Raw genomic sequence first — 113,768 nt, 5'->3', positions numbered from 1 at the left:
AACAGCATGATAGAGCGTGGCATACTGTGCTCGACGAACCAGCTTTTGAGAGTCTAGTCGAATTATTAGAGTCTACGCCGCACTTTGTCATTGATACCGAAACCACTAGCGTCCATTGGCGTCAAGCACAAATCGTCGGTTTGTCTTTTGCGGTACAAGCGCATGAAGCCTATTACATACCACTGACACATGCGCTAGAGGGTGACGAGCTGACGACTAAACAGCTCGACCGTGATAGCGTTTTAACACGTTTAAAACCTATTTTAGAAAACCCAAATATCGGTAAAATCGGTCAGCATTTAAAGTACGACGCCCATATTCTCAGCCATTATGATATCGATTTATTGGGTAATATTCATGCTCGTCCCAATAATTGGGCGATGGATACCATGCTTGCCAGCTACGTGATTAATGCCGCTATCACTCGTCATGGCATGGATGATTTGGCACGCCATTATCTACAAACCCAAACCATCAGCTATGAAGATGTCGCTGGTAAAGGCGCTAAGCAAGTCACCTTTGATCAAGTCGCCATCGATATCGCTAGCGACTATGCTTGTGAAGATGCTGACATTACTTATCAGCTATTTGAGGTGTTCAGCGTTGAGCTAGCCAATGATGACAATAATACCAAATTGCTCAATGAGCTAGAAATCCCAACCGCCGAAATCCTCTGTCAAATGGAAGCAAACGGCATTTTAATCAAACGCCCATTTTTAAACGAGTTATCAAAGCGCTTCGATGAAGAAATTATCGCGCTAGAAAAACGCGCTTATGAAGTGGCAGGAGAAGAGTTTAACCTCGGCTCACCTAAGCAGCTCGGTGAGATGCTATTTGAAAAACTCGGCGTTCCGGGTGGCAAAAAAACCAAATCGGGTCAATACTCTACTGGTGAAGCCGTACTGTCAAAAATCGATCATCCATTGGTCGATATCACCTTAGAGTATCGCGGGCTGTCTAAGCTCAAAAGCACTTATACTGATGCACTCGATAATGTCGCAGATAGCGAAACTGATCGCGTACATACCAGCTATCATCAAGCACTGACCAGTACTGGGCGTTTGTCTTCGACTGATCCCAATTTACAAAATATTCCGATTCGTACTGCGACTGGTCGCTTGATTCGCCAAGCCTTTATCGCCCCAGAAGGTCGCGTTATTTTAGCGGCGGATTATTCACAAATTGAATTGCGTCTCATGGCATATTTCTCAGGCGATAAAAACTTAACTGACGCCTTTAATGAAGGGTTAGATATTCACGCTGCGACTGCTGCTGAAGTACTTGGCAAGGATGTTGCCGACGTAACCTCGACCGAGCGCCGTAATGCCAAAGCCATTAACTTTGGTCTGCTATATGGCATGAGCGCCTTTGGACTTGCCAAGCAACTACAAATGAGTCGCAATGAGGCACAAGATTATATCGATATGTATTTTGATCGCTATCCGGGTGTCAAAAACTATATGATCAATACTCGCGCCAGTGCTCATGAGCAAGGCTATGTCGAGACGATATTGGGTCGTAAGCTTTACACGCCTGATATCACTCATAGCAACCGCATGGTCAAACAAGGCGCTGAACGTGCTGCGATTAATGCGCCACTGCAAGGCTCAGCCGCTGATCTGATTAAGCTTGCCATGATTGCCGTCGATAAAGTACTGCCAAAAGCGCACGCCAAAATGCTGCTACAAGTCCATGATGAATTGGTATTTGAAGTTGATGCTGATAAGGTCGATGAAATTAGTCAACTAATTACCGAGGCGATGCAAGATGTATTAAAAACAACGGCTGTCGAAAAGGGCTGGAACGTGAATTTTGCCGTGCCTTTATTGGTTGAGACGGGTGCTGGCGAGAATTGGGATGAGGCGCATTAAGCGTTTTTGTAGAATAAAACAGCTCAAGACCTAACGTTTTTATTTTATAGGATATGGGCTGTTCTTTAGATTGCCCATATCATACCCAATCGATAGTATCTAATTCGTAGGAGCTGACGTTGATGACTAAGGATTCCGTTATCAAACAATTATTGACCACACTCATCCTAGCTTTTAGCTTGTCTTTAAGCAATTACGTAATAGCATGCGGATTATTGCCAGGATATAAGTTGTCGAAGGGAGTAAGTTGGGGTGAGCTATGTGACTTCAATGAAGGTTTAGCAAGTGCTCAGAAAGATGGGAAATATGGTTTTATTGATAAACAAGCCAATATCATCGTTCCATTCAGTTATAACTTTACTGCTGAGTTTTCTGAAGGACTCGCCATCGTTAAAAAAAATGAACATCATGGATACATCAACAAAAAAAACCAAGTCATTATTCCGATAATATATGATGATGTCAGACCTTTTTCTGAAGGTAAGGCGGCTGTTGAGTACGAGGGTAAATGGGGTGTTATTAATGATACTGGCGAACTTACTATTCCATATCAGTTTGAAGAAATCAGGTATTTCTCAGAAGGACTAGCACCTGTAAGAAAGGATGAACTGTGGGGTTATATTAATAGCAGTGGAAAGACTGTTGTACCCTTAAACTATCTGAATGCTGATTCATTTCATAATGGCTTGGCAGTCGTGGCAAAAGAGAATGGTTATGGCATGATAAATAAAGATAATAAAATAATCGTCCCTACGGAGTATGACATACCTATTTTTATTGATAATTATTACATAGATACTTTTAAGTTTTTAAAAGGCAATAGTTTTTATTATTTTGATTCAAATGGTGATCGCTTAGCTGTTAGCAGCTATCTTGACACGATGCCTGAAGTGATACTCGATAGACAAAGATAAATACAGTAACCGCTAAAGATAATAAGAATTTTTCATCTTAACTTTTATCATCTGGCAAGTTAAACGTCTGTGTCTGCTCGTTGAACTCTACAATAAAGCTATCTGTACCTTTATCCAGACTAGAGGGTATTGGCTCGTAGTTGTTATCATAAAGACCGTGTTCGTAATCGACAGTGACTTTTAAGGGATAAAAGCCTTGAGTCATAACCCCACCTGTATTGATACTAACATCACTTTCAGCCTCACCATATGACGGTTTACTCATAAGCTCATACGAATAATCTAAATCCAATCTTGCCACTTCTTCGACTTTACCACTTGTCATAGCAGCGTACATACTCCAAGAACAATTGGTTTGACCGCCTGCACCGGAGCCACAAAACTTACCTACCCAACCGTACCTATCAGCACCCACTTCTCTTAAATCAAAATCTTTGAGCTGACTTCTACCCGCTCCGCCATTTTTTATATAAGGACTGCTTGCAGAGACGACCCAAGAATTGCCTAATTTATAAAGTATGAATAATCCGCCAAGTCCTGGTGTCACTCGTGCACCATCTTCCACCGTATCACCAGAAACCAATACATATAAAGTATCTACTCCCTCGATGTTTTTAAATTCATAATGCTTAGGAGCAAGGCAATAGATTTCTGAGCCGTCGTCATATAAGGTACAACCACGCAACTTATCATAGCTTGAACTGTAATAAACACTCATAATTTTTTCGACAGCTTGTCTGACATCAAGAGATATTTCAGCATGTGCTGAAGGCAAGACCATCAGAAACAAGCTTACAATGATTAAAACTTTCATATAATAGCGCCTCTATATGTATGTGCTTAACGACCTATGGCATAATACTTTTGTTTGTCCTTTTTAGCTACCCAAAGTAATTGAAGCTCTCCATGATTAAACCAGCAAATCTCAACACCATTACCCTTTACACACTTGCCAGCTTAAGTTTATGCACACAAGCATGGGCGGATACTACGCCCACCACAGAGCCGAAAGTCGAACCGCTAAAATCTGACACAGCTTCGTTATCTCATGACGCTAACTCTAATCGAGATGAAAACCTCAATCAATTTGGCTATCTACCTCAATCTACCGAGCAGTCTGCTCCATCAGTACAAGGAGCACAAAACTGGACGGACGAACGCCGTGAAGATGTCCAAGAACAGCTGCATGAATGGGCACACAAAATGGACGGTTGGTTCGGCGAACCGGATCCCAAAAAACCCGCCAAAGCCAGTTTACGAGTTGTACTAGATACCCGCTGGGTCAACGATCCACAATCAGGCAGTGACGTGAGCGTTGAACCTAGAATTCGCGGCCGCTTACGATTGCCAGTGTTAGAAAAAAGATTAAGTCTGATTATCGGTGATGAGGATTTGGATGAAGATACTTTCTTAAAACAGAATGTGACGGGCGATACTTACCAAGCAAGTACCAATAACCAAGACGGACTCGTCAACAGGAGAAAAACGCGAGAAGACAATGGTTCTATCGCCCTTCGTTGGTCACGTTTTAGTCATGAGGTTGAGCAGCAGTTAGGGGTGAAGACAGATGTCGATGTCGGGGTTCGCTCGCTCGATGACCTATACTTAAAAGTGAGCGTCGATAAAGACTGGTATGAAAGCAAAAAATGGACTGTCACTAGTGATAGTTACTATCGTTATGGACTCGATAGTGAGCACTATGCAAAAGGCGGACTAAATCTGCAATATGGTACAAATGCTGACCGGTTCATCAATAACCGCACCGCCATTCGTTATCGCAATCAAGACGATGAAGAACGCACAGACTGGAGTAACGAACTCAGACAAGTACACTATTTTGGCAACGAAAAACAGCTGGCTTATGGTATCTCTACGGGCGGTTACTTTGACGATGATAAATCAACATTAAACAGCTATGGCCCTGCTATAAGCTACCGCCAGCCTGTCTGGCGAGAGTGGCTTTATGTACAAACAGAGCTAAATTATTATAATGATAAAACAGCAAATAAGGACCATTACCCATCAGCATTATTGCGGATGGAAGCGTTATTTTAACCCTGCCATCTATTGAATTGGTTGTATCATCATAGGTATAAATAGCCGATAGCAATGTGCACAAAAAAGAGCATTTGTTTGCTTGTATTAACAATGACATATGACTCATTAGTTATATTAAATAACGTTATAGCGCTGACATTGGCGTTATAATAGCGGTCTAAAGTGAGCCTTTGTGCTCACTTTTTTTATTTTAAAAAATCAGGAGGTTTTTATTTTGAGTTCAGATGGTATCATCGAAATCCCTGGCATTATTATTTTATTCGCCTGTCTGCTACGTTGCGTGCAGTATTTACGACAGAGCTCTGCCCCAAATACTTTTAAACAGATTCGAGCTTTTTGGTTGGCAGCGGTGCTGGTATTCTTTGCTGTGATACGCCGTGAGTTAAATTATCTACCAGACTTATTGGTTCCCACTGACTTTGTGTTGTTCAGCCATTCTTATGACTGGTGGGAAGACCTCGTTCTGACCATCGTTTATGTGCTGATCGTTGGTTTATTGGCTTATTCATGGCGTTATCTTTGGGCAATATTAAAAAAAGTACCCGTTTCTTTGTATTTTAGCGTCGCCGCCTTGGCATTATTAGAATATATGGGCGAAAACGCCATTATGATTCCCGAAGCTTTGGGCGTCATTACAGAAGAGCTGTCAGAGACTGCTATTTATGGCATTGCCTTGATTTATTTGTGGCGCTTAAACTTAAACGAGTACGACTGTCAAGTAGAAGAGACGAGCGAGCTGCATTGTCAAACGGCTTCACACTAACGCAGAGTGTCTCTGCTAACAGTGATAAATACTCGTTATATTAATTACCATGCGCTCTAAATCAATAGTTATACTCTCTAGCAAAATACATTTAGACGAATTTGTTATACTACAGTCGGTTCAATTTAAAAATAGTACAAGGCAACCGAGTGTAGATGTATATTTAATACCTCAAGCGAGGCTAACGCAGTAATATTATTATAGTGGAATGACTATAATAATAAGTCCGAGGGATAAGCATCCTAATATACGACCTCGATTTACTCATGATTAATAACGATTAAGTCACTTATTATGAATATATTGATTACAGGCGCATCACGTGGTATCGGCTTGGCCACCGCCAAAAAGCTGGCGGAAAAAGGCCACAATATTGGGTTATTTGCGACCAATACTGCCACACTTGAAAGCGCCATTAAAGACAAATCTTTTAAGAAAGCCGTCAAACAACAGCGTGTTATCACAGGTCAGCTGGATGTCACCCAGCCTGACTCGTGGGACAATGCGATCAATCAAATGATTGAACATTTCGGTGGTATTGATGCACTCATTAATAATGCTGGGGTGCTAGTCAGTGGCGCATTACCAACGACCAACTTGGATGAGCAGCTGGCTTTAATTGACGTCAACTGTAAAGGTGTTTTGATTGGCTGTCATAAACTGGCACCTTATCTGGCTGATAGCAAAGACGGCAAAATTATCAATGTGTCCTCTGCTTCTGCTATCTATGGTCAACCCGAAGTTGCGACTTATGCGGCCAGTAAGTTTTTTGTGCGAGGTCTCACAGAAGGCCTTAATATTGAGTACGAAAAATTGGGTATCAAGGTGATCGATGTGATGCCGCTGTGGGTCAAATCTGACATGACTGCCGATATCGAAGTGACCAGTATGGATCGCTTGGGCATCCATCTAACGGTCAACGATGTCGCCAAAACATTGTGTAAATTGACGACCAGTCCCAATCGTAAACTCAAAAGTACGCATTACTCTGTGGGCATGCCAGCAAAACTCTTTCAAGCAGTCTCGCAAGTCACGCCAGATTCTGTAATCCGCTGGGTCAATACCAAGGTTGGTGCGTAATAACAACATCACCTATTCGTTATACTGTTATTAACCGGTAACGCTTATTTAATATAAAGCCACATTTACGGCTGCTCAATATGAGTGGCCGTTTTGCTTGCCTCACGAATTTTTATGGCTTGCTCAGCGCTCTTATCAATAAAAACATTATTTTTAATAACCGTCCCTTTTATCGCCCCTGCTGCGCTGTCTTCCCGAATTTCAGAACCGACATAAATGGGCAAACGCACATTCGCTGCAAACTTATTGCCAGCTATTAGCGTGCCGTCATCCTCTACGATGATGCCCTGCTCGACTTGCTCAAATCGATTATCGATGATCTGATTGTCCTTAGCACTGTCTAAATGATAGCTGGCAAATGGCGTTTGCTTAAGCAAATAAGCGCCGCATTCAAAACCTTTGAGATTGCGTGACTGTCTTGACGCTACCCAAACCCCGACTGGCTCGTCGTTAAAAGTATTGCCACGAATCACATTGTCACGGCTCGACTCGGTACGCTTAAAATGATTGCCCCGCGTACTGTCATCGGCATGCTCAAAGCAATTGCGATACAGCAATATACTGCCTGCCCCATTATGGATAAATTGATTGTTTTCGATACGGTTATTACTCGACGAATCAACTGCTATCGCCTCACGATTGGGCTTAAAGGTACGGAAACCATTACCGACAAACACCGAATTTTTAATCACGTTATCGCGGCTACCAAATTCCAGATATAATCCAACGGTGCCTGCATTTTGAATACGTACTTTATCAAAGCTCACGCCATGCACATGATCACCGACGAACATGCCACTATTGATACTGTTTTGACTACTCACATTAATCACACGAATATCGCTTGGTGCAAGCGCGCGATTGGCAGCAGGGTCTATCAAGCCGCGCGCATAACGCTGGTTGGGCTGGCTATATTGGCGAATATGTAGCGCATGACCATAGCCATCCACATGACAATTGGCAACGGTAATATCTTCGATAGCGCTATCTGTTTTGGGCTTAATCATAATTGCGCTGGCCGTTGACGCATCATCAGCGCGAGTACTGAGTAGTGCGCCCTGACAGTCGAGAGAGCTGTGCGAATCATTCAACTCAAAGCGTATCGACTTGGCTGTTAAATCACAGCTTGCACTGAGTACGCTGTGACCTTTTACCTTAACTATTTGCTTCGGCGTTAATTGTGCGCAGTCTATGGCTGTCGTGTCTTTTGGCAGTTTGGCATCGATAATTAACGGCTGTTTTAAATCAGCATTATCCAAGCTGCTATGGGCGCTGCTACCAGAAAAAGGTACACCTTCACAAGCAGTCAAACCTATTGTGGCACTGATTAAGGATATTGTGACGAACAACCTACTACTTGATACCATCGTATATTTCCTATTTTTATGTCTATCTTGTACTTGTCTTACATTTTTTGAACATCCTGTGACACCTTACTACTATTAGCAAGCGTCATAACACGTCACAATGTTTTTAATAAACAATGCTTTTAATAAATGAATCTTAATAAATAAAATCAGCCACATCCATTAATAATAACTATCAATAATAAGGAAACCATGATGGACCATTCAAAAAGCCCATTACCAGAAGCAATGGATCACATTGAAGGTGATACGGACGTCAATAATAACAGCCAAGAAATTGATTTGGCTGACCCTATGTTGCATACCATTGATAATGATGATGTCATTGACAATAGCGCAGGATTCGACAACTCGCAAGCTGGAAGTGATGCAATTCAAGGGCTAACCCCTATCCATCATCAAAATATAGACGAATCGCGAATCGATGAAGTATTAGTGGACGATAATTTGGATGACAGCGATTATCCAGATATTATCGATATCGCTGATAGAGACGCGGCGGAACGTAGCAGTGACGACGACTTTTAACCAAGCTCTTTCATGATAAAAAAGCTCTCTCATAACAAAAAAGCACGCCCGTTATATCGAGCGTGCTTTTTTATTGTGCTTACCGTACTTCTGATATCAGGGTCTGTTGAGCAACCAACTATAGCGCTGACAATGGCTGATCTGTCCAAACATCTCGGTAACTGGTGTAGTAGGTAATCATACCTATTGGAAGCAGTGCTAATATACCTAGCCCTAGTGTAAAAACTACCATCAATATCATTATTATAGGAGCAATCAACCAAAAAACGAAAAATGGTAAGATATTTTTTAAACACCCTTTAAAACTCATTTTCATTGCCTGAACAGGCTCAATGTTGTGAAGCACAATTAAAGCAGGTGCAAACCAGATAGCCATAAGTACAGGAAATAATAGTACAAAAACCAATAAAACACTCAATACCATACCTGCAATCGCAACGTCACTTGACTCCTGAGCTAAAGACAAAGCCATACCACCGAATATAATCAGCATAGGTATCATTGCAACAATAACAGCCACTAAATACAAGACGAATAAAATAACTAATGGCTTGAGATGCGTATAAAAGGCTGAAAAAAGATGGTCAAATCTCAGCTCGTTGCCTACAGCTTGATCGGCACAACCTTTTATTATTCCACCAACAAAAACAAAGGAAAGAAAGGGGAAAATGAAATTTATCACGGGTACGCTACTACCAATCATAGCAATGATTAAATAAACAACACCAATAGCTAACCATAATAAAAATTGATCTTTAAATATTGCAAATGCTTTGGTAATCCAACTTATACCCCATCCTGCTTGGCACATTCGAGGTTCTACCAATAACTGCGGTAATAGGCCGCCATACTCGTCAGTGGGCGGTAAGTTCGGTGGCTGACCATCTGATTTTTGTAATGACACATTGGCGTATGGACTATTAGGGTTGGACATGTTTATCCTCAAAAATAAAGTTAAGCAAACGTAAAATTAACAATGACAATAAAACAAAAGTTTATTTGGCATAGTCTTACATATCAGTCACCAAAAATCCCAACTTTATTCTATTTTAATAAAATTCATTAAAATCATTTAGTCAAAAAAATACCGAACATCATGTCCGGTATTTTTTATGATTTACAAATATAGTCAATCAAGCCCAACCATCTAGCGTTCCCGCCCAGCCTTTAACCAATGGCGCACTGAGCGCTTCGAGCAAATCAATGTGCGCCTCATCCAAGTTCAATGCAGGAATATAGTGATATTCTTGTCCGCCCGCGTGAAGAAAGTTTTCACGATTTTCTATGGCCAGCTCTTCTAGCGTTTCCAGACAGTCAGCAGAAAAAGCCGGACTAATGACTTGTACCGAGCGCACACCTGACTTGCCCCACTCTTCTAATACCACGTCGGTGTAGGGCTTGACCCATTCTTGCTTACCAAAGCGTGATTGAAAACTGATAATCCATTCGTCATCCTTTAGACCAAGCGCGTGAGCTACTTGTGCGGCAGTACATTTACAACGCTTAGGATACGGATCGCCTTTATCAGCATAAGGCTGCGGGATACCGTGGAAGCTAAACATCAGCTTGTCAGGCTTGCCATGCTCTGCTTGAAAGCGGCGAATTGAATCAGCCAATGCTTTGATGTACAGCGGATGCGCAAAGTAATCTTTGACAATAGTATAGTTCGGCAAATTACGCTGCTTGAGCGTCCACTTCGTCAGTGCATCGTAAACAGCACCACCAGAGGAAGCGGAATACTGTGGAAATAATGGCAAGATAACAAAGTGATCAACGCCTTCACCGCGCAAGGTATCCATCACATCTGGCAAACCAGGATTGCCATAGCTCATCGCCGGATGGACAGAAACCCGAAATGGTGCGGCACTATTTGCAAGCCGTGGTTCCAATAGCTCCACTTGGCTCTTTAGTATCTTACGAATCGGTGAGTCGCCTTCCCAAATACTGGCATAGGCTTTTGCCACACGTTTAGGGCGGCTTGGCAATACAAATAAATTGAGAATAATCGCCCACAAGAATTTAGGAATCTCGATGACACGGGGGTCAGACAAAAACTGTTTTAAGTAACGACGTACGGCAGGCGCTGTTGGCTCATCTGGCGTACCTAGGTTCACTAATAGGACGGCAATACGGGGAGGCAGTTCAGGTTTCATAGCAGCACTATTTTATTATTAGGTTAATTAAAGAAGAATATGCGATAAAAGATTATTAAGTCATGATTGATTAAATGCTTTATTAGTGTAGCATTTTATCCATTAATAACGCATGGTAAAAGCACCCTTATACAATTTGATACTTAGTTGCTATTTATTGATAGTCATCAATCATTGATTCACCCTAACCCTTCTCTACCTACCACCCATCGTCCCTAAAAACTATGCTTAAAAGACTATGCTCAAAAGACTCGCTCGACGGTTGTACTCCTACGCGCATCACCATACAATAGGCAAGCACATTGTAAGAAAAACATTTAGAAAACAATGTCGGCAAAGCAGTATTGGCAACACTGCCTATCGACAGTTTGCCCTTTTTATTTTATTGATGATTGTTGTCTTGCGAGGTAGCTTTGAACGCACGCCCTAATAATACCAGTGACCAGTCCCCAACAGATACGCTTCATTCGGCGAGCTTAGTTAATCCCATGGACTCAGTAGGTTCAGTCGGCATTATCACGCCTCAGATTTTTCATTTCGCTGAGCCGTTGACGTTAGAATGTAATCGTACTTTGCCATCGTTTGATTTAATCATCGAAACTTATGGCACGCTAAATAGTGATAAATCAAACGCGGTACTCATTTGCCACGCCCTATCCGGCAGTCATCACGCGGCAGGTTTTCATAGTGCTGATGATAAAAAGGCTGGCTGGTGGGACAATATGATTGGCCCTAATAAAGCCATCGATACCAATCGTTTTTATGTCGTATGTGTCAACAACATCGGCAGCTGTTTCGGCTCTACCGGTCCAACGACCATTAATCCTGACAGTATCGATTCAGACCAGAATAATGTAAACAAAGACAGTTTAAACAAAAACAATCCAGCCAGTGAACCGCAAGTTTATGGTCCTGACTTTCCGCTCGTCACTATTAAGGACTGGGTAAAAACCCAAGCGATGCTCTCAGATCGCCTCGGTATTGACGTTTGGCATGCCATTGTTGGTGGCTCAATGGGTGGTATGCAGGCGCTGCAATGGTCAGTTGATTATCCAAATCGATTAAAACGCTGCGTGGTCATTGCCAGCACGCCAAAGCTCTCAGCACAAAACATTGCCTTTAATGAGGTTGCTCGTCAGTCTATATTGTCTGACCCTGACTTTAAAGATGGTCGCTATTTGCAAGCAGGCACTTACCCTCGTCGCGGTCTGATATTGGCGCGCATGGTTGGTCATATTACCTACTTGACCGATGACGCGATGAAGGCAAAGTTTGGTCGTGATTTAAAATCTGGCAAATTTATGTATGGCTACGATGTTGAGTTCCAAGTGGAAAGCTATCTACGCTATCAAGGCGAGCGCTTTAGCGAAAATTTCGATGCCAATACTTATTTGCTCATGACCAAAGCTTTAGATTATTTTGATCCAACACGTGATTATCCATCAGCCATGGCAACAGATTCGACAGAATCAGCAGCACAACTTGAGGACTCAATCGCCACATCAGTGGAATCTAGTAAACAAAGCACGCAACCTGCCTTAGAAGGTACAGTGGCAACGATAGATGAGAGTGAACAGAATCGTCAGCAAGAGCTGTCTGCGCTCAAAGCCGCCTTTGCCCATACGCAATGCCAATACCTAGTGGTCTCATTTACTACGGATTGGCGCTTTGCGCCAGAGCGCTCACAAGAGATTGTCGATGCGCTGATGGCTACTGGCAAACCAGTTAGCTACATCAATGTTGATGCGCCGCATGGTCATGATTCTTTCTTATTTGATATTCCCCGTTATATGGGTGCCGTCCGAGGATTTTTGACTGCGCCATTTATCACCGACATCAAATCAAAACAGCCAGCAAAAAGCACAAATCAAAGCAGCCAGCAAAAATCAGGAGCACGCTCATGAGAATGGATCATCAACTGGCTGAGCGCTGGATTGCGCCGCACTCACATGTACTGGACTTGGGCTGCGGCAATGGTGAGCTACTCGCGCATTTACAACAAAATCGCGGCGTCACTGGCTACGGACTTGAGATTGACGAAGAAAAAATCAACGATGGTATCGCCAAAGGCTTATCTATCATCGAGCAAGACTTGAATGATGGTCTAGCACGTTTCGCTGATAACAGTTTTGACACCGTCGTCATGGCACGAGCGCTGCAAGCGGTCAAATCGCCTGATGTGCTCTTACTTGACATGCTACGTGTTGCCCGCGAAGCCGTTATCACCTTCCCCAATTTTGCCCATTGGCAAAACCGCATTCATTTAGGGCTTAAAGGGATGATGCCTGTCTCAGAGGCATTGCCTTATGAGTGGTATAACACCCCAAACATTCATCTGTGTACGTTTAAGGATTTTGAGCAGCTTTGTGCCCAGCATGATATTCATATCGTCAACCGCTTTGCCGTCAGCGATTCTGAAAAAGGTCATACGCCACTTATGAAAGCATTGATACGCCAAGCACCCAACCTATTGGCAGACGTCGCTATCTATCGTGTCACCAAACAAAAACCTGAATAATAGATTTATCTACTTGAGGCGTGTCTTCATTTTAAAAATGGTGATAAAAATGAGATAAATTGCTGTCAAATAAGGAAAGTAGCGCAAATAATATCGAGATATTGCTAAGCTATTTGACGATATTTGGCAAAATTTAACCATTTTTTGCCCATTTAGAGGATAATCGATTGAATTGAGGACATGCCTTAGGCATTGGTTCAAAGCGGTAGCACGGCTCATAAATACAAATTTCAACCTTAATGACTGGTGAATTTATTCTTACGCTTAAGTAACTCTATGATTTTATTGAGGACAATGAGGTATGAATACGCATTAAATCATGTAATTAGTATTTGAGTTTCGTAAGTTTGGGTGTTAAGCTAGCAAAATAGTGTCAATCGCACCCTGATTCTGACCGTTTATCGGTTCGATTAAAGGAATTTGCCACACCACATCGATTAATTATATTGCTAATGATTAGGTAAGTTGGTATCGCAAGATTTCACCTAATTGTTATCGCCGTCTAGACCCTTTTAGCGGTGCAACTTTTTTTGCTTATTAACTGCCTAATTTTGGAGCTGCTATGAAATTATTAAAAGCTGCGTTGTTTACTGCCTTATTTTCTTGTGCAGGTCTAGCAAACGCTGAATTAATATCAAACGTGCCACTTGATACGTCACGTTTTGAGCTAATGCCAGTTAGTGAGCTGTCTAACCGCGCTGCCCAAGGTAACGATCACGCTCAGTTTTATTTAGCCAAGCGCTTACAGAAAGGCGAAGGCATTGCAAAGAATACCCAACAAGCTATTCAGTGGTATACCAAAGCGGCTCAGCAAGGCGTTGCCCCTGCCCAGTTGAATCTTGCCATAATGTATCTACGCGGTGAAGGCGTACAACCTAATCTACAGCAAGCACGCGGCTGGTTAGAAAAAGCCGCTATGCGTGGCGATAACCGTGCCAGTTATACCCTTGCATTGCTCGATGAAAAGCAAAAAAATCTCGTCGATGCTTATAAATGGTACGATTTGGCCGCCCGTGATGGTATGCTTGATGAAAAAGTACGTAATAAAGCACGCGGTAAAATCGGTCAGTTGGCATTGAACTTATCAAGCTCAGATATCGCTAGCGCCCGCAGCAAAGCGGATACTTGGTTCCAGAGTAAGTAAACCAGTTAATAAAATTTGAGACAATAAAGACCCAGCGTAACTGCTGGGTTTTTTATTATCTATAATATCAGCTTAGGTTGACTTATCATGAGACAACGTTTACTAGTTACAGCTTAATTTTAAATCAATGACTAAAGGAGAATTTGGTGGCAGAACACTTAAAAGAGATAGGCGAAGAACCGTTAGAAGGGATAGGCGGTTGGCTGTGGTTGGTCGCTCTTGGGATAGTAGCTTCACCTTTACGAATCATCTTTCTTATTTTTCCACTTTATTCTGAAATATTCAAAGATGGTTCTTGGGAGATATTGACCTCATCAGGAACCGAAGCGTATCATCCTATGTGGGCGCCAATCATATTAGCAGAAATGACTATTAATGGTGCATTAGTGCTCACATGGATATTTGTTGGATTCTTATTCTTCTTGAAGAAGGCTGTCTTTCCAAAGTTCTATATCGGCATTCTACTGTTTACTCTCGTATTCATCATTATCGATGCGATGGCGGTTAAAATTATTTTCCCTAATGATCCTATTTTCGATCCTGATACGACTAAAGAGCTGGTTCGAACGCTTGTCGCTTGTCTTATATGGATACCCTACATTCTTATTTCGAAGCGAGTACAAGCTACTTTTGTGAAAGAACTGTGATGACTACAATTACCTATTTTTTGTTTTAACTGTAGAGATTTCAATCCATGAGAGGTTTTTCGTACACTATATCTTCATATTGCGAACATTATGGGTATGAGTTATGTTCAAAAACTCTGCAAAATTTGCTACACTACCTCCGCATTAGCTAATCCCACAATCATGCTAGTGTTATATTTAATCTACATACCTAACCCAACGCACTAGGTTTGCGACCTAGCCAGCAGGAGAAAAATATGAGTACCATTCAAGACCATAATACAGCTAGCAATATCCAAAACAGCACTGTCACCGACAACAAATCAGCCCCAGCCTACGATAGCGTCACCAATAACATCGTCGTTGCCGCTCTATATAAGTTCACGCGTTTTGCTGACTTTGAGCAATACCGCGAGCCAATTTTAAATAATATGCTCGATAATGATGTCAAAGGCACGTTATTGATTGCCAATGAAGGCATTAATGGTACGATTTCTGGCACACGCCAAGGTATTGATAACGTCCTTGAGTATCTGCGCAGTATCGAAGCGATTGGCAGCTTTACCTTTAAAGAATCTTATACCGATGCTCAGCCTTTTTATCGTACCAAAGTGAAGCTCAAAAAAGAAATCGTTACCATGGGCGTTGAAAATATCGACCCATTGCAATCAGTTGGACGCTATGTAAAACCAAGCGAATGGAATGCGTTAATCTCAGACCCTGATGTCATCTTGATTGATACGCGTAATGATTATGAAGTTAAAATCGGTACGTTCCAAAATGCCGTCAATCCAAATACTGAAACGTTCCGCGAGTTCCCAGAGTACGTCGCAAAAGAGATGGATCCAGCCAAACATAAAAAAGTCGCGATGTTCTGTACCGGTGGTATACGCTGTGAGAAATCTACTGCTTATATGCGTGAGCAAGGCTTTGAAGAGGTGTATCATTTAGAAGGTGGTATCTTAAAATATCTAGAAGAAATTCCAGCCAGCGACTCTATGTGGCAAGGCGATTGCTTCGTTTTTGATAACCGCGTGTCGGTCAATCATAACTTAGAAAAAGGCAACTATGAGCAATGCTTCGCCTGCCGTATGCCCATTACTGTCGATGACATGCAAAGCCTTGCTTATATCAAAGGCGAGTCTTGCCCACACTGCATTGATAAAGCGACCGACGAGCAAAAAGCACGCTTTCGTGAGCGCGAGCATCAAATGCAGCTGGCGAAGAAACGTGGCGAAGCGCATATTGGTAGTGATGTGATTGATGTGATTGAGAAACGCAAAGCCGCTAAAATTGAAGCACGTCGTCAAGCAGAGGAAGCCAATAAAGCTAACGCTGAATAAGTTTAAGATGGATAAAAGCAAAAAGGACGCCCCAATCAAATATTTGATTGGGGCGTCCTTTTTGCTTTATTAGTACTAACTTATGACTTATTGAGTACGTAATGTGGCTTAGCTACCGCGGTAAGTGCTATAGCCGTATGGAGACAAAGTAATTGGCACATGGTAATGGTTATCGCCTTCGATATTAAAATTGACTTCAACATATGGATAGAAAGACTCTAGACCTTGATTTCGGAAATAAGGAGTCGTCTCGAAAATCAACTTATAAGTACCGTCATGCTCAACACCGTCTTGATTCGGTAAGAAGTTGCCGATACGACCATTATTATCAGTCTTTTGCGCATTAAGCAATTTCCAGCTACCAGTTTTCTCTTGCATCATCAGTTTTACATTGACGTTTGGTGCTGGTTTGCCCGTACTAATATCTAAGATATGACTAGATAATTGATATTTATCTTGATCACCAGCAGCATGGCTAGCCGTTGCAGTCATGGCTAATACGCTACCAAATGCAGCTGCCTTGAGTAAGTTGTTTTTCATGAATCATCCTATTCAGTCAATTGTATGTGTTAAATGAATCATCTTCTTCAGCAAGCTATTTACCATTTTTAAGTATAGTCAGTCTATAATAAAAGAGATACAGCCCATATCCTGAAACAGTTTTGGTAAATTATTCTCCATCCACCCTTGGCGTAGAAACTTAGCCTGTGCCCACTTTTTCTCGATAGGGTTTAGATCAGGGCTGTACGGCGGCAGCCAAAGAATACGATGCCCGTGCCTGTTTAGTAGCTTTTGAATACGTTTGCTTTTATGAAATCTAGCATTATCCATAACTATAACGCATTTAGTCTTAAGGCTTGGGATTAGTGTTTGTTTGCACCATTGGTAGAATATGCTGCTATTAATATTTTTCTCAAAGTAATCAAGCGCAAACAGCATTTTTTCATACAGAGCACCGATGACGTTAGTACGCTTTTTTGCTTGCCAGTTGTAGCGATCAATACAAGGTTTGCCAATTGGTGCATAGCCATAAGGGCGAATAGTTTCGGCCTCAAAGCCACTTTCGTCCATATACACAATGGGATAGCCTTGCTGCTTAAAGCTATCAAGCTTACTCTGATATATCGCTCTTTTTATTGGACACACTTTTGGATGTTCTAAGGTCTTTTTTTTGACTGATACCAAGGCGCTTCAAGGCAATCTCAATACCCGATTTACTGCAGCCTAGACGCTGTGCTCGCTCGTACATATAATCATCTGGATGTTGAGCGACGTCTTTGAGAAGAGCCTCATTCGGTATTTTACTGGGTGGCTTATCCCGAGTTTTCTTAATACTTGGGTTTTTTAACCAACGCTGTAGTGCTGTTTTGCTAACATTATAGAAAATACAAGCTTGACGAATACTCATGTCTTTGTTTTGGACACTTTTGATCACTTGCGCTCGAAAGTCTGCTGAATAGGTCATGTATTCTTCTGCCGTGTCGCTTATTTTAAAAGTATTGTATCTTATTTATAAAAGACTAACTATATGCCTGTCCGCAGAAAATAACCGTGATTTACCTCGAAAACATAATCAATCATGTTGTTCATTAAAAATATATTTATCATTATAGGCTTAATGTACTGGTGTAGTTTAGATTGTTAATAAGACCGTATAATTAAGATAATATTAACTTATATAAAAATGAGTATAGTGAATGTAAAACTTACATTCGCTATAATTTGTGTTACTCATAAATAAAAAGCATCAATGCCATGATTGAACATTGCAATTGCTTGATTTAAGACAAAAAAATAGCAGACTATCTTACTGATGGTCTGCTATTGCTATACTAAAAATTATGTTTGCATGCAAATATTATTTAAAACAAAATACGCACGCGAATCGTCTCTTCTACATCTTTTAATTGGTCTAGTGCAGCGGTCGAATCGTTATAATCGACATCCATCACTAGATAACCAACATCACCTTCTGTCATCAGGCTCTGCGCTAGGATGTTGATGCCAGCTTCAGCAAATAAGCGGTTAATCTGAGAAAGTACGCCTGGCACGTTTTTGTGAATGTGTAGTAGACGATGCGAGTTTTCTTTGAACGGGATAGAAACTTCTGGGAAGTTCACAGCAGTCGCCGTATCACCTTGGTCAGAGTATCTAACAAACTTATCTGCTACTTCCAGTCCGATATTGGCCTGTGCTTCTTGTGTTGAACCACCGATATGCGGCGTCAAAATCACATTATCAAACTTACGTAGTGGTGACTCAAACTCTTCGTCAGCTGATTTTGGCTCTTTTGGGAATACATCGATAGCCGCGCCCAAGATTTTACCAGACTCAAGCGCATCTGCTAGATCATCAATCTCGACGCACGTACCACGAGCCGCATTGATAAAGTAGCTGCCTTCTTTCATCTGAGCGAACTGCTCAGCTTTCATCATATAGCGAGTGCTTGGCACATCAGGTACATGCAATGTCACGATATCAGCCGTTGATAGTAACTCTTCTAGGCTACCAACTTGTACCGCGTTGCCTAGTGGCAATTTGGTCACAGCATCATGATAGATGACTTTCATACCGAAGCTTTCTGCTAAGACAGACAGCTGCGAACCGATAGAGCCATAACCGACGATACCGATAGTCTTGCCACGCACTTCGTGTGAGTTGGTCGCAGACTTACCCCAGCCGCCGCGATGTACGGTTGCATTCTTTTCAGGAATACCGCGGTACAGCATGATGGCTTCGGCCAATACTAGCTCAGCTACCGAACGAGTGTTCGAGAATGGCGCGTTAAAGACAGGGATACCAAGATCACGAGCGGCGTCTAGATCTACTTGATTGGTACCAATACAAAAGCAACCAATGCCGATAAGCTTGTGTGCGTGCTCAAGTACTTCACGCGTCAACTGAGTGCGCGAACGAATACCGATAAAGTGCGCATCTTTGATCTTTTCGATCAGCTCGTCTTGATCTAAAGCGTGACTGATATTCTCGATGTTGTGGTAACCAGCTCCTTCCAATACTTTTAGGGCATTGTCATGTAGACCTTCAAGCAATAAAAACCGGATTTTGTCTTTTTGTAGTGATAACGCCATATGAGAACTGTCCTATAATTGTTTTATAAGATTACCTGTTGGATAATCTATGATGGATGAAACGAAAACAGTCCCGATATCTTACACAAAATTTGAGGTCGATGTTAGCAGATTAGATGAATTATTGGTTATCAAGCCTGAAAAAATTTTATGCTATAGTGAATTATTCTGTTTGAAACCGATCGAATCAATTATTTATTACTTACCTCTTCTTATAGGTAAAAATTATCACCCACTTATTAACTCTACGAGCTGACTCATCACTGAATTTATAGTTATTTCGCTATATAATAAACAGTCCCAGCATCGTGCTTACGCCAATATTGAGATTTGACCATGACGCCAACTACCGCTCAGCCCACATCCGAAACCAATGCCGTGCAAACCATCCTGAGCACGCTCACTGATACCCATAGTTTCGACCCGACCCAAATCAAAACTGATGCTGAGAGTTTAGAGCATTGGGGTAAAGACTGGACCAAGCACTTTGCCCCTGCTGCCTCTGCCATCGTCTTTCCAAAGACCACTGAACAAGTACAGACTATCGTACTGCTGGCCAATGAGCACAACGTCGTCCTCACCCCAAGTGGCGGTCGTACAGGCCTGTCTGCTGGTGCCGTGGCTGCTAATGGCGAGATAGTCGTTAGTATGGATAAAATGAACCAGATTGGACAGTTCTATCCTGCCGATCGAATAGTTGAAGTCGAAGCAGGTGTCATCACGCAGCAGTTGCAAGCATTCGCAGAGTCTAAAGACTTGTACTACCCTGTTGACTTTGCCTCAGCTGGCTCAAGTCAAATCGGTGGCAATATTGGCACCAATGCAGGCGGTATCAAAGTCATACGCTATGGCATGACTCGTCAATGGATTATGGGGCTGACAGTGGTCACTGGTAAAGGCGATATCTTGCAGCTCAACCGCGGTATGGTCAAAAACGCCACTGGTTATGACTTGCGTCAATTGTTTATCGGTAGCGAAGGCACACTTGGGCTTGTGACCCATGCACAAGTTAAGCTTGAGCGTCAGCCGCAAGACTTAAATGTCATGGTACTGGGCATGGACAGCTTTAATGATGTCATGAATGTGCTATCAGCCTTCCAAGCGAAGATTGACTTGACCGCGTTTGAATTCTTTGATGATGTGGCGATTGATAAGTTGATGGCACATGGTCAAGTACAAGAGCCATTTGAGTCGCGCACCAAGTTCTATACGCTATTAGAGTTTGAAGCACCATACGAGCCTATCATGGATAAAGCCATGGCGATATTTGAGCATTGTATGGAGCAAGGCTGGGTCGTCGATGGTGTCATGAGCCAGAGCTTGGCACAGGCTGAAGAGCTGTGGAAATTGCGCGAATACATTTCTGAGACCATCTCAGTATTTACGCCTTATAAAAACGATGTATCTGTACTGATAAGCTATGTCCCTGAGTTTATCACCGAGATTGATCACATCGTCAGCAGTAACTACCCTGACTTTGAGGTTTGCTGGTTCGGTCATATCGGTGATGGTAACTTGCATCTTAATATTCTAAAGCCTGAAAACATGAGTAAAGATGATTTCTTTGCAGAGTGTCAAATCGTCAACAAACACGTTTTTGAGACGGTACAGAAGTATGGCGGTTCGGTTTCGGCTGAACATGGCGTCGGTATGACTAAAAAGCCGTATCTACATTATAGCCGCAGTGAGACTGAGATTGAGTACTTACGAGAGGTGAAAAAAGTCTTTGATCCAAATAATATTATGAACCGTGGCAAGATTTTTGATATGTAAGTGCTTATTCAATGATTAAGCTCATAATTAAAATGGCATAAAAAATGACGCTAAACGTGATGGTTTAGCGTCTTTTTTTGGCTTATCAAAGCGATTATTTATAAAAATAACAACACTAGCGCTACCACTAATAACACACTTAAAAAACCTTGAACGATTAAAAATGCTTGGTGCGGGGCGGCGATATGACGAAACATATTGCCCAGTGCATTATAGGTAATACCAGCCGCTTTGATATGTGGCGGCGTATCAAAGGTTTTGATGATTTGTAAAAAATTCTCGGTACGATCAGGCGACCAATTATGCGGCGCAAATGGCAAATATGGCGATAACTGTGCGGCTTGCTTTTTGCTCGCTGGTGACCATAGCCAACGCTCTAAAAATAATAAGCGCATACGCCAATCCGCAAAACGGCGATGTTCTATCGTCTGCAACAGCAATATTTCAGTATTCTTATGGCGCTTATCCGCAAATATGCGTTGCTTTAAGGAAAATACGTGTGCTTTCTCACCTTCGATGCATTGCAAAAAATGACCACTACCATAACATAGAGTACCTGTAATGCCATGCTGTTGATTATAGTTACGCGCATGACATTCTACTTCATCAAATATAGAGGCGCTTAAACGTGAAACAAGCGTCAAACTACTAACATACACCAATTGAACCAGCGCTGAGTCTTCTATCTCATCCCAGCTACTGACTCTATTGTTGTGACTTGAGGGCATAATAAAACAATCCTAAAAAGCCGATTAAATACGGCTAAACAAAACAAACACAACGACGCCCCAATAAAAAAAGACAGCGACTCACAAAAACGTAGCAAATAGTTACCACGTTAAACTGTCATTACTTGAGTAGCTTGTTATGATAACGAGCAAAACAAATAGACCAAAACCAAATAGATCAAAACTAGGCGCTCTAAGATATGATATTTAAAAATAATGTTAAGCTAACAAAATATCTGTACTGACACCCTCAGGTTAGAAGCTGTACCAAACACTTGGCTTGTATTAACCCCAACGACTGTTTGTGAACATTATGAAAAATTTTATAGTTACTTTAAAATGATATGAGGTCCGAAAAAACACGTCAGTAATGCCAAAGCTGACAGAAGTCATAAGATAAATCATCTTCATAACTTATTGTAAATACAATGATAATTGATTGTAACGGTAATATTTTATGATTGGAATATTTTTATCACTTTTTTTACACAAAAAATTGCCAACTGAATTGTGGCAACGCATGCTATTTGATATCACTAAAATTAATAAAGATCTAAAACAGGAACATTATGAGCAAAATAGAAAAACTAGACGACTTTCATCTAACCATCGCTGAAATCAAGAAAAAAGACTATCCACAATTAAAAGCATTAATGGATCGTGTCTATGTCAACTTAGGCGGTGCATGGTCAAAGAACACTATTAATACCTTAATCGATGCCTTCCCTGAAGGTCAGATCGCTTTATTTGATCATGATCAATTGATTGGTATCGTGTTATCTATGCGTGTTGATTATGCCACGTTTTCTAACCCGCACACCTACGACGACTTGATTGGTCATAAAGAGATTATCAGAGACAACCCTGAAGGCGATGCTATTTACGGTTTAGATGCGCTGATCGACCCTGAATACCGTGGTTATCGCCTAGGACGTCGATTGTATGATGCCCGTAAAGAGCTGTGTCGCCAGTTAAACTTCCGAGCTATTTTGGCTGGTGGTCGTATCCCGAACTATCATAACCATCAAGATCTCACACCTGGCGAATATATTGAAGCCGTCGCGGCTCGTGAAATTCATGATTCTGCATTGTCTTTCCAACTCTCAAATGGCTTTATCGTCAAGCGTATCTTAACGGCTTATTTGCCTGATGATAAACAATCTAAAGGTTTTGCTACTCTACTTGAGTGGGCAAATATTTATTACGAGCCGCAAGACTATAAGCCAAACACTCGTAAGTCTGAGGTGCGTATTGGTGGCATCCAGTGGCAAATGCGTGAAGTCGAGTCACCTGAAGAGCTGCTGCAGCAAGTCGAGTTCTTTGTCGATATTATGGCTGATTACAATTCTGACTTTGCTTGTTTACCAGAGTTCTTTAACGCACCGTTGATGGGTCTGTGTGAATCGACGGATCAAAACGTCGCTATTCGATTTTTAGCTGGTTATACAGAATGGTTTAAAAATGAGATATCGCATTTAGCGGTCAGCTACAACGTCAACGTCATTACAGGCTCGATGCCGTACTTGGACGAGGACGATACGTTATATAATGTCAGTTACTTGTGCCGCCGCGATGGTACGGTCGAAGAGCAGCGAAAAATCCATATTACCCCGCATGAGCGTAGCGCTTGGGTCATCGAAGGCGGTGACGAGGTTAAGGTGTTTGATACCGATGCCGGTCGTATTGGTATTTTGGTCTGTTATGACGTTGAATTCCCTGAGCTTGCCCGCCTCATGGCACTTGATGATATGGACATCTTGTTCGTCCCATTTTGGACTGATACGCAAAACGGCTATCTACGCGTGCGCCACTGCGCCCAAGCACGTGCAATTGAAAACGAATGCTATGTGATGATTTGTGGTTCGGTTGGTAACTTACCACAGGTTGAAAGTCTCGATATTCAATACGCCCAGTCTTCTATCTTCTCGCCATCAGATTTTGCTTTCCCGCATGATGCGATTATGGCAGAAACCACCGCCAACACTGAGATGGTATTCTTCTCAGATGTGAACTTAGACAAGCTTATTCATGTCCGTAACGAAGGCTCGGTACATAATCTGCTTGATCGCCGTGATGACTTGTATAGTTTAAAATGGAAGAGAAAATCTAAAGTATCAGCCAGTAAGCTAAGCGATGATGAGCGCCTCGAAAACTCTGGTAGTGTCTTGCTTGGTGATCCATTACAAAACCGTGCGCAAAAACCTTAATCAGTCACTTTAAAATACCAACACTGAACACGGTTTAATAAAGTTTATGAATAATACGGCTGACATTTCAGCCGTTTATTTTTATCTATCAACAACCACTTATCAAAGCCATTTATACAAAACCTATAGCAAAAAAGCAGCCATTATGACGACTGATACTGATACTGAAAAATCCATTAAAAAGCCAAAGAAAACACCCAAGCAAAAGGGGTTGTCTATCGCTAAAAATATCCTCATATATGGCTTGGTATTTGCTGTTATTTATACCGCTATCAATTGGTGGCGACAGCCTATCATGCCAGCCAACCCGCAATTGCAACTGACCGATTATCAAGGGCAAGTCGTTGACTTAGCGGCGCTGAGCAATGAACAACCAACGCTGGTGTATTTTTGGGGCACGTGGTGTCCCATTTGTAGTATCACCTCGCCGACCATAGACAAACTTGCCGCCGCAAATGATTATCCGGTCGTTACGATTGCTATTAAATCAGGTACTGACCAAGAGCTGCATCGCTACCTTAATGAAAACAGCTATCGCTTTACGACGATAAATGATCAAGAAGGCAGCATCTTCGCTGATTGGCAAGGACAAGTGACACCTTCGTATGTCATATTAAAGAATGGCGAGATGACTCAAGGTTTGACGGGCATTCAACCCTTATGGTCGCTGAAATTGCGCTTATGGTTATCATCAGTTTTTTAACGCTTAGCCTGCTGTTTAGAGTCCAGTCGGTAGACAATGGCACTTGCCATCCGTATGATTCAATAGGTGATGCATCACTCGTATAAATGATTGGTTTTGGCTAAAATAAGGACAATACTGACCAGCTCTTTTTACCCTAGCCTTTTTGTCATATAATAGCTGCCAATCTCATTGCCTCTTTTTAGTTTATTGCTATCACGGTATTTTATTATCCATAAGCATATTTTATGTTGCATTCGTCTCGATAGCATTTATTATTGACGTGAGCATATTTATGACGTTGATGCACAGCGATATATTATAAGTGAGAAAGCGATCATCAACGGTTAAGCAGCCAGCTAAGCATTACCCTAAATGTCACATCTGACTTTACATCGATTTTTAATCCATTTTCTAAAAAGACACCTTCTATGACTGATAAAAGTACTGATACGCCAAGCCAGGATTATAAAGACACGCTAAACCTTGCCGACACGCCATTTGCGATGCGTGCAAACCTTGCCAAGCGCGAGCCAGATTGGCTTGCTGCTTGGGAAGCGGATGATGTGTACGGCAAAATTCGTCAGGCACGTGCTGGGGCGACCAAATACATTTTGCATGATGGCCCTCCATACGCCAATGGTCAGATTCACTTGGGTCACGCGGTGAATAAAGTACTCAAAGACATTATCGTGAAGTCAAAAACGCTATCAGGCTTTGATGCGCCTTATGTCCCCGGTTGGGACTGTCATGGTCTGCCTATCGAGCAAAAGGTCGAAGCCAAAGTCGGCAAGGTCGGTCAAAAAGTATCGGCGACTGAGTTCCGCGGTCTATGCCGCGAGTATGCGAGCACCCAGATTGAATTGCAAAAGGCAGATTTTAAGCGTCTAGGCGTATTTGGCGATTGGGACAACCCATATCTAACGATGAACTTCCACCAAGAAGCCAACATCGTACGCGCCCTTGCCAAAATTTATGACAATGGTCATGTGACCCGCGGTATGAAGCCAGTTAACTGGTGCTTGGACTGTAGCTCTGCGCTGGCTGAGGCGGAAGTGGAATACCAAGATAAAGTGTCTGATGCTATCTATGTAAGCTTCGATGTTTTGGATACCGATAAGGTTGCCTCGTTGGCTGACGTAGCGGGCAATATCGCCGCTGTTATTTGGACTACTACGCCGTGGACACTGCCTGCTAACCAAGCCATCTCAGTACATCCTGAGCACAACTATAGTGTGGTGGCGACTGAAAAAGGTAATTTGCTATTGGCCGCGGATTTGGTTGAAACAGCGTTAACGGAACTCAAACTTAGCAATCAAGGCGTGCTAGCGACCGTATCTGGGCGCGAGCTTGAAGGCTTGCGTGCCCAGCATCCACTGATTGCAGACCGCCAAGTGCCATTAATCCTAGGCGATCACGTGACCACCGATAGCGGTACTGGATTAGTACATACTGCACCCGGTCACGGTCTTGACGATTATATCGTGGGTCTTAAATATAACTTACCCGTTGAAAACCCAGTCAGTGGTACGGGCGTTTATCTGGACAGCGCAGCGGTATTTGCGGGCGAGCACATTTATAAGGCCAATCCAAAAATCATCGCCGCACTGCATGACAATGGACATCTAATCAGTCATACCAAGATTGAGCACAGCTATCCGCATTGCTGGCGTCATAAGTCACCGATTATTTTCCGCGCAACGCCGCAGTGGTTTATCAATATGGAAACCAAAGGTCTGCGTGAGCGTGCGCTTGCAGATATCCCAGCAGTAAGCTGGACACCAGCATGGGGACAAAACCGTATCGAAGCCATGATGACGGGTCGACCAGATTGGTGTATCTCACGTCAGCGTACATGGGGCGTGCCGATTACTTTCTTTACCCATAAAGAAACAGGCGAGCTGCATCCAAACACGCTTGAGCTGATGGAAGTCGCTGCACAAAAAATCGATGCGGGCGGTGTGGAAGCTTGGTTTGATGCCAGCTGTGAAGACTTCTTAGGCAACGAGGCTGCTGACTATGATAAAGCAACCGATACCTTAGACGTTTGGTTTGACTCTGGCACGACGCATTTTGCGGTCCTTGAGCAGCGCGATGAATTGACCAATCCAGCAGATATCTACTTGGAAGGCTCTGACCAACATCGCGGTTGGTTCCAGACTTCATTATTGACCTCAGAAGCCATATACGGTCGCCCACCATTTAAGCAAGTACTGACGCATGGTTTTGTGGTTGATGAAAACGGTCGCAAGATGAGTAAATCACTGGGCAATATCATCACGCCGCAGGAAGAGATCAACAAAACAGGCGCGGACATGCTGCGTTTGTGGATTGCCTCAAGCGACTATCGCTATGAGATGAGCGCAGGTAAAACGGTCTTTAAAGGTGCAATCGATATGTATCGCCGTATCCGTAACACCCTGCGTTTCTTACTTGCCAATACCGATGACTTTGATCCTGCGACCAACAGCGTCGATATCAATGAGCTGGTCAGCCTTGATAAATTCATCATTGAGCGCGCGCAAACCGTGCAAGCACAAATCATCAGTGCTTATGATGCCATGGATTTTCACCAAGTCACCCAGCATATTACTGCGTTCTGCTCGCAAGATTTGGGCAGCTTCTATTTAGATATTATCAAAGATCGTCAGTATACGACTCAGACTGATGGACAGCCACGCCGCTCTGCGCAAACGGCTATTTATCATATCGTTCAGGCGCTCATTCGCTGGATTACGCCGATTTTGTCATTCACGGCACAAGAAGCGTGGGAAGTATTGCATGGCGCTGACAATTATGTATTTACTGAAGAATGGTATACATTTCCAGAATTTGAGCTAAGCGCGATCAGCAACGATGACTGGCAACGTATCATGTTGGCAAAGGATATGGTCAATAAACATATCGAAACGGCACGTGGTGAAAAAATCATCAACGCTAACTTGTCTGCCGATGTTAATCTATATGCTGACGGTGCAATGCACGAAAGCTTGGCCAAGCTGGGTGAAGAGCTGCGCTTTGTACTAATCACTAGTAGCGCAACTTTGAAACCAATGAACGACGCTCCTGCCGATAAAACAAGCACAGATGAGCAAACTGACGGCAGCACGGATGAATCAGTAGGCTTAGTGGTCAAGGTGAGCGCCGCAACTGGCACCAAGTGCGTACGCTGCTGGCATATCCGTGATGATATCGGTACCGATAGTGCACATCCAGAATTATGCGCGCGCTGCGTGACTAACGTCAGCGGTGATGGTGAGGTGCGCCACTATGCCTAACCATACGCCTAACTCAACAGAATCATCAAACAACAAGCCGCCATATGGTGAAGTCGATAAATCACCTGAACCAGCTCATGCAACCACAGGCAGCTCAACGACACCGAAAAGTCGTCTGAATAAGACGCCAAAAATGATTGCGAATGGCCGTCGTGCGTTTACGTGGTATCTCCTATCGTTGGTCGTGCTAATTATCGATCAATGGACGAAGTGGCTGGCTGAAACTAAACTGACTTTTCATGAGCCAGTACCTGTGATTGAGCCTTTTCTGAATTGGACATTGGCATACAACTATGGCGCGGCATTTAGCTTTTTGGCAGATGCCGGTGGTTGGCAGAAGTGGTTTTTTTCGGGACTGGCATTGATAATGTCGCTATTTTTAATTGGCTACCTGATAAAAGCCCCGCGCCAAGCCAAGCTACTATCGACAGGTCTAGCGCTAGTGCTCGGCGGTGCGGTTGGCAATCTCATTGACCGCTTGCTACATGGTCACGTCATCGACTTCATCCATGTACACAACGCTGATGTCTGGCATTACCCTATCTTTAATATTGCGGATATGGGCATTAGTATCGGTGTAGCGTTGATTGTCATTGACATGCTATTTTTAGAAAAAAAGCGTGAAATGCCACGGTTGTAACCGTCTACAGCTAGAAATATTAATTCAATTTATAAATAAATAAAAAAGGTGGATTACTCAGTCGTAACCCACCTTTTTTATTCATCATTTTTTCTGATAAAGACTATTGGCATAGAGTATTGCGCCTATACGCCACTCTTAAAAGCTGAAAGTCATGATTGATTACCTCTTAGGAAATTTCTCACGCTTCGATAATTTTTTAAGATAATCTTGAACCTGCTCAGGCAACGCAACGCCCAGCATCTTCAACCATGAAAACAAATGCTGATAATAAATGTCTGCCAGCGTAAAGCTGTCCCCCGCTATATACTCCTGCTCATCTACCCAAGCATAAGCAATTGGTAGGGCTTTTTGGATACACTTCATGCAGTTGTTAGCGGTGCCCTCAGGCCAGTTTTCATAATTGTCTAATACCTTGATTTTGGTGAGTATCCATAGATAACTCTCAATCTCGATCATGCCAAATGAAATTACTTGGCGAAGTTTATAGTTTTTCTCAGCGAAGTTCTCATCTGCTGTGTTTGGTGTCAAAGGTTTGTCAGGGTGTAACTCATTGAGATATTCAATAATAGCCAACGACTCAGTAAAATGTTTGCCTTCATGTGTGATGGTAGGGATTTTACCAAAGGGGTTAACGGCTAAAAACTCAGGACTTCGCTGCTCCCCTTTTTTGCCATCTATTTCTTTGGTCTCATACTCTAAGCCCAGCTCCTGCAATGCCCAAATGACTGTTTCAGCGCGACTTGGATGGGTGTATTTGTATAAAGTAATCACTTGCGTTCGCCTTTTATTATTAATGAAATCCATTTAAGGTTTATCTTTCACAGTCGTGCTTATTGCGTATAATTCATCATACTCGCACAAAATACCAATGCACGGCAACCAGCCACTCAAGATATAAAACTTTGATGTTTCATCAGCCGTTTATTTTAGACTTAAGCATTAAACATCAAAACTACACCGCTCACTATGATAAATAAACAAGTGCTTTTATACCAAAGAATCAAGTAATCCTTGCAAAAATTTCAAGCTTCCTCCTGTCAATATAAACAATAACCCCGCCATATTAATTACGACAGTTAAATAATACGCCACTCGAAATTCAGGCTTTTGCGACTTGTGGCGTAGATACGTCTGCGCAACCATCGCGCCCACCCAACCGCCCAGCGCACTTAGCAGATGCAAGGTTGATTCAGGTGTGCGCCAATCATTATTCTGAGCAGCGGCTTTGTCCTTGGCATACATCATATAAGTAATGAGACCCAATGCCACATACCAACCCACAACCAGCCAGCTGAGCTTATTCATGGCAGCTAACAAGATTAATACGCCATAAAAGCCTACACCAAGAAACAAACGTTTCTTTTGTCCCGCTTCAAAGTCTGCTTGCATGCTACGTTTGTGATTACGCTGACGGATTTTCTGATTTTTTTGCGCCATTTTTTGCTGCACAAAGCTCAGTTCTTGTACATCTTTTGCTTGCATACGCCCTTGGTTGTCTTGCCCAAACGTAAAAACAACGGGCTCACCGACCTCAGGGCGACGGCGCGCTTTAAACTCATTGATATGAAAGAATATTGAATCACCATTCTGTGTTTCGATAAAACCAAAGCCTTTGTCGTCTTGCCACTTTTTAATGTGACCTTGTTGTTTATTTACCATAAAAACCCCTGCCTGCTCTTAGAATTGCCAAATATATTACACTATTTGCGTTACACTATTTACGCTTACATACTCTCCAAGATGGCTTATCATTTCTTATATTATTCGCCAAACCAATTCCTAACCCCGTAATAAATGGCTGTTGACTATGACCGACTCACAATTTATCACTCCCAATGAAGACACCCGTATCACTTTTGGCAGCCTTGTAAAGCTGCACTTTGAAGTGTCACTAGAGAACGGTACGATGATTGATTCTACCTTTAGCCGTGATGCGCCTGTGACGCTTACCATTGGTGATGAAAGTTTATTACCTGGCTTTGAGCAGGTATTAATGAACCTGCGCGCAGGTGACACGCGCTCTGCCCACCTTGAGCCAGAGCAGGCATTTGGCGATTGGAATCCTGACAACATCCAACATTTCAGCCGTACTCAGTTTGCGTTAATCGCTGATAATCCAGAAATCGGCATGATGGTAGAGTTCGAAGACAAAGGCAAAAACACACTGCCGGGTACGATTAGTGCACTCGATGACGATCAAGTCGAAGTGGATTTTAACCATCCCCTTGCCGGACAATCCCTGTTATTTAAAGTAAAAATCTTTAAAGTTACCCCGCCTGGTGTCACTGGCATAAAGCTCATGTAATCGCTTAAAAACTGTCAGCTATAAAAATACATTTACAAAGGACATTCATATGCAATATCAAATGTTGCCACAACTCAATGAAAAAGTTTCTAAGATTTGTTTAGGCACGATGACATGGGGACAGCAAAATACCGAGATCCAAGCACATGAACAAATGGACATGGCGCTAAGCGAAGGGGTGAATTTTTGGGATACGGCGGAGATGTATCCATCGCCGCCAGATAAGGACAAGCAAGGCGATACTGAACGCTTTATGGGTACATGGTTTAATAAAACCAAACAGCGCGATAAAGTTATTCTTGCTAGCAAAATATCGCCGATGGATTTTTTGCGTGATGGGCAAACGCGTTTTAATGCCGAACATATTAGCAGCGCCATCGATGGCAATCTTCAGCGTTTGCAGACCGATTATATTGATATTTATCAGCTCCATTGGCCTGAACGCCAAACAAATTTTTTTAGTCAACTTGGCTATACCGAAGAGATGGCATCGCAACCATTAGATGATTTGACACCATTTCTAGAGACCATTCAAGCGTTAAATGATGAGATTAAAAAAGGGCGTATTCGCGCTTATGGACTATCGAACGACACCGCTTGGGGACTGATGCGCTATCTATGGGAGGCTGATAAAAATGGTTTGATCGCTCCTATCACGGTGCAAAATCCTTATAGTTTGCTAAATCGCTTATATGAAGTCGCTATGGCCGAGATTACGCACCGTGAAAATGTAGGTCTATTGGCTTATTCACCGCTTGGCTTTGGTGTCTTATCTGGTAAATATCTCGATGGCAAACGTCCAGCGGGTGCGCGTCTGACGATGTATGATCGCTTTGCGCGCTATACCAATGAAGAAGCGCTATCAGCCACTGCTCAATACGCCAAAATAGCGGCAGATGCAGATTTAGATATGGCACAGATGGCACTAGCTTTCGTTAACTCACGCTCATTTGTTACCAGTAACATTATTGGCGCTACTACAATCGAGCAGCTAAAATCCAACATCGATAGTATCCATTTAACCTTAAGCTCAGAAATATTAGAAGCGATTGAAGCCGTGCATACACAGCATCCCAATCCATCACCTTAGTTTGATATAGGTAAAGCATTTATAAATTAATGTTTGAGTATTTAGTAAACAAAAAAGGCGCAAATCGCAGTTATAAACTGAGCGATTTGCGCCTTTTTTATTAGAGCGTGTTAAATATTCGAAACTATTAAGCTGTCAGCGCTTAAACTTTAGCGACTTTCGTTAAGACTCGCGAATGCAGTTCCGCCAAACCTTCTTGCATACGGGCTTGTAACAAATCCGTCAATTCACTTTTGCTCAACCCTTTAGGATCTATTGGCTCCAGTGGCAATACATAGGCGGTCACATCTTTCGTATCGAGCACCTTTTTTATGCTCTCTTTCATCGTAAGCTTGCCATAGTAAGGCAACTCTTCACTTAACGTGCCGTCTTTATTGACGTAAGCAATTACCAGCGGGCGTACGGGCACGTCAGCATCTATGGCAGCTTGTAGCAAAGTACCATGAATACGTTTGATTTTTTTGCCATCGGTGGTGGTCGCCTCAGGGAAGAATATGACCGAGAAACCTTTGGTCAAAAAACTGGCAATTTGGGCGGCGACCGACCCTGCATCACCAGAACCACGCTCAATAAATACCGTGCCTGCTGCATGAGCCAGCTTACCAAATACAGGCCATTCACCGATTTCAGCTTTGGATAAGAAAAAAGCAGGACTCAGTGTTCCCACCACAGGGATATCCATCCATGACACATGATTGGATACCCATAATCCGTGGTGCTGCTCTACCCGCTCGACTGCCACAACCTTGACGCCAAAAGAGCCTGCCATTTTGCGGCAAAAGGCTTGAATATAGCGTGGCAATTTTTCGCGTGGGGGCTGCTTAAATGCGCCAATACGTTGGGCGGCGCGCAATCCACCAGCGATAGTGGTGGTCATGCCAGCAATTTGTTTGCCGCGCCCCAACTGTTGTCTGAGTGAGAAGCCTGACTTAGATTGGCTCATCTGTGTCCCTCGTGGTTAAAAACTTATGATTATATATCGTAAACAAGCGCCATGAGTATAACAAAATTTATTCAGTCAGTGACGATTTGTTCACTGAGTTGCTGTTTATTTAACCAGTTCTGCTGCGTTCACTGATTTGCCTATTGCTTTCATTTACGCTGTAACATAAAACCATCGTTAATTGTGCTATAACGCTTTAATATTAACTGATGAGACCACATATATATGGTCATATGAACGCTATATCGACGTTTACTGAATGGATAATAGCGATATATTTACTTTATTAAATAGGTGATACTCTTTGGATTATTTTGAAAGACACGAAGGTGGCGAGCGCGCCATTATAGTACATTTAGACATCCGTCAAATTCAAGATCCTGATGATTTAGGTGAATTTGAGCTGTTAGCAGACTCAGCAGGGGCTGATCGTTTGGCTTTAGTCACAGGCTCACGCCAAAGACCCGACGCCAGATACTTCGTTGGTAGCGGTAAAGCAGAAGAAATAGCAGAATTGGTACGCGAACATGATGCGGATATCGTCTTATTCAACCATAGCTTATCGCCATCACAAGAGCGTAATATTGAAGCCTTGGTTAAATGTCGCGTACTGGATCGTACGGGTTTGATATTGGATATTTTCGCGCAGCGTGCCCGTACTTATGAAGGTAAGCTACAAGTAGAGCTGGCGCAGCTCAACCATTTATCGACGCGTTTGGTACGAGGTTGGACGCATTTGGAGCGTCAAAAAGGCGGTATTGGTCTACGTGGTCCCGGCGAAACCCAGCTTGAAACCGATCGTCGATTGCTACAAGTGCGCGTGAATCAGCTTAAAAGCAGAATCGAGAAAGTCAGACAGACACGTGCGCAAGGTCGAGCCCGTCGCCAAAAATCAGATGTGCCGACGATTTCGCTTGTCGGTTATACCAACGCTGGTAAATCGACACTATTTAACCGCTTAGTCGACGAAAATATTTATGCAGCGGATAAATTATTTGCCACGCTAGATCCCACTTTACGCCGTTTAGACTGGCAGGGTGTTGGTCGTGTTGTTTTGGTCGATACGGTAGGTTTTGTCCGTCATCTGCCGCATGAGTTGGTCGAATCCTTTCATGCGACATTAGAAGAAACCTTGGAAGCAGATTTATTGCTACACGTCATCGATTCTTCTAGTGAAGATATGCATGAGCAAATTCAAGCGGTCAAAGACGTATTAGCGGAGATTGACAATGATGTACCAGTGCTCAATGTCTACAACAAAATTGATTTGACAGATGAGCCTGCACATATTGGTTATGCTAGCGAAGGACAACCCAATCGCGTCTATGTTTCTTCTAGAGAAAACCTAGGTATGGAAGCGTTGTCGTTAGCCGTCCAGCAGCTACTGACTGGCACACTCACCACCTTTGAGTTGACCTTACCTTATCATGCAGGTCAGTTAAAAAACGCCTTATATGAGCTGGGTGTTATTCAGGAAGAGAGCTACGATGACAGCGGGCATGAGTGTTTAACGATTCGCTTGCCAAGCGATACGCTAAGACAGCTACTGGGTCAGGCCAATTTAGAGCCTTTAGATGTATTGCCATTAGCACAAGCCACATTATTGATGCCAGTACTTGAAGACTTCGAAAAGCCTGACGAGGTTGAAGAGCCGACGATGACCGAGTCAGAAGAAAAAGCATTTGATGAGTTTGATGCGCTCAATTCTGAAGCCGCTAAGTCAGAGGAATTAGCAGTAGAAGCGGAAACTCCTGACTCAAAGATATAAATGACTGAATCTGTAAAATAGCTTTATAAAAGACAAAAGGATGATATCCATTGATATCATCCTTTTTCTTGGCACATAGCATTAAATTTTATAGGTTACCCGATCACGAAAACGCGCTACCATAGTCGATGTCTTTTAAAGTGAGCACAAGGTAGCCTGGCGCAAATGATACACTCATTATAGTAAGCTTTATTAGTTTGTCTACTCTCTATATAATCATCGGCTATAGGTTCAACCAATATTCATATCATTGGTATATAGAACACACTTATTAGAGTGCGGTTACCTATTTTGTGGCTCCTATCCTATCTATTTCTAAATCGGCCAGTATTTCTTATGAAATCTACTCATTCCGCCCATTTGCCGCTATGGCTTGCCTTAATCCTGACACTCACGATGGTCATCGTGGTTCGTGAATCAGCCGTTATTATCTGTCAATTAGCAGGAATAGAAAAGGCTGCCAACATCGTTGGATTGGTCGCCATGTTCTTTATTCTAATGGCATGGCGATTACTTAAAGGGTTACCCAGTTGGCTCACCCAAGCCAGTAGTACTTTATTGGTGGATAGCGGTTTTGCTTTTTTGCCCGTGTCTGCAGGTGCAGGTTTACTGCTATTTGCTTTAGGTGATGAGCTGTGGGGGGTTATGCTGACGATGATTATTAGCACACTCATACCGCTTTGGGGACTTGCCATACTTGCCAACCGTTGGCTCAATCACGATGTTAGCATCGATAGCACCACCGTTGAAGAGCACAAAGGACAGCTATGAGCTGTATGAACAAGGAAATTCAATGACTTTTGATAACGTGTTTGTGGCAACCTTTGCGGCGATATTATTAACGCTAACCGCCCATGTGACTGCTCGTGTACTGGCACGTAAGCTCTCATGGCTGCCGATGGTGATTACGGCGTTGGCGCTTGTTCTCTTATTTTTGTTTATTCTACAATGGGATTACAACGATTATTACGATGTTGCCAAGCCTGTATTTGATCATCTATTGGGATATGTCACCGTACTGTTGGCAGTACCATTAGCAGCAATGAACTTTAAAGGTCTACCAGTCAAAAAGCTTACTCTCATAGTCATCCTTGCAAGTGTGGTTGGTGCATTGCTACCGATGTCATTGGCTTATTTATTTGCATTAAGTCACGACACCATACTCGCTTTCGCAACGCGTTCAGTGACCACCCCAATCGGTCTGAGTGTCGCAGATTTAATTAAAGCACCACTTGCCATGGCGAACTTAATTATTATTGTCTCAGGGCTTATCGGTGGTACTTTGGCGCGCTTTTTATTTCGCGGTATCGATGATGACCGTGCCAAGGGCTTAGCACTTGGGTTGGCAGCACATGCTTTTGGTACCGTCGAAGCATGGCAAATTAGCCACACTGCTGGGCGTTATGCGGCATTTGGATTGGCAGTAAACGGGCTGGTCACCGCCGTTTGGGTGCCTATTTTTATCAGTGCACTTTCTATATAACCCTGTTCACAGCACTTTTCAGTGCTCTAAACAGCTTTTATTTCTCATGATTCATTCATTGCCACAGCCAGAATATTCACGTACCACATACGCCTAAAAACAATAAAGCCAATACTCAATCAACGTACTCAAAAATGGTAGTGTGTTGATTTTTTTACAAATTAAAAATGACTTTTATACTTTGTACTGATAATCGTATGCGTCGAAAAGTTATTATATGTTATAGTAAGCAACTATTATTTTTTGTATCCAATGCGAGTGGTTTCTAGTTAGACGTGGTTTTTGCTAGGGTGCTATATCGTTTACAGCGATAAAATCCTACCAGCACGATAACCGCTTAAATGCGCAGAACGACGCGCCTATAGGCAAAGCAATTTGCTATTACTCGATGAAAAGTGATAACCCTATGATAAATGTTACAACCTTAGTGACTCGCTGCTTGTCTCCTCTTCTATTAACTGTCATTACTAGCTCACTTGCCTTTTCTGTTACTGCTCACGCGGAGAGTATGTATATTAAAAAAAGTAACGACGGTCAGATACTACTTACCAATCGCAGTGAACCTAGTGGTAACTTTAATAAGTTTACTAAAACAGTCAAAGTTACCCATTATAAAAAATCCAAAATGTATGATGGCAGTGGCGATAGCTATGGTAGTAGCTCTGCCAGCAGTAGTGGAAGCCGCAACTCATACGACAGTTATATTCGCGCCTCAGCTCAGCGTCATGGCGTAGATCCTGGGCTTATAAAAGCAATGATGCACAGCGAATCTGCATTTAACCCGAATGCACGCTCACCTGTCGGTGCGCAAGGTCTCATGCAGCTAATGCCAGCGACTGCGCGACGCTTCAAAGTCAGCAACCCTTGGAACCCTGCAGATAATATCGAAGGCTCTGCTAAATACATTGCATGGCTGATGAAGCGTTTTAATAACAATGTAGAATTTGCAGTTGCGGGCTACAATGCGGGTGAAGGTAACGTTGATAAATATAACGGCATCCCGCCTTTTAAAGAAACCCGTAACTATGTCAAAAATGTCATGAGCCGTTACCATAGCTTGTATAAAAACGATTCAGGGCTATCAGGCAGTACCATGAATGCTAGTAATCAAATCGCCAATCCAAGTCTCAGTAGCGGCTTACAAAACGTCAGCTATGGCACCAGCAGTAATAGCAATAGTGCCAGCTATGCCAACTCAGCGTATGACGCATTACGCTAGAATGAAGACTGCATGAACAGTAGAATCCAAACGTAAAAAAGCCCGTTAATATAATTAACGGGCTTTTTTGTGCTAAGAGGCTTTATCTAGTAATTCATAATCTATCTTGTCATATTTTTTGAGTTCGATACAAGATTAACAATAAAGCTGATCGGTGAATACCAGACCTAAAAGCTTAGCACTCACCATTCTTCTTAGCAAAATTTAAAAATTACTTGTTAGCCAGTGCTTGTGTTGCAGCAACTTCAGCAGCGAAATCTTCTTGCTTTTTCTCAATGCCTTCACCAACTTCTAGACGTTTGAAAGCAAGTACTTTTACGCCTTCAGCTTTTAGTACATCACCAACTTTCTTCTCGTTGTCCATAACATATGGCTGACGTAGTAAAGTCACTTCTTCTAGGTACTTACGTAGGCCACCTTCGATCATTTTTTCAACGATGTTATCAGGCTTGCCAGACTCACGAGCTTTTGCTTCGATGATGTCTTTTTCGCGTGCTAATAAATCAGCATCGACACTTTCGTCATCAACCGCAACTGGATTAAACGCAGCGATATGCATGGCAAGGTTTTTGCCAGTCTCTGCATTGCCGCCTTCAAAAGATACCACAACACCGATACGTAGACCATGACGGTATGAAGCAAGGTTGCTACCTTCTAATACTTCAACTCGGCGTACTTGGATGTTTTCGCCGATTTTTTGTACCAAAGATACACGAGCTTCTTCGATAGTCTGACCATTGCCATATGGCAATTCAGCGATAGCAGCTACGTCAGTCACATTGTTTTCTAATGCAATGTTCGCTACTGCTTCTGCAAATGCCGTAAAGTTTTCGTCTTTTGCAACGAAGTCAGTTTGGCAGTTTACTTCTAACAAGAATGCTTTGTTGTCGCCTTGAGCGATGATAATAGCGCCATCAGCTGCAATGTTACCCGCTTTTTTAGCTGCTTTGGCTTGACCAGATTTACGTAGGTTATCAATGGCAGTTTCTACATCACCGTTTGATTCTTCTAACGCTTTTTTACATTCCATCATGCCAAGACCAGTACGGTCACGCAATTCTTTTACCATTTTGGCAGATACTTTTACTTCTGACATAAGAGTTACCTTTTATTATGTATGGGAGTGCTTAATTTCTATGAGATATATCTTTGCTATCTATTGGTACTATATCGCTCTTATAGTAATGGAGGCACTCATGGTTGATCGTGATAATAGACATCATTGTAATGACAGATATTGTGCATCACGAGGGCATATATAAGCGATAATACTCGCTTATTAACGAGTGTTCCATCAACAATAAGGCATGACGAGTAAAACTACATCATGCCTATTGTGAGCTTATACGCTGTTAATAACGTTATATGGATGCAGATAGTGTGACTATCAAGCTATCCTTACAAAGTTAAACCTTTTGGGTCAGCCAATTATTCTGCTGGAGTCGCCGCTTCTTCTGCTTTGGCTTCAACTGGTGCTTCTTCAGTAGCAGGTGCTTCTTGCTCAGCTTTGCCGCCCGCTTGAGTCTGTGCGTATTCTTTACCAGCGATAATCGCATCAGCCATAGAAGTCACATACAAGGTCACAGCACGGATAGCATCATCGTTTGCTGGGATGATGTAATCAACGTTATCTGGGCTAGAGTTAGTATCAACGATACCGATAACTGGGATACCTAGATTTTTAGCTTCTTTGATAGCAATCGCTTCATGATCTACGTCTACAACGAAGATTGCATCAGGTAGGCCGCCCATATCTTTAATACCGCCTAGTGAACGCTCAAGTTTTTCCATATCACGAGTACGCTCTAACGCTTCACGCTTAGTAAGCTTGGCGAAAGTACCGTCTTCTGCTTGCTTTTCTAGCTCTTTTAGACGGTTGATTGACTGGCGAAGTGTTTTCCAGTTAGTCAACATACCACCTAACCAGCGATGGTCAACGTATGGCATGCCAGCGCGTGCTGCTTGCTCAGCGATGATACCGCTTGCTGCGCGTTTAGTACCTACGAATAATACTTTGTTTTTCTTGGCAGCTAAACCGTTAACGTAAGTCAATGCTTCGTTAAACGCTTTTACTGTGTGCTCAAGGTTGATGATATGAATCTTATTACGAGCACCAAAGATGTATGGTCCCATTTTTGGATTCCAAAAACGTGTTTGGTGACCAAAGTGAGCGCCGGCTTGTAGTAAGTCGCGCATTTCGATTTTGGTTGGATTCTTTGTAGACATGTGAAATTCCTATTGGTTGGGTTATGCCTCCACATCACAAAAACTGCCTATCTAGCGACACGCATCTGCTAACGGTTAATGCTCATTGTGGCAGCACTAACTTTTTTGCAAATTAATCAAGTCGCCAAACACCCAGCAATTTTTTGCCATGATGTGTGTGTCATTGGTTGATGGGTTGGTTTAAAAAATTTAGCTATCGTTTGAACGTAAAAATACGATGTGATAAAAATAGCTGGGCTGTATTTTATCACATAATGCTTAGCGACTGCTAGCGCTATTATGCTGTTTAAGTAGATGATAACGCATAAAAAAACGACGCATTAACGTCGTTTTTTATATTGAATAAATGAGCAGCTGTAGATTAAGCGATACAGATACCAATGACCGCTTTATACCCACGCCAGGTAAATGGCGTGACGTAACTTTGGCGATCTTTTGGCAAATAAGACACGCTTGGTGCGCTCTCAACAATATGCGGCGGCGAGATAATAAACTCTGAGCCAAACTCAGTACGAGCATTTCCAGAGATAGTGTTGGCCATCTCACCGAGCAGATCTTTCATCATCGTGATCGATGAGTCAGGCTCGCCCATCACTTTTATGACTTCTCGTAACATCACGCTTGGCGCACTCACATACACACAGCCTTCAAGAGGCCCTGATATCTCGATAACGCCGCTATAATCATAACCAACAGCACTCTTGTTATGATTTAAATAAGGGGTATCAATGGACACTTCTGAGCCATCAATTTGTGCAAAAAATGCATTGATTGAGCTCAGAAACACACCCAATTTTTCTACTTTAACCATAATATATTAATATCCATCTTTATGACGCGGTGGCAGCAACGTTAATCCTGCAAACAGACCACAATCTCGCCTATCTGCGAGTTCCAAGTGATGGGAATGATAAAAGAACGCTCATCATTCGGCAACACAATACTTTGTGGAGAGCCTTTAAATACAAACGGCACAGAAATATGGAACTCTGAGCCAAACTCTTTACGCGCGTTACCAGCGATTGTATTGGCCACTTCACCAGCCAAATCGATATAATTCTCATCGCTTTTATCCGTTTCACCCATGCTATCTAGTATAGCGGACAATAACTGACGGGTTGCCGAAAAATACACCACGCCTTTTTGTCCACCCGATATACCGATCACACCCGTATAATCATGGACTTTTGGCTGTTTGTTCTCTAACAGATATGGGGTGTCAGCGACAAGCTCCTCGCCCCCAAACTGATTAAAATAGTTACTAATAATACTTAAAAAAATCTGTAGCTTTTGTTCTTTCATAATGACATCTACTTAAGTCGTTGAATGGTTTAGTCTTGCATTAGCTCATACAAAGACTCTACAAGCTCTTCTTCTGAAAAAGGCTTGCACAAAAATCCGCTGGCACCCAACGACAATGCTTCAATGCCAGTGGCTTTATCAGACAGTGCTGACACCACTAAAATGCGTACTTCAGGGTCAATCGCAATGATTTTCTCAATGCATTCAAGTCCATCCATTTGTGGCATGGTCAAGTCCATGGTGATTACATCAGGACGATGGACATTGAACTTTTCAATGGCTTGTACACCACTGGTTGCCGTCGCAACCAGCATAAACTGCCCTGAATCATACGCGCGTTGAATACGATTTCTAATAATATTTGAATCATCAACAATCATTAACTTATGCATAACTGATCTATTACCTTTAATGAAGTGCTTGTCATCCTTGACAATATACCTGCTGTTTCTAATTAAGCTTTTGGTAAAGTAATAACAAACCGTGTCATCTGACCAAATTCGCTGTTTACGTTAAGCTTGCCATCATAATCTTTTACTTTTGCTTTAATGATATCGAGACCGACACCGCGTCCGCCATCTTCATCTGCATGTTCTTTGGTAGAGAAACCAGAAGAAAACAGTTGTTTGAGCAGCTCGCTTTGACTGAGCTGACTGGCTTCTTCTGTACTAAAACGACCGTCACTGCTTAACTTGGCACGAATGCTGTCATAATCAATACCTTGACCATCGTCTTGCACCATCAGCATGAAATCTGAGCCGTTGTCTTTTAGTTCTAAATCAATCGTCCCAACCGCAGTCTTACCAATCGAATGACGAACACTTGGCGCTTCAATGCCATGCACCACGGCATTACGTAGTAGCTGAATGCTAATCTCTTTAATCGGCTTTACCAGATGCGCTGGTATGTCCGCTTGCATCAGCGTATTACTCTTTAGCTCTACTTGCTTACCTTGTCTTGCGGCAATATCTTTTGCAAATGCTTTATAAAAAGACAGATGATCATCAGTTGCTTCATTATCTAGGTCAATATCCTGACCGATATCAGTATCTATGATACTGGTTGAAGGATTTGATATCTGACTGTCAGTCGCCACCGTTTTTGACATACTATTTTGAGCAATATTGTCATCTAACCCATTTGCAGTTGGTGCTGAACGGTTAATGCGCTCGCCCAAGGTCGCGATGGTATTTGATAGGCTTAATAAGTCATCCAAATGTACGGCCAATGGCAAGAAATCGTTACCAGATAATTGACCTTGGTTTTGCAATGCGTGCAGTTTGTCTTCCGCATCTGAGGCAATCTTGGTAAAGCTATGCAGTTTTAGCGCAGAAGCTTCACCTTTTAAGCTATGCATTTCGCGATAGATGGCTTTTAGTTTGCCTTCAAGCTCGTATTGTGAGCTACCAGGATTTTTCAAAATATTGTTCATCTTCTCAATGTGCATCTGCGTATTATCAATAAACTCATTAATAATTTTTGGATTTACATTTAGAATCGTGGTGAGCATCTCAATCTGCATATCATTTTGCGAACGCTCTTTTTCTAGACGCTGCTCTAAATATACGGCATCTGATACATCGTTGACGTTGACCAAAATACGGGCAATGTCTTTGTTGTCATAAACACGTGAGAACTTGAAGTCTAAGAAGCGATTATTCTGTGCTTTATCACCAGCATTGTTGTGTAGCATGACTTTGTGCAGCGGATTGAGAGAATCTACCAATTTTTCTTTAACGCGTGGATTGTAAAGCTGCTCAATAAATTGCTGTGTGGTTTTCAGATCTTTATCAGAAATACGACCGCGCAAGACATTGGTAAAGTTTTCCCCTGCCAATCTGTCTGAGCCAACAATGTCATTTAATGCACGAGAATGCTGCTGACCAATATTCAAGTCTTTATCAAGCAAGAATAGACCAGTACTGACCGTTTCCATAATTTCCTGTGTCTCGCGACGAGCAGCAAATGCTTCAGCATCCGTCTCACGCAAACGACGTACAAAGAAGAATACGAATATCAAGAAGTAAGCGAAAATAGCTGCAACACCCAATATCTGAATCAGACGAATAGTGTTTGCTTGACGTTCAGCGTTTATAAACACCTCATCAGTAAGCTGGTCTAGCGAGTCGTTGATAAATAAACTTGAAGTCTTCGCCTGTTCAACCGCCTGAGTCAGGTTATCTGAAGAGTCGACCATCACATTATCAGCATCTTTAAGATATGCCTGAATTTTAGGTTCTAAAAGTCTCCATTCTTGATTAGCTTCCGCAACTTTGACTTGAGAATCACTATTAACTTTCGGAAGATCGTAGCTTTTGCCTTCAACGGTAGTAATAGTACCGCCTTGTTCAAGAGCTGAAATTGAGCTAGTAATCAGTGCTGTATCTTGTTCCAGACGCTCTAAAACGCGCTGAATATGCGGAGAGTTTGTATCTTCGCCATAGCTATTATCTAAATCGAATAAATCTTTAATTACAGCTTGTGCACTATTCGCGACTTGGTTGGTTCTATCAATTAATACCGTGTTTCTTTCTAATAAGCTTGAGGTATAAAAGGTAAACGCTAGCAAAGCACCGATGAGCGATAAAAACAGTGCAATTGAAATAATTAAATTTGGGGCTGTCCTAGATAAGTAAAATAATCTAGGATAGTCATATGAGAAAGAGCAGATTAAGTTGGTACAAACAAACCAGACTCATTGAACTATTTATTGCCGGTTCTACCGCAAGAACAGCAGCAAGCTTAGTGGGTGTTAATAAAACAACAGCTAGCTATTACTTTCACAGGCTAAGACTACTGATTTATGAAAATAGTCAGGAACCTGGTCTTCTAGAAGGCGAAATAGAAGTTGATGAGAGCTACTTTGGCGGTAGACGCAAAGGCAAACGTGGTCGCGGTGCTGGTAATAAAGTGCCTGTGTTTGGACTGCTTAAGCGCAATGGCAGCGTCTATGCTTGTCTCATCCCTAATGCCAGAGCCGATACCTTAATCCCTATTATAAGAGAAAAAGTAAAGCCTGATAGCATCGTTTATACTGACTCATTCAGAAGTTACAATGCCCTTGATGTCAGTGAGTTTACCCATTACCGTATCAATCATTCAAAAGAGTTTGCACAAGACAGAAACCATATCAACGGAATAGAGAACTTTTGGAGCCAAGCCAAGCGTCATATGCGCAAATATAATGGCATCCCAAAAGAGCATTTCCATCTGTTTTTGAAGGAATGTGAGTGGCGTTTTAACTACAGTGATCCAAAACGTCAATTACACCAGCTAAAACAATGGGTTAAACAGGAACTGAACTAGTTATCTAGGACAGCCCCTTAAATTTTGATAGCGCTTATTGTCAACATTAGGGGTAGTTGCCATCTTCAGAATTCCTTAGTTCAGTTGCTGAGTAGTAGCAGAAGTGCTATCGATAGCTGGAATACTCTCACCTAACCACTGCTCTTCAATTGTCTTGAACGTTCCTTTTGTCTTAAGCTTAGTAATACCTTCGTTAACATTTTTAATAAGCTCATTATTGCCCTTTGCCATCATTATCACTTGCTGTGCTTCAGGCACATCTTCGCCTTCATAAGGCACGATAGTGACCTTATATTCAGGATGGATTTTTGCCGTATACTGCCAAATAGGGGCATCATGGAGAATGGCATCAACCTTCCCCTGCATCAAATCTTCATATAATAAGAAAGCAGTCTCTCTGGTAGACAGCTCACCGTAGGTGCCAACTGCTTTTATTTGATCGACTGACTTCCCATTTTCCATACCACCAACATGCATGCCGCTTAGGTCTTCTAAACTAGTTATTTTCAACTTATCGTTAGAATACATAATTGCTGATGGATTAAAGAAATAAGGTTTCGATAAGCCATATTTCGCCGCGCGTTCATCTTTATAAGAAATACCTGCTAATGCCAAATCGCGATTACCTGATTCCACACTATCAAACATATTTTGAAACGTTTCTTTGTAAAACTCGACTTTAAAGCCTTGTTCCTCACCAATAGCTCGAATGACGTCAATGTCAATCCCTTGCATATTGCCATAGTCATCTTGGAACGAAAACGGCGGCGTCGTACCTGTAGTCGCGACCTTTAATGTGGGCGCAGTATCAGGCAATTTACTAACAAAGGTATCTTTATTATCTTTAGCATTACTCTTATTTACATTCTCTTGAGTAGTAGAGTTACTACACCCAAACAGTCCTATACTAAATACAATTGGCAATAGTTTATATAATTGCTTCATAATTCATCCTTTAAACTTTACGTTATATATATCAATAAATGACAATTTAGAAAGGTTAGGTAATATCTTCACAATATTTACTTACAGAAAGTTACGTGGATAATACTTGCCTACCTTTGTGATTGCAATAATTATGTTTGGTTATTAACCACAATTTGTTATATATGGCAAACAAAGGATATTAAAGACCTACATAAGTCTATTTATATAACTGAAAACTTATAATAGGGCCTTGTTTTAGGCAAAAAATAAAATAAAAAGCACAAAAAAAGCATCCCTACATAATCAATGTAAGAATGCCTTTTAAGATGCTAGTGCAAGAATTATAAAGTCTCTGGCTTACTCCGCATCGTCCAGATTTAAATTACGATCTATCTGCCAAATTAAAAAACAGCCAAGACTCATCAAAGCGAACATCGCAATACCAATTTTGAGTACAGGATTAACTGGAAATAGGTTTAATAATAATCCACCAAAGATACCGACTGAAAACATGAGCGAGCCTTGTAGCGCACTTGCCATGCCCGCTCGGCGTTTTTGAAAGGCCAGCGCAATAGCAGAAGCATTTGGCTGAGTAAGACCTAAGCCTGCGATACAGAAGAAAATACAAGCCAGCACCAGTGGAAGCCAAGCATCAGTACCCAAAAATAGACCTATTACAAATAGCACGCCTGCAGAAATAACCTGCATCATCGCACCAAAGCGCAAAATACTCAAAATACGAAAGCGATTGGTAAGCCACTGATTCAGCTGAGTCAAACCCACAAAACCAGCAGCATTCATCCCAAATAACCAAGCAAAGTGGGTGGCGGATACCCCGTAGGTATCCATAATCAGCTCAGAGGCTGAACTGATATAAACAAACATCGCCCCCATCAGCAGGCCGCCACCAATCGCTGGATAATTGAACGTCGGGTCTTTTAATAAGTCCCAGTATTGACTCAGTACTTCTCTTGCGGGACGTACATTACGATTTTCTTCCGTTAACGTTTCAAAGAAGAAAAACTTTGTGAGTAATAAATTCAACGTGCCAAAAGCAGCCAAAAACCAAAAAATAGAGTGCCAGCTAAAAAACTGTAGAAATAGCGCACCAAGCGATGGGGCTAATATCGGCGCTAAACCCATCACCAAAATCATAATAGAAAAGGCTTTTGCGGTTTGTTTGGCAGTCAATCGATCGCGAATCGCAGCACGAGTGACCACCGCGCCGACACAGGCACCAAGCGCTTGCATCGTCCGTCCAACAAACAATACATACTCGTTATTAGTAGTCGCACAAACAATGGAGGCGATGACATATAGCGTCATACCGATATATAAAGGCTTAACACGACCGACACGATCACTAAATGGACCATAAAATAGCTGGCCAAATACCAAGCCTAAAAAATAGGCAGGAACAGAATTGGCCATAAAGGCTGTAGATACGCCAAAGTCATCTGCCATAGATGGTAATGCAGGCAGATACATATCAATAGACAATGGCCCCACTGCCACGATAAGTCCAAGCATCATAATCCATGCAACAGGCAAATCAGCAGAGCGTACGCGCTCAGAAGCAATGGGTCGATTGGGTAGAGAGGATTTTGGAGCAGACATATTCAGACCATTTTATATAGAGTGTATTGAATCGTTATAAAGGTTCAATACACCCTAGTGATTGTTATTGTATTATTCAGGCTTCCATTGTCTTTAATATTTAGTCTTTACTCAATACTGAAAACAAGGGTCATTGCCACCATTAGTGCACATTTGCATACAGCGGCGTAAGTGGACAGTGTTATATCGTACTATCCCCTCACATTTCAATAGAGGTATGACGTGAATAAAACAAACAATAACAACTAAAAACAATCACAATAATTTGTCAAAATAGGTCTGAGCGTCAGCATAGCGGCATAATTAGTAAAAGATATTTAGCGGAACTGGCGCTTGCCAAATGCCGTACTGGCTTGCTTGGCTTTTCTTAAAGCAAGCTTGCGATTACGACCGAGCATCATTTTAAGCTGCCATACTTTTTCTTTATATAAAGTAGTGGCTGGCTGCTGGAACATAGCATTGACCACACGCTTACTCGCCAACACCGCATCAGGAGAGCGCTCTGCAAATTCGGCAGCGAGCTTTTGCGCCTGCTCAAGTGGCGTTTCACTGCAATGGCTGACAAGACCCAGTGCTTTGCCTTCACTGGCAGTCACGATACGCGCACTCATGGCAAGCTCTTTTAGCACATCTTCACGTACCACGCCAAACGCCGATTGCGTCAAACCCATGTCTGGTACCAGCCCCCACTTAGCTTCCATAATAGACAGTTTGCAATCTGGATGACTGATACGCACATCGCAAGCCAGCGCTAACTGAAGCCCTGCACCGATACAATAGCCTTCTAGTACGGCAATGACTGGTACAGGCACATCGCGCCATACCAGACAAACACGCTGGAATGAGCTCTGCCATGGCTTTACCAGCTCCCAAACGGCGAACGCTTGATTTTTTGGATGATTTAAATCACCCAAATCGATGCCCGCACAAAACGTGCCTTCAGCGCCATTTAGAATCACCGCACGTATCGTTTTATCTTTACCAATACGTTCTGCGACAGCTATCAATTCTTTCACCACTTTAAAGCTCATTGCATTTTTTTTGTGTGGGCGATTCAAGGTTACCGTGAGTATATTGTCGGTCATACTAACTTGTAAGGTTTCATATTGGTAAGTGGCAATCGCGTTCATAACAATCCTTATTCATGAATAAAATAGAAATGGCATCTAAATATGATGCCGATACGTCTAAAGCTGATGGCAACAATATTAACAGCCTTGTTACGACGCTACCTCATCAATAACTGACTGCAACGATTCGATTCACCGTTACTATCATAAAACCATCATTTCTAAATCATTTTCCACGTCATATCATTTTCACTCAAACGATGATAATTGAGCTGAGGATAGGCTGATAAATCCAGCGCCTGCAAGTTATTTAACGCTGTTATTAATGCGGCATAATATGGCTCAAGCATGGCAAACTGCGCAGGGGTGATGTGTTGGACATTCAACAAGCATTTATCTTCTAAGTCTTGACTGGCCTGACGTAATTGCGGCACACCAGTATAACGACTGCCGCCTAAGATGCGATGGGCAATTTGCGCTAGCATACTGCGATCACGGGTATCCCACGCTTGCGTTAGCGCTTGCTTTTCATCATTGATCGTATCAAGCATCATAATGATAAGCTTGGCTGCCAAGTCGGGCTTATTCGCTGAGCGGGTCAACGCGTCTTGCCAATCTAAAATAGCAAAGCCATCACCTTCGTTAGCCCCCAAAGAGTGATGGCTTAAATGGTGGTGACTGCTGTCCCAACCCTTTGTTTCTTGCGCATATGTGTGGGAATCTGTAGGCATTGCCACTCCATCGTGAGCACTATTTATCGGTGTTTCCGATGGCTTTAATAGTGGCGACTGTCCTTGTTTATATAAGCGCAAGTTCTCATAGCGTGGCTGGGTGTTTCGCGGTGTTTCGCGTCTATAATCCTCGCGTGGTTGGCTGTCTCGCAAGTAGTTATCACGAATTTTCTTCAATGATAAAGGACGCATTATTTTTGGCTGATTGATTGTATTAGAACCGCTATGACGGTTATTTTCATCCCCTTTCACCATAGGATAAGCAATGGTTGTAGAGTCTGATGGCCACGTTGAATACGTTTCAACTCCCCTATTTTGTGAGTCGGTAGAGTGTGAATTCTCTTTTGATAAATCGATGACCTGCACATCAGTATTGTGCACATCCGTACTGTGCAGATTGGTATCAGGCAACGCTGTTAACTGCGGCATTGTCGTTGTACGTCCAAGCCATTTTTGCAGCACTTGTAATAACTGAGGCTGGCTAATGGGCTTACCCACATAGTCATTAATGCCACTGGCGATTAGTTTGTCTCGCTCATCAGCCAAACCATGGGCAGTCAATGCAATAATCGGGATACGGCTATCATCATTTTCAATATTGCGAATTTGTCTTGCGGCTTCATGCCCTGACATACGCGGCATTTGGATGTCCATGAATATTAGATCAATATGGCCTTTATCCTGAATAGCGACTTTATCGTCGGTATTCACCTCTTCATAAAGCGTACTATTTGATTTCTTGTTTACTTCATCGCGCGCTTCAGCTTTAGAGATTTGCGTTTTATTCGACAGACTTTGCTTATCATTTTTCGTGGTTTTGATATTTTTGGTTTGTTGTTTACTGATAATTTCTATGGCGTCAAAACCACTACTCGCTGTGATGACTTGGATGCCAAGCTCACTGAGCAATGCATCGAGCACCAACAAATTGGGCAGATGATCGTCGACTGCCAGTACCGTCACCCCTGTCCAGCGCGGTTCTTGCACGCTTTTTTTGGTACTGCGATTTTGGGTGTCGAGCATGGCATAGAGCTGTCTTTTGTCTAAAGGCTCATACAAAATATTGGCATGATAACGATTTAATAATGCTTGATCGGCAGCAACTTGATAGCCAAATACCGCAAGCTTACCTTGGTAATGCAGACGAATTTGTTTGAGTAATGCCATCATATCGTCTTGGGTATCATCATCGACGATGACCCAATCCCAATAATTACCATGCTCTTTTAATGACTCAAGTACGCCTGGTAAGGAGTTGGCTTGGGTCAACTTAATCGGCAAATATTGCAAGCTGGCTTTGAGCACTTGGATAGAGGCGGTATGATTGATCCATACTAATACATTAAACTCATCGGTCTCACTCGCCAATGGAGCCAAGACTGGAAGCTCAATTGTCTGTCCTGTAGCCGCTTCCAATACATCGACATGTGCTGGCATCCGAAACCAAAACGTTGCGCCCTGATTGGCAATATTCTCTTGAGCATTATCATGAAAACCAATATCACCGCCCATCAGCCGCGTTAATTGCTTGGAGATAACGAGCCCCAACCCTGTGCCGCCATACTGACGAGTGATTGAAGGGTCGCCTTGGCTAAAGCTTTGGAACAGCATCTTTTGATCGGCTAAAGAGATGCCCTTACCGCTGTCTTGCACACTGATCATGAGATAATTATCACGATGATCATCCAAGCTGACACGCACCACCACATCGCCACTGTCGGTAAATTTAATCGCATTGCCGACGATATTGGTCAATACTTGCTTGAGGCGCAGGGCATCGCCATTGATACGCATCGGCACATCATTATAAAACAGCACCGCCATGCGCAGACCTTTTTCTGCGGATACAGGCGAAAGCATATCGACCACGTCATAAATGGTGTCATAAAGGTCAAACTCATGACGGTCAAGTACCAGCTTGCCTGCTTCAATCTTAGAGAAATCCAAAACATCGTTAACCAAGGCAAGCAAGTGTGCTGATGACTTACGTATGGTTTGCACGTATAAATCTTGTTCAGGATTTAGTTCGCCATGCCTTGCCAGCAAATTGATAAAGCCATCGATACTGTTTAATGGCGTGCGCAGCTCGTGGCTGATATTGGCCAAAAATGCCGATTTGGCTTGGCTGGTTGAAATTGCCGCATCACGTGCATTACGAATAGAGATGTTTTGCATTTCCATCTCATCAAACGCAAGACGCAAATCATCCTCAGTTTGCTCGGCATGGTCTTTTAATTCCTGAAAGCTCCTATGCAAGCGGCGCAAAGTTTTGACCAAATCTTGCTGCAATAAGTTCAGCTCACCATCTGACTCAACGGGAATAGGCTGATACAGATTGTCGACATGGGTGCGCTGCAACTGCAAACGTAGCTCATAAATTGGTGCTATCCAGCGCTTTGAATAAATATTTAAACTCAGCAATAAAATCAAAATAGTGAACAAGCCAGTAATCACTAACGCCATGGCGATACGGTAGCGGGCGATATAGAGTGGTTCATTGTCCATATCGACGAGCAGCCACAGTTTTTGTCCTTCAAACTCCCCTAATACACTGCCATAAGCGGTTCCAATAGGCGTTGGTTGCTGCGATAAAAACTTCTTTGTTGTGTCTATTGCAGGCCATGCTTCGTTCAGTCCATAACCGACTGCGGCGAGTACTTGATTGCTTTCATTGATGATCGCAATACGCTGTACATGTTGCTCAGACTGCATACGACCCAGCTTATCTTGAATTTCCTCAAGCTTTGTGATGGTCGTTTGAGTGGCATCATTTGCTCTCACTCCGCCATCCGCATTGGGTTCGCCGTCTGCTTGCTGGCGATCTTGCGCTAACAGCTCAGGGATTAGCTCTGCAATCGCTGGGGTATAACGAATCAGCACCGCCTCCGCCAATACTTCTTGTTCGGAATTGCTGGCACGCATGGTCTCATAAAAGACCAAAATACCGCCCACCGCTGCCAAGATACAAATGGGTAAAAACACCAATATAATCAACTGGCCATACGCACTGCTAGTATCAAAACGTTTTTTGTATGCCATGCTAGCTTTACTCTCTACAGAAAATTGCACTATGAATCAATAGCGGCGGTAAGCGGTGTTAGCCAATCATAATTTTTTTAGGGGCTGTGCTCATTTCAAAGCTATTCTCATTTCAAAGCTATCGTCATTTTAAAAATAATAACTGCCTACCCATGATAAAATTTAATGGTTCTTGTTATTGCCGTACCTATATATTGCCATAACTATAACGCATTTCATCGATCATGGTGAGTGGCTATGACGCAAAGGCATTTTAACTGTCCAGCCCTTTTTAAACACCACTCATTTACCAAAATCTCTTGATGCCTTCAGCGTAGCCAAAAACAAAATGATATAATGACGCAACTTTTCATTTATTGCTATTTGGTTAAAGCGACAGAAATGTCATTAACAATCACTTCACTCAATAGCAGCCGTATCAAAATATTTATTCAAAAACCACGATGACAATTAAAAAATAAACGGTAATTAAAAATCAATTTTAAAAATGAACAAGGATACTTTATGTCCGCAACGGCTATCTCCAACTCTAATTTCATTACTCAGGTCACCAAACTTGCTGATTGCGTCGGTCAGACGCCATTGGTTAAATTACAGCGCTTACCTGAGCAAGAGCAGCTGACCAATGGTACTGCGTTACTGGCCAAGCTTGAAGGTAACAATCCAGCGGGTTCTGTTAAAGATCGTCCTGCTTTTAATATGATTTATCAGGCAGAACAGCGCGGTGACATCAAAGCGGGCGACATGCTGATTGAAGCCACGAGTGGCAATACGGGTATCGCTTTAGCCATGGTCGCCGCGATGCGTGGCTATCCGATAACGCTACTGATGCCAACCAATTCAACTCAAGAGCGCAAAGATGCCATGATTGCGTATGGTGCGACGTTAATCGAGGTGGATGAAGGCATGGAAGCCGCACGCGATTTAGCGCTGCAAATGCAAGCAGATGGCAAAGGCATCGTATTGGATCAGTTTAATAACCCTGATAACAGTCAAGCCCATTACCTGACCACAGGGCCTGAACTGTGGGCGCAAACCGCAGGAAAAATCACTCATTTTATTAGCTCAATGGGCACTACTGGTACTATTACCGGTGTATCGCAATACCTCAAAGAACAAAATCCAGATATCAAAATCATCGGACTACAGCCTGATGAAGAAGCTTCGATTGCTGGCATTCGCCGCTGGCCTGCAGCTTACATGCCGGGTATCTTTAACCCAGATTTGGTTGATGAAATCATGGATGTGGATCAGCGTATCGCAGAAGTTTATATGCGCAAACTGGCCAAGACCGAAGGTATTTTCGCGGGCGTTTCATCAGGTGCTGCAGCATGGGCTGCCGTACAAGTCGCTAAAGAAAACCCTGATGCCGTCATCGCCTTTATTGTCTGTGATCGCGGCGATCGTTATTTGTCGACGGGTTTATACAATATTAACGACGACAATATTGATGACAGCAATGTCGATAACAGTATAGAAGTTAATTAACGCACAGACAACGCTGCTCAGTTTAGTTGGTTTAATCAGGATTTCTTATGTCACAAGCTCTACCATCCGACCCTATATTGGTTTTTGATATCGAAACTGTCGCTGATACCGATGCGGCGCGCCGTATCTATCCGCAATTGGCAGAGTTGAATGATGCAGATGCATTGAGCGCACTCACAGCGCTTCGAATGCAAGAAGCTGGACATGATTTTATGCGCTTGCCACTGCAACGTATCGTCTGTATTTCAGCGCTATATATCAAAGATGGCAAGTTTTCGTTGTTCTCATTGACTGCTGATAAATTCAGTGAAAAAGATATTCTTGCCAAATTTTTTCGGGCATTTAGTGACCTTGAAAAGCTGCCACAGCTTATTAGTTGGAATGGCTCAGGTTTTGATATTCCTGTACTGATATATCGGGCTATGCAATACGACTTATCAGCGCCATGGTTATTTGAAGAAGGCGAGCGCATCAAAAACATGCGCTTTGATAATTACGTCAATCGCTTCCACACGCGTCACCTTGATTTGATGGACAGATTTAGCCAGTACGGTGCCAGCCGCCGCGAAGCCATGGATATTGTCGCAAGTTTATATGGTCTGCCGGGTAAAACAGCTGTCGACGGTAGTATGGTTGGTGAGCTTGTCAGCACTAATGACTGGCAAACGCTGTCTATTTATTGCGAGTCTGACGTCATGAATACATGGCTAATCTATTTACGCTGGTTGCGTTTAACTGGACAATTATCCTCACAAGATTTTGACGCTTGGCAGCAGCAGAGCTATGACTATTTAGTAAAATATACCCAAGCGGATGGTCATGCTCGCCATCAAGACTTCATCGCTGATTGGTCATCTGCGCCCACATCATAACAAATGAAGTTATATGAAGGCGCGTTATAAGACATCGCGTTTATCCTCATTTTTTTAGTTATTTATCATTTATTATTAAGGCAGGTTTATGCAACCCACCGATTCAAAAACGTCTACAACCTCTGATGTTACGCCACCAACGAGCGAGACCCAAACGATTACTATTCCGCCTAATAAGAAAAAATCTAAACCCTCATCAAAGACGCGCCGCCGTCTAAAGGATGCAGAACCTCTGCCCTTCACTATTGATGGTTTGTCGCATGATGGTCGCGGCGTTGCCGTTTATGGTAATGGTTTTGGTATAGATGATGGCCATGTCGAAGATAAACATGGCAAAAAAATCTTTGTAAGCTTTGCATTGCCGGGTGAAAGTGCCTTGGTCAAAATAACCAATAGCCGTGCCAGCTTTGAAGAAGGCGAGGCTGTCAGTATTACTGCCAACCCAAATTCTGAACGTGCCGTACCGCCCTGCCCACATTTTGGCGTCTGCGGCGGCTGTAATTTGCAACACTGGCAGCCAGACGGTCAAATCAACTTTAAGCAATCTGTATTGGCTGAAATGCTGATACACCAAGCCAATGTCACGCCTGATAACTGGCTTGCTCCAGTGGTTGGTGATCGTCTTGGTTATCGTACCAAAGCACGATTGGGTGTGCGTTATGTCACCAAAAAAGAAACCGCGCTTGTCGGCTTTCGTGAGCGCTCAAGTAACTTTTTGGCAGAATTAAATGAGTGTCATATTTTAGATCCAAGAATTGGTTTTGAGATTGAAAACTTAAAAACACTGATTAGTACGCTAGAGAGCCGTAACAAGATTGCTCAGCTTGAGTTGGCCATGGGTGAGGAAATGCCTGAGCTGCCAGATGGCAATCAGCCCGTTGCCCTTATCGTACGCAACTTGGAGCCGTTATCAGACGCTGATATAGAAAAGCTAAAAGTGTTTTTTGCCGCACGCAACTGGCAGCTATATTTGCAGTCTAAAGGTGCGGACAGTATCCAGCGTATTGCATTGACTGAAGATGATGACATGAGCCAGCAATTTGGTCGTTTGTATTACCAATTGCCAGAATACGATTTGACTTTCGAGTTTATCCCGACAGATTTTACCCAAGTGAACCTGTCCGTAAATCGTCAAATGACCAAGCTTGCTTGCGATTTGTTAGACTTAAAAGCAGGTGAACGCGTACTTGATTTATTCAGTGGTCTAGGCAACTTTAGCTTGCCACTCGCACGCCTCGTTGGTGAGACAGGTTCTGTGGTTGGTGTTGAAGGTAGCGAAGCGATGACCGCACGTGCAGCCGATAACGCACGTCGTAACGGCATCAATAATACAGAATTTTATAGCCAAGATTTGACGCAAGACTGTACTGATAAACCTTGGGCGAATCAGGGCTTTGATGCGCTATTGATCGATCCGCCGCGTTCTGGTGCTTGGGAAATTATGCAGTACTTGCCGAAATTTAACGCTGAGAGAATCGTTTATGTCTCTTGCAACCCTGCAACCCTCGCCCGTGATACAAAAGCATTATTAGAGCAAGGCTATCGTCTGACTCATGCTGGCGTAATGGACATGTTCTGTCATACCGGTCATGTTGAGTCCATCGCTCGTTTTGAAAAAGTAGCGGTGTAATTCAATTTACGGTTAAGTGAGCGGTTCAGAGCATTAAATAGCCATGCTAAAGGTTACTGAGCTTGATTCAAAATTTGAGTCAAGCGGTGGCAAAAAATGATGGTTATTTATCCTGATTAACCGCAGACATTACATAGCCTCGCTTGATTTGTCTCTTTAAAGTGAGATAATAGTAAACAATATTCCTAGGCTGGTTTTTTCCATTCTTGTGAACGTTTGCACTCATAGCTTTATATATTTTACGCGCATTTTATGACTGCTAAAAAATAGATTTTTTAGCAGTTATATTGGTTTATAGCTGATACTTTATGAATCGTAAGTTCAACGTGTGTGCATAGTAGATGAGGTTATAATCAATTCAAAATAGCTAAGAGGAGTCGGCTATGGTAAAAATTCGTGAAGGATTACCGCTGGTGGATGGACAGACCACCCAAGCCGATAGTGCAGCACTTGCCGCTCAACTGGTCGCGAGCCAACGCTCGCACCAGTCTGCCAATAGCTATGCCCAAATCCCCCTCGATATCAAATACCAGCTGTCCACTCATAAGCTACACACCACTTTTGATCGCTCAGCACTACATGCCTTTCATAGTCATGATCCAAAGCTTGAAAACGAATATTCTGATAACCCGCTTTTAGATAAAAATAATGCTCTGTCAGATAAAGAGCTCGAAGCGATTGATTTAGATCAAGTCAATATTGATGTTCCTACTTGGTTAGACAACGTCGCCAAACGTATCGGACAAGAGTCTGTACCTCACTTGAATGCTGCTTGTGAATTTATTCGCAGTCATATGAATACCAGCGAATCTGAGCGTTCAGGTGCTTATGTCACGGGTATTGGCATGACAGATATATTGACCTATCTCTACCAAGACGAAGACGCTCTTGTGGCTGCAATGCTCTATCGTAGTGCGCGAAAATCAATCATAAGCCTCGCTGATATCGAGAAAAAATTCGGTGCAGACATATCGACCCTAGTCAAAGATACCTTGGCAATGGGTAAGCTGTCTGAGATTATTGAAAGCAATAAGCGTCTAGAAGATCACTTCGTAAACAATCAGCGCGACCAGCTATCTAATATTTATAGCATGCTAATTTCCGTCACCAATGATGTACGCGTCGTGCTTATCAAATTGGCTGAGCGTACTTTCGCCATGCGCGAATTGACCTTTTCTAATGAAGAGCGACAGAATCGTGTGGCGCGTGAAGTCATGACTATTTATGCCCCACTAGCGCATCGCTTGGGCATCGCGCAACTTAAATGGGAGCTAGAAGACTTAGCCTTTCGCTACCTTGCGCCTGAACGCTATAAAGAGATTGCCAAACTGCTCTCCGAAAAACGCAGCGAACGCGAATCCTATATTCAGCGCGTACAAGACAAGCTTAATGAAGCACTAGCAGAGGCTAATATCGAAGGTGAAGTCTCTGGACGTGTCAAGCATATCTACTCTATCTACCGAAAAATGAAGCTTAAAGGCTTATCGTTTGATCAGCTTTACGACATTCGTGCGCTGCGAGTATTGGTCACCAACCCGTCAGACTGTTACCACGTGCTTGGATTGGTACATGGCTTGTGGCGATATATTCCAGAACAATTCGATGATTATATTACCAACCCCAAGTCCAATGGTTATCGCTCACTACATACGGCTGTCATTGCTGAAAACAAGTCACTGGAAGTACAAATTCGTACTCACGAAATGCACTTCGAAGCTGAGCTTGGTATGTGTGCTCATGTTAACTACAAAGAAGGTCTAAAGAATAAAAAAGACAATTATCTTAATCAAAGAATCAGCTCGCTGCGCCAGCTGTTATCGATCAATAATGAAACCCGTAACCAACCGCGCTCATCTTTACTAACTGGTGAAGAAATAGAGGGTATGGAGTTTGACGAAGAAGAGCAACTCGTTGACTTTGACGAGCTCGAACGCATCTATATCTTTAGCCGTGATGGTGACATTACTGAACTGCCAAAAGGGGCGACCGTTCTTGATTTTGCTTATTATGTACATACACAAGTTGGTAATCGTGCCCAAGCTGCGCGAGTCAATCAGCGCTATGTACCATTAACCTATCAACTCAAAACAGGTGAACAAGTTGAAATTATCACCAAAGCATCACGTGAGCCCAACCGTGATTGGCTAGTTGCTTCACTTGGATACATTCATACCAACCGTGCACGTTCAAAATTGCGTCAATGGTTCAATAAGCAAGACCGTGATAAGAACATTGAAATTGGTCGTCAAATGCTCAGTAAAGAGCTTGAAAGACTATCGGTACATCCCAATAGTATCGATTTAAACGACTATATTCAGCATTTCCATGTCAATACGACTGATGATATTATCGTTGGCTTGGTCACAGGCGACATTGGTCTCAACCAACTCACCAGCCACATCTCTCGTCAGCTACATCTAGAACCTGAAAGACCGCCAGAAAATTTTGCGCCAAGTATAGATGCTAGAGAGGCAGGCAAAATCGATGCTTATAAAATTCGTATCGATGGGCTGGATAATATAGAAATCAATCTAGCAGGCTGTTGTCACCCTGTGCATGGCGAGCCAATTGCTGGTTACATTACCTTATCACGAGGTGTCAGTGTCCATAATCGTGGTTGCCCTGAATATTCACGCTTGATTGAACGCGATCCTGAGCGCGAAATAGAGGCTTCGTGGCGGGTACAAGCTGGTCGTTATCAACCCGTTGATATTCACGTAGAAGCCTATGATAGACGCGGACTGTTGCGTGACTTGACGCAAATTATTGATAAAGAAAATGTCAATATTCGTCAAGTTGAAACGCTTAGTAATGATGATAACATTGCCTTTTTAAAATTTCATATTGAAGTCTCAGGATTGGCACACCTATCTAAGCTTTTAGCGAAACTAGAGCAACAGCATGGTATCTTGCATGCTCGACGCGCCGTCGCTTAGATATAAACTCACAAAATACGTCCGCTGAATCATAAGGTTATTATAAAAATATCATGCCTGAACTGCCTGAAGTAGAAACAACCAAAACCAGCCTTGCACCGTTATTAGGGCAACGCATCATCGATGTAAAAGTTTTCCAGCCAAAGCTGCGCTGGGCGATGCCAGATGATTTAGATAGCTTGATTGATTACACGCTAGATAGCGTTGAGCGCCGCGCAAAATATTTAACTCTTAACTTTTTACCTTTATTACCCAATGATGATAGCGCTGCGGCTCAAACTGATACGTTAGTACCACGTCGACTTTTGGTTCATTTAGGCATGTCGGGCAGCCTGCAACAGCAGAGCTACGGTACTGAAAAGCGCAAGCATGATCATCTCATCATTGTTTTTAAGGGCGTTAACAATACAAAAGTCCAGCTACATTACTATGACCCAAGACGTTTTGGGTCAGTGTTATGGCACAAGGATTATAGTGCTAAGCTATTAGATCATTTAGGTCCTGAACCATTATCAGATGGATTTACAGCAGACTACCTGTATCAATTGATTCAACGGTCAAACTTGCTTGATCACAGTGCTGATACCGTAGCAATTGGCAACGCCAAATCAAAAAAGCAGCCCATTGCTCGCGCTATAAAATCAGTCATCATGGAACAACAGGTCGTCGTGGGTGTCGGTAATATCTATGCGACTGAAAGCCTATATTTATCAGCTATTCATCCAGCCACCCCCGCTCACCAACTGTCCCATGCTCAGATGATTATTTTGGTCGATCATATTAAAGTTATTTTACAAAAGGCGATAGCACTTGGTGGCTCGACACTGCGAGACTTCACCGTAGCAGATGGCCAAACCGGTTACTTCCAGCAGACATTAAATGTCTATGGTAGACAAGGGGAAACTTGTCCGCATTGTGATGCTGTACTTGAGAATATCAAAATTAATGGTCGCGCCAGTGTATTCTGTCCCAACTGTCAGCCAATCCTTTAAATATTATCTGAAACTATCACTATCTGTTTAGCCTTAAGTACCAAAATAACTTAGGTATCAAATCGTATAATATAGCAGCACAATACTCTTGACTAAGTGTCCTATTATTTTGCACTAAGATTATTATATCGCACGCCATTTTTGTTGCTTATTGACACACATCTTGCTTTAATAGTATGAGCACTTACATAAATAGTGCATAATGTTTATACATCTGTAATATATTTAGCTTACTTATCGTTGCGCATTGTTTATATAGGGAAATTGTCTCTGTGTGGAAATAGCAGCAGCTAATAATCATACCAATTATGAATTTTAGGACATCGTTATGACTGTTAAAGCCAAAAACCAACGCACAGTTAAGCAAAAAGCCATTACTATAGCCGCAAGCTTAAGTTTAATGGCTGCTACTATGCAGCCTGCCTTGGCAGCCATAGAAATTGATGAGACAGACTTTGGGCCCTCTTATGAGACAATGGTGGTTGATACTGTAGTGGGTAAACCTCTACAACTGGTCAGTGCCGTTGCTGGTACTGCCGCCTACCTAGTTAGTCTACCCTTCTCGCTTATCGGTGGTAATGCGGATCAGGCGCAGCAGAAACTTTTTGTTGAACCTTGGGATGCGATGGGACGCTGCTTAGGTTGTACTGTGGCTGAAGACAACTATTACAAATCACAAGTGACTAATGATAATGTTGTCCGTATTGTCGTTGATCAACCATCTGAGATTTTGATTAATACCAACGATTATGTCGTAGTTACGCCATAGTCTTTATATTAACAGCTGGTTAAATGATACAACTGCGCTAAAGACAATGCATTTATAAATTATCCATAAAAAAGGCTAACACGACGTTAGCCTTTTTTGTGTTTTTAATCAAATCATCATATTTTATTTTGAAACAGCGGTATTACCTAATTTAGCACTAATTTCACGAAGCAATTGCACCTCTTCTGAAGGTTGTTTTACCAATTCTTGTACTTCTTCTTTACGACGCATTTTGTTAACCATTCTAACCATCATAAAAATAATAAATGCTAAAATTAAGAAATTAATCAGTACAGTAATGAAACTGCCATAGGCTAATACAGGAACGCCAGCTGCTTTGAGAGCATCATAGGTCATGGCAACACCTTCAGGCGCATCACCCAACACTAAGAACATGTTTTTGAAATTGATTTCGCCACCTGCTATGAAGGCCACTATTGGCATAATAATGTCTTCAACTAAGGACGTTGTGATAGTAGCAAATGCTCCACCGATAATGACACCGACCGCTAAGTCCATCACATTACCTTTTAGAGCGAATTCTTTAAACTCAGAAACCATACTCATTATTTTCTCCTCAAAATACCAATCTATAATCGAATAAGTATCTCAACAGTCGACCCAATCTTGAGCCTTAAGAGTAATAGTGAGAAACACTACTACTGTCAGTTATTCTGTCTATATTATATGGAAATTACAACAAAAAAAGCAGCATAAAATGAACCATATTTAGTTCACTCTATACTGCTAATTTTTTAGTTATCTTGATGCCCATTATTAAATAACAACAGCATCAAATGCTTCTACAAAATATCAATCCAATAAATTACTCAGTAATTCATGGCTCAATATTAAGCACCTTTTTTACCACGGCCGTGACGCTTACGCTCACTTTCAGTCAAATAACGCTTACGCAGACGAATCGCCTTAGGTGTTACTTCAACCAATTCATCATCTTGAATGAATTCAAGCGCTTGCTCAAGTGTGAACTTGACTGCTGGAGTCAACGTCAATGCTTCATCAGTACCACTCGCACGAACGTTGGTTAACTGCTTAGCAGTCGTTGGATTAACAGCCATATCATCGTTACGTGAGTTAAGACCAACAATCATACCTTCGTAAACTTCAAGCTGTGGCTCAGCAAATAACTTACCGCGTTTTTGCAGGTTAAATAGCGCGAAACCTAAGCAAACACCCTTCGCCATAGAAACCAAGACACCATTCGAGCGACCACCAACATCACCGATCTTTTGTGGACCGTAATGTGAGAAGCTTGACGTCATGATACCAGTTCCTGAGGTCAACGTTAAGAACTCTGAACGGAAACCGATCAAACCACGGGCAGGCATCGTCGCTTCGATACGCATACGACCTTTACCATCAAGCTCCATATTGGTCATCTCGCCTTTACGCAAGCCAACCTGCTCCATGATAGAACCTTGATGCTCATCTTCGATATCAAAGACAACGTTTTCATACGGCTCTTGTAATTTACCATCAACTTCTTTAACGATAACTTCTGGGCCTGAAACACCCATTTCAAAACCTTCACGGCGCATGTTTTCGATCAATACAGATAGATGAAGTTCACCGCGACCTGATACTTTGAATTTATCAGGAGATTCTGTATCTTCTACACGTAATGCTACGTTATGAATCAATTCACGCTCAAGACGCTCACGGATATTACGCGAGGTCACAAACTTACCATCACGACCAGCAAAAGGTGAGTTATTTACTTGGAAGTTCATAGAAACGGTAGGTTCATCAACCGTTAATGCTGGTAACGCTTCGACAGCACTAGGATCACAAATCGTATCTGAGATATTAAGCGAATCAATACCAGTAATACAAACGATATCACCAGCTTGTGCATCTTCAACATCAATACGATCAAGACCATGATAACCCATAATTTTCAAAATACGGCCATTACGGGTATTGCCGTTTTTGTCGATTACAGTCACTTGAGTATTGGTTTTAACTTTACCACGCTGAATACGACCAATGCCGATGACGCCAACAAAACTATTATAATCAAGGCTTGAGATTTGCATACGGAACGGTGCATCAGCATCAACTTGAGGAGGCTGAACCACATCAACAATCGTTTTGAAAAGCGGTGTCATGTCATTAGCCAAATCGTCAGCTTCCAAACCTGCAATACCATTTAATGCTGAGGCATAAACAACTGGGAAATCAAGCTGTTCATCAGTTGCACCCAAGTTATCAAAAAGATCAAAGATTTGATCCATTACCCAGTCAGGGCGCGAGCCAGGACGGTCAATTTTATTGATGACAACGATAGGTTTTAGACCTTGCTCGAACGCTTTTTGCGTCACAAAACGGGTCTGTGGCATTGGACCATCCACCGCATCAACGACTAGAAGCACACAGTCAACCATAGACATTACACGCTCAACTTCACCACCAAAGTCGGCGTGACCTGGGGTGTCAACAATGTTGATACGGTATTCAGTATCATCAGTCTTATCTGTCCAGCGGATGGCTGTATTTTTAGCCAAAATGGTAATACCACGTTCTTGCTCAATATCGCCTGAATCCATTGCACGTTCAGCAATGTTTGCACGGTCGCCAAAAGTACCAGACTGATGTAATAACTTATCAACCAAAGTTGTTTTACCGTGGTCAACGTGGGCAATAATTGCAATGTTACGCAGGTGTTTGATATCGTTCGCCATATAAAATGCTCGTTTCGTCTTAAAAAAATGCAGTAGCAATAAGCGCCGCTGGATAAACTTTTATCATCAACCAGATAGATATTGAGTACTTACTTTTGGAAGACTGCACAATAGATGCGGTTAATCAAATAATTTCAATATAATCAAGTATCTACACTGATAAATTCATCATACAGATAGCTATGCTAATGTACATTCTGTCAATTTACAGAATGTTTGGGCAGCTAGTATAACATTATTGCTTCACAAATTTATGTAATAACTTGCTTTTCTCAATCCATAAATAAAAAAAAGCCACCCATTAGGTGACTTTTTTTGTAACTATATATTTAGTAAAACAATCGGTTCAATACTATTTACTGAACAACCATATCTTTAGTTTGTTCAACAGTCATTGTTTTGTCACCAGTGATGATGGCATAAACACGACGGTTCATAGCACGACCTTCTTCAGTATCGTTTGGAGCGATTGGTTGGTCATAACCATAGCCAACTGTTGATATACGGTTTGGAGCAATACCGAATTCGTTAGTCAACATAGATTTAACAGCAACGGCACGGGCTTCAGATAAACGTTGGTTATAACGTGCTGAAGGACCAGTTTTAGAAGCATGACCTTCGATACGTGCTGTAGAGTTAGGATACTCGCGCATCTTCTCTGCTACTTTAGCGATTTCAGGTTGATACTGAGATTTGATAGTTGATTTATCGTTATCAAAGAATACACGTAGTTCCATTTTCAGCTCATCAGTAATATCTACTGGTACTGGGCAACCGCGCTCATCTACTACGACATTCATAGGAGTGCCTGGGCATGCATCGATGCTATCAGGTACGCCATCGCCATCAGAATCAAGATCAGATTCAACTACGACTACTGGAGTAGTATCGATAACTGGCTCTTGCATTGGTGGTACTGCTACTGTAGGCGCTAAATGGCCACCAAGTACAACTTCTAGACCGGCCAAAGCCATGCCTTCCCACCAGTTATTATCAAAGTTATGAATCGCACGAGCTTCACCACGTAGGCTTAAAGCGTCGTTGATACGATACATAGCACCTAGACCTAGGTTACCAATAGTATCTTTAGAATTTGATACTTCAGTACCAGCTTGTACGGTATCGCCAGTGTTATAACCAGCTACTGGAGATGCAGCTGGATAAGACTCTTGATTTTCTACTTTGATTTTAGACTGACCAGCACCAATTAACACATATGGCTTGAATGCGCTATCAGTATAACCAGTAAATTCTTCAGTACCGATTAAGAAGTTACCAGAAAGCATGGTTTGTTCTACGTCGAAGCGGTTAGCTCCTGATTTTGCTGAAGCTTCAGATGCTTCACCATTAGCATTAGATACACCATACTCTACTTGGAACTGAGTTGAAGGAGTTAGCTCAATACCTAGTGCAGCACCAGTATATAGGCTACTTTCTTTGGCTACGCCACCATTAGGGTTACCAACTAAATCAGTATTATTCTGCAGGTTTTTGCCAGTTGTTAGCACTTCACGCTGTTTATCACTAGTATCACCGAACTCTTCAGTCATATGATAACCTAGTAACAATGGGCTAATAGTTACGCCAGCATTAGCTGCTAAAGGTGCAGCTGCTACAGCAACCAAAGCTAGAGCAATTTTATTCAATTTCATGGACTTCCTCCAAAGGATAATTTGAGTGATGCATTAAGCAAAACCGCTTCTCAAGATGCTCTAAAATAGACATCTTTTACGAATTTTAAGTGACAAAGCAAAACCAATTAAGGAGTAGCTTAGCGATTATCAATTCAGTTTACAACTTTTTTCGTTAACGAGCTACACATTATTACACGATAATGTTGTAACTAAAACACAATAACCAGCTTAAGTTACCTAGAACTAACACACCTTACGCTTTTTATCTTTTGTATGTCAGTTCACACTAGATAGTAAACCTAACAGTATCTATTGTCTGGGCGTATTTTAGTACAGTTAGTATTTTTTCTCTATTATTAAAACCAGTCATTCACTAATTGAAACATTTTTTGACAGTAGACATATATTCTGTTTATATTATAGCACTCAACATTATTTCATACATCATAAATCTGATCATTACTGCAAAATTTCACGAGCATATTGGCTCGATTTTACGCAATGATTGGATTAAAGCACATTTAAAGAAGCGAGACTGTTTTATTGAACTAAACTACTTATTATAGGTAACAAGCCTCATGGCATTGCTGCATAAAACATTATCAAGTTATAAAAAGCTCTCAGCATTTATGTTATGGGTTTTTACTTCAAATAAGCACAGGCTAGCTCAAAGCCGATTGATTCTTTATGTGTATCACAGCTATATAGTATATCTCTATAAAAGAGCACCTAATATAAACACTAGAACAGACCCAAGCACTGTTAATAGAAATAACAAGGGTTTTACGCTGGTTGAACTTATCGTCACTGTATGTGTATTAGCAATTATAGTGACGATCGCAGCCCCAGTCATACGAACGCAATTAGCACGTATGGAAGCCAAACGGATTCGAAGTCAGTTAGAGAATTCTCTTGCCTTAGCCAAGGCTGAGAGTTACATCAGAAGACAGAATGTCATTGTTTGCTTGTCTAATACTGGAGGGCGCTGCCATAGAGACAGCGATAAGACGCTTTTGTTATTCATAGATAAAAATGACAATAATCACTTTGATGCTCAGGTAGATTCATTAGTCGTTCAGCAGTCTTTAAATCCTAAATACAGTAAGCTAAGTTTACGAGTTGGAAGTCGACGCCACTACACCAAATTTTGGGGTGATAGTGGCAAACCACGAGGACATTTTGGTCATATAAAATACTGTCCCATCGTTGCTTATAATGAAGCAATGTATCTAATATCATTTAACCAAGGAGGTATTGTTAAACAAAAACTTAATGAAGATCATCCCACCGAATGTGACGAATAAAAAACTACCACTGACATAAATTACCACTCACATTTTTTGATAGCTCTATATATCTATATATCTATATATCTATATACATTATACATTATACATTGCTTCTTTCATCATAATGACGGCCTGCTCGAGTCCTACAAATACAGAGCCTGCAATGAATGCACGACCAATATTCAACTCATAAATACCTTCAATTTGTGCGATAGCACTCACATTATCACGTGTCAGACCATAACCTGCGTTAATTAAGAGCTTATTATCACTGCGTCAAGCAGTAGCAACAGTTTGCTTAATTCGTTTCAGCTCAGCATTTTGCATGTTCATATCGGCTACCAAGCTTGCCTCAGCATAAGCGCCTGTATGTAACTCAATACCGTCTGCTCCCGCCTTCTCGCACCAAAGAGCGGTGGCTAAAGGACTTAGATAACTAACCCCACTCACTTAACGTAAAGTTGCTACGTGATCAATGTTTACACCTAATATAGGTTTTTGCAAAGGGTTGTTAGATGAAGGTAATGAAGCAGTGGTCATAAGATTTTTTTTGATAACGAAACCCAATCGACTGATCAACGGTACAAGAATATGAAACTTTAGACAGTCTCAGCACCAATCAGATTGGTTATAGCACTTTGAGAGTAGCACTATTATTTATTGGTAACGCTGTTGCTGCTGCCATAGTAGGCGGCTTTGCAATGGTTGATAATCCAGTAAATGGTCAATAAGCTGTCGATGGATTTTTGACCAATTATTTAAGGTTTTGTCAGTAATACCTAACTGCGTCATTGCGATAATATCAGTACCTTTGAAAAAAAATTGCCTCATAGTATTGTCTAAATGCTCAGTCTGTATATCATTCTGCAAGACAGGCACTAAACCAACATCAGGTAAAAAACGATAAGAATCGTCAGGCTGAATGATGTTTTCAATACTATCGTGCGTCAATATTAAGCTAAAACCCAACTCATTGAATAAATGCTGTTCAAATTGGCGCAAGCACAACCGTAATTCGTTGGCGCTCAAAGGTCGCCTAAGCTGAGACAGACTGTCCTGGTAATGTAGCCATAATACTGGCATTGGATCTTCAGTCAACAACAGCCGCCATAATATTTCGTTTAAATACAACGCTGCATATTGATGTTGACCTGTAATATTTTCGTAGGGCAGTGCTTCTAAAACAGTGGTAATGCCATCATCTTTTGCTATGTCTGTTTGAGTTGTGTGTTGCGATGCAATATTGATCTGACTAAACGTTTTTAAATCGCGTTTACCAGTGGCAAAGAGCTGCAATGGCATGAACAATGGCGCGCCTTTTTTCCCAATACCATGGATCATGCCATGTTGATGAGAAAACAGATAATATAAGGCGCGCTTTTCTTGATAAGGACGCTGATGCAATAAATAACCGATTAACGCTTCGTTACGCATTTTTTATCACCTAAGCATCGAGCATATAGAAAATTGATTAAAGCGCTATTCTTCAATCAATATCCTAAGCTAGTCAATGCACGTTCGTCATCAGACCAGCCACGTTTCACTTTCACCCACAGTGTCAGCATGATTTTTTTATCAAACAGCTGCTCCATATCTTTACGAGCATCCATACCAACTTGCTTAATACGCTGACCTTTATCACCAATCACAATGGCCTTTTGACCACTACGTTCAACATAAATAGTCGCATCGATGAAAGTACAAGCCTTACGTGGACGCCCTGTCTTTGGATCAGTGTGCGCAGGCTCATCTTTGAACCCATCAATCTGTACAGTTAAGTCATATGGCACTTCGTCACCAGCGCTACGCATGATTTTTTCACGGATAATTTCACTGGCCAAAAATCGTTCTGAGCGGTCAGTAATTTGCTCGGTATCATAGATAGGAGCAGCAATAGGAAGATGCGAAGCAATCACTTCTTGTAGACGATCTAGGTTTTGGTTTTTTAAGGCAGATACTGGTACGATATCGGCAAAATCAAAACTGTCATTAAACGTCTCAATCAGCGGCAACACGCTGCCTTTATCTTTTAAGGTATCAGATTTATTAATAACCAATACCACATTTAAATTGGTGTCGCCAAGCTTTTGTAAAACCAACAAATCATCATCACGCCATTGATCTGAATCAACAACGAATAATACCAAATCAACATCTACTAATGCAGATACCGCAGCTTTATTCATACGCTCATTAATAGCACGTACTTCATTGCGATGAATACCCGGCGTGTCAACGAATACTGCCTGCATCTCATGATTTGACAAAATACCGTGGATACGGTGACGAGTCGTTTGCGGCTTACGTGATGTAATAGACAGCTTTTGACCCAATAAGTGATTCATCAAAGTCGATTTACCAACGTTTGGACGTCCAACGATCGCGACATAACCCGCTTTAAAATCATCAGCAATACCTGCATGACTACTAGTAGGGGCAAAGAATTCTTCAATTGCCATATCGTTGTCTACAGTAGTATCTTCTGCTTGATTGATGCCATCGTTAGTAGTATCGATATTATCTTGGTTTTGATTCAATTCTGTGTTTTCGGTCATATTTTTGGCATTATCTTCATCATTGGATGGCAAGTCAGTACGATTGCTCATAGGTTAATCCTATAGAATTTATATCCAGTCAAATGGTGCTTAATGATGTATTGGCTGTATCAGCACTAAAAAAGCAAAACCATCATCGGCTGGGAAGTATTTAAGGTTTTGAAATGTGTGACGTTTACGCTAATTCAAATAAACGATTCTTAAAACGTCACTTAACATATATTGTCAAAAAAAGTGGTATGTGCGATCCATAGGTTAATCCTAGTTAGGATCGCTTTTTAGCTGAGCTCGGCAGCTTATGCAATTGGTTAATCATTAGTTCTGCTGCTTTTTGTTCAGCGATACGGCGGCTCTCACCAGATTCAGTAATATCAGCACAGTTATTGATATTAACATGGCAACGTACAACAAAAATTTGATGCGGCGCGTTACCACGTGTTTCCATTAGCTCATAATGTGGCAGATCAAATTGCTTAGATTGTAGCCACTCTTGCAATCGACTCTTGGCATCTTTTAAGGCTTTTTGGTCATTAACGTTGTCAATCAAATCACCATACCATGAGAGAACACAATCGCGAGTAATATCCAAATCTTGGCTGTCTAAATAAATAGCACCAATCAAAGACTCCACGGCATCAGCCAATATAGAAGCGCGATTGCGCCCACCACCTTTACGCTCACCTATCCCTAATATCAGATGGTTAGAGAGCTCTAAGTTTTGCGCAATAATGACCAATGATTCTTGACGTACCAAGGTGGCACGCATACGAGTCAAGCGACCCTCATTTTGGCTAGGATAGCGATGATATAAAGCCTCACCCACAATCATTCCTAACAGAGCGTCTCCTAAAAACTCTAAACGCTCATAATTTTTTTTGCTATCAAATGAGCGGTGTGTCAACGCAAGTTTGGGGAGACTCAAGTCCTTAAACACATAGCCTAACTTGCGTGTTAATACGGCTAACTGCTGAATAAATTCTGAGCTAACAATCAGCGTGTCGACAGACGTGCTATTTTGTTGAGGAGTAGTAATCGCTTGGGAATGCTGCAAAGTTGGTTTCATGCGTGGCTTGTGGTTATCCCTTCTGTTTTACTGATTTGGTTAGTAATAGTATGGATTAATGAATATTATAAAGACATTCAGAGATTAAAAAGTTTAAGAGTGATCTAACATTCTTTTTAGTTACTCTGCTGTTGTCATATCGATATCACCTTCGAAGCGATTGACGATATCAACATTACCAAAGAAATTGTTGGTGACTGCATATTCTTTACGAATAGCCAATTGTCCCGTCTTTTTATCAATAAAAGTAAATACGTCTTCCGCCTGAGTATCATAATCAGCATTAATAGATAGCTGTCTATTAACACGCTCGACAAACTGCTTGGCCGTCTCATTATTATTATTTGCTTCCTTAAGCTGTGCGCTTAAGGTCTTGGTCAATTGATAATCACCGATCTGAGCAGGTACGATAGCAACCATCAATTTGGCAGCAACTCCTAACACAAGAATAATTAAAACGATACTCGTTACGCTAGCACCACGCTGTGTGGCGATTCCAGATAATTGCTGCACTATGATATCCCTCTACTGGTAAACAACTATTTTTTAGGAGCTACCGAAATACTAGGTAGCCGTTTATTAGATAGCAACAATATTAGCATAAAACTATTATCGATAAATCAACCAATAGAGCGTCTCATAATCTTAATTACATAATCTTAATCAATAGTACCATTGCGTTCAAAGGTTGGTAAATTAAGTCCGGGTGGCTTATGCATCCAGATATAAACCGCTTTACCCGCTAAATTCTCATCAGGAACAAAACCCCAGAACCGACCATCAGCACTACGATCGCGGTTATCGCCCATCACAAAATACTGACCTTCTGGAACGCTAATACGCCATTTAGTACCTGCTGAGCTAACCACTTCTGGCGATTGCTGCTGCAAAAATGGTGCATATTGAGAGCTATTCATACCATTCAAGTAACGAACAAGATGCTTGTTTTCACCTTGTGTTTCCTGAAAGTATTGCGCCTCACCCTCTTCTTGCTCACCCATCACTGCCGCACTGTCTTCGGTCAGTACTTGCCCTGGACCGATTTGTCCTGGTAAATAAAGCTGTGAGGTCAACTCAGGGTTCGCCGCAAAATCGATAGGCTTAGTGTCAACTGGGACATCATTGATAGAAAGTGTCCCTTGATCATAACTAACAGTATCACCAGGCAAACCAATGACACGCTTAATATAATAAATACTTGGATTTTCAGGATAGCGGAATACCGCCACATCACCATGCTCAGGCGCGCCCGTATCCAGCACTTTGTTATACGTCAGCGGTAGGCGCACCCCGTAGGCATACTTATTAACCGCAATAAAATCGCCCGTATATAATGTCGGCACCATAGAAGATGAGGGAATATTAAAAGGCTCAATCAAAAACGAGCGTACTATTAACACCACTGCCAATACGGGGAAAAAATCATAAGCCCAGCGTACCAAGAGACTTTCTTGACCACGCCCGCGAGTTTTACGTTGTTTCAGGGTCAGCTTATCTAATAGCCAAATAATACCCAAACCAATGGTTAATGGTACTAAAATTAAATTAAAATCAAAATCCATACTCAATTGCCTATTAACGAGCGACTTATCTGGCTATCTATACTATCAACTGCGCCACTAATTACACCAAAAAAACTATCGTTGACCAGTCAATTAGTAATGACTTACTCAACCTGCAATACCGCTAAGAAGGCTTCTTGTGGAATCTCCACATTACCGACTTGCTTCATACGTTTTTTGCCGGCTTTTTGCTTAGACAATAGCTTTTTCTTACGCGACACATCACCGCCATAACACTTAGCCAAGACGTCTTTACGCATGGCTTTCACTGTACTACGCCCAATAATTTGGCTACCAATCGCGGCCTGAATTGCCACATCAAACATCTGACGCGGAATCAATTCTTTCATCTTAGTCACCAAAGCATTACCACGATAGCGTGATTGGGTTTCATGAACAATCATGGCCAGCGCATCGACTTTTTCGCCATTGATTAATACATCTACTTTAACCAATTTATCGACTTGATAACGCTCAAAATTATAGTCAAGTGAGGCAAATCCGCGTGATACCGATTTTAGACGGTCGAAGAAGTCCATGACGACTTCGCCCATTGGAATATCAAAGATCAGCTGCACTTGACGACCCATAAAGCGCATATCAACTTGTACGCCGCGGCGCTCGATACAAAGCGTCATGACATTACCTAAGTAATCTTGCGGTACTAAAATCTGACAGCGGGCAATGGGCTCACGGAACTCTTCAATATTATTCGGCTCAGGGAGTCTTGATGGATTATCAACATACATGATATCGCCATTTTTCTTGACGATCTCGTAGATAACGGATGGCGCAGTGGTAATCAAGTCCAAGTCATATTCGCGCTCTAAACGCTCTTGGATAATCTCCATGTGCAGCATACCAAGGAAACCACAACGGAAACCAAAACCTAGCGCATCGGAGGTATCAGGCTCAAAGAACAATGAGGCATCGTTGATTTGTAGCTTTTGCAGCGCTTCACGGAATTTTTCAAAATCTGTAGATTCAACAGGGAACATACCGGCATAGACTTGCGGAGTAATCTGTTTAAAACCTGGAATACGCTCAACGTCTGGCGTTTTAGAGTGAGTAATCGTATCACCCACTGGCGCGCCAGCGATATCTTTGATACCAGCAATAATAAAACCGACTTCACCCGCCTCCAAGATACCCGTATCAACAGGCTTGGGCGTAAAGACACCGATCGAGCCGACTAAATACGCTTCTTTGGTCGATTTGATATAAAGTTTATCACCTTTTCGGATAGTACCTTCACGTACCCGAACTAAAGACACAACGCCTAGATAGTTATCAAACCAAGAGTCAATAATCAATGCTTGTAGTGGCGCCTCACGATCACCAGTCGGTGCAGGGATAAATTCAACCAATGCTTCTAGTAATTTATCGACGCCCAAACCCGACTTAGCAGAAACTCGTGGCGCATCAACAGCGTCAATACCGATGATGTCTTCAATCTCTTGAATGACACGCTCAGGCTCGACTTGTGGCAAATCAATTTTATTTAGTACCGCCATGACTTCTAGACCCTGATCAACGGCAGTATAGCAGTTGGCCACGGACTGAGCTTCCACCCCTTGCGCGGCATCAACGACCAATAGCGCCCCTTCACAAGCGGCTAGTGAACGCGACACCTCGTATGAGAAGTCAACGTGTCCTGGAGTATCGATAAAGTTGAGCTGATAGCGCTCACCATTAGGATGATCGTAGAATAAGGTTACCGACTGCGCTTTAATGGTGATACCGCGCTCACGCTCAATATCCATGGAGTCAAGTACTTGCGCCTGCATCTCGCGATCTTGCAAGGCACCGCACATTTGAATAAAACGATCAGCAAGCGTCGACTTGCCATGATCAATGTGGGCAATGATTGAAAAGTTACGAATATTTGCTAATGCAGTCACAAAGCGCCTACTAAATTAAGGGTGATAGAATAATAAAATTAAGAAATAAATGCTGTCAGGCGCAACCGCTAAAATAGCTGTCCATCGTTGAAAAGAATATAATTAGAATCAGCTTATTTGCCAATATTATCATCTCCAATCAACCGCTCAGGACGTCAACTCTTATGCGCAGGCATGAAAGAGTATTCTAGCAGTTTTCTACCATAAAGTAAGGCGATTTTATTAGCAGAGGGAGTATTTACAAGTGAAGTTACGAGCGGATAACTGTACAGATAGAAAGCGAGCCGCTTGATAGCACCTTATTCACTTCGACAAGACTCATGCTAACTGGATATGAACAATCAATAATCTACTGAGGGGTATTGGTTTTGGACAGATCGCTCTCTATGGGTTCACATCCTGCGCTATGCAGATATTTATACATCCATGGTGACTTACCGTAAAAAGCCCCGTTGATCTGAGTTTGCTCTATCAAGTATTCACGAAATCTAAGATAAAACTCATTATCTGGGTGGTTAGGTTGTTGCCAAAACTCATTAAGTGGTTTCTGATCTATCAGTTTCGGCGTATCATAAATCGCGCGACCCATGATCTTGGTAGGTTTTTTGTGATATACCGATTGCAAACCTGTCGTGCTATTGATGGTCACCATCCCAATACTGTGTTTCATCAAGGTTGGCAGGTGCATGTCGCAACCATAAAACACACGTTCCGCCACTTGATAGCGTCTAGCCAAGCTAGATACCAGTTCGCGATAATCTCGATGACCACGATCTAACGGATGATGCTTGAATACCAGTAATTGCTGCTTATCAGCATACTCTGCAAAGCTGGCAATAGATTCATCAATAAACTGCACCACATCACGGTAGTCACTATGATGGGTAATCTGCGAGTCATTATGCACTTGTAAACTAATCAAAAAATAATTATTACTTTGTTCTTTGGTCAGCTTATTTTGCAATTGCTTATCAGGTAAATACCCTCGCAGTTTACGCCATGGTGCTTTGAGCCAAGCGATTGCTTCTTGCCACGCCGTCATACCGCGATAATGCGAATAATGCGGATAGCGACTTTTGTATATCCAAACGATAATATAGTAGACAATTGCAGCGATACTCAAACGATAAAAACGATTGTGAGTATACAGTGGTTTATCATTGGCTTTTTTGAGCGCTTTAATATCTGCCGTATTTAAGCGCGAATAGCCATTAATGCCATATTCTTGCAATGTAATGTAATCGGGACGTAAGTAGCCTTCTTCAAATACAAAAAAAGAGGTGCCCAACTGCTCACTGATACAAGCAGCTTGGGTGTGATGCGGACGACAATCACCAAAACAGACAATCGCATCAATGCTATTTTCTTCAATGAAAGCCTGCAACCAAGAAGAGAACTGCGCTAATGTATCGGTATATTCATAGGTATTATCATGATGATAAAAGAATGCATCACCTGCATTAAAGTTAATCTTACTAACCTTAATATTTTGAGTTTGCAGAAATGTCGAAAAACGGTTGAAGAATCCGCCCATCTTTCCTTGTAACAGCAAGACGTGTCGATGAGTAAGCAAGTGAGACATCGAAGCTGCCATAGTATTGAATTACCATTAATGAGAAGATGAAGGATAAAAGCGAGAGTATTTATTAAACAACTTGAATATTAAGCCGTGTGAATACACATCAATTATCACTGATTATACCGAAAAAGCCCCTACTTGTCGCAATGGATTTGCGTCACAAGTTTAGAATAAACTAACGAGATAGTTTACGCAGGCGCTGCTGCCATTGATGACGCTGCTGCATAAAACGAGTCGTCGCTTGGCGTTTAAAATTGTCAGGTAGCGTGGATAAAACTGAAGTCGCATGGTTAATCCAGCTATTTATAGGGCTAGATATTTGCGCTTGAGACGCTGTATTATGAATATCTTTAAGCAAAGGAGCGCTTTTAGGAGGGTATAAATAGTCAATCACTTGCTCTACTTGTGCAAGCCCGTAGCCATTAGGTAAACGATATAAGGGATAGCGAATAAGCGCACAATATAACAATTGCTCAAGCGTTAATGCAGTGTCGCGTTTTCGTCTCTCTAAATAGTCAGCTTTCGGTGAAAACTGGGCATCAATATCTGCCGTTAACCCCCAACCAGCATAAAACGGTAAGCCGTAGCAAGTAACGTCTAAACCGCGCAGCAACGCCTCAAAGCCAGTCAATGAGCTAATCGTATGTACTTCATCAACACACTCTAAGCAATCAGGCATCGCGGTATCATAGGCGACGGCACTGACCTGCTGTAAAAACTCTGCGCTAACCTTACCAGCCCTTAGTCCTGCTTCAACGTCAGGATGCGGCTTATAAATAAGATAAGCCTCAGGATTATCTTGGCATACACGCTCAATCAAGCCGCTGTTGGTTTTGATCGTCGAGCCGCAGTACTGCACCGATAAATCATCTTCGACTTGACCGATGATAAGCAGACGGCGCTTGCCAGATACTCTAGCCTCATGCATCCAAGAAGTATGCTGGTTATTGGCACTGGCGACATCAGCTCCAACATTGTATTTACTCACCCGCTGATTCAGCAATTTATCTTGCAGCTGTTGTACACGGACACTTTGCTGTGGGTTCAGTGCTTGACAATGGCGTAGCAACGTCTCTAAATCTGAAGGCTGGGTCGCATCATAATAAATACCTTGCTTGTCTATGACGACCGACAACGGTGCTAACAACGTCGCGCCCAAACCATTTGAGCGGATAAATCCATCTTCCATACAGTATATAGACGGTATGGACAAATGTGGCTGTCTCTCAAGCTTACGCTGTAATTTATTTTGTACTTGCTGGCGTTTAGCCAAACCCCACGCTAGTAGAGGCTGCTGATAATCAACACGAAAATGATCAGGATGCAATAAATTCTTGAGACGTGGCTTGGGTTTGATAAATAATGTCGTACGCGGTAGATTCGTAAAAGCTTTTACAAATGGTAATTTCCAGCGACTAAATTCATATATCGTGAGATCCCCTTCAAGGCGCGCTTGCCAATATCGATTAGTCACTAGCCATTCTATCGCTGTATCAATATCACAGGCTTGCTTGGTGGCTGGATCTACATAACGACTATAATCTATATAGGCGCTATAAAATAACGTTTCTAACGTTGCAGATGTTTTTTTAGCAAATGATGTAGGAAACAACGCAGGATTTGAGTGTCCCCTAGACTCTAGCTGTTTGCTGACAAGTTTTTGACGACGTTTTTCGACCGCTTTAAGCAGATTTTTGGGTGCGCCGCTGTCATCAGTTAGACCCCAGCCACTATACCAGTTGACCCCGAAGCAATGTACTGTTTTACCTAACATCAACCCTTCAAAGCCCATATGGGAGCTGACCGTATAAACATGGTCAACTTGCTCTAATAGCTCGATAGGATTGAGCGCTTGAGTTAATAACCGAACCTGCTTAGGTAGTTTTAAACGAGTCAGGTGTCCCGATTTTGATGCAGGATGTGCCTTTATCCAAATATGGGCATGAGGATGATTACGACACGCAGATGTTAACATCTTCTTAAACTGACGTTTATCCGCGCCCGCACCGGTGATAGAAGCATCACCAACCACTTGGTCAATCAATAAAACATGCGATTTCAATGGATCTGCTGTTGTATTAACGCCGTCTTCATTTATCAATTTATTCAAGGACGGACAATCGATCACTGTGTTATATTTACTGAGCTGCTCATTACAAATACGTGCAATCAATTGCCTCGCGTGCGCGTCATCTATTTCGTGATTATTAGGCGTAGTAGCATTTTTAGTACGCTCAATAATCAGCCGCTCAAGGCGTGAGTCATGCGTCATATCAAAATAAATACCAAGGTCATCAACGACGACACTCAGGCCATGACGGCTACCAATACCAGAATCTAATGAGCGCAAAAAGCCATCTTCAACACTCAATGTCTCAAGCTTTTGCCGCTTAGCCACTGTATTAGCTCGTTGATAACTTTTTTTACGACCCCAACCGATAAAGGCATCGGGTTGCTGAAAAGAGAGAGAGGAGCTGGACAAATGAGTTATCTGATTTTTTACAACATTAGGTAATGGCAATGCAGACAGTAAATGCGTTTTACCTGCATTGATACGTTGCTGTATACCTGACCACGGATACCAGCGCTGAATATCTGCCTGCAATACCTGAGACAAAAGTACATTGTTTTGACGCATACCCTTACCAATGACCGCCAAATGCTGTGGCAATTGGTATGCGGATGATGGCAAAAGCAAGGCATTATCAGAGTGAGAGGTCACTGCCACATTGACATCATCTGCCGCGCTTTTTGCCATTTCTAACACCCTTATTCATTACTTTTACATCTATCTATGCAGATGACTTGTTCTCTTGTTATACAACTTTTCAATAATGGTTATAAATCGAGAACCACTTTAGCAGCGATGGCTAATTGATAAACAATTTGCGATAAGCCACGAGCAATTTCTACGCGCTTGGTTTTGACTTTTGGTAATACCATAATCTCATCGCCTTGCTGGATACGGTAAGCGGTATTGACCACCTCACTGGCGCCATTTTGATGGATAATCAAGATTTCTTTAACATCAGCATTGTCAGAGAAACCGCCTGAATTGGCAACATAATCACCAACGGTATAATCTGGGTTGAAGGTCAGCGCGCCTTGTGCTCGTACTTGACCATTAACGGTAATGACAGACGTTTGCGCAGGTATCTCAATGATATCACCCTGCTGCAGAATAATATCCTGCCACGAATTCGGGACGACAACAATTTGACCCGTCGTTTTAACATTACGCGCTTTGGCGACAAACTGCTTAACCAATGCTGCATCGTCTTGACGCAGTGCTGCTTCTTCACGAGTGGTCGACTGCGTGGCAAGCGTCAGCTCTTCTAGACGATCGAGTGACTCATTAATCATGCGTTTTTGTTGCTCAGCAACAGACTCACGATAAATGGTCAAATGAGTCAGTTTAGCGAGTGGGCTTGGCTGTAGCTGTGGCACGATGTCCTTTAAGCGAGCACCATATGGTACAACCATGGCACCATTACCTGTATGCGCACCTTTTACTTGCACCGCGATTGTGCCCGCATAACGATCGGAGGTAACTACCATCTGATCACCATTATAAACAGGCACGTTTTGAGCTTCTGCCAACGAGTAATATTCCGCCGTCTGTGCACGTCCTGCACTGCGAGTGATACTAACGTTGGTCGCATTTGCTGCGGGATTGGCCACTTGCAACACATCACCAATGGTCAAATCATTCACATCAAATTCAAAGGTATATTCGTTTTGAACTTGGCCGCCTACTTCAAAGGTTTTTTTCTGCGGTGAAACCGTAATCACATCGCCATCACGAAAAGAGAATGCTTGTAATTTACCCGCCAGTAGAAAATCATATAGATTGACTTGCTGTAGCATTTGCCCATTACGTTTGATTTGAATATCAATATAACTACCACGAGTCGGATCAACACCGCCCGCTCTATCCAAATAAGACAATACGGCATCTGCTGCTAAACCGCCGTAATAACCAGGTTGTTTAACGAAACCTGTTACAAATACCTTCACTGGTTGTGCTTGCTCTAATGAGGCATAAACGCCAACGTTCGAGCGATAAATACGACTGACAGCACTTTTTACCACATTTTGCAGACTGCCATTTTGCACACCTGAGACACGTACTGGACCGATATTTGGCAAGAAAATATTGCCTTGTGGGTCGACGGTCATGGTAGCAGCATATTGATAAGCGCCCCACATCCGTACTTGGACGTTATCACCCGGGTTGATCACGTAACTGTCATTAAAGGTAGAGCCAGAGGTGGTCGAAAATGCTCCTCGGAAGAGCTGCTCACCAAACATCATGTCTTGCGTGTTGATTTCTTGATAGGGGCGCGTGGTATTGATGACTGACTGACTTGGCAAGCTTGAGGCATTAACCGCTTCTTGCGCGGTCGCCTGTCCTAATACACCACCTGCAAATGCCTGTGTTGAGACATTGATGTTATTGCTGTTTTGGTCTTGACTCATGCTGTTATTGCTGGTGCCAAAGCTAGATCCTGAGATTTGATCCGCATAACTGCCTGCTGCTAGCGCGGGCACACTACTGGCTGCCATGGCCAAACTTAACACTTTTATCACGGTCACAAGAGGACGTGGTTTCATATTCATGAGTGGTATTCCTTTGCTGATCTATCGATCATTACTGATATCTGGTGTGTTAAAACTAGCTACGATGATCACGGACAACCGCCATCACTAGGCGCACAAATCCATAAAGCATCAAAAGTAATGCTAGCGACGTCCAAATAATATAAGCACGGCGTGGATAAGTTGCTTCTTCAGCTTGATATGGTGTTGAGATGACAATCAAATTTTTCATCTTTTTAAAGGCTTCTAAACGTGCCTTCTCAAGTGAAGATAACGACAATTTATAGAGCTCAGTAGCGAAATCAACATCTGCCTTGATAGTCTCAAACTGTACCGCTTGACGGTTTAACTTGGTGGTATTCGGTGATGTCAGCTTGGTTTGCTCTTGGTTGATTTGCTCTTCGACTGCTTTAATCTGACTTCTTAATGACACTACTTGCGGTGCGTCTGGGTTCAGATAGCTGAGTAATTGACGCTCTTCGGTACGTAATGAACTTAATTGCGCTTGCAAACTACCAATCAGCTGATTCACAATTTGAGCATTGGATTGTGGATCGTAAATCTCATTTTCGTTTTGATACTTTAATAGCTGCTCTTTGGCATCATTTAGGCGATCTTGTGATTCATCTAACTGTGTCTCAGCAAATACCAGCTGATCACGAGCCACCTCTTGTGAAATACGGTTGACGAACTGCTCAGACTCATTGAGGATCGTTTTATTCAGCTCAAAAGCATACTTTGGATCAAAGGCTTCCGTCGATACTGACAGCACATAGCTTTGCTCGTCCAGATTGATGTGTACACGCTTTTTGAAGTACTCAAGTAACTCTTCTTGTGTGGCATCAGGCTCAATCTCATTAAGCGGATCTGAGCCATCGACATGATACGCTTCGCGGAACTTGAACTTATTATCAAGGCGCTTCACCATATCATTGGATAGAATATACTCGGTCAGATAAGTCGCATCTTCTTTACTGGTACTGTTCACACCCAACAAGGCCGACAGTCCACCGCCAGAAGGCACACTGGTATCACTGACTTGTTTGACCACCACATCAGCCGTCGAAATAAACCGCGGATGAGCAATGGTCATGACATAAAATATCACCAATACCCAAGGGAGGACCACCAAGCCAATAAACAGCGAGAAGTCAATTATCTTATTTTTTCGCTTTGTGGACATGCTCTTCATATACCTCAATCGCTTCTGTTGTGTCTTCAAAGACGTGTGCTGTTTGATCCATTAGCACAATACCAATATCACAATTACGCTTAATATCACCGATGTTATGCGATACGATCAAAAACCCTGCTTGTTCACGGCGCGCGGCCAATATCTCTTCACTACGCTTACGAAAAGCCGCATCACCCACAGCGCCTGCTTCATCAAGCATATAATAATCAAAATCGAAGGCCAAGCTTAAGCCAAACGTTAAGCGTGCTTTCATCCCTGATGAATAACTTTTAACCGGCATATCGAAATAATTACCGATATCTGCAAACTCTTCCACAAAACGAATTTTTTCGTCAATATAGGGACCGCTTGAATAAAGACGGCAAACAAAGCGGACGTTTTGACGACCCGTCAAACTACCTTGGAAGCCGCCGGCTACCCCTACTGGCCAAGAAATCGTCGAGTCGGTAATAATCTCTCCGTGATCAGGCTTATCTAGTCCGCAAATAATACGCAGCAAAGTCGATTTACCCGCCCCGTTACGACCGAGTAAACCCACACTTTTTTTATCACCAATGGTCAGATTCAAATCTTTAAATAGATAATGCCGACCCTGCTTGGTCATAAAAGACTTAGAAACATTTCTAATTTCAATCATTCATTTACCTGTCGTTATTTAGAACGTATTAAGTCTCTTTCTACTGCTTTATACATTAATAAGCCTAAGAAATTTACTGCAACCATCCACTTTAAAAAGTACGTTATATCAATATGATAAGCGGGATAATTGGGCGCTAAAGCGTGTCGTATCAATTCAATATTATGGATAAAAGGATTATAAAGTAAATAACTAAAATATGGCTCTGGAACAATATGAATGGGATAAATGATGCCTGAAGCAAAATACAATATGGTAAAGAGAATCGTAATTACCTTGGTAATTTCACCACCATAATAACCTATAATCATCATGATTAGAGCGACGCCAAAGCTGAACATAAACAGCGTTATCCAGCAGAATAATACAATATGCAAATTTCCCAAACTGGCGTAATCATTAAAGAAAGCCAAGCCAACCAACAATATAATAAATGTTAAAAAATAAATAATAAGCTCTAAAACTGATCTGGCAATAATGACGTCAATATGCCGTATTGAACGGTACATCAAAAGTCCTTGATTGGCCTCAACAGCCCCTAGTGCTCTAGTCGCAATAGTCTGAAACATACGAAAAGGAACCATTCCACCAACCAAAAACAATGGAAAGCTCATTCCTGGTAATGCACGTTCAATAATTACGCCAAAAATCACTAGAAATATAAGCATTTGAAAAATAATTTCTAATGGCGCCCACAGATAGCCCAAGCGATAACCACCAAAGCGCGTTTGCAGCTCACGCATTAGCAAGGCATGAAATGCAGCACCCATGACTTTTAAACCACTGCGATGCTTAATAGGACGATAAGGAGGTAGTTGTACAGACATGGCGTTACAGGACTTTACCGAAAACAGCCCCTATGATAAGTAAGCGGGACATAAGTTACAACAATTAATCTGTACCTAAACAGATAAAGCTATGATTTAGCAAGAAATCAGTAGGTAATTATTATGTTTTATGGTGCCCATTGAGCCATTCACCATATTCTTAAATAATTTATTTCAGGCAAAAAAAAACCAATCAAATAATGATTGGCATTTTTAATATTGCAGGTATTGCTAAAAATGGTGGCGATGAAGAGACTTGAACTCTTGACCTCACGATTATGAGTCATGCGCTCTAACCAGCTGAGCTACATCGCCATTTTAGGATGCACATTTTACCCAAGCTGTTGACTGTCGTCAACCCCTATAAGGGCATTTTTTGCAGAAAATATGAAATTTATTCAAATTAGCTGCATTTTTATCACGAACAATAAAAAAGGTTTGGTAAACCGATAAGCCGGGTTCTGTCGTGGACAATCATTCCTCTAGGCGTACAATCGCTCGTACGCTCAAGCAACCTACCCGCATCGAACGCGGGCCGCGCCATGCCGATGCCTATTTGGTCTTGCTACGCGTGGAGTTTACCATGCCGTGAACTGTTGCCAGACACGCGGTGCGCTCTTACCGCACCCTTTCACCCTTACCGATGACATGAACATCTTGCGATACTCATATAAGCCAAAGGCGGTCTACTCTCTGCTGCACTGGTCGTCAAGTTACCCTGCCCAGCCGTTAGCTGGCACGCTGCCCTATGTAGCCCGGACTTTCCTCCCCTGCATGTCTGTTGCCAGTGTGCAGCGGCGATTGCCTAGTCTACCAAGCGCGCTAGTATAGCAAACATATCGACTAATTGGGAATGAGTTTTCTATTTATTTGCAGACTTGAGATAAAAGCCTATTTTGCGATAGAAAAGAAACCACACTCATAAAGCTTTTAGACGAAATCGACTGGTAAAGACAATGAATAGCTTTTTGATAACGCCTCATAATTGGCTTGATGACTGCCATCTATATACGGTATCTGTAACCAATGCGCTTTGGGGTAATTTGCAGCTAAATAATTTTGTAAAAAATCCATGGTACTATTTGCAATCTCAGCATCTGTCTGAGCAGCATCGTCATGGATATGATTATAAATAACGCTATGTACAGATAATCCACGGGCTTTTATTGCTTCCAAACTCAGTAATGTGTGATTGATACTGCCTAAACGACCAGAAGTGACCAAAACAATCGGATAACCTTGAGCAGCAATATAATCTAAAATTAATAATTGCTCCGTTATTGGTACGAGCAATCCACCAGCACCTTCTAGTAATACCAAGTCATACGTAGCTTGCAATCGTTTGGTGGCACTAGTGATCAGTTTAGGATCTAGCACTTCTCCTGATAATCGAGTCGCTAAGTGCGGTGATGCAGGCTTTTCATAGCGATGAACGCAAGTGGTAAAATCAAGATCACATGGCTGTAGAGGAATAGCCATGAGTTGACGATGCGCTATGATATCGTCAGCAATGCCCATCTCGCCATTGAGTGGATTAATCGCCACGCCCGTTTGCACCAGCTTTTGAGTGATGACGTTGACGCCTTGCTGCATGAGTGCCTTTGCAATCATACCAGTGGCGTAGGTTTTGCCAATGTCGGTATCGATACCGGAGATAAAGAGAACGCTCATTCTTGACCTTTTTACGTTAAATAAGCTTGGCTTAAATACGTGCTCACCACTTTTAATAACGCTTCGCAAAGAGTGACAAGTTCGTATTCGCTAATCACATATGGCGGCATGATATACACCAATTTGCCAAAGGGTCTGACCCAAATACCGTTTTCAATCAATAAAGACTGAAAGGTCGACATATCAACCGCTTCATTTAGCTCAATGACGGCGACTGCACCCAAACAACGTACTTCTGCAACGCCATTTAAACTCGCAACTGGCGCAAGTTGTTGTTTCATTATTGTTTGGATATTTGCTGTACGTGCTTCAATATCATAGGAGAGTATTAAATCAATTGAGGCACAAGCGACGGCACAAGCTAGCGGATTGCCCATAAAGGTCGGACCATGCATAAGGGATGGATAATCACTTTGGCTAATGGTATCGGCAATTTTGCGAGTGCACAAAGTCGCCGCAAAAGTCATATAACCGCCAGTTAATGCTTTACCAATCGTCATGATATCAGGGCTGATACCTGCATGCTCACAAGCGAATAGCTTGCCACTACGCCCAAAACCAGTCGCAATTTCATCGGTAATTAGTACCACTTTGTATTTATCACACAATTTGCGAAGCAATTGTAAATATTGAGGACTATAAAAGCGCATGCCGCCTGCGCCTTGAATAATCGGCTCGATAATAAATCCAGCCAACTTATCGCTATTTTTATCAAAGAAATCCGTTAATTCATCATATTCAGACTGGCTAATATCACGCTCAAAGCCTAGTGGCGGAGCTGGCACAAAATGCTGCATAGGTAACTGTTTACCATACAAGCTGTGCATGCCATTGATAGGGTCGCAGACACTCATCGCATGCCACGTATCACCATAATAGCCAGAATGGGTCGAGGCAAATTGGCACTTTTGCGGACGCTTAGCGGCAATTTGATATTGCAATGCCATTTTTAAAGCCACCTCTACCGCAATGCTGCCGCTATCGGCATAAAATATGGCATCCAGTCCAGCAGGCACAATTGACAGCAGTTTTTTGCCCAAATCTATTGCGGGTTGATGGGTCAAACCACCAAACATGACATGCGCCATTTTACCCAATTGTTCAATCATCGCTGCATTCAGCTTGGGATGATTATAGCCATGGACGCTCGCCCACCACGATGACATACCATCGATCAGACGCGTACCATCTTGCGTGACGATATAAATACCATCAGCGTGATCAATCACAATATTAGGATAAGTCGGCGGTAGACTAGCATAAGGATGCCAGAGATGTTGCTGGTCAAAGTCGTTCGTTGATTTCGTAGATAAGAGTGATGTTGTCATATTTTATTGACCAGTAATGCGTTTATATTTTGACAACAAATCACTTTCGGTCTCGACATGATTGGGATCATAAGGGATGCAATCCACAGGGCAAATGACTACGCATTGCGGCTCGTCGAAGTGCCCGACACATTCGGTGCATAAATCAGGGTCAATCACATAAATGTCATCGCCTTCTGAGATGGCTTCGTTTGGGCAGGCAGGCTCACACACATCACAGTTGATGCATTCATCAGTAATTAATAACGCCATAGACTGCTCCTTATATTTACTTATAGCACTTGTATCGTTGGCTTTGACGATTTCGATGCGTTTAAATGTTCGACACATCTTCATTGTCAGCAGGTATTTTGCTATCTAAGATTGAGTTTTTCAGCAAAAGCTTGTGAGACACATGGCGGGACAAATTTAGTCACTTCACCACCGAGTTTGGCGATTTCTCGAATCATCGTCGAAGAGATGAATGAGTAATTCTGCGATGGCGTCAAAAACACCGCTTCAAAGTTTTCATCAAGCTCACGGTTCATATTGGCCAGCTGAAACTCATATTCGAAATCTGACATCGCACGCAGACCTCGTAAGACAGCGGTGGCGTTTTTTTCACGCATAAAGTCAACGAGTAGACCTTCAAAACCCACCACCGATACTTGTGGTAAGTCAGCAAATACTGTCTCGACTAAGGCGACGCGCTCCTCAAAGTTAAATAAAGGCTTTTTGTGATGTCCTGAGGCCACCGCAATAAAGACCTCATCAAACAGTTTGGTGGCGCGTGTGACCAAGTCTACATGACCATTGGTAATAGGATCAAAGGTACCAGGATATAAAATTCTGGTGTGCAGCTTTGAGGGGTTAGCAGAAGTAGAGTGGCTCATAGCGTGGCTAATAGGGTCAGTAATAGTAGGCTATATGCTAGCAAATTTTTCTCAAACTTAATACTTATCGTCGATGCATTTGTAAATAGTTACCGCCTTAACCTCACTTAATGTACTCAGTCTTCTGTTTGCGCTCGATTGCTGTGTGACCACCTTAAATGACTTCGACTATATTGGCTACATTTGTCCTAATAGCCGACTTACATTTTTATTAGAGGCTTTGCTACAATAGGCGGTTCGACTCATCCGTTTTATAAACCAAATAAAGGACAATACCATTTATTGAGTTAGGATGAGGAATCAGTAGGACTAGTCAGATAAGGACTTTGTATTTGTAGGCAGTCCTTATGGAGAAATTATGTCAAAAAAATCAAAAAAACCAGAGAATCAAATTTGTGCCAATAAAAAAGCTCGACACGAGTATTTTATTGAAGAAACGTTTGAAGCAGGTCTGTCGTTACAAGGTTGGGAAGTAAAAGCCATTCGCGCAGGCAAAATGACCATTACCGAAGCTTATATTATCTTTCGTAATAATGAGGCATTCTTATTTGGCGCGCATATTCAACCGCTGCTTTCAAGCTCGACGCATGTCAGTCCTGATAGTATCCGTACCCGTAAACTGCTGCTTAATCGCCGCGAAATCGAAAAGTTAATGGGTGCAGTCAACCAAAAAGGCTATGCCTGCGTACCGTTATCCTGCTATTGGAAAAACTCGTTGGTGAAATGTCAAATTGGCTTGGCACTGGGTAAAAAACAACACGACAAACGTAAAACGCTTAAAGACCGTGATTGGGAACGTGATAAGCAGCGTGGCTTTAAGAAGGATTTAGATTAAAGCCATCTTTCAACAGATTGGTGTTAATCTTAAAAAAACGGACGATTCAACTTTATACTGAATCGTCCGTTTTTATTTGTTCAATCAAGCTTACTTATTAATTTTCAAATAGCTGGCGCAATCTTTGTCGTTTGCGCTTGTTTATGAGCGCGGCGCAACTGCCTAACCCCATGGGCAATTAAAAAGACAATACCGAGCCAAATCAAACCATAGCTATAAATCATCGCTGATTCAAAAGGGTTGCCCAGTACAGTGATGGCTAAGATAAATAATAATGCAGGCTCTAAATAGCTCATCATGCCATAGACATTCACTGGCAGCATTTGGCTAGCATCCACATTGGTTTTCATGGCCAACACGCTCATGACACCAAGTCCCGCCAGCATGAGAATAAAAAAGCCGGAACCGCTAACCAAGCTTAGACTACTCGGTGCAATAAAAAATAAATACGCCAAAGCAAACGGTGCAAATATCGTCAAATCAACCAATAACCCAGTAATCGCACCGATACCTTGCAAACGGCGCAAAATATAATACAGCGGATACGTGCCGCAGACCCAAAGCGTTGCCCAAGAGACACTTTGCGTACGGATAATTTCACTGCCGACTCCTAATACGGCAAAGCCAACCGCCAACCATTGCAGACGGCTTAACTTTTCGCCAAATAGCAGGCAACCAAACACCACCATCATCAGTGGGAATAAGAAATAACCCATCGCGGTTTGTACGCCCTGCCCATTGACCGGTGCCCACATAAATAACCAAAACTGGCTTAAGAATATCGATGTTGGCAATAACAACCACGCCCATTGTTTAACTGTGCCTAGCGCTTTGAGTTTATCGATGTGAAAACCTAAGCGCCCACTGATCAGCAAATATCCCACCAATGCCGCCCACATTGCCAGCATCCGCCAGATAAAGACTTGCGTACCTGACAATGGCGCCAAAAAGCTGCTGTAAGCATAAAATACGCCAAATAAAAGGTTCGACAAGATTGCTAGTATGACGCCCAATATTAATGTGCGTTGCTGTGCGCTACCCGCCGTCCAAATCGCTGGCAATGGCAAGCGCGAGACAGTCGTTGCTAGCGTATTTACAAAGACAGTAGAAAGCATTGAAGTAGACATAAAAGCACCGTAAGTTTACATAGATATTAGAAAACCAGCTGTGAGCTTTTACTTGTTAGGGTTAAGCTTTGGTTGCTAAGTTTTGGTTGCTAAGTTTTGGTTGTTAGACCTTGATTAATAGCACCTATTTTACTGAGTGTCGGTGAGATATTATTCCTATAAAAATCTATTTACGAATAAATTTAGCTTTTAGAACCTTTAAAAATAAATATTTTCTTAAATTTTGACTTATAGTGATAATAATTATAAGAAATCCAGTGAATAAAACGCTTTCTAAAAGAGAGAACACCATGAGCCAAGTTTTAGATGATATCGATAAAGCGATTTTAAATTTATTACAGGACGATGCGACCTTGCCATTAAAAACCATAGCAGAACAAGTGCATGTGTCTATCGCTACTGCCCAGCGCCGTATTCAAGCATTAATCAGCAACGGTGTCATTACCAAGCAAGTCGCTATCGTTGACCCAAATAAGGTGGGTTACGGACTCACTGCTGTGGTAATGATAGAGATGGCGCGCTCAAATACCTCGATGCAACATCGGTTTGAGCGCTTGATGAATACACAGCCACAGGTGATGAGCTGTTATGAGGTGTCTGGTGATGCGGATTTTATGTTGATGGTCAATGCCAAAAATATGAGCGATTACCATCGATTCACGACTGGTTTGCTCACCTATGAGAATAATGTGCGCAACTTTAAAAGCCAATTTGTGATGAACTTTACTAAAAGTGGCACAAAGATTTTGCTCGATTAATTTGATTATGAAAACTGCTTGGCTGTTTAATTAAAAGTAGATAAGTCGCGGTCAAACAAGGTACGATATCAACGAAAGTTTGGCAGTAAATAATAGATGCCGCACCAGTAGTCCATCGCCTAGTAGACAAGGAAGCCTTACCATGACTAAAAACACCCGTACCATTAGAAAAGAAGAAAGTAATAATCCAGTACTAAAAGCATTAAGCTTTAAGACAGTGATATCAGTGGCGTCCCTTGCGGCATTGCTCGCCAGCTCAGGCTGTGCCACTAGCTCATTATTAGACAGTGACAATCGAGTCAGCAAAACGACAACTAAACACGTTTTGTCTGAAGATCAAATCGTAGCTTTTGGTCGCCCTGCACAGGCATTACCCAAAATGCCAAATGCGACCATGGTTATCGTTGGCGAAAAGAACAGCTATGTGCTGACCCAAGGTGGGACAGAGATGGTGGGTTTACTGACCAATTTGACGCCAAAAAATATCCAAGTCGATAATGAGATGAACTTTTATGTGCCCAATAACGATGGCTACTTTCAGGGTGAAATGAAGCTGTCTTATGCCAAACTAAGAGATGAATTTAAACGTTCTGACTATCAGTTCTTTTTGCAAAACAACGGCAAAGAATGTACCTCAGCCAGTGACCAGCGTATCAATGCTCAGCGCTTTTGCTTTAGCGTTCCTGTCAAAGGCGCTATTTATCCGCAAGTGAGTAATCTCAGCTTAATCCAATCCAATTATCGCCCTTTAACTAAGCCTTATACGGTGAGCTTTTATACCCAAAGTCAGCAAAATCAAGTGTCTCGTAGTGGCGCAAATACGGCTCAGAAGCTGGTTTTATTGCCTTTTGCCTTAGCTTTTGACGTTGTCACTTTCCCATTTCAGTTATTAGAGTAGCAAATCCTTACTATAAACGATGATTTAGCACAAAAAGATTATTAGTTCCTAGAAGCCTTTTTATTCATAGATTACTTAAACTATCAATAACTTATCGCTAATCGTTTATCACATAATGAGCGTAATTCATGTTAAAATGAGCGCTTTTAAATTAGCCGTTAATATTTTTAATGAATAACGGCTTTTTTTAGTGCCATTTTTCTAATGAACAGGTCCGCTCATGTCTGCCGATACCATCGCCCGCACCGCCTTTAAACAAGGTACCAAACCACTTTACGACTACGATAAACATTGGGCAAGCTGCTACGAGCCAGCGCCTTATTTGCCTATGAGCCGCAAAGAGATGGACGATTTGGGCTGGGATGCCTGTGATGTCATCATCATTTCAGGCGATGCATATGTCGATCATCCAAGCTTTGGTATGGCGATTATCGGTCGTCTACTAGAGTCACAAGGCTTTCGTGTGGGTATCATTGCTCAGCCAGATTGGAAGAGCAAAGACGCGTTTATGGAATTGGGCAAACCTGTCTATGCTTACGGCGTGACCGCAGGCAACATGGACAGCATGATCAACCGCTATACCGCCGATCGCAAGATTCGTAGCGATGATGCGTACTCGCCGGGCAACGTGGCAAATAAACGCCCTGACCGCGCCGCTATCGTCTATAGCCAGCGCTGCCGTGAAGCTTATCCTGATGTGCCAATTATCCTAGGTGGTATCGAAGGCAGTCTACGCCGTATCGCTCATTATGATTACTGGTCGGACAAAGTCCGCCGTAGTATCTTGATGGATGCCCGTGCCGATGTTTTATTGTACGGTAATGCTGAGCGCGCCATCGTCGATGTGGTACATGGTCTGTCTAAAGGCTATAGCTTTGAGCAAATGAGCAAATTGCGCGGTACCTCATATCTATTGACGCCAACGCGCCGCCATTGGCAAGACGATATGACCGAAGTTGCTAGTAATGACGTCGATACCGTGGGCCGTGTTGACCCGATTATCAATCCATATGTGATGACCGAAGACGTGGATCAATGCTCAATCGAGCAAGACAAACCCAGCGATTCACCAGTTGGGCAAGCGCTCTCAGGAATGGCTTCACAGTATCCGGGCTTTGTTTCTGAACCAGTTGCCAATAAAATTCTAAATGCTGAGCAAGTTGACGAAGAAACGCAAGTGGTGCAAATGCGTGGTTTTGACAAGCCAATGACGGCGCGTAAGCATAAAATAAAAATGCCGCCACGTGAAAAGACAGTCATTCGTCTGCCTGATTATGAGCACGTCAAATCTGACCCTGTGTTGTACGCTCATGCCAGCCGTATCTTACATCTTGAGACCAATCCGGGTAATGCCCGTGCCCTCGTGCAACGTCATAGTAGCGGTGCTGGTAACTCACACACCTCCATCGATGTCTGGCTCAATCCGCCACCGATTCCGCTCTCGACCGAAGAGATGGATTATGTGTTTGACTTGCCGTACGCACGTTTGCCGCATCCAAGCTATGGCGATGCACGCATCCCTGCTTATGACATGATTAAATTCTCAGTCAATATCATGCGCGGCTGTTTTGGTGGTTGTACTTTCTGCTCGATCACTGAGCACGAAGGACGCATTATCCAAAACCGCTCGGAAGAATCTATCCTACGAGAAGTCGAAGCGATTCGTGATACCGCACCTAACTACACTGGCGTTATCTCTGACCTTGGCGGGCCAACGGCCAATATGTATCGTCTGAGCTGTAAAGACGAGACCATTGAAAAGAATTGCCGTAAGCCGTCTTGCGTCTATCCTGACGTCTGCGAAAACTTGATTACCGATCATAGTAGTTTAACCAAGCTGTATCGCAAAGCCCGTGATATCAAAGGTGTGAAAAAGATTCTTATCGCCTCTGGCTTGCGCTATGACTTGGCGGTGAAAGACCCTGAATACGTCAAAGAATTGGTCAGCCATCATGTCGGTGGTTATCTAAAAATTGCACCTGAACATTCAGAAGAAAACGTCTTATCGAAAATGATGAAGCCGGGCATGGGCAGCTATGATAAATTCAAAGCCATGTTTGAGCAGTACAGCCAAGAAGCGGGCAAAGAGCAATATCTAATTCCTTACTTTATCGCCGCGCATCCGGGCACGAAAGATGAGGATATGATGAACCTTGCGCTGTGGCTAAAAAGCCATGGCTACCGCGCTGACCAAGTACAAGCGTTTTATCCTAGCCCGATGGCGACAGCGACCACCATGTATCATACGCATAAAGATCCACTGCATAAGATCAGCCGTGATGAAGGTGACATGGATATCGTCAAATCTGGTAAACAGCGCAAATTGCATAAAGCGTTCTTGCGCTATCATGATCCAAAAAACTGGGTACTGCTGCGTAAAGCGCTACAAGATATGGGTCGTGGCGATTTGATTGGTAAAAACCGTGGCTGCTTAATCCCGCCGTTCAACGCCAGTTTAGAAGGGCGAGATGCGGCACAAGACAGCTATCAATCAGCGCGTAAAAAGAACAGCCGCTTGGGTAATGATTCGGTGAAGCGTAATAATAATTCGTCAACCAATGGCGCATCCGCTAAAGGCGCTACGGGTCAAAACACGGTCAGCAAAAACACCAAAAAGCGCGTGAGTAAAGGCAATTTCCAAACCCAGCATACTGGTTTGCCACCGCGTAAAACCAAGTAGTTAAAGCTCTTTATCTCAGTGATAAATATAGATACTTAAATGAGTGGCAAACACTTATTTAAGCTCATCAAAAAAGCGTCTATCGGTCAAAAGATCGATAGGCGCTTTTTTATTTGAAGCAGCTTATTTTTAATAAATGCATAATCAAAGTTTAAATACCAATCAAAACGCGCCAAATGATGCGTTACATTAGTCAGTGATTAAGTAACTTAATGAACACGTAACAAACAATTTCTAACATTCTTCGAGCGCTGTTTTCGTTACCATATGCGCTATATGCTTAACGCATTATTAAAAATAAATACATTATGATTTTTATATCTTTGGAGAATGCCATGAACACCCTAACTAAATTTGCTGTTGCGCTACCTACCCTTGCCTTATTAAGTGCTTGTGCGACCACGGCTCCTACTACGCCAAATGCATCAAACACGCCTGCATCAGAAAGCGTCACCGATGCCGCTTATGATCGTATGGCACCAGCACCTTATACCTGTACTGACGACAGCACCATCATGGCTAAACAATCTATCAATAAAAAACAAGTGATGCTCAATGCGACCTTGCCTAAAGTAAAATGGGCTGAGCAACCAATCATCTTAAATGGTGATGTACAAGGTGATACTGCAAGCTACGTTAATGAGTCAAATCCAGAAGCTGTCTATGCATGGCACATGAAAGGCGATAAAGGTATTTTTGCCATCAAATGGGCAAACGGTAAAGAATATCAAGTAAACTGCCAAATCTAGTTAGCTAGCTATAAACAGCCTGCCAGTTTTAAAAAACCAGCGACATATACAAGACAGTCATCATAGGATGGCTGTTTTTTTTGCGTATTGATTGAACAATATTGCATTGAATATCTGTATAAAAACTGACATCAAAACCACAGATTCAGGTCAAGCATTGGTGAGAATGAACGGTTTGCTGCTTTTGTCTAGAGAAGCATCAAGAAACCTGTCAAAATAGCACTGATAGGACATTGTCTATGATTAATAATACTAAGGATACGTCGATGGCTAAGCGCTTAATGAATATGATAATCATCGCTACTGCCAGCATGTGGGCACTGGCTGGCTGCGACAACAATGCTGAAACGGCCGCTCAAGCTTCTGAGCCAGCAGTGGCGACCGCAGACTCCTCAACGACAGCCACTAAGACTATCGACTGGGCTGTCATGGCGAGCGGTGAGAAGCCCGCTGACCCTGCCAATTATCAATATCCGTTTGCGCTTGATAGCCAAAATGTGCTCGACTACGCAGAGTATTTCAAGGTAGATAATGCCACTGCTCAACACAACCTCACTATCAGTATGGCAAGTAATGAGGCACTATCCAAAGCCTTGGATCAGCTCAGTGAAAGCTATGTCTCGCATGAGCTAACCGATGGCAATGAGATGAAACTTGTCATTCATACCACGCCTGATATCGCTGCCAGTAGCTATGATTATGTGCTGTCTGATGACTTTGCGAAAGGGTTGGTATTGCCTATCGTGATACAGCCAGATGGTAAAAAAGGTGAAGCGAAGGCACATGGAGAGGTAGTGGAGTAATTTAATTTGTAGGGTGCGCCCTGCGCACCTATAGAGTATTAAAATTCATACGGTAAATATAAATGTCACAATACATTCGTTCATACACGAAAGGTGCTACCTACTTTTTTACTTTGGTGTCATACGATCGAAGAAAAATACTGTGTGAAGATGACTTCTTAAAAGCCTTTAAAAAAAGCATCAAACAAGTTCAACAACAATATCCTTTTAAAATCATTGCATGGGTACAACTACCCGACCATCTACACTGTATTTGGAAAATGCCTACTGACGATGCTAATTATAGTATGCGTTGGTCGCAGATAAAACGATTAACCACCCAAGCCTGTCCGCAATATCATTTACCAATAGATGTGTTAAGCCGTTCAAAAATTAAAAGAAGCGAAAGAGGTATTTGGCAACGTCGATTTTATGAACATGAAATAAAAGACGAAGCAGACTTCATAAGGCATATGGATTATTTGCACTATAATCCTGTTAAGCATGGGTTAGTTAAAAATGTAGTAGACTGGCCATATTCGAGCTTTCATCGTTATGTGAAGCAAGGTGTTTATGCGGAAGACTGGGGTAATGAGTCAATTGGTTTTTCAGAGAGTTTTTCAGATAAATTAGAGTAGTTTTTTTCTAGGTGCGCTGGGCGCACCCTACGCTAACTAATCAAAAACAGTAATTGAATGATATCCAAAATTTAACGGATACTCTGATACAACCTTCTCTCTTCCATTCAAGTCTTCTATCTCCCTCCAAAAGCTCCCATAAGGTTTAGGAGTTAACTTCAAAGATATCTCCTTTTTATTTATCGCTTTTTTAATATCCTTATCACAATACATAGGTATTTCAAAAATAGTATTTCCAAAACAGATGGTTCCTACATATTCAAAAAAATCTTCTTCTAACACTTCATTTTCAGATGTATCTTTACTTCTATGTAAAATACTTACATAAGGAGAGCTTAAGTTATTGTAAGGCATAAATGTAGAAACTACTTTTATAGGTATTTGATCTGAAATCTTATCCAACTTATCATCTATTAAAAAATTTCTAACAACCTCAAAGTACATTCTATGCTCTCTAGGTAGTAAGCCATATAAAACCTTCATAAGCCCTTTATAAACATTTATAGGAGTATGTTTTGCTATTTCACAAACGTAAGTAAACTCTTTATTCTTAAAGTTTAAATCTAAATTATCATTAATTGGTATAATATAACTACCTTTTTCTTCTGAAAACTCAAACCCCTTTTTTCCATTCTTGGAGTAAGAACTAATATACTTTCTCGTTTTGCCTTTTATTTTACTAAATACTCTGCGAGGTCTTAAATATTCACTAAGCTCTCTCTCTATAGTGTTGCCAAATTCTGAGTTGCACTGATCACACTCATCGTAATGTAATAAATACTTATTCCCTAAAAACTCTGGGATTACATGTGGTTTATTTTTAAAACTGACATCAGGTTCACTTTTTAAGCAAAATGCACATTTTTTAACACTTCCTTCAAAAGGATAAATATAAGTATCTCTATCTAGGCTAAGATAATCCCTATTGTCAAATATGGAAACATACTCTTCCATATTTTCTGCAATTTTTTTAGAAAGTCTTTTATGGCTCAGTCTATCACTAACTTTGTGCTTACTCTCACTATAAGTTATTGGATAAGAAACCTCGGCATAATTAGCATATAGTTTCTTATATTTACTTATATCAGCATCCATACCCTACTCCCCAACCATCGCCAAAAACTCTTCCTCACCCACTATCTTAACGCCCAATTTTTCCGCTTTGGTGAGCTTCGAGCCAGCTTTATCCCCTGCCAGTAGCGCAGTGGTTTTTGCAGAGATACTGCCTGAGACTTTTGCCCCTAGTGCTTGCAGCTTGGCTTTGGCTTCATCACGCGCCATGCTATCGAGCGCGCCAGTGATGACCCACGTTTGCCCATCGAGCGGCAATCCTTCTGATGCTACTTGCTCGACTTTATCCCAATGCACACCTGCTTCACGTAATGCAGTAATGACTTCGATATTGTGCGGTGCGCGGAAAAATTTATAAGCAAGCTCGGCAGTAATAGCGCCAACATCAGGCGTTTGTAGGAGCTTATCGATATCAGCAGCCATTAGGCTATCAAGGTCGCCAAATTGCTGTGCCAAATTCTGCGCCGTGGTCTCACCAACGCCGCGAATACCCAGCGCATAAATAAAGCGCGCGAGTGTTGTATGCTTACTGGCTTCGATAGCGCTGAGGATGTTCTGTACTGATTTTTCGCCCAGTTTCTCAAGCGTAATCAGCTCGTCTTGATGATTGTGCAATTGATAGATATCAGCGACTGTCTTCACCAAGCCATGCTCAAAAAAGTTAATCAGCCAACTTGCGCCTAAGCCATCGATATCCATTGCCCGACGCGAGACAAAGTGGATGAGCGCCTCGACCTGCTGCGCGGGACAAAATAGCCCACCAGTGCAACGCGCTAACGCTTCATCTTTGGGCAATACCACAGGCGAGTCACACACTGGGCAGGTCGATGGCAGCTGTACCGGTTCAGAATTTTCTGGACGCTGATCTGTCCAAACACGAGTCACTTTAGGAATCACATCACCTGCACGATGGACGCTGACCATATCACCTGCGCGCACATCTAGACGCTGAATCTCGCCAAAGTTATGCAAGGTGACATTGCTGACCGTGACGCCGCCGACTTTCACGGGTTCTAATTTACCAACGGGCGTAATGGCGCCAGTGCGTCCGACTTGCCACTCGATAGCATGCAAGCGGGTCATGACAGTTTCGGCAGGGAATTTATAAGCGGTTGCCCAGCGCGGCTCACGCGATAAAAACCCAAGCTGCTGCTGCAATGCCAAGCTATTGACCTTGATGACCATGCCATCAATCTCAAACGGTAGCTCGCCGCGTGTTTCCTTTACCGATTCATAATAGGCTTGAGCCTCGCGTGGATTTTGTACCACCTCGACTGCACTGATGGTAAAGCCAATGGTCTTTAGCCATGCAAGCGCTGCTGATTGGGTTTTGATATGCTCAGGTAAACCTTGATTGACTGAATAACAGTAAAATGCGAGCGGACGGCTAGCAGCAATGGCGGGATCTAGCTGACGCAAACTTCCAGCAGCGGCATTGCGTGGATTGGCAAAAGTTTTGTCGCCCTTTTCTTCAGCAAGGCGATTCAAACGCTCAAAACCCGCTTTCGGCATCAGCACCTCACCGCGCACTTCCAATAATGGAATCTCGCTTGCAGCCGCGAGCCAAAGTGGCAAATTGCGAATGGTTTTGGCATTTTGAGTGATGTCCTCGCCCGTTTGCCCATCACCGCGTGTCACCGCTTGGACAAACTTGCCATGAGCGTATTTGAGTGACACCGCCAAGCCATCGAGCTTTAGCTCCATCTCGTATTCAGGGTTTTGCTGTGCATCGTTGAGGCGATCATTCACGCGGCGCATAAAGCCATGTAATTCATCATAATCAAAGACATTGCCAAGCGAGAGCATGGGAATATCATGAGTGACTTGGGTAAAAGCCGATAGCGGCATGTCGCCAACTTGGTTAATCGGGCTATCTGGCTGCACCAAATCCGGATATTGTTCTTCAAGCGCCAATAAAGAGCGACGCAACTGATCGTATTCGCTGTCTTCTAAAATAGGATTATCAAGCACATAGTAGGCATAATTGTGCTGCTTAAGCGCATCGATAAACGTGCGCATCTGGGTGACGATAGCATCATCATTTTTTATAGGGTTAGTAGTATTGATGTCTTTATTAATGTCTTTAGAGGTAAGTGGTGAGATAGGGTCAGTCATAGTCGGCGTCTTTTATTTGCAATTCAAGATGCCGATATGATAACAAGTTTGTAGGATGCTCGGATATAGTCGTTCCTATATAAATTAGATACTGTGTCAGGCTCGCTCAGTCTACTATGTGTAGTACTTTCACTCACCTTCCTTGTATCTAAATTATCTTGAACCGACTCTAGCATTTTGCAGAAACTAAAGCCCATTAAAAAAGGCAAATAACGTCAATCGCTATTTGCCTTTTTTAATACTGCTAATATGAATCAGCTTTTATTGATCAACCTGTATTCATACATTAAAACTAACCTTCATAATCGCGGACTTGATTACGCAATTGCTGCTTGTATTCAGGGGTGATTGGTTCGTTCTCTTCATCGAGCATAATGGCGTCCAAATCACTTGCCATCATATAAGCGATGCTCATCATACTATCGAAGCTACGCAGCGCTTGTGGATGCGGCAAAGATAAGAATACTACCACGCCATTATAAGTATTGGTCGCCACGCTATGCGGATCAAAAGGCGCGATGCCACTATCAGTGATACCCATCATGCTAAACCATAGCATACCGGTGCCGTCTTTTTGCTCATAACGATGGAACATATTCATCGCGCCATAGCGCAGACCATACTTATCAATTAATGCCAATAAATCACGTCCACGGATAATCGCGGCTGGGCGGTCGCGATATTGATGCGGCAAGATAGTGATATTAATGTTGTCTTTGGCATTGATGAGTGGACCGTTTTGCGCTTCATCCACTGGCTCTGATAAATGCTGATCGAGTATCGGACTGTTATTATCGAAGCTTGGCTCGTCTGCGGTATCAATAGAGGGCATCAAGCTGTCAGTTGCAGACATCAAGCTTGAAAACGCATCCTGCTCTTGCTCGATATGCATCTGCTCAGCGGCTTCTGCAAACTCGCTGTTGTCAGCACGCTGCTGCTCTGCTTGCCAGCGCACATAGTCAGCATCATCTATTGTGCCAGTATCGCTGTCATTAACATCCGCATGCCCAGCTGTCAGCTGCGTATCAACATGGGTATGAGGTTGAGTCAAAGGCTCGTCTTCGACCACCGCATTTAGATAACTGCGATCAGGGGCGATACTTGTTTCGCCAGCGACTGTATCGTCTAAGTCTGGCTGATCGACGATATTGCGTTCATGGCGCGGTATGATAGGAATACCGTTTTTATCATAATTGACCGCTACCGCTTCAGCATTGCTGCGGCGCTTAAAGCTACGAATGACCATAAATAGCCCTGCAAGCATGATAAATGCGGCAATGGCAATCAATATAAACTGAATAGCGGTCATAAGAGATACATCCTAATATATGACAAAAGGGAATACATAAGAGGGAATAAATGGCAATAGTCTAGCATGGCTAATGAATATCGTCACCATATAGTCATCGTTTACCGTGAGGCTGACACACTTGCGTGACGTTGTAATATTGTCACATCATTTCTAACTATACCACCGACAACTGCTGCCAGTTATCAATTATTTTTGCTATTCAACGCTGCTCTTAATCAGAAAGGTAACGCGCTGCCTCATCGAGTGACACACTGACCAAGGTAGAAATCCCTGCGCTTGGCATGGTCACGCCTTTTAACTCATCGGCAATCTGCATCGTTAATTTATTATGGCTGATAAAGATAAACTGCAAATCGTCTGCTAATTCATGAATAAGACTGGTAAAGCGAGCGACGTTGGCGTCATCAAGTGGTGCATCGACTTCATCCAACACACAAAATGGCGCGGGATGCTGCTTAAATATCGCAAAAATCAAGCTCAATGCAGTAAGCGTCTTTTCGCCGCCTGAAAGCACAGCGAGACGGCTGTTACGTTTGCCTTTTGGCTGTGCCATCAAGGTTAGCCCTGCCCGCCACTGTTCTGATTTTGGTGCATTAATGGGCATATCATCCGTATTGAGCGTTAAACTGGCTTGCCCGCCACCAAACACTTTGGCAAATAAATTGGCAAGCTCAATATTGACGGCATCGAGCGTCTGCATAAATAGCGTCTTGGTCGTTTCATCAATCGAAGCAATCGCCTCCGTTAACGTCTGCATACTCGCAGCAATATCGGTTGTCTGCTGCGCGAGTGGCTCTAAGCGTTCATTAACCTCTGCCAACTCTGCCACGGCAGCGAGATTGACCGCGCCAATTTTGCCTAGCTGCTGCTCAAGCTGCACGCGCTCAGCCTCAAGCTCAGCGATTTTATCTGGGCGCACACGGCGATCATGCGCAATAAAATCTGCCAATAAGTTTGAAACGCTCATCACTTGTTGCTGATGCTGTGGGTGCTGCGCTATGTCTGATTGTGCTTTATATTTATGACTCACCTTATAATAAGCATCTAGCGCTTCTTGCGTATGGCTACTAGCATCCTGTAATTTTGCAGCGCTTAGTGCCAGCTCGGTCGAGTGATTGGCAAGCGCATTTTGCTGAGTTTGCAGTGTGTTTTGCAAGGTATCTAGCTCAACCTGCTGCTGATTGTATTCTTGCTTGAGCACCGTTAATGCAGTTTCTCGCCCTGTTAATACAGCCTGCTGCTCATCGCGCGCGGTCTGTACTGTTTGTAATGCTGCTTGCAGTGCTGGCAGCATATTTTGCTGCTGCTCATGACGCGTCTTTAGATTTTGCTCGCTTTGTAGCGACTTATCAAATTGCGCATTTGCCCGAGCAAGACTGCTGACACTGTGTTCTAAACGCATCTCACTTTGTTGAATACGAAGCTGCAAAGCTTGCCAAGCGTCATCATCTGCTTGACGGGTACGACTTAGCTCACTGCGCTCCGCTTGTAATTGCTGAGTTGCCGCGCGAGCATCGGCGATTTGTGGCGTTAGCGCTGCGATTTTGCTTTGGAGATCCTGCTGCTCATGATTGAGCGATTGTTGTTCTTGCACCAACTCCTGTTGCTCTTGCTCAAGGGTAACTTTGTCAGCATTAAGGCGTTGGCTGTCCGCTTGCAAACGTTCAGCGTTGGCACGCTGAGTAGTGAGCTTTTGCTGATACTGATGCTTATCGCGGGTTAATTGCTCAGCTTGTGCTCGGGCTTCTTCTAAGCTGACCGTCATTGCATCATAGTTACGCTGGTCTTTTGTAATCGCTTTTTTCTGCGCTTCTATTTTGTTCTCAAACTCATCGAGCAAGTCTTCTAACGCTTGTAAACGGCTGCGCTGCTGTAAACGCTGGGTTAAAAATTGACTGTTGCTGTTATTGCTACCATTTTGTCCATCTTGCGCACCAACAAATTTACTTAGATTCATCGTACCCTGACGACTGATAAGCCAGCCGTCAGTCGTTAGTAAAATAGCTGACGATGGCAATACTTTTAAAATCTCAGCAAGCGCTTCTAACGTTTGCTTATTATCTGTCTCAGGCTGTGCAATATATAAATAGCACTGCCGCCAAAGCGCTAAGTTCGGTGCGCTAATCAGCTGTGATAAAGGCAATACTTTATCAATCAAACTCTCAGGCAATTCGCTAACCAGTGGCTTTGCGTTTACACCGTTTTGTTTAGCAGATAGCCACAAGCTATGGCCCGTTTCTATTTTGATTGATGACTTGTCCACTGTATTGGTTTGCGCATTTTGATAAACAAATAAATCTTTTAACTCATGCTCAAGTACTTGCCATAAGCTATGCGTTTGCTCGGAGTCAGCGCTCACATTATTAACATTTGGTTGATAGGTTTGGTTAGAAACTAGCACATGGCTGTCTAACCATAATGCCAACACACTATCGAGTAGCTTGGCATGCTGCTGACCTTTCGCGCTTAACTCAATCTGATCACGCAAGGTGGTAATGGTCAATTGGCTATAGTCGCTGACTATTTTGCTTTCTAAATCACTTTTAACATCAGCAGTTTTTGCATCAGCAGACTGTTGCGATTTTGATGCCGGCTTAGGATGCAATATTTGATGCAGGGTATCGTACTCACCTGCCAATACGGCGTGGCGCTTCTCATTCTCGCTCAACTCGCGCTGCTGCGTGTGCAATTGCTGTTGTAAATCCTGCGCTTGCGGTTGTAGCTCAGACAAGCGCTCATCCACACTGTCTTGTTGGCGTTCAATCTGCTGCAATTTTTTGTTTAGCTCAGCAACTTGCGCCGATAACGTCTGCTGTAAATTATTTGCATTAGAATTATCTTGCAAACCAGCACTTTCAACTGGTGATAGCGACTGTTGGAGTTGCTGCCATAAATGCTGCCAGTTTGTATGACGACGCTGCCACTTATCATGATTTTGCTGATAACGTTTTTGTGCTTGGTTATTAATGGCTTGCTGTTGTTCAAGCATGCGTGCATTATCTTGCAAGCGTGATAGCTGATTTTGCGCGTCATGGTAGGCGCGCTGTAATGGCTGCTCGTTGCGTTTATGCGCTTCACGTTTATTCGTTAATTCATTGAGCTTAGGACGCAATCCTTCTAGCACAGTGTGCTGCTCGGCTTGCTCAGCCTTTAAGCGATTTATCTCATCGACTGCTTGCTCACGCTGCTGCTCTAAACTGGCAAGCTGTTGCTCAATAGCAGTCAGCTGTGACTTGGCATCGCCTAATTGATGCTCAGCTTGTTGATAGCTTAATTGCTGCTGATAATGGCTACTTTGAGCGTCATCTTTTAACCACTGCTCTTGATTGATATGGGCAGCAAGCTTATCTTGCTTGGCTTTTAGGGTGTCATAGTTGGCTTGTAAAGTTGATACTTCAGTGGCGCTGCGCTCATGCGCTATTTTTTGCTGCTGCTGAGTATGCTTGGCTTGATAGAGCTGCTGAATGGCAAGCTGCTGCTTGATATCAGCAAGCATTAGCGCTAACTCTTCATAACGCTCAGCACTGGCAGCTTGCTTAGACAGACGCTTTTGTTGGCTGACCAGCTCGCTTTGCATATCATGCAGGCGTGCCAAATTATCTTTCGTTTTCTCGAGCTTCTTTTGGGTTTCTTCACGGCGAGCTTGATAGCGCGAGACCCCTGCCGCCTCTTCGATGAACTCACGCAGCTGCATGGGGCTAGACTCAACAATACGCCCAATCATACCTTGTTCAATCACCGCATAACTACGTGCGCCAAGTCCCGTACCCAAGAATACATCGACGACATCACGGCGACGACAGCGCGTACCATTGATAAAATAATCCGAGCGCCCCTCTTTATTTACCTGACGACGAACGGACAGTTCTTGATACAGATTAAATTCATGGCGAATACCGTTTTGCTCATCTTGCGTATGCTCAAAGGTGAGCTCAACGCTAGCGACACTTTTGGCGGATTTATCTTGCGTACCGGCAAAGATAACATCACTCATCGCGCCGCCACGTAACTGCTTGGCAGAGGTTTCACCCAGCACCCAACGAATGGCATCAATGACGTTAGATTTGCCACAGCCGTTCGGCCCGACAATGGCGGTGATACCATGACGAAAAGTAAAAGTCGTTGGATTGGCAAAGGATTTAAAGCCTGCCAGCTTGAGAGATTTTAGGCGCATGAAGGATCAGTAAATATGGCGAAAACAGGCGGCTATTCTACCTCAAATTGTGCTAATTTTTTAGGGTTTGTGACAGATGCTATAATATGGCTTAAAATAATAATCATTCATATAACTATCAAAAAATAAGAGTATAAAAATGCCTAACTATAATCCGCAAGAACTACAGCAAAAATATGAGCAATGGTGCAAACTACATCGCCAGCAACTCGAAGCGCAGCAGCAGTTTTTGCAAGCTGAAGCCTTGCAAAATGAGTTGAAAAATTACTACCTAGACCCTCAATGGATGACAGATCGTGAAGCGGATCTGCCAATTGAACATTCAGGTGATGAATACTCTATCTTTAGTGAAGATGCGCTATGGAGTATGCTCAGCGACCATGATGAGCTAGCAAGAAAGTGGATGCGTTTGGGGCTTGATGCGATTGATAGGAAATAGCATTCTATTAACAGTGAAAGTATTTGGCTTGTCAGTTCCGAATAATTTAAATACATAAATGATTGATAAATAAAAACAGGTAACTGTTTTATCTGAAATCTTGGTCAGTTTTAGAGTTTATATATTATTAAGTATAGTCTGATATATGTTCTTTAATCTTATCGTAAAGTTGATCAAAACTTTTATCAAACCTTATCTTCATTGATTCTCGATTGTTTATACTACTAGAGTTATTGTTAGGGCTATGAGACAAGAGAAACTGACGTGAAATCGCCAAAAAATATTCACAATCAGTACTCAATTCCGGAAAATACAGAATAGTAAGAGTTTCAATTTTTGCACCTTTTTCATCGAACTCAGCAGTATCTATAAGAGCTCCACTTTCTAGTTGAGATAGTTGTAAACTAATATTCTTCAGAATATTGGTAAAATCAATAAGTCGGAAGGTCAGCTCTTCGTACTTTTGTCTTCGAAAAACTTGACGGTCATGTTTATGTTCGGAGTCTTGTTTTACAAGATCATGATCGTGGTCAGAGTTCTGTTTTTTAGTATCCTGCTTATACCTTTGAACATTCAAAAAATAATTTGCTACGAATGAAACTCCTCCTCCAGTTATCACACCGATAACACCAGCTATTAATGCGTCCACTCATATTCCCTAAAGTAATATCATCCGAAGTAGTCGAACGATTAGTATTCTAAATCACCCCAATCCCACTTAACAACAGCTGCCCGCCTGCAAACAATAACAACACCCCAAAGGCACGCTTAAGCGTTAGCGCAGGCAATTGGTGGGCAAGCTTGGCACCGACTTTTGCCATCGCAAAGCTAGCGACAGAAATACATAAAAATCCCGTGATATGGACAAAACCTATCGTACCCTCAGGCAGATTGACCACATCTTGCCCGAACCATGCAAACCCTGCCGCACCAGCCAATGCAATCGGCAATCCACAAGCGGCAGACGTGCCAACCGACTGCTTCATCGGTAACCCCGCCCAATTTAAAAAGGGTACGGTCAAGCTGCCACCGCCAATCCCAAAAATAGACGACGCCATGCCAATCCCTGTACCCGCGCCAAACTGTACGCCAGCTGACGGTAGCGGTTTGCCCAGCTGCTCTTTATTGGACAAAAACAGCATTTTTAAAGCGACCAATAACGCGCCGACACCGATGATGGCTTGCAATACTTTACCGTCAATCATATCGGCAATACCAGCACCGACCAAACTACCGATGACCAAGCCGAGTGCCATTTTGCGCCAGACCTCCCAACGTACGCCGCCACGCTTATTGTGCGCAGTCATTGAGCTAATCGAAGTCACAACGATGGTCGCCAGTGATGTACCAATCGCCAAATGGGTCACCACTTCTGGCGAAAAATCATAAGCGGTAAAAATCCATACCAATGCTGGTACGATAATCATGCCGCCGCCAACGCCAAATAGACCGGCACTGACACCCGCAAACGCGCCTGCAATCACAAACCACACATATAACATCATCGAATTAGCCTTTTATCACACTTATTTTTATAAAAATTCTTTAGTTTTATAATCACTTGCCTATCGCATTTGCTAAATCATAATCCGACCTTTATGCTGTTTATTTGGTATTGTCTAATCGTGACAACCGCCCAGTATAACAAAGATTATCCACGCTATATTAACCACATCGACGAAACTTATGCCGCCATTTTCCAATTTTTCTGACGACTCATTAGAGCTTCATCATTTACCACAGCTGAACCATCGCCACCTTGTCAGCAGTGCCTCTACCAATAGCGAGCTGATAACAGATGTACAACATGGCACGTTAAATGCTGCGCAGATGCATCTACTGACCGCTGAAACCCAAAGCGCAGGTCGTGGGCAGCACGGGCGCTCGTGGCAATCACCGCGCGGCAATGTCTATCTGTCGTTATATCATCCTGTTCATCTGCCGATTAGCGGTTTACTGTCACTAATCATCGGCGTTGAACTGGCAAAAATGCCCGTTATTCAAATATTAAATGAGCAATTGCGCGCGCAAGGGTTGACGCCCATCGGCGTGAAGTGGGCGAATGATTTGGGCTTTTATCAACCGCCATCTGACTCAGTGTCAAATGAGCCTAAACTGGCAGCACAGACCCTACCTTTTAATAAACTTGCGGGTATTTTGATAGAACCTGTTACCCAAACGGGCAAATTGGTCGGCGTGGTGATGGGCGTAGGACTTAATGTACAGGCAACGCCCAATCTCACTGCAAAAACCTGCGAAGGCATGAGTTATCAAGCGATTAGCCTACAGGATATTTATGAGAAGCTAAAACCAGAGACAGATATTGTGAGTCTGCCAAGCCTAAAAATACTTTACCAACAAATGAGTAAAGCCCTGCTAGCCGCGATGACACGCTTTGAGCACTTAGGATTAGAGAAGCCCACTGGTCAAAGCTATAATTTGGACAGCTTTTTAAAACAGTTTGAGTCGATGGATGCACTGGCAGGATTACGCTTGCACGTTACTCAAGAGCATAACGGTAAAACAGATAGTATCACAGGTTATGCTTGTGGTCTTGATACACATGGATGTTTGCAATTGCGTCAAGATAGCGGTAAGATTTCTGCGCTTTTTACCGGACGCATCGACGTTATTGATAAGGCTTAAATCAAAGACCCAATGGGCACGATATAAAGGGATTTTTATGCTCTGGTTAGATCTTGGCAACACCCGTCTAAAATACTGGCTCACCGATGATATCGGACAAATAGTCGCGCATGATGCCAAGCAACATTTGCAAGCGCCTGCCGAACTACTGATGGGTTTGACCGATCGCTTCGAGCGTTATGCGCCTGATTTCATTGGTATCTCATCGGTGCTGGGCGACGATTTAAATGTTAAAGTGTCAGAGACGTTAGGTCGTCTGAATATTCCGTTTGAGTTTGTCCATGTCGATGCAGCGCATGCTTTGATGAAGAGTGCTTATAATGACGAACAGCTCGGCTGTGATCGTTGGCTACAGATGCTGGGCGCCGTAGATAAGAAAAAACGTCAATGCGTGATTGGCTGTGGCACAGCAGTGACCATTGACTTGATTGATCATGCTGAGCATTTGGGCGGTTATATTTTCCCCAGTATTTATCTGCAACGTGAATCACTATTTTCAGGCACTAAGCAAATCACCATATCCAATGGCACCTTTGATAGTGTGGGTCAAGGCATGACCACACAAGATGCGGTACATCGCGGCATACTATTATCAATCGTCGGTGCCATCAATGAGATTAGCCATCGCCATCCCAACTTTGAAGTTATCATGACGGGTGGTGATGCATCTATTATCTCGCAGCACGTCAACCGTCCAGTACGCTTGCGTGATGATTTATTGTTGAACGGTCTGGCACGATATTTTGATCATACCAAACAGTCGTAATACTCAATAGATACTTTTACATTGAAAATAAAAAAAGCAGTACGTGTAAGGCGTACTGCTTTTTAGTATTGTTTAAGCTTTAGTAATACTCAAATATTATTGGAACGGTTACTTTGCCTACTACTGTCTTACTATCTTTTCTAAATGGTTTCAAAAGACTGCGGCGTAACTCTCTCATAAACTCACTATCAATTTTATCGGAGCCACTACTCTTCAATACGGTAATATTTGCAACTTTACCTTCCTGATTTACAATTAATAAAAATTTCATTTCCGCACGTTTGAGTTTGCAAGGTTCTTCCGGATCACAATTACCCTCTAAGTTGCGAATGTGACGACTATCGAACCTTGGTTGATGTACCCACTTCGCATCAGAAGTTGAAAACTGAATGACGGGTTGCGATGGTGACATGTCTGCTAACTCAGCATTTGCTGAGTGTACCGCAAATACACTCAGTAGAAATAGCGCTTTTGTCAGCACAGAAATAATAGTTAATCGCAGATTTATCTTGAAGCGTGTTTTAGGTGTGGTAATAGTCAGCAGCATAGACGATATCTTATAAATATGGCGAATAAAAAAGGCTAAGAAGCAACTCTATTAATCGATTATTGTCAATCAAAAAATAAAATATACCTTAGCACAATTGTTCGTTATTAACCAGCCATTGTCCTAAGCTAGTCTGGTTATGCCAAATTTAGAAAGTCGCTGATGATAGTATTATATTTTTATACTATTTAGTCTCATTAAATAGCTCACGACCAACTAGCATACGGCGGATTTCACTGGTACCCGCGCCAATCTCATACAACTTGGCATCGCGCCAGTAGCGACCAAGTGGATACTCATTGGTGTAGCCATTACCACCAAAGATTTGAATGCCCTCGCCTGCCATCCAGGTGGCTTTTTCGGCACACCATAAAATCACACTAGCGCAATCTTTACGTACTTCTCGGCTATGACCGGCACCGCGCGCGTCCAACATATCGAGATTTTTGCCGACAGTGTACAAGAAGCTGCGACCTGCTTGCAATATCGTATACATGTCTGCGACTTTGCCTTGAATAAGCTGGAACTCACCGATGGCTTGACCAAACTGCTTACGATCATGGATATAAGGCACGACATTATCCATCACCGCTTGCATGATGCCGATAGGACCTGCAGCTAATACTGCACGCTCGTAATCTAGCCCGCTCATCAATACCTTAACGCCTTCATTGAGGCCGCCTAAGATGTTCTCTTTAGGTACTTCAACATTATTAAAGGTCATCTCGCCCGTATGACTACCACGCATGCCGAGCTTATCCAGCTTTTGTGCCGTGCCAAAACCTTCCATACCTTTTTCAACGATAAAGGCCGTCATGCCTTTCGCGCCTAGCTCTGGATTGGTCTTAGCATAAACCACCATCACGTCAGCATCGGGACCATTGGTAATCCACATTTTGCTACCATTCAACACATAGCTACCGTCTTTTTCTTCAGCTCTGAGCTTCATGCTGACGACGTCTGAGCCAGCGCCTGTCTCACTCATAGCCAATGCACCGATGAACTCACCGCTGACTAATTTTGGCAAATACTTTTGTTTTTGTGCTTCACTGCCGTTACGTTTTATTTGGTTGATACATAGGTTTGAGTGCGCACCATAGCTCAGCGCTACCGATGCCGAAGCGCGGCTAATCTCTTCCATCGCGACCATATGTGCGACGTAGCCCATGTTAGAGCCGCCGTACTCTTCAGGAACGGTAATACCATGTAGACCAATGTCGCCCATTTTTTGCCACAAATCCATGGGGAACTCGTCGCTACTGTCAATCTCGGCAGCACGTGGGGCAATTTCATTAGTCGCAAACTGTTGTACCATGTCACGTAAGGCATCGATATCTTCGCCAAGCTGAAAATTCAATCCAGGTAAACTCATAGCCATTCCTTGTATTTTGATGTTTAATTTTTTACTAGCGCTGTGTCAATTTAAAAATAGATGATATAGCTTGAACAAATTTTCCTCGCTTGCTGTGCAACTTCGTCACTCCAGAAGCTTCAAAAAATTTGTCCCAGCCATAAACCTATCTATCTATTCATTTAGCTTATGACTAACTATATTCTTAATGAAATTAGTTAAGACTGACGTTTGTTAATTAAAGCACGTGCCACGTTTGAGCCATTTGGACGCTTTAAAAACGCACTGATACGCTCGCCTGCCACGACCAATTTATCCAAATCGATGCCTGTACTGATACCCATACCATGCAGCATATACACCACATCTTCGGTCGCCACGTTACCCGTTGCGCCTTTGGCATAAGGACAGCCGCCTAGTCCAGCCACCGAGGTATCAAACTCACTGACACCCATTTGTAGTGCAGCTAAGGTATTGCTCAATGCTTGACCATAAGTATCATGAAAATGACCCGATAGCATAGAGATATCAGCATATTCTAATGCAGCTTGTAATGCTCGTTGCACTTTGAGCGGTGTACCCACACCAATGGTGTCGGCAATGCCAATTTGCTCAGTACCAATCTCTACCAGACGCTTAGTCACATAAGCTACTTGGCTAGGGTCAATGTCGCCTTCATAAGGACAGCCAACCGTACAAGAGATAACGCCGCGTACTTTGATGCCTTGCGCTTTTGCCGCAGCAGCAACTGATGCAAAACGCTCAATACTCTCATCAATACTACAGTTGATATTCTGTTGACTAAAGGTTTCGCTAGCTGAGCCAAAAATAACGATTTCATCAGGACGATGAATGATGGCATTTTCAAAGCCGCGCATATTGGGTACTAGAACTGAATAACAAATATCCGCATGCCGCGTCGGCGCTAGCGCATCGAGCAACGCGCTGTTATCACTCATTTGTGGCACCCACTTTGGCGAAACAAAGCTTGTCGTCTCAAGCTTTTTGACACCTGCCGCAATCAAATCATTGATAAGCGTTTGCTTAACCTCAGTCGGTACCGTCATTGACTCGTTTTGTAGTCCATCACGCGGGCTAACATCAACGATTCTGACATGCTTTGGATACGGATGGTTTGGATACGAGTGGCTCATGCTTGTCGTCCTTATTGTTACTTACCTATTATTAAGCTATGTCAGCTATTCGCTTTCCGTATTAATGCGTAATAACTCGTCACCATCAGCAACCAAATCACCTGCTGCAAATAGCAATTCTGCCACTACCCCATCTGTCGGTGCAGTAATAGTATGCTCAATCTTCATGGCTTCGATGACCGCTAACGGCTCGCCTTTTTTCACAGTATCGCCAACCGCCACTTTAAAGGCAACAACCTGTCCTGGCATCGGTGATTTTAAACTGCCGACTGCCGCGGACTCTTCACCCACGTGTTCCATGATATCAATCAGCGTAATCTCGTCACGACCACTGTCTGTGAATACATAGACCGTCTCATTAAGCACCCAGCTTTGCGCGCTAGTACGAGCACCATCCAACCATAATGTATGATTGTGCTCGTCGCTACTGGCATAGCTCACTTGACCTTCATAAACCGTTTCGGTCTGAGCAGCGACATTAATATTACTATTATCCTGTGTATTCGTGACTTCTTTTTCAATAACAAGCGTAAAGCTACTGAGGTTATCACCGCCTTTTTTGCTGTCTGAACAACTTGCATTATGCCAGTTGCTCATGCGGGCCGTATAAGCATGCTCATCATAAACCAAGCTAAATGATCTGGTGTAGTCGCTATAAGCACGGAAGCCTGTAGGTTTGCTAAATGGATCAATATCTGACTCTTGCATTGCAATCTCGCTCGCAAGCTGACGAGTAATGGCGGTCACAACGAGCGTCGATAAAGCTAAAGGCTGCTGATTAAAAATCGCATCACGCTCGTGCTCAATCAATGCCGTATCGAGATTGGCTTTGCTAAAAGACTCTGTATTTAAGATATAGCGTAAAAATGCCGCATTATTCGGCAAACCCACGATACGCGTTTGCGCAAGTGCTCGATCGAGCTTGGCTAAGGCTTGCTCTCGCGTTGGCGCATGAACGATTAGCTTGGCAATCATAGAGTCATAGAACGGACTAATCACATCGCCTTCGCGCACGCCATCATCGATACGTACGCCAGTACCATCTTTATCAATCATAAAAGTGCTGTGTTCAGGTTTTTGATACGTAAACAACGTACCGGTCGCGGGCAAGAAGCTATTATCAGGGTTTTCGGCACAGATACGCGCCTCAATTGCATGGCCATTGATAGTCAAATCGTCTTGGGTCTTTGGCAATGGTTGACCTGCCGCGACTAAAAGCTGCCATTCGACCAAATCGACACCGGTAATCGCTTCGCTGACTGGATGCTCAACCTGCAACCGCGTATTCATCTCCATGAAATAAAAATTCATAGAATTTTCGCGCTGCTCAACGATGAACTCAACCGTGCCTGCGCCGACATAATCGACTGCACGGGCTGCTTCGATGGCAGCTGTTCCCATCGCCTCACGCATCGCAATGTCAACACCTGGTGCAGGCGCTTCTTCTAATACTTTTTGGTGGCGGCGCTGTACGGAACAATCACGCTCAAATAAATGCACATAGTTGCCATGGGTATCGCCAAATACTTGGATTTCGATATGGCGCGGTTTTAAGGCGTATTTTTCAACCAACACTTTATCATCACTGAAGCTGGTAATGGCTTCACGGCGACATGAGTCTAATAAATCCACAAAGTCGCGGCTTTGCTCGACGATACGCATGCCTTTACCGCCACCACCTGCACTGGCTTTAATCAAGACAGGATAGCCAATGGCGTCTGCCTGCTGCTGCAGAAATTCTGCGTCTTGATTGTCACCATGATAACCCGGTATTAATGGCACGCCAGCTGTTTCCATCAACCGCTTGGATTCGGATTTGCCACCCATGGCACGAATAGCATCGGCTGAAGGTCCAATAAATACCAGTCCTGCATCCTGACAAGCTTGCGCAAAATCAGCATTTTCGCTTAAAAATCCATAACCCGGATGAATCGCTTGTGCGCCAGTCTCAAGCGCTATCGCGATAATCGCATCACCTTTTAGATAGCTGTCTTTCGGCGCTGAGCCACCCAAATAGATGGCTTCATCACAGACAGCCACATGCTTGGCCTCACGATCCGCATCGGAATAAACAGCAACGGTACTGACGCCAAGACGCTTAGAAGTCGCAGCCACTCGGCAAGCAATTTCACCACGGTTGGCAATTAGAATTTTAGAAAACATAACTATCCCTGTGTGTTATCGTTTTTATTTGAGGTCTTGTCTATTTATTCGTTTATCTCTCGTGCATTATCAATCTGCCGTCAACCAATTGGGCTTACGTTTTTGCAAAAAGGCTTGTACCCCTTCTTTGCCTTGCTTTGATGAACGAATATCAGCGATACCTTTAACGGTATCTGCAATCAATTCATCGGTAATCGGCGCGCCGGCGACTTCATGCAATAAACACTTGCAGGTCTTGACCGCATCGGGGCTGTTTTTGACCACTTTAGCGCAGAATGTCGCAACCGCATCGTCTAACGACTCTTCGCTGACACGCTCATGGATAAAGCCAAGCTGCCGGGCTTTTTTAGCATCGAATACTTCAGCACTGAGAAAATAACGCTGCGAGGCTCTGGCACCTAATGCACGTATCACATAAGGGCTAATCGTTGCAGGTGCTAAGCCCAAACGTACTTCGCTAAGACAAAAATTGGCAATTCTCACAGCGATTGCTACATCACAAACGGCAACCAAACCCATGCCACCTGCATATACATCTCCTTGAATAGCAGCAACCGTTGGTTTTGGGCACTCATAAATAGTCTTCAGCATTTGCGCCAATTTATCGGCGTCTGCAAGATTCTCTTCATAGCTATAATCCGCCATGGCACGCATCCAATTGAGATCCGCGCCCGCACAGAATGCCTTGCCAGCAGCGGCTAGCACAATGACACGTACCTCATCATCAGCACCAAATGTATTGAATGCATCGGTTAGCTCAGCAATCATTTCATCATTGAAAGCATTACGTATCTCAGGACGATTTAATGTCACCGTAGCAACGTGTTGTTCTACTTTAACCAATAAGCTTTTATAATTTTTATCACTGTCTTTTTGCATAACTTTCTCTGTATTTTTATGTAAATATTTAAACAAACGCTCGGTCAATCCATAATAATGTTAATACAAGGAAGCCGAATGTAGATGTACAAATCGTACTTCAAATGAGGTTGACGCAGTAGTAGCTTATTATGGGAAGGCCTGAAAATGCTTACATTCTAAAAACACCAAACGTCGTCTCTTCGATCGGCGCGTTATAGGCGGCGCTCAACCCTAACGCCAATACATTACGGGTATCAGCAGGATCAATCACGCCATCATCCCATAAACGTGCAGTGGCATAATAGGGATGACCTTGCTCTTCATACATTTCGCGTATCGGCGCTTTGAACGCCGCTTCATCTTCGTCGCTCCACGCCTCGCCTTTACGGTCAAAGTTATCGCGCTTCACCGTTGCCAATACTGATGCTGCTTGTTCACCGCCCATTACAGAGATACGCGCATTTGGCCACATCCATAAGAAACGCGGACTATAAGCACGGCCACACATGCCGTAGTTACCGGCACCGAATGAGCCGCCAACGATAACAGTAAACTTAGGTACTTTTGCATTCGCCACCGCCATCACCATCTTGGCGCCATGACGAGCGATACCTTCATTTTCATATTTACGACCAACCATAAATCCGGTGATGTTTTGCAAAAATATTAATGGAATTTTGCGTTTACAGCACAGCTCAATAAAGTGCGTACCTTTTTGTGCCGACTCACTAAACAAGATACCGTTATTGGCGATAATACCGACTGGCATCCCTTCGATATGAGCGAATCCACAAACCAGCGTCGTGCCAA

General features: G+C 42.8%; 93 protein-coding genes, 1 tRNA gene, 1 other RNA gene and 2 pseudogenes. 40 read left to right on the top strand and 57 right to left on the bottom strand.

The features are described 5' to 3' along the window. On the top strand, nt 1-1,871 hold a 1,871-nt coding region (polA, locus tag I3257_RS04020; RefSeq protein WP_238048888.1), incomplete at its 5' end, for a DNA polymerase I. Between the two features lie 122 nt (nt 1,872-1,993). After that, complete coding sequence (locus tag I3257_RS04015; RefSeq protein ID WP_238048887.1) at nt 1,994-2,785, top strand: WG repeat-containing protein; 792 nt, start codon at nt 1,994-1,996, stop codon at nt 2,783-2,785. 37 nt (nt 2,786-2,822) lie between these two features. Here I3257_RS04015 and I3257_RS04010 read toward each other — a convergent pair whose 3' ends face one another. Next, nucleotides 2,823-3,599 carry a hypothetical protein gene (locus I3257_RS04010; RefSeq protein ID WP_238048886.1) on the bottom strand — a complete coding sequence of 259 codons (777 nt, stop codon included), beginning with the start codon at nt 3,597-3,599 and terminating at the stop codon, nt 2,823-2,825. Nucleotides 3,600-3,691: 92 nt separating this feature from the next. Between I3257_RS04010 and I3257_RS04005 the strand changes: the two genes are divergently transcribed. The 3 genes from I3257_RS04005 (at nt 3,692) to I3257_RS03995 (ending at nt 6,686) form a co-directional block, all read left to right on the top strand. Continuing rightward, nucleotides 3,692-4,840 carry a hypothetical protein gene (locus I3257_RS04005; protein ID WP_238048885.1) on the top strand — a complete coding sequence of 383 codons (1,149 nt, stop codon included), beginning with the start codon at nt 3,692-3,694 and terminating at the stop codon, nt 4,838-4,840. A gap of 217 nt (nt 4,841-5,057) precedes the next feature. Next, nucleotides 5,058-5,606, top strand: coding sequence for a hypothetical protein (locus tag I3257_RS04000; protein ID WP_227675941.1), 549 nt, complete (start codon nt 5,058-5,060; stop codon nt 5,604-5,606). A gap of 294 nt (nt 5,607-5,900) precedes the next feature. Then, entirely contained in the window at nt 5,901-6,686 is a 786-nt protein-coding gene (locus I3257_RS03995; RefSeq protein WP_060490453.1) for an SDR family NAD(P)-dependent oxidoreductase, read from the top strand. Nucleotides 6,687-6,751: 65 nt separating this feature from the next. Here the strand turns inward: I3257_RS03995 and I3257_RS03990 are convergent, their stop codons facing one another. Next, nucleotides 6,752-8,053 carry a right-handed parallel beta-helix repeat-containing protein gene (locus tag I3257_RS03990; protein WP_238048884.1) on the bottom strand — a complete coding sequence of 434 codons (1,302 nt, stop codon included), beginning with the start codon at nt 8,051-8,053 and terminating at the stop codon, nt 6,752-6,754. A gap of 195 nt (nt 8,054-8,248) precedes the next feature. Between I3257_RS03990 and I3257_RS03985 the strand changes: the two genes are divergently transcribed. Beyond that, nucleotides 8,249-8,581: a hypothetical protein gene (locus tag I3257_RS03985; protein ID WP_238048883.1), complete on the top strand. Its 333-nt coding sequence runs from the start codon at nt 8,249-8,251 to the stop codon at nt 8,579-8,581. A 118-nt stretch (nt 8,582-8,699) separates the two neighbouring features. On the opposite strand, the gene I3257_RS03980 is transcribed toward I3257_RS03985, so the two are convergent. Then, complete coding sequence (locus I3257_RS03980) at nt 8,700-9,515, bottom strand: BPSS1780 family membrane protein (protein WP_201559988.1); 816 nt, start codon at nt 9,513-9,515, stop codon at nt 8,700-8,702. Nucleotides 9,516-9,714: 199 nt separating this feature from the next. Further along, on the bottom strand, nt 9,715-10,734 hold the full coding sequence (gene hemH, locus I3257_RS03975) for a ferrochelatase (RefSeq protein ID WP_201559989.1): 1,020 nt from the start codon (nt 10,732-10,734) through the stop codon (nt 9,715-9,717). 488 nt (nt 10,735-11,222) lie between these two features. Between hemH and I3257_RS03970 the strand changes: the two genes are divergently transcribed. From I3257_RS03970 to I3257_RS03950, 5 genes are all read left to right on the top strand, one after another. Then, nucleotides 11,223-12,638, top strand: a complete 1,416-nt coding sequence (locus tag I3257_RS03970) for a homoserine O-acetyltransferase (protein WP_238048890.1) — start codon at nt 11,223-11,225, stop codon at nt 12,636-12,638. Then, a complete protein-coding gene (gene metW / locus I3257_RS03965; RefSeq protein ID WP_045443684.1) occupies nt 12,635-13,252 on the top strand; it encodes a methionine biosynthesis protein MetW in 618 nt (205 codons plus the stop codon). The genes I3257_RS03970 and metW overlap by 4 nt, the downstream gene beginning before the upstream one ends. Before the next feature lie 562 nt (nt 13,253-13,814). Further along, nucleotides 13,815-14,396: a tetratricopeptide repeat protein gene (locus I3257_RS03960; RefSeq protein WP_238048882.1), complete on the top strand. Its 582-nt coding sequence runs from the start codon at nt 13,815-13,817 to the stop codon at nt 14,394-14,396. Nucleotides 14,397-14,542: 146 nt separating this feature from the next. Further along, a complete protein-coding gene (locus I3257_RS03955) occupies nt 14,543-15,043 on the top strand; it encodes a DUF2569 domain-containing protein (RefSeq protein ID WP_238048881.1) in 501 nt (166 codons plus the stop codon). Nucleotides 15,044-15,279: 236 nt separating this feature from the next. Next, entirely contained in the window at nt 15,280-16,365 is a 1,086-nt protein-coding gene (locus I3257_RS03950; protein WP_238048880.1) for a rhodanese-related sulfurtransferase, read from the top strand. A gap of 108 nt (nt 16,366-16,473) precedes the next feature. Here the strand turns inward: I3257_RS03950 and uraH are convergent, their stop codons facing one another. The 4 genes and pseudogenes from uraH to serA all read right to left on the bottom strand — a co-directional run bounded on the left by uraH (nt 16,474) and on the right by serA (nt 19,454). After that, nucleotides 16,474-16,905: a hydroxyisourate hydrolase gene (gene uraH, locus I3257_RS03945; RefSeq protein WP_201539760.1), complete on the bottom strand. Its 432-nt coding sequence runs from the start codon at nt 16,903-16,905 to the stop codon at nt 16,474-16,476. 159 nt (nt 16,906-17,064) lie between these two features. Next, a pseudogene (locus tag I3257_RS03940) lies at nt 17,065-17,511 on the bottom strand (IS630 family transposase); the annotation flags it as partial. After that, nucleotides 17,477-17,830 (bottom strand): IS630 transposase-related protein, encoded by a 354-nt coding sequence (locus tag I3257_RS03935; RefSeq protein WP_087816314.1) that lies wholly within the window; start codon nt 17,828-17,830, stop codon nt 17,477-17,479. The pseudogene I3257_RS03940 and the gene I3257_RS03935, both read right to left, overlap by 35 nt. 397 nt (nt 17,831-18,227) lie before the next feature. Further along, nucleotides 18,228-19,454, bottom strand: coding sequence for a phosphoglycerate dehydrogenase (gene serA, locus I3257_RS03930; RefSeq protein ID WP_057758460.1), 1,227 nt, complete (start codon nt 19,452-19,454; stop codon nt 18,228-18,230). A gap of 336 nt (nt 19,455-19,790) precedes the next feature. Between serA and I3257_RS03925 the strand changes: the two genes are divergently transcribed. Then, complete coding sequence (locus I3257_RS03925; protein ID WP_238048879.1) at nt 19,791-21,227, top strand: FAD-binding oxidoreductase; 1,437 nt, start codon at nt 19,791-19,793, stop codon at nt 21,225-21,227. A 98-nt stretch (nt 21,228-21,325) separates the two neighbouring features. Here I3257_RS03925 and I3257_RS03920 read toward each other — a convergent pair whose 3' ends face one another. Continuing rightward, entirely contained in the window at nt 21,326-21,955 is a 630-nt protein-coding gene (locus tag I3257_RS03920) for a BLUF domain-containing protein (RefSeq protein WP_238048878.1), read from the bottom strand. Nucleotides 21,956-22,524: 569 nt separating this feature from the next. On the opposite strand from I3257_RS03920, the gene I3257_RS03915 reads away from it, so the two are divergent. The 4 genes from I3257_RS03915 to lspA all read left to right on the top strand — a co-directional run bounded on the left by I3257_RS03915 (nt 22,525) and on the right by lspA (nt 28,762). Continuing rightward, the gene (locus I3257_RS03915) at nt 22,525-24,162 is read left to right on the top strand and encodes a bifunctional GNAT family N-acetyltransferase/carbon-nitrogen hydrolase family protein (protein ID WP_045453728.1); all 1,638 of its coding nucleotides are present in this window, start codon (nt 22,525-22,527) and stop codon (nt 24,160-24,162) included. A gap of 145 nt (nt 24,163-24,307) precedes the next feature. Further along, entirely contained in the window at nt 24,308-24,865 is a 558-nt protein-coding gene (locus I3257_RS03910; RefSeq protein ID WP_238048877.1) for a protein disulfide oxidoreductase, read from the top strand. A 410-nt stretch (nt 24,866-25,275) separates the two neighbouring features. After that, entirely contained in the window at nt 25,276-28,122 is a 2,847-nt protein-coding gene (ileS, locus tag I3257_RS03905) for an isoleucine--tRNA ligase (RefSeq protein ID WP_238048876.1), read from the top strand. Beyond that, nucleotides 28,115-28,762 carry a signal peptidase II gene (gene lspA, locus I3257_RS03900; protein WP_201552897.1) on the top strand — a complete coding sequence of 216 codons (648 nt, stop codon included), beginning with the start codon at nt 28,115-28,117 and terminating at the stop codon, nt 28,760-28,762. The genes ileS and lspA overlap by 8 nt, the downstream gene beginning before the upstream one ends. 162 nt (nt 28,763-28,924) lie before the next feature. Here the strand turns inward: lspA and I3257_RS03895 are convergent, their stop codons facing one another. Then, on the bottom strand, nt 28,925-29,536 hold the full coding sequence (locus tag I3257_RS03895) for a glutathione S-transferase family protein (protein WP_045453726.1): 612 nt from the start codon (nt 29,534-29,536) through the stop codon (nt 28,925-28,927). A 216-nt stretch (nt 29,537-29,752) separates the two neighbouring features. Continuing rightward, nucleotides 29,753-30,424 (bottom strand): cold shock and DUF1294 domain-containing protein, encoded by a 672-nt coding sequence (locus I3257_RS03890; RefSeq protein WP_045453724.1) that lies wholly within the window; start codon nt 30,422-30,424, stop codon nt 29,753-29,755. 148 nt (nt 30,425-30,572) lie between these two features. On the opposite strand from I3257_RS03890, the gene I3257_RS03885 reads away from it, so the two are divergent. Both I3257_RS03885 and I3257_RS03880 read left to right on the top strand, forming a co-directional pair. Further along, on the top strand, nt 30,573-31,070 hold the full coding sequence (locus I3257_RS03885) for a peptidylprolyl isomerase (protein WP_109591020.1): 498 nt from the start codon (nt 30,573-30,575) through the stop codon (nt 31,068-31,070). 49 nt (nt 31,071-31,119) lie between these two features. Further along, nucleotides 31,120-32,160 (top strand): aldo/keto reductase, encoded by a 1,041-nt coding sequence (locus tag I3257_RS03880; protein WP_238048875.1) that lies wholly within the window; start codon nt 31,120-31,122, stop codon nt 32,158-32,160. A 142-nt stretch (nt 32,161-32,302) separates the two neighbouring features. Here the strand turns inward: I3257_RS03880 and I3257_RS03875 are convergent, their stop codons facing one another. Next, nucleotides 32,303-33,103 (bottom strand): lysophospholipid acyltransferase family protein, encoded by an 801-nt coding sequence (locus tag I3257_RS03875; RefSeq protein ID WP_109591016.1) that lies wholly within the window; start codon nt 33,101-33,103, stop codon nt 32,303-32,305. Nucleotides 33,104-33,407: 304 nt separating this feature from the next. On the opposite strand from I3257_RS03875, the gene hflX reads away from it, so the two are divergent. The 4 genes from hflX to I3257_RS03855 all read left to right on the top strand — a co-directional run bounded on the left by hflX (nt 33,408) and on the right by I3257_RS03855 (nt 37,573). Further along, a complete protein-coding gene (gene hflX / locus I3257_RS03870; RefSeq protein ID WP_045453716.1) occupies nt 33,408-34,871 on the top strand; it encodes a ribosome rescue GTPase HflX in 1,464 nt (487 codons plus the stop codon). Nucleotides 34,872-35,207: 336 nt separating this feature from the next. Continuing rightward, nucleotides 35,208-35,642 (top strand): CidA/LrgA family protein, encoded by a 435-nt coding sequence (locus I3257_RS03865; RefSeq protein WP_238048874.1) that lies wholly within the window; start codon nt 35,208-35,210, stop codon nt 35,640-35,642. 22 nt (nt 35,643-35,664) lie between these two features. Next, on the top strand, nt 35,665-36,354 hold the full coding sequence (locus I3257_RS03860) for an LrgB family protein (protein WP_238048873.1): 690 nt from the start codon (nt 35,665-35,667) through the stop codon (nt 36,352-36,354). Nucleotides 36,355-36,760: 406 nt separating this feature from the next. Further along, nucleotides 36,761-37,573: a lytic transglycosylase domain-containing protein gene (locus I3257_RS03855; RefSeq protein ID WP_045453808.1), complete on the top strand. Its 813-nt coding sequence runs from the start codon at nt 36,761-36,763 to the stop codon at nt 37,571-37,573. Nucleotides 37,574-37,784: 211 nt separating this feature from the next. On the opposite strand, the gene tsf is transcribed toward I3257_RS03855, so the two are convergent. The 6 genes from tsf to I3257_RS03825 form a co-directional block, all read right to left on the bottom strand. After that, nucleotides 37,785-38,669, bottom strand: a complete 885-nt coding sequence (tsf, locus tag I3257_RS03850) for a translation elongation factor Ts (protein WP_201501996.1) — start codon at nt 38,667-38,669, stop codon at nt 37,785-37,787. A gap of 332 nt (nt 38,670-39,001) precedes the next feature. After that, nucleotides 39,002-39,799 carry a 30S ribosomal protein S2 gene (rpsB, locus tag I3257_RS03845; protein WP_045443642.1) on the bottom strand — a complete coding sequence of 266 codons (798 nt, stop codon included), beginning with the start codon at nt 39,797-39,799 and terminating at the stop codon, nt 39,002-39,004. Nucleotides 39,800-40,160: 361 nt separating this feature from the next. Next, the gene (locus I3257_RS03840; RefSeq protein WP_045443639.1) at nt 40,161-40,610 is read right to left on the bottom strand and encodes a chemotaxis protein CheX; all 450 of its coding nucleotides are present in this window, start codon (nt 40,608-40,610) and stop codon (nt 40,161-40,163) included. 41 nt (nt 40,611-40,651) lie between these two features. After that, a complete protein-coding gene (locus I3257_RS03835; RefSeq protein ID WP_045443636.1) occupies nt 40,652-41,101 on the bottom strand; it encodes a chemotaxis protein CheX in 450 nt (149 codons plus the stop codon). Nucleotides 41,102-41,130: 29 nt separating this feature from the next. Beyond that, nucleotides 41,131-41,493, bottom strand: coding sequence for a response regulator (locus I3257_RS03830; protein ID WP_045443633.1), 363 nt, complete (start codon nt 41,491-41,493; stop codon nt 41,131-41,133). Between the two features lie 62 nt (nt 41,494-41,555). After that, the gene (locus tag I3257_RS03825; protein ID WP_238048872.1) at nt 41,556-43,670 is read right to left on the bottom strand and encodes an ATP-binding protein; all 2,115 of its coding nucleotides are present in this window, start codon (nt 43,668-43,670) and stop codon (nt 41,556-41,558) included. Nucleotides 43,671-43,756: 86 nt separating this feature from the next. Between I3257_RS03825 and I3257_RS03820 the strand changes: the two genes are divergently transcribed. Further along, on the top strand, nt 43,757-44,407 hold the full coding sequence (locus tag I3257_RS03820; protein ID WP_045455364.1) for an IS1595 family transposase: 651 nt from the start codon (nt 43,757-43,759) through the stop codon (nt 44,405-44,407). Between the two features lie 75 nt (nt 44,408-44,482). Here the strand turns inward: I3257_RS03820 and I3257_RS03815 are convergent, their stop codons facing one another. From I3257_RS03815 to I3257_RS03800, 4 genes are all read right to left on the bottom strand, one after another. Further along, entirely contained in the window at nt 44,483-45,352 is an 870-nt protein-coding gene (locus tag I3257_RS03815) for a transporter substrate-binding domain-containing protein (RefSeq protein ID WP_193007703.1), read from the bottom strand. A gap of 339 nt (nt 45,353-45,691) precedes the next feature. Next, nucleotides 45,692-46,951 carry a multidrug effflux MFS transporter gene (locus I3257_RS03810; RefSeq protein WP_055125721.1) on the bottom strand — a complete coding sequence of 420 codons (1,260 nt, stop codon included), beginning with the start codon at nt 46,949-46,951 and terminating at the stop codon, nt 45,692-45,694. A 317-nt stretch (nt 46,952-47,268) separates the two neighbouring features. Continuing rightward, on the bottom strand, nt 47,269-48,081 hold the full coding sequence (locus I3257_RS03805) for a crotonase/enoyl-CoA hydratase family protein (protein WP_060490433.1): 813 nt from the start codon (nt 48,079-48,081) through the stop codon (nt 47,269-47,271). Between the two features lie 161 nt (nt 48,082-48,242). Continuing rightward, entirely contained in the window at nt 48,243-51,791 is a 3,549-nt protein-coding gene (locus I3257_RS03800; RefSeq protein ID WP_238048871.1) for an ATP-binding protein, read from the bottom strand. A 504-nt stretch (nt 51,792-52,295) separates the two neighbouring features. Between I3257_RS03800 and cysM the strand changes: the two genes are divergently transcribed. From cysM to I3257_RS03770, 6 genes are all read left to right on the top strand, one after another. Then, nucleotides 52,296-53,279 carry a cysteine synthase CysM gene (gene cysM, locus I3257_RS03795; protein WP_238048870.1) on the top strand — a complete coding sequence of 328 codons (984 nt, stop codon included), beginning with the start codon at nt 52,296-52,298 and terminating at the stop codon, nt 53,277-53,279. A gap of 47 nt (nt 53,280-53,326) precedes the next feature. Next, nucleotides 53,327-54,151, top strand: coding sequence for a 3'-5' exonuclease (locus I3257_RS03790; RefSeq protein ID WP_238048869.1), 825 nt, complete (start codon nt 53,327-53,329; stop codon nt 54,149-54,151). 88 nt (nt 54,152-54,239) lie between these two features. Next, nucleotides 54,240-55,781 (top strand): 23S rRNA (uracil(1939)-C(5))-methyltransferase RlmD, encoded by a 1,542-nt coding sequence (gene rlmD, locus I3257_RS03785; protein WP_238048868.1) that lies wholly within the window; start codon nt 54,240-54,242, stop codon nt 55,779-55,781. 383 nt (nt 55,782-56,164) lie between these two features. Further along, the gene (locus tag I3257_RS03780; RefSeq protein ID WP_238048867.1) at nt 56,165-58,717 is read left to right on the top strand and encodes a bifunctional (p)ppGpp synthetase/guanosine-3',5'-bis(diphosphate) 3'-pyrophosphohydrolase; all 2,553 of its coding nucleotides are present in this window, start codon (nt 56,165-56,167) and stop codon (nt 58,715-58,717) included. A gap of 53 nt (nt 58,718-58,770) precedes the next feature. Beyond that, on the top strand, nt 58,771-59,709 hold the full coding sequence (gene mutM / locus I3257_RS03775) for a bifunctional DNA-formamidopyrimidine glycosylase/DNA-(apurinic or apyrimidinic site) lyase (protein ID WP_238048866.1): 939 nt from the start codon (nt 58,771-58,773) through the stop codon (nt 59,707-59,709). Nucleotides 59,710-60,037: 328 nt separating this feature from the next. Next, a complete protein-coding gene (locus tag I3257_RS03770) occupies nt 60,038-60,478 on the top strand; it encodes a hypothetical protein (RefSeq protein WP_060490428.1) in 441 nt (146 codons plus the stop codon). Nucleotides 60,479-60,601: 123 nt separating this feature from the next. Here the strand turns inward: I3257_RS03770 and mscL are convergent, their stop codons facing one another. The 3 genes from mscL to I3257_RS03755 all read right to left on the bottom strand — a co-directional run bounded on the left by mscL (nt 60,602) and on the right by I3257_RS03755 (nt 64,832). Further along, nucleotides 60,602-61,045 (bottom strand): large conductance mechanosensitive channel protein MscL, encoded by a 444-nt coding sequence (gene mscL / locus I3257_RS03765; RefSeq protein ID WP_060490427.1) that lies wholly within the window; start codon nt 61,043-61,045, stop codon nt 60,602-60,604. Between the two features lie 284 nt (nt 61,046-61,329). After that, a complete protein-coding gene (typA, locus tag I3257_RS03760) occupies nt 61,330-63,180 on the bottom strand; it encodes a translational GTPase TypA (RefSeq protein ID WP_238048865.1) in 1,851 nt (616 codons plus the stop codon). Between the two features lie 356 nt (nt 63,181-63,536). After that, nucleotides 63,537-64,832 (bottom strand): OmpA family protein, encoded by a 1,296-nt coding sequence (locus I3257_RS03755; RefSeq protein ID WP_238048864.1) that lies wholly within the window; start codon nt 64,830-64,832, stop codon nt 63,537-63,539. A gap of 560 nt (nt 64,833-65,392) precedes the next feature. On the opposite strand from I3257_RS03755, the gene I3257_RS03750 reads away from it, so the two are divergent. Next, nucleotides 65,393-66,118, top strand: coding sequence for a GspH/FimT family pseudopilin (locus tag I3257_RS03750; protein WP_238048863.1), 726 nt, complete (start codon nt 65,393-65,395; stop codon nt 66,116-66,118). A 78-nt stretch (nt 66,119-66,196) separates the two neighbouring features. On the opposite strand, the pseudogene I3257_RS03745 reads toward I3257_RS03750, so the two are convergent. The 19 genes and pseudogenes from I3257_RS03745 to coaD all read right to left on the bottom strand — a co-directional run bounded on the left by I3257_RS03745 (nt 66,197) and on the right by coaD (nt 85,892). Then, nucleotides 66,197-66,553 (bottom strand): annotated as a pseudogene (locus I3257_RS03745) (pyridoxine 5'-phosphate synthase). Nucleotides 66,554-66,760: 207 nt separating this feature from the next. Then, complete coding sequence (locus I3257_RS03740; protein WP_238048862.1) at nt 66,761-67,537, bottom strand: DNA repair protein RecO C-terminal domain-containing protein; 777 nt, start codon at nt 67,535-67,537, stop codon at nt 66,761-66,763. Between the two features lie 56 nt (nt 67,538-67,593). Beyond that, nucleotides 67,594-68,562 carry a GTPase Era gene (era, locus tag I3257_RS03735; protein ID WP_238048889.1) on the bottom strand — a complete coding sequence of 323 codons (969 nt, stop codon included), beginning with the start codon at nt 68,560-68,562 and terminating at the stop codon, nt 67,594-67,596. A gap of 361 nt (nt 68,563-68,923) precedes the next feature. Further along, nucleotides 68,924-69,721 carry a ribonuclease III gene (rnc, locus tag I3257_RS03730; RefSeq protein WP_045443615.1) on the bottom strand — a complete coding sequence of 266 codons (798 nt, stop codon included), beginning with the start codon at nt 69,719-69,721 and terminating at the stop codon, nt 68,924-68,926. 120 nt (nt 69,722-69,841) lie between these two features. Then, the gene (locus I3257_RS03725; RefSeq protein ID WP_227678196.1) at nt 69,842-70,234 is read right to left on the bottom strand and encodes a DUF4845 domain-containing protein; all 393 of its coding nucleotides are present in this window, start codon (nt 70,232-70,234) and stop codon (nt 69,842-69,844) included. A gap of 146 nt (nt 70,235-70,380) precedes the next feature. Then, complete coding sequence (lepB, locus tag I3257_RS03720; protein ID WP_238048861.1) at nt 70,381-71,283, bottom strand: signal peptidase I; 903 nt, start codon at nt 71,281-71,283, stop codon at nt 70,381-70,383. A 104-nt stretch (nt 71,284-71,387) separates the two neighbouring features. Then, entirely contained in the window at nt 71,388-73,184 is a 1,797-nt protein-coding gene (gene lepA, locus I3257_RS03715) for a translation elongation factor 4 (protein WP_238048860.1), read from the bottom strand. A gap of 349 nt (nt 73,185-73,533) precedes the next feature. After that, entirely contained in the window at nt 73,534-74,778 is a 1,245-nt protein-coding gene (locus I3257_RS03710) for a capsular biosynthesis protein (RefSeq protein WP_238048859.1), read from the bottom strand. A gap of 160 nt (nt 74,779-74,938) precedes the next feature. Continuing rightward, nucleotides 74,939-77,521: a capsular polysaccharide biosynthesis protein gene (locus tag I3257_RS03705; RefSeq protein WP_238048858.1), complete on the bottom strand. Its 2,583-nt coding sequence runs from the start codon at nt 77,519-77,521 to the stop codon at nt 74,939-74,941. Between the two features lie 80 nt (nt 77,522-77,601). Then, nucleotides 77,602-79,383 (bottom strand): polysaccharide biosynthesis/export family protein, encoded by a 1,782-nt coding sequence (locus I3257_RS03700; protein ID WP_238048857.1) that lies wholly within the window; start codon nt 79,381-79,383, stop codon nt 77,602-77,604. Between the two features lie 55 nt (nt 79,384-79,438). Beyond that, a complete protein-coding gene (locus I3257_RS03695; RefSeq protein WP_226950228.1) occupies nt 79,439-80,545 on the bottom strand; it encodes a capsule biosynthesis protein in 1,107 nt (368 codons plus the stop codon). After that, a complete protein-coding gene (locus tag I3257_RS03690) occupies nt 80,523-81,194 on the bottom strand; it encodes an ABC transporter ATP-binding protein (protein WP_060490415.1) in 672 nt (223 codons plus the stop codon). Before I3257_RS03690 ends, I3257_RS03695 begins: the two co-directional genes overlap by 23 nt. Before the next feature lie 14 nt (nt 81,195-81,208). Beyond that, nucleotides 81,209-82,021: an ABC transporter permease gene (locus I3257_RS03685; protein ID WP_238048856.1), complete on the bottom strand. Its 813-nt coding sequence runs from the start codon at nt 82,019-82,021 to the stop codon at nt 81,209-81,211. Nucleotides 82,022-82,259: 238 nt separating this feature from the next. Beyond that, nucleotides 82,260-82,336: transfer RNA gene (locus I3257_RS03680), tRNA-Met, on the bottom strand. A gap of 119 nt (nt 82,337-82,455) precedes the next feature. Next, an RNA gene (gene rnpB / locus I3257_RS03675) (RNase P RNA component class A) lies at nt 82,456-82,838 on the bottom strand. A gap of 113 nt (nt 82,839-82,951) precedes the next feature. Next, nucleotides 82,952-83,692, bottom strand: a complete 741-nt coding sequence (gene bioD / locus I3257_RS03670; RefSeq protein WP_238048855.1) for a dethiobiotin synthase — start codon at nt 83,690-83,692, stop codon at nt 82,952-82,954. An 11-nt stretch (nt 83,693-83,703) separates the two neighbouring features. Further along, complete coding sequence (gene bioA, locus I3257_RS03665; RefSeq protein WP_238048854.1) at nt 83,704-85,020, bottom strand: adenosylmethionine--8-amino-7-oxononanoate transaminase; 1,317 nt, start codon at nt 85,018-85,020, stop codon at nt 83,704-83,706. Nucleotides 85,021-85,023: 3 nt separating this feature from the next. After that, nucleotides 85,024-85,272 (bottom strand): YfhL family 4Fe-4S dicluster ferredoxin, encoded by a 249-nt coding sequence (locus tag I3257_RS03660; RefSeq protein WP_238048853.1) that lies wholly within the window; start codon nt 85,270-85,272, stop codon nt 85,024-85,026. Nucleotides 85,273-85,373: 101 nt separating this feature from the next. Further along, nucleotides 85,374-85,892 (bottom strand): pantetheine-phosphate adenylyltransferase, encoded by a 519-nt coding sequence (coaD, locus tag I3257_RS03655; RefSeq protein ID WP_238048852.1) that lies wholly within the window; start codon nt 85,890-85,892, stop codon nt 85,374-85,376. Between the two features lie 358 nt (nt 85,893-86,250). Between coaD and smpB the strand changes: the two genes are divergently transcribed. Continuing rightward, nucleotides 86,251-86,727: an SsrA-binding protein SmpB gene (gene smpB / locus I3257_RS03650; protein WP_011512728.1), complete on the top strand. Its 477-nt coding sequence runs from the start codon at nt 86,251-86,253 to the stop codon at nt 86,725-86,727. A 104-nt stretch (nt 86,728-86,831) separates the two neighbouring features. On the opposite strand, the gene rarD is transcribed toward smpB, so the two are convergent. Then, on the bottom strand, nt 86,832-87,854 hold the full coding sequence (gene rarD / locus I3257_RS03645; protein WP_238048851.1) for an EamA family transporter RarD: 1,023 nt from the start codon (nt 87,852-87,854) through the stop codon (nt 86,832-86,834). 290 nt (nt 87,855-88,144) lie between these two features. Here rarD and I3257_RS03640 point away from each other — a divergent pair, with 290 nt between their 5' ends. From I3257_RS03640 to I3257_RS03615, 6 genes are all read left to right on the top strand, one after another. Then, on the top strand, nt 88,145-88,612 hold the full coding sequence (locus I3257_RS03640; protein WP_201580891.1) for an Lrp/AsnC family transcriptional regulator: 468 nt from the start codon (nt 88,145-88,147) through the stop codon (nt 88,610-88,612). A gap of 142 nt (nt 88,613-88,754) precedes the next feature. After that, a complete protein-coding gene (locus I3257_RS03635) occupies nt 88,755-89,510 on the top strand; it encodes a hypothetical protein (RefSeq protein WP_201580890.1) in 756 nt (251 codons plus the stop codon). A 220-nt stretch (nt 89,511-89,730) separates the two neighbouring features. Then, the gene (locus I3257_RS03630) at nt 89,731-92,190 is read left to right on the top strand and encodes a YgiQ family radical SAM protein (protein WP_238048850.1); all 2,460 of its coding nucleotides are present in this window, start codon (nt 89,731-89,733) and stop codon (nt 92,188-92,190) included. Between the two features lie 335 nt (nt 92,191-92,525). Beyond that, complete coding sequence (locus I3257_RS03625; protein ID WP_045443583.1) at nt 92,526-92,939, top strand: hypothetical protein; 414 nt, start codon at nt 92,526-92,528, stop codon at nt 92,937-92,939. Nucleotides 92,940-93,178: 239 nt separating this feature from the next. After that, nucleotides 93,179-93,742, top strand: a complete 564-nt coding sequence (locus I3257_RS03620; protein WP_238048849.1) for a hypothetical protein — start codon at nt 93,179-93,181, stop codon at nt 93,740-93,742. A 62-nt stretch (nt 93,743-93,804) separates the two neighbouring features. Continuing rightward, nucleotides 93,805-94,359 carry a transposase gene (locus tag I3257_RS03615; protein ID WP_181209549.1) on the top strand — a complete coding sequence of 185 codons (555 nt, stop codon included), beginning with the start codon at nt 93,805-93,807 and terminating at the stop codon, nt 94,357-94,359. 36 nt (nt 94,360-94,395) lie between these two features. Here the strand turns inward: I3257_RS03615 and I3257_RS03610 are convergent, their stop codons facing one another. From I3257_RS03610 to I3257_RS03595, 4 genes are all read right to left on the bottom strand, one after another. Further along, a complete protein-coding gene (locus tag I3257_RS03610) occupies nt 94,396-95,454 on the bottom strand; it encodes an HNH endonuclease (protein ID WP_238048848.1) in 1,059 nt (352 codons plus the stop codon). Nucleotides 95,455-95,457: 3 nt separating this feature from the next. Continuing rightward, nucleotides 95,458-97,545 carry an NAD-dependent DNA ligase LigA gene (gene ligA / locus I3257_RS03605; RefSeq protein ID WP_238048847.1) on the bottom strand — a complete coding sequence of 696 codons (2,088 nt, stop codon included), beginning with the start codon at nt 97,543-97,545 and terminating at the stop codon, nt 95,458-95,460. A 292-nt stretch (nt 97,546-97,837) separates the two neighbouring features. Then, on the bottom strand, nt 97,838-98,854 hold the full coding sequence (locus I3257_RS03600; protein WP_238048846.1) for a cell division protein ZipA C-terminal FtsZ-binding domain-containing protein: 1,017 nt from the start codon (nt 98,852-98,854) through the stop codon (nt 97,838-97,840). Between the two features lie 214 nt (nt 98,855-99,068). Continuing rightward, nucleotides 99,069-103,031 (bottom strand): AAA family ATPase, encoded by a 3,963-nt coding sequence (locus I3257_RS03595; protein ID WP_238048845.1) that lies wholly within the window; start codon nt 103,029-103,031, stop codon nt 99,069-99,071. A 139-nt stretch (nt 103,032-103,170) separates the two neighbouring features. Between I3257_RS03595 and I3257_RS03590 the strand changes: the two genes are divergently transcribed. Continuing rightward, nucleotides 103,171-103,470, top strand: a complete 300-nt coding sequence (locus I3257_RS03590) for a DUF4298 domain-containing protein (protein ID WP_045443574.1) — start codon at nt 103,171-103,173, stop codon at nt 103,468-103,470. 127 nt (nt 103,471-103,597) lie between these two features. Here the strand turns inward: I3257_RS03590 and I3257_RS03585 are convergent, their stop codons facing one another. Further along, nucleotides 103,598-104,119 carry a hypothetical protein gene (locus I3257_RS03585; RefSeq protein ID WP_238048844.1) on the bottom strand — a complete coding sequence of 174 codons (522 nt, stop codon included), beginning with the start codon at nt 104,117-104,119 and terminating at the stop codon, nt 103,598-103,600. A 49-nt stretch (nt 104,120-104,168) separates the two neighbouring features. Beyond that, nucleotides 104,169-104,972 (bottom strand): sulfite exporter TauE/SafE family protein, encoded by an 804-nt coding sequence (locus tag I3257_RS03580; RefSeq protein ID WP_201502082.1) that lies wholly within the window; start codon nt 104,970-104,972, stop codon nt 104,169-104,171. A 184-nt stretch (nt 104,973-105,156) separates the two neighbouring features. Here I3257_RS03580 and I3257_RS03575 point away from each other — a divergent pair, with 184 nt between their 5' ends. Continuing rightward, nucleotides 105,157-106,116: a biotin--[acetyl-CoA-carboxylase] ligase gene (locus I3257_RS03575; protein ID WP_238048843.1), complete on the top strand. Its 960-nt coding sequence runs from the start codon at nt 105,157-105,159 to the stop codon at nt 106,114-106,116. Between the two features lie 37 nt (nt 106,117-106,153). Then, nucleotides 106,154-106,882 carry a pantothenate kinase gene (locus I3257_RS03570; protein WP_055123442.1) on the top strand — a complete coding sequence of 243 codons (729 nt, stop codon included), beginning with the start codon at nt 106,154-106,156 and terminating at the stop codon, nt 106,880-106,882. 79 nt (nt 106,883-106,961) lie between these two features. Here the strand turns inward: I3257_RS03570 and I3257_RS03565 are convergent, their stop codons facing one another. The 6 genes from I3257_RS03565 to I3257_RS03540 all read right to left on the bottom strand — a co-directional run. Then, nucleotides 106,962-107,429, bottom strand: coding sequence for an energy transducer TonB (locus I3257_RS03565; RefSeq protein WP_238048842.1), 468 nt, complete (start codon nt 107,427-107,429; stop codon nt 106,962-106,964). A gap of 184 nt (nt 107,430-107,613) precedes the next feature. After that, nucleotides 107,614-108,801 carry an isovaleryl-CoA dehydrogenase gene (locus tag I3257_RS03560; protein ID WP_238048841.1) on the bottom strand — a complete coding sequence of 396 codons (1,188 nt, stop codon included), beginning with the start codon at nt 108,799-108,801 and terminating at the stop codon, nt 107,614-107,616. 197 nt (nt 108,802-108,998) lie between these two features. After that, on the bottom strand, nt 108,999-109,934 hold the full coding sequence (locus tag I3257_RS03555; protein ID WP_238048840.1) for a hydroxymethylglutaryl-CoA lyase: 936 nt from the start codon (nt 109,932-109,934) through the stop codon (nt 108,999-109,001). Between the two features lie 45 nt (nt 109,935-109,979). Further along, nucleotides 109,980-112,097: an acetyl/propionyl/methylcrotonyl-CoA carboxylase subunit alpha gene (locus I3257_RS03550; protein WP_238048839.1), complete on the bottom strand. Its 2,118-nt coding sequence runs from the start codon at nt 112,095-112,097 to the stop codon at nt 109,980-109,982. Nucleotides 112,098-112,166: 69 nt separating this feature from the next. Continuing rightward, nucleotides 112,167-112,976 carry an enoyl-CoA hydratase/isomerase family protein gene (locus I3257_RS03545; protein ID WP_238048838.1) on the bottom strand — a complete coding sequence of 270 codons (810 nt, stop codon included), beginning with the start codon at nt 112,974-112,976 and terminating at the stop codon, nt 112,167-112,169. A 151-nt stretch (nt 112,977-113,127) separates the two neighbouring features. Beyond that, nucleotides 113,128-113,768, bottom strand: a 641-nt coding sequence (locus tag I3257_RS03540) for a carboxyl transferase domain-containing protein (RefSeq protein WP_275950080.1), incomplete at its 5' end; no start/stop codon positions are given.

The sequence above is a fragment of the Psychrobacter sp. Ps7 genome (genome assembly GCF_022129225.1).
GTDB lineage: Bacteria > Pseudomonadota > Gammaproteobacteria > Pseudomonadales > Moraxellaceae > Psychrobacter > Psychrobacter immobilis_A.
The sequence above is the reverse complement of the archived record's forward strand: the minus strand, read 5'-3'. Positions and strand labels throughout refer to the sequence as shown.

Bases quoted from the DNA above. Each gene is read 5' to 3' on its own strand.
- rarD (WP_238048851.1), bottom strand. From the start codon at position 87,854: ATGTCTACTTCAATGCTTTCTACTGTCTTTGTAAATACGCTAGCAACG.
- I3257_RS03615 (WP_181209549.1), top strand. From the start codon at position 93,805: ATGTCACAATACATTCGTTCATACACGAAAGGTGCTACCTACTTTTTT.
- I3257_RS03770 (WP_060490428.1), top strand. From the start codon at position 60,038: ATGACTGTTAAAGCCAAAAACCAACGCACAGTTAAGCAAAAAGCCATT.
- I3257_RS03545 (WP_238048838.1), bottom strand. From the start codon at position 112,976: ATGCAAAAAGACAGTGATAAAAATTATAAAAGCTTATTGGTTAAAGTA.
- I3257_RS03690 (WP_060490415.1), bottom strand. From the start codon at position 81,194: ATGATTGAAATTAGAAATGTTTCTAAGTCTTTTATGACCAAGCAGGGT.
- metW (WP_045443684.1), top strand. From the start codon at position 12,635: ATGAGAATGGATCATCAACTGGCTGAGCGCTGGATTGCGCCGCACTCA.
- I3257_RS03740 (WP_238048862.1), bottom strand. From the start codon at position 67,537: ATGCGTAACGAAGCGTTAATCGGTTATTTATTGCATCAGCGTCCTTAT.
- I3257_RS03820 (WP_045455364.1), top strand. From the start codon at position 43,757: ATGAGAAAGAGCAGATTAAGTTGGTACAAACAAACCAGACTCATTGAA.
- I3257_RS03565 (WP_238048842.1), bottom strand. From the start codon at position 107,429: ATGCTGCTGACTATTACCACACCTAAAACACGCTTCAAGATAAATCTG.
- I3257_RS03590 (WP_045443574.1), top strand. From the start codon at position 103,171: ATGCCTAACTATAATCCGCAAGAACTACAGCAAAAATATGAGCAATGG.
- I3257_RS03835 (WP_045443636.1), bottom strand. From the start codon at position 41,101: ATGAAAGAACAAAAGCTACAGATTTTTTTAAGTATTATTAGTAACTAT.
- I3257_RS03805 (WP_060490433.1), bottom strand. From the start codon at position 48,081: ATGAACGCGATTGCCACTTACCAATATGAAACCTTACAAGTTAGTATG.
- era (WP_238048889.1), bottom strand. From the start codon at position 68,562: ATGGCAATTGAAGAATTCTTTGCCCCTACTAGTAGTCATGCAGGTATT.
- uraH (WP_201539760.1), bottom strand. From the start codon at position 16,905: ATGAAAAACAACTTACTCAAGGCAGCTGCATTTGGTAGCGTATTAGCC.
- hemH (WP_201559989.1), bottom strand. From the start codon at position 10,734: ATGAAACCTGAACTGCCTCCCCGTATTGCCGTCCTATTAGTGAACCTA.
- bioD (WP_238048855.1), bottom strand. From the start codon at position 83,692: ATGAGCGTTCTCTTTATCTCCGGTATCGATACCGACATTGGCAAAACC.
- I3257_RS03995 (WP_060490453.1), top strand. From the start codon at position 5,901: ATGAATATATTGATTACAGGCGCATCACGTGGTATCGGCTTGGCCACC.
- I3257_RS03580 (WP_201502082.1), bottom strand. From the start codon at position 104,972: ATGTTATATGTGTGGTTTGTGATTGCAGGCGCGTTTGCGGGTGTCAGT.
- bioA (WP_238048854.1), bottom strand. From the start codon at position 85,020: ATGACAACATCACTCTTATCTACGAAATCAACGAACGACTTTGACCAG.
- mutM (WP_238048866.1), top strand. From the start codon at position 58,771: ATGCCTGAACTGCCTGAAGTAGAAACAACCAAAACCAGCCTTGCACCG.
- cysM (WP_238048870.1), top strand. From the start codon at position 52,296: ATGTCCGCAACGGCTATCTCCAACTCTAATTTCATTACTCAGGTCACC.
- typA (WP_238048865.1), bottom strand. From the start codon at position 63,180: ATGGCGAACGATATCAAACACCTGCGTAACATTGCAATTATTGCCCAC.
- I3257_RS03885 (WP_109591020.1), top strand. From the start codon at position 30,573: ATGACCGACTCACAATTTATCACTCCCAATGAAGACACCCGTATCACT.
- I3257_RS03685 (WP_238048856.1), bottom strand. From the start codon at position 82,021: ATGTCTGTACAACTACCTCCTTATCGTCCTATTAAGCATCGCAGTGGT.
- smpB (WP_011512728.1), top strand. From the start codon at position 86,251: ATGTCAAAAAAATCAAAAAAACCAGAGAATCAAATTTGTGCCAATAAA.
- I3257_RS03830 (WP_045443633.1), bottom strand. From the start codon at position 41,493: ATGCATAAGTTAATGATTGTTGATGATTCAAATATTATTAGAAATCGT.
- rpsB (WP_045443642.1), bottom strand. From the start codon at position 39,799: ATGTCTACAAAGAATCCAACCAAAATCGAAATGCGCGACTTACTACAA.
- I3257_RS03575 (WP_238048843.1), top strand. From the start codon at position 105,157: ATGCCGCCATTTTCCAATTTTTCTGACGACTCATTAGAGCTTCATCAT.
- I3257_RS03915 (WP_045453728.1), top strand. From the start codon at position 22,525: ATGAGCAAAATAGAAAAACTAGACGACTTTCATCTAACCATCGCTGAA.
- I3257_RS03555 (WP_238048840.1), bottom strand. From the start codon at position 109,934: ATGAGCCACTCGTATCCAAACCATCCGTATCCAAAGCATGTCAGAATC.
- coaD (WP_238048852.1), bottom strand. From the start codon at position 85,892: ATGAGCCACTCTACTTCTGCTAACCCCTCAAAGCTGCACACCAGAATT.
- I3257_RS03910 (WP_238048877.1), top strand. From the start codon at position 24,308: ATGACGACTGATACTGATACTGAAAAATCCATTAAAAAGCCAAAGAAA.
- I3257_RS03595 (WP_238048845.1), bottom strand. From the start codon at position 103,031: ATGCGCCTAAAATCTCTCAAGCTGGCAGGCTTTAAATCCTTTGCCAAT.
- I3257_RS03560 (WP_238048841.1), bottom strand. From the start codon at position 108,801: ATGAGTTTACCTGGATTGAATTTTCAGCTTGGCGAAGATATCGATGCC.
- I3257_RS03985 (WP_238048883.1), top strand. From the start codon at position 8,249: ATGGACCATTCAAAAAGCCCATTACCAGAAGCAATGGATCACATTGAA.
- I3257_RS03640 (WP_201580891.1), top strand. From the start codon at position 88,145: ATGAGCCAAGTTTTAGATGATATCGATAAAGCGATTTTAAATTTATTA.
- I3257_RS03950 (WP_238048880.1), top strand. From the start codon at position 15,280: ATGAGTACCATTCAAGACCATAATACAGCTAGCAATATCCAAAACAGC.
- I3257_RS03815 (WP_193007703.1), bottom strand. From the start codon at position 45,352: ATGAAGCAATTATATAAACTATTGCCAATTGTATTTAGTATAGGACTG.
- I3257_RS03860 (WP_238048873.1), top strand. From the start codon at position 35,665: ATGACTTTTGATAACGTGTTTGTGGCAACCTTTGCGGCGATATTATTA.
- I3257_RS03695 (WP_226950228.1), bottom strand. From the start codon at position 80,545: ATGTCCACAAAGCGAAAAAATAAGATAATTGACTTCTCGCTGTTTATT.
- I3257_RS03855 (WP_045453808.1), top strand. From the start codon at position 36,761: ATGATAAATGTTACAACCTTAGTGACTCGCTGCTTGTCTCCTCTTCTA.
- I3257_RS03880 (WP_238048875.1), top strand. From the start codon at position 31,120: ATGCAATATCAAATGTTGCCACAACTCAATGAAAAAGTTTCTAAGATT.
- I3257_RS03635 (WP_201580890.1), top strand. From the start codon at position 88,755: ATGACTAAAAACACCCGTACCATTAGAAAAGAAGAAAGTAATAATCCA.
- I3257_RS03780 (WP_238048867.1), top strand. From the start codon at position 56,165: ATGGTAAAAATTCGTGAAGGATTACCGCTGGTGGATGGACAGACCACC.
- I3257_RS03610 (WP_238048848.1), bottom strand. From the start codon at position 95,454: ATGGATGCTGATATAAGTAAATATAAGAAACTATATGCTAATTATGCC.
- I3257_RS03630 (WP_238048850.1), top strand. From the start codon at position 89,731: ATGTCTGCCGATACCATCGCCCGCACCGCCTTTAAACAAGGTACCAAA.
- ligA (WP_238048847.1), bottom strand. From the start codon at position 97,545: ATGACTGACCCTATCTCACCACTTACCTCTAAAGACATTAATAAAGAC.
- I3257_RS03800 (WP_238048871.1), bottom strand. From the start codon at position 51,791: ATGGCATACAAAAAACGTTTTGATACTAGCAGTGCGTATGGCCAGTTG.
- I3257_RS04015 (WP_238048887.1), top strand. From the start codon at position 1,994: ATGACTAAGGATTCCGTTATCAAACAATTATTGACCACACTCATCCTA.
- I3257_RS04005 (WP_238048885.1), top strand. From the start codon at position 3,692: ATGATTAAACCAGCAAATCTCAACACCATTACCCTTTACACACTTGCC.
- I3257_RS03790 (WP_238048869.1), top strand. From the start codon at position 53,327: ATGTCACAAGCTCTACCATCCGACCCTATATTGGTTTTTGATATCGAA.
- I3257_RS03620 (WP_238048849.1), top strand. From the start codon at position 93,179: ATGATTAATAATACTAAGGATACGTCGATGGCTAAGCGCTTAATGAAT.
- ileS (WP_238048876.1), top strand. From the start codon at position 25,276: ATGACTGATAAAAGTACTGATACGCCAAGCCAGGATTATAAAGACACG.
- I3257_RS03660 (WP_238048853.1), bottom strand. From the start codon at position 85,272: ATGGCGTTATTAATTACTGATGAATGCATCAACTGTGATGTGTGTGAG.
- I3257_RS03920 (WP_238048878.1), bottom strand. From the start codon at position 21,955: ATGCCCTCAAGTCACAACAATAGAGTCAGTAGCTGGGATGAGATAGAA.
- I3257_RS03700 (WP_238048857.1), bottom strand. From the start codon at position 79,383: ATGAATATGAAACCACGTCCTCTTGTGACCGTGATAAAAGTGTTAAGT.
- I3257_RS03810 (WP_055125721.1), bottom strand. From the start codon at position 46,951: ATGTCTGCTCCAAAATCCTCTCTACCCAATCGACCCATTGCTTCTGAG.
- I3257_RS03750 (WP_238048863.1), top strand. From the start codon at position 65,393: ATGGCATTGCTGCATAAAACATTATCAAGTTATAAAAAGCTCTCAGCA.
- I3257_RS03570 (WP_055123442.1), top strand. From the start codon at position 106,154: ATGCTCTGGTTAGATCTTGGCAACACCCGTCTAAAATACTGGCTCACC.
- I3257_RS03705 (WP_238048858.1), bottom strand. From the start codon at position 77,521: ATGGCAAAAAGCGCGGCAGATGATGTCAATGTGGCAGTGACCTCTCAC.
- I3257_RS03960 (WP_238048882.1), top strand. From the start codon at position 13,815: ATGAAATTATTAAAAGCTGCGTTGTTTACTGCCTTATTTTCTTGTGCA.
- serA (WP_057758460.1), bottom strand. From the start codon at position 19,454: ATGGCGTTATCACTACAAAAAGACAAAATCCGGTTTTTATTGCTTGAA.
- I3257_RS03980 (WP_201559988.1), bottom strand. From the start codon at position 9,515: ATGTCCAACCCTAATAGTCCATACGCCAATGTGTCATTACAAAAATCA.
- I3257_RS04010 (WP_238048886.1), bottom strand. From the start codon at position 3,599: ATGAAAGTTTTAATCATTGTAAGCTTGTTTCTGATGGTCTTGCCTTCA.
- I3257_RS03840 (WP_045443639.1), bottom strand. From the start codon at position 40,610: ATGGTTAAAGTAGAAAAATTGGGTGTGTTTCTGAGCTCAATCAATGCA.
- I3257_RS03625 (WP_045443583.1), top strand. From the start codon at position 92,526: ATGAACACCCTAACTAAATTTGCTGTTGCGCTACCTACCCTTGCCTTA.
- I3257_RS03755 (WP_238048864.1), bottom strand. From the start codon at position 64,832: ATGAAATTGAATAAAATTGCTCTAGCTTTGGTTGCTGTAGCAGCTGCA.
- lepB (WP_238048861.1), bottom strand. From the start codon at position 71,283: ATGGATTTTGATTTTAATTTAATTTTAGTACCATTAACCATTGGTTTG.
- I3257_RS03710 (WP_238048859.1), bottom strand. From the start codon at position 74,778: ATGGCAGCTTCGATGTCTCACTTGCTTACTCATCGACACGTCTTGCTG.
- I3257_RS03970 (WP_238048890.1), top strand. From the start codon at position 11,223: ATGGACTCAGTAGGTTCAGTCGGCATTATCACGCCTCAGATTTTTCAT.
- I3257_RS03550 (WP_238048839.1), bottom strand. From the start codon at position 112,097: ATGTTTTCTAAAATTCTAATTGCCAACCGTGGTGAAATTGCTTGCCGA.
- I3257_RS03600 (WP_238048846.1), bottom strand. From the start codon at position 98,854: ATGACCGCTATTCAGTTTATATTGATTGCCATTGCCGCATTTATCATG.
- mscL (WP_060490427.1), bottom strand. From the start codon at position 61,045: ATGAGTATGGTTTCTGAGTTTAAAGAATTCGCTCTAAAAGGTAATGTG.
- I3257_RS03935 (WP_087816314.1), bottom strand. From the start codon at position 17,830: ATGACCTATTCAGCAGACTTTCGAGCGCAAGTGATCAAAAGTGTCCAA.
- I3257_RS03875 (WP_109591016.1), bottom strand. From the start codon at position 33,103: ATGAGCCAATCTAAGTCAGGCTTCTCACTCAGACAACAGTTGGGGCGC.
- tsf (WP_201501996.1), bottom strand. From the start codon at position 38,669: ATGTCAGAAGTAAAAGTATCTGCCAAAATGGTAAAAGAATTGCGTGAC.
- rlmD (WP_238048868.1), top strand. From the start codon at position 54,240: ATGCAACCCACCGATTCAAAAACGTCTACAACCTCTGATGTTACGCCA.
- I3257_RS03925 (WP_238048879.1), top strand. From the start codon at position 19,791: ATGACGCCAACTACCGCTCAGCCCACATCCGAAACCAATGCCGTGCAA.
- rnc (WP_045443615.1), bottom strand. From the start codon at position 69,721: ATGAAACCAACTTTGCAGCATTCCCAAGCGATTACTACTCCTCAACAA.
- I3257_RS03865 (WP_238048874.1), top strand. From the start codon at position 35,208: ATGAAATCTACTCATTCCGCCCATTTGCCGCTATGGCTTGCCTTAATC.
- lspA (WP_201552897.1), top strand. From the start codon at position 28,115: ATGCCTAACCATACGCCTAACTCAACAGAATCATCAAACAACAAGCCG.
- I3257_RS03890 (WP_045453724.1), bottom strand. From the start codon at position 30,424: ATGGTAAATAAACAACAAGGTCACATTAAAAAGTGGCAAGACGACAAA.
- I3257_RS03990 (WP_238048884.1), bottom strand. From the start codon at position 8,053: ATGGTATCAAGTAGTAGGTTGTTCGTCACAATATCCTTAATCAGTGCC.